At 40.4% G+C, this 92,291-nt stretch carries 85 protein-coding genes and 1 pseudogene; 47 read left to right on the top strand and 39 right to left on the bottom strand.

The window, feature by feature from the left end; genetic code table 11:
* The 3 genes from QZ488_RS01515 to prmB all read right to left on the bottom strand — a co-directional run.
* Positions 1-362 (bottom strand): MFS transporter (locus QZ488_RS01515; protein ID WP_293745864.1); only part of this gene is annotated, 362 nt, incomplete at its 3' end.
* Between the two features lie 59 nt (positions 363-421).
* Entirely contained in the window at positions 422-1,519 is a 1,098-nt protein-coding gene (gene aroC / locus QZ488_RS01510) for a chorismate synthase (protein WP_293745863.1), read from the bottom strand.
* 46 nt (positions 1,520-1,565) lie between these two features.
* The gene (prmB, locus tag QZ488_RS01505; RefSeq protein ID WP_293745862.1) at positions 1,566-2,483 is read right to left on the bottom strand and encodes a 50S ribosomal protein L3 N(5)-glutamine methyltransferase; all 918 of its coding nucleotides are present in this window, start codon (positions 2,481-2,483) and stop codon (positions 1,566-1,568) included.
* 144 nt (positions 2,484-2,627) lie between these two features.
* Between prmB and folE the strand changes: the two genes are divergently transcribed.
* Positions 2,628-3,170 (top strand): GTP cyclohydrolase I FolE, encoded by a 543-nt coding sequence (gene folE, locus QZ488_RS01500; RefSeq protein WP_293745861.1) that lies wholly within the window; start codon positions 2,628-2,630, stop codon positions 3,168-3,170.
* 184 nt (positions 3,171-3,354) lie between these two features.
* Complete coding sequence (locus tag QZ488_RS01495; protein ID WP_293745860.1) at positions 3,355-4,374, top strand: 5'-methylthioadenosine/S-adenosylhomocysteine nucleosidase; 1,020 nt, start codon at positions 3,355-3,357, stop codon at positions 4,372-4,374.
* A 181-nt stretch (positions 4,375-4,555) separates the two neighbouring features.
* On the opposite strand, the gene QZ488_RS01490 is transcribed toward QZ488_RS01495, so the two are convergent.
* The 4 genes from QZ488_RS01490 to zapE all read right to left on the bottom strand — a co-directional run bounded on the left by QZ488_RS01490 (position 4,556) and on the right by zapE (position 9,504).
* Positions 4,556-5,623, bottom strand: a complete 1,068-nt coding sequence (locus tag QZ488_RS01490; protein ID WP_293745859.1) for a hypothetical protein — start codon at positions 5,621-5,623, stop codon at positions 4,556-4,558.
* An 18-nt stretch (positions 5,624-5,641) separates the two neighbouring features.
* Complete coding sequence (locus QZ488_RS01485) at positions 5,642-6,694, bottom strand: hypothetical protein (protein WP_293745858.1); 1,053 nt, start codon at positions 6,692-6,694, stop codon at positions 5,642-5,644.
* A gap of 840 nt (positions 6,695-7,534) precedes the next feature.
* Positions 7,535-8,257, bottom strand: coding sequence for a YebC/PmpR family DNA-binding transcriptional regulator (locus QZ488_RS01480; protein WP_293745857.1), 723 nt, complete (start codon positions 8,255-8,257; stop codon positions 7,535-7,537).
* Between the two features lie 140 nt (positions 8,258-8,397).
* The gene (gene zapE / locus QZ488_RS01475; protein WP_293745856.1) at positions 8,398-9,504 is read right to left on the bottom strand and encodes a cell division protein ZapE; all 1,107 of its coding nucleotides are present in this window, start codon (positions 9,502-9,504) and stop codon (positions 8,398-8,400) included.
* 184 nt (positions 9,505-9,688) lie between these two features.
* Here zapE and QZ488_RS01470 point away from each other — a divergent pair, with 184 nt between their 5' ends.
* From QZ488_RS01470 to QZ488_RS01460, 3 genes are all read left to right on the top strand, one after another.
* Complete coding sequence (locus tag QZ488_RS01470) at positions 9,689-10,126, top strand: DUF1043 family protein (protein WP_293745855.1); 438 nt, start codon at positions 9,689-9,691, stop codon at positions 10,124-10,126.
* Positions 10,127-10,193: 67 nt separating this feature from the next.
* Positions 10,194-11,561: a DegQ family serine endoprotease gene (locus QZ488_RS01465; RefSeq protein ID WP_293745854.1), complete on the top strand. Its 1,368-nt coding sequence runs from the start codon at positions 10,194-10,196 to the stop codon at positions 11,559-11,561.
* 105 nt (positions 11,562-11,666) lie between these two features.
* Positions 11,667-12,725, top strand: a complete 1,059-nt coding sequence (locus tag QZ488_RS01460; protein ID WP_293745853.1) for a trypsin-like peptidase domain-containing protein — start codon at positions 11,667-11,669, stop codon at positions 12,723-12,725.
* A 29-nt stretch (positions 12,726-12,754) separates the two neighbouring features.
* Here QZ488_RS01460 and murA read toward each other — a convergent pair whose 3' ends face one another.
* The 7 genes from murA to QZ488_RS01425 are packed head-to-tail and all read right to left on the bottom strand — an operon-like array spanning position 12,755 to position 17,389.
* A complete protein-coding gene (gene murA / locus QZ488_RS01455) occupies positions 12,755-14,017 on the bottom strand; it encodes a UDP-N-acetylglucosamine 1-carboxyvinyltransferase (RefSeq protein WP_293745852.1) in 1,263 nt (420 codons plus the stop codon).
* 45 nt (positions 14,018-14,062) lie between these two features.
* Entirely contained in the window at positions 14,063-14,320 is a 258-nt protein-coding gene (locus tag QZ488_RS01450) for a BolA family protein (protein WP_007622674.1), read from the bottom strand.
* Positions 14,321-14,349: 29 nt separating this feature from the next.
* Entirely contained in the window at positions 14,350-14,661 is a 312-nt protein-coding gene (locus QZ488_RS01445; protein WP_293745851.1) for an STAS domain-containing protein, read from the bottom strand.
* Positions 14,662-15,330, bottom strand: coding sequence for an ABC transporter substrate-binding protein (locus QZ488_RS01440; RefSeq protein ID WP_293745850.1), 669 nt, complete (start codon positions 15,328-15,330; stop codon positions 14,662-14,664).
* 3 nt (positions 15,331-15,333) lie between these two features.
* Positions 15,334-15,801 (bottom strand): outer membrane lipid asymmetry maintenance protein MlaD, encoded by a 468-nt coding sequence (mlaD, locus tag QZ488_RS01435; protein ID WP_293745849.1) that lies wholly within the window; start codon positions 15,799-15,801, stop codon positions 15,334-15,336.
* An 11-nt stretch (positions 15,802-15,812) separates the two neighbouring features.
* Positions 15,813-16,592 carry a lipid asymmetry maintenance ABC transporter permease subunit MlaE gene (gene mlaE / locus QZ488_RS01430; RefSeq protein WP_293745848.1) on the bottom strand — a complete coding sequence of 260 codons (780 nt, stop codon included), beginning with the start codon at positions 16,590-16,592 and terminating at the stop codon, positions 15,813-15,815.
* The gene (locus QZ488_RS01425) at positions 16,589-17,389 is read right to left on the bottom strand and encodes an ATP-binding cassette domain-containing protein (RefSeq protein WP_293745847.1); all 801 of its coding nucleotides are present in this window, start codon (positions 17,387-17,389) and stop codon (positions 16,589-16,591) included. Before QZ488_RS01425 ends, mlaE begins: the two co-directional genes overlap by 4 nt.
* Positions 17,390-17,903: 514 nt before the next feature.
* Here QZ488_RS01425 and QZ488_RS01420 point away from each other — a divergent pair.
* The 13 genes from QZ488_RS01420 (at position 17,904) to QZ488_RS01360 (ending at position 28,453) form a co-directional block, all read left to right on the top strand.
* The gene (locus tag QZ488_RS01420; RefSeq protein WP_293745846.1) at positions 17,904-18,860 is read left to right on the top strand and encodes a calcium/sodium antiporter; all 957 of its coding nucleotides are present in this window, start codon (positions 17,904-17,906) and stop codon (positions 18,858-18,860) included.
* 24 nt (positions 18,861-18,884) lie between these two features.
* Positions 18,885-19,844, top strand: a complete 960-nt coding sequence (locus QZ488_RS01415) for a KpsF/GutQ family sugar-phosphate isomerase (protein WP_293745845.1) — start codon at positions 18,885-18,887, stop codon at positions 19,842-19,844.
* A complete protein-coding gene (gene kdsC, locus QZ488_RS01410; RefSeq protein WP_293745844.1) occupies positions 19,844-20,398 on the top strand; it encodes a 3-deoxy-manno-octulosonate-8-phosphatase KdsC in 555 nt (184 codons plus the stop codon). Before QZ488_RS01415 ends, kdsC begins: the two co-directional genes overlap by 1 nt.
* Entirely contained in the window at positions 20,395-20,961 is a 567-nt protein-coding gene (gene lptC, locus QZ488_RS01405) for an LPS export ABC transporter periplasmic protein LptC (protein ID WP_293745843.1), read from the top strand. The genes kdsC and lptC overlap by 4 nt, the downstream gene beginning before the upstream one ends.
* Positions 20,924-21,472 (top strand): lipopolysaccharide transport periplasmic protein LptA, encoded by a 549-nt coding sequence (lptA, locus tag QZ488_RS01400; protein WP_293745842.1) that lies wholly within the window; start codon positions 20,924-20,926, stop codon positions 21,470-21,472. Before lptC ends, lptA begins: the two co-directional genes overlap by 38 nt.
* Positions 21,472-22,197: an LPS export ABC transporter ATP-binding protein gene (gene lptB, locus QZ488_RS01395; protein ID WP_293745841.1), complete on the top strand. Its 726-nt coding sequence runs from the start codon at positions 21,472-21,474 to the stop codon at positions 22,195-22,197. The genes lptA and lptB overlap by 1 nt, the downstream gene beginning before the upstream one ends.
* 181 nt (positions 22,198-22,378) lie before the next feature.
* Positions 22,379-23,872 carry an RNA polymerase factor sigma-54 gene (locus QZ488_RS01390; RefSeq protein ID WP_293745840.1) on the top strand — a complete coding sequence of 498 codons (1,494 nt, stop codon included), beginning with the start codon at positions 22,379-22,381 and terminating at the stop codon, positions 23,870-23,872.
* A gap of 25 nt (positions 23,873-23,897) precedes the next feature.
* The gene (gene hpf, locus QZ488_RS01385; RefSeq protein WP_293745839.1) at positions 23,898-24,185 is read left to right on the top strand and encodes a ribosome hibernation promoting factor; all 288 of its coding nucleotides are present in this window, start codon (positions 23,898-23,900) and stop codon (positions 24,183-24,185) included.
* Between the two features lie 34 nt (positions 24,186-24,219).
* Complete coding sequence (gene ptsN, locus QZ488_RS01380) at positions 24,220-24,663, top strand: PTS IIA-like nitrogen regulatory protein PtsN (protein ID WP_293745838.1); 444 nt, start codon at positions 24,220-24,222, stop codon at positions 24,661-24,663.
* Complete coding sequence (gene rapZ / locus QZ488_RS01375; RefSeq protein WP_293745837.1) at positions 24,664-25,509, top strand: RNase adapter RapZ; 846 nt, start codon at positions 24,664-24,666, stop codon at positions 25,507-25,509. It abuts the gene before it with no gap.
* Between the two features lie 18 nt (positions 25,510-25,527).
* Complete coding sequence (locus tag QZ488_RS01370) at positions 25,528-25,803, top strand: HPr family phosphocarrier protein (RefSeq protein WP_293745836.1); 276 nt, start codon at positions 25,528-25,530, stop codon at positions 25,801-25,803.
* 427 nt (positions 25,804-26,230) lie between these two features.
* Positions 26,231-27,586, top strand: coding sequence for a magnesium transporter (gene mgtE, locus QZ488_RS01365; RefSeq protein ID WP_293745835.1), 1,356 nt, complete (start codon positions 26,231-26,233; stop codon positions 27,584-27,586).
* A gap of 6 nt (positions 27,587-27,592) precedes the next feature.
* Positions 27,593-28,453, top strand: a complete 861-nt coding sequence (locus QZ488_RS01360; protein WP_293745834.1) for a DMT family transporter — start codon at positions 27,593-27,595, stop codon at positions 28,451-28,453.
* Positions 28,454-28,484: 31 nt separating this feature from the next.
* On the opposite strand, the gene galK is transcribed toward QZ488_RS01360, so the two are convergent.
* From galK to arcB, 3 genes are all read right to left on the bottom strand, one after another.
* Complete coding sequence (gene galK / locus QZ488_RS01355) at positions 28,485-29,663, bottom strand: galactokinase (RefSeq protein WP_293745833.1); 1,179 nt, start codon at positions 29,661-29,663, stop codon at positions 28,485-28,487.
* Between the two features lie 4 nt (positions 29,664-29,667).
* Positions 29,668-30,717 carry a UDP-glucose--hexose-1-phosphate uridylyltransferase gene (locus tag QZ488_RS01350; protein ID WP_293745832.1) on the bottom strand — a complete coding sequence of 350 codons (1,050 nt, stop codon included), beginning with the start codon at positions 30,715-30,717 and terminating at the stop codon, positions 29,668-29,670.
* Between the two features lie 147 nt (positions 30,718-30,864).
* Complete coding sequence (gene arcB / locus QZ488_RS01345; protein ID WP_293745831.1) at positions 30,865-33,210, bottom strand: aerobic respiration two-component sensor histidine kinase ArcB; 2,346 nt, start codon at positions 33,208-33,210, stop codon at positions 30,865-30,867.
* Positions 33,211-33,756: 546 nt separating this feature from the next.
* Between arcB and gltB the strand changes: the two genes are divergently transcribed.
* Both gltB and QZ488_RS01335 read left to right on the top strand, forming a co-directional pair.
* Positions 33,757-38,223 (top strand): glutamate synthase large subunit, encoded by a 4,467-nt coding sequence (gene gltB, locus QZ488_RS01340; protein WP_293745830.1) that lies wholly within the window; start codon positions 33,757-33,759, stop codon positions 38,221-38,223.
* Positions 38,224-38,232: 9 nt separating this feature from the next.
* Entirely contained in the window at positions 38,233-39,648 is a 1,416-nt protein-coding gene (locus QZ488_RS01335) for an FAD-dependent oxidoreductase (RefSeq protein WP_293745829.1), read from the top strand.
* A 74-nt stretch (positions 39,649-39,722) separates the two neighbouring features.
* Here QZ488_RS01335 and QZ488_RS01330 read toward each other — a convergent pair whose 3' ends face one another.
* Positions 39,723-40,850, bottom strand: a complete 1,128-nt coding sequence (locus tag QZ488_RS01330; RefSeq protein ID WP_293745828.1) for an endonuclease/exonuclease/phosphatase family protein — start codon at positions 40,848-40,850, stop codon at positions 39,723-39,725.
* Positions 40,851-41,298: 448 nt separating this feature from the next.
* A complete protein-coding gene (locus QZ488_RS01325) occupies positions 41,299-44,490 on the bottom strand; it encodes a TonB-dependent receptor (protein WP_293745827.1) in 3,192 nt (1,063 codons plus the stop codon).
* A 356-nt stretch (positions 44,491-44,846) separates the two neighbouring features.
* Here QZ488_RS01325 and udk point away from each other — a divergent pair, with 356 nt between their 5' ends.
* The 3 genes from udk to QZ488_RS01310 are packed head-to-tail and all read left to right on the top strand — an operon-like array spanning position 44,847 to position 47,599.
* Positions 44,847-45,470, top strand: a complete 624-nt coding sequence (gene udk, locus QZ488_RS01320) for a uridine kinase (RefSeq protein ID WP_293745826.1) — start codon at positions 44,847-44,849, stop codon at positions 45,468-45,470.
* Positions 45,471-45,520: 50 nt separating this feature from the next.
* Positions 45,521-46,729, top strand: coding sequence for a NupC/NupG family nucleoside CNT transporter (locus QZ488_RS01315; protein ID WP_293745825.1), 1,209 nt, complete (start codon positions 45,521-45,523; stop codon positions 46,727-46,729).
* 30 nt (positions 46,730-46,759) lie between these two features.
* Entirely contained in the window at positions 46,760-47,599 is an 840-nt protein-coding gene (locus QZ488_RS01310; RefSeq protein ID WP_293745824.1) for a 2OG-Fe(II) oxygenase family protein, read from the top strand.
* Here QZ488_RS01310 and QZ488_RS01305 read toward each other — a convergent pair.
* The 3 genes from QZ488_RS01305 to QZ488_RS01295 form a co-directional block, all read right to left on the bottom strand.
* Positions 47,596-48,441 (bottom strand): M20/M25/M40 family metallo-hydrolase, encoded by an 846-nt coding sequence (locus tag QZ488_RS01305; protein WP_293745823.1) that lies wholly within the window; start codon positions 48,439-48,441, stop codon positions 47,596-47,598. The genes QZ488_RS01310 and QZ488_RS01305 overlap by 4 nt on opposite strands.
* A 116-nt stretch (positions 48,442-48,557) precedes the next feature.
* Positions 48,558-49,781 (bottom strand): tetratricopeptide repeat protein, encoded by a 1,224-nt coding sequence (locus QZ488_RS01300; protein WP_293745822.1) that lies wholly within the window; start codon positions 49,779-49,781, stop codon positions 48,558-48,560.
* 35 nt (positions 49,782-49,816) lie between these two features.
* A complete protein-coding gene (locus QZ488_RS01295; protein ID WP_293745821.1) occupies positions 49,817-50,974 on the bottom strand; it encodes a tetratricopeptide repeat protein in 1,158 nt (385 codons plus the stop codon).
* 160 nt (positions 50,975-51,134) lie between these two features.
* Between QZ488_RS01295 and QZ488_RS01290 the strand changes: the two genes are divergently transcribed.
* From QZ488_RS01290 to QZ488_RS01270, 5 genes and pseudogenes are all read left to right on the top strand, one after another.
* Entirely contained in the window at positions 51,135-51,830 is a 696-nt protein-coding gene (locus QZ488_RS01290; RefSeq protein ID WP_293745820.1) for a 5'-methylthioadenosine/adenosylhomocysteine nucleosidase, read from the top strand.
* On the top strand, positions 51,830-52,792 hold the full coding sequence (locus tag QZ488_RS01285) for a cobalamin biosynthesis protein (protein WP_293745819.1): 963 nt from the start codon (positions 51,830-51,832) through the stop codon (positions 52,790-52,792). Before QZ488_RS01290 ends, QZ488_RS01285 begins: the two co-directional genes overlap by 1 nt.
* Positions 52,793-52,891: 99 nt before the next feature.
* Positions 52,892-53,266 (top strand): rhodanese-like domain-containing protein, encoded by a 375-nt coding sequence (locus tag QZ488_RS01280; RefSeq protein WP_293745818.1) that lies wholly within the window; start codon positions 52,892-52,894, stop codon positions 53,264-53,266.
* 25 nt (positions 53,267-53,291) lie between these two features.
* A pseudogene (locus QZ488_RS01275) lies at positions 53,292-53,459 on the top strand (DUF2721 domain-containing protein); the annotation flags it as partial.
* Between the two features lie 146 nt (positions 53,460-53,605).
* Entirely contained in the window at positions 53,606-54,397 is a 792-nt protein-coding gene (locus QZ488_RS01270; protein ID WP_293745817.1) for a transporter substrate-binding domain-containing protein, read from the top strand.
* Positions 54,398-54,416: 19 nt separating this feature from the next.
* On the opposite strand, the gene tyrS is transcribed toward QZ488_RS01270, so the two are convergent.
* The gene (tyrS, locus tag QZ488_RS01265) at positions 54,417-55,616 is read right to left on the bottom strand and encodes a tyrosine--tRNA ligase (protein WP_293745816.1); all 1,200 of its coding nucleotides are present in this window, start codon (positions 55,614-55,616) and stop codon (positions 54,417-54,419) included.
* A 208-nt stretch (positions 55,617-55,824) separates the two neighbouring features.
* Here tyrS and QZ488_RS01260 point away from each other — a divergent pair, with 208 nt between their 5' ends.
* Genes QZ488_RS01260 through QZ488_RS01250 form a run of 3 tightly spaced genes read left to right on the top strand, consistent with a single transcriptional unit; the run spans position 55,825 to position 58,714 of the window.
* Positions 55,825-57,120, top strand: coding sequence for a peptidoglycan DD-metalloendopeptidase family protein (locus QZ488_RS01260; RefSeq protein ID WP_293745815.1), 1,296 nt, complete (start codon positions 55,825-55,827; stop codon positions 57,118-57,120).
* A gap of 8 nt (positions 57,121-57,128) precedes the next feature.
* Positions 57,129-58,244, top strand: a complete 1,116-nt coding sequence (locus QZ488_RS01255) for an anhydro-N-acetylmuramic acid kinase (RefSeq protein ID WP_293745814.1) — start codon at positions 57,129-57,131, stop codon at positions 58,242-58,244.
* A gap of 2 nt (positions 58,245-58,246) precedes the next feature.
* A complete protein-coding gene (locus QZ488_RS01250; protein ID WP_293745813.1) occupies positions 58,247-58,714 on the top strand; it encodes an Lrp/AsnC family transcriptional regulator in 468 nt (155 codons plus the stop codon).
* Between the two features lie 25 nt (positions 58,715-58,739).
* On the opposite strand, the gene QZ488_RS01245 is transcribed toward QZ488_RS01250, so the two are convergent.
* The 3 genes from QZ488_RS01245 to QZ488_RS01235 form a co-directional block, all read right to left on the bottom strand.
* Positions 58,740-59,855 carry a succinylglutamate desuccinylase/aspartoacylase family protein gene (locus QZ488_RS01245; RefSeq protein ID WP_293745812.1) on the bottom strand — a complete coding sequence of 372 codons (1,116 nt, stop codon included), beginning with the start codon at positions 59,853-59,855 and terminating at the stop codon, positions 58,740-58,742.
* A 26-nt stretch (positions 59,856-59,881) separates the two neighbouring features.
* Complete coding sequence (locus QZ488_RS01240) at positions 59,882-61,123, bottom strand: EAL domain-containing protein (RefSeq protein ID WP_293745811.1); 1,242 nt, start codon at positions 61,121-61,123, stop codon at positions 59,882-59,884.
* A gap of 135 nt (positions 61,124-61,258) precedes the next feature.
* Positions 61,259-62,473, bottom strand: a complete 1,215-nt coding sequence (locus QZ488_RS01235) for an EAL domain-containing protein (RefSeq protein WP_293745810.1) — start codon at positions 62,471-62,473, stop codon at positions 61,259-61,261.
* Between the two features lie 286 nt (positions 62,474-62,759).
* On the opposite strand from QZ488_RS01235, the gene rpoH reads away from it, so the two are divergent.
* The gene (rpoH, locus tag QZ488_RS01230) at positions 62,760-63,614 is read left to right on the top strand and encodes an RNA polymerase sigma factor RpoH (protein ID WP_293745809.1); all 855 of its coding nucleotides are present in this window, start codon (positions 62,760-62,762) and stop codon (positions 63,612-63,614) included.
* 92 nt (positions 63,615-63,706) lie between these two features.
* On the opposite strand, the gene QZ488_RS01225 is transcribed toward rpoH, so the two are convergent.
* The 3 genes from QZ488_RS01225 to pip form a co-directional block, all read right to left on the bottom strand.
* Entirely contained in the window at positions 63,707-64,618 is a 912-nt protein-coding gene (locus QZ488_RS01225) for a bifunctional GNAT family N-acetyltransferase/hotdog fold thioesterase (protein ID WP_293745808.1), read from the bottom strand.
* Between the two features lie 99 nt (positions 64,619-64,717).
* A complete protein-coding gene (dtd, locus tag QZ488_RS01220; RefSeq protein ID WP_293745866.1) occupies positions 64,718-65,155 on the bottom strand; it encodes a D-aminoacyl-tRNA deacylase in 438 nt (145 codons plus the stop codon).
* Entirely contained in the window at positions 65,152-66,120 is a 969-nt protein-coding gene (pip, locus tag QZ488_RS01215; RefSeq protein WP_293745807.1) for a prolyl aminopeptidase, read from the bottom strand. The genes dtd and pip overlap by 4 nt, the downstream gene beginning before the upstream one ends.
* Before the next feature lie 95 nt (positions 66,121-66,215).
* On the opposite strand from pip, the gene QZ488_RS01210 reads away from it, so the two are divergent.
* Together QZ488_RS01210 and QZ488_RS01205 are read left to right on the top strand one after the other, a co-directional pair.
* Positions 66,216-66,443, top strand: coding sequence for a hypothetical protein (locus QZ488_RS01210; protein WP_293745806.1), 228 nt, complete (start codon positions 66,216-66,218; stop codon positions 66,441-66,443).
* A gap of 2 nt (positions 66,444-66,445) precedes the next feature.
* Complete coding sequence (locus tag QZ488_RS01205; protein WP_293745805.1) at positions 66,446-67,081, top strand: DUF2959 domain-containing protein; 636 nt, start codon at positions 66,446-66,448, stop codon at positions 67,079-67,081.
* A gap of 163 nt (positions 67,082-67,244) precedes the next feature.
* On the opposite strand, the gene metF is transcribed toward QZ488_RS01205, so the two are convergent.
* A complete protein-coding gene (gene metF / locus QZ488_RS01200; RefSeq protein WP_293745804.1) occupies positions 67,245-68,129 on the bottom strand; it encodes a methylenetetrahydrofolate reductase in 885 nt (294 codons plus the stop codon).
* Between the two features lie 145 nt (positions 68,130-68,274).
* On the opposite strand from metF, the gene metJ reads away from it, so the two are divergent.
* Entirely contained in the window at positions 68,275-68,607 is a 333-nt protein-coding gene (metJ, locus tag QZ488_RS01195; protein WP_293745803.1) for a met regulon transcriptional regulator MetJ, read from the top strand.
* A gap of 70 nt (positions 68,608-68,677) precedes the next feature.
* On the opposite strand, the gene QZ488_RS01190 is transcribed toward metJ, so the two are convergent.
* From QZ488_RS01190 to QZ488_RS01180, 3 genes are all read right to left on the bottom strand, one after another.
* A complete protein-coding gene (locus tag QZ488_RS01190; RefSeq protein WP_293745802.1) occupies positions 68,678-69,358 on the bottom strand; it encodes a glutathione S-transferase in 681 nt (226 codons plus the stop codon).
* A gap of 94 nt (positions 69,359-69,452) precedes the next feature.
* Positions 69,453-70,034: an HD family hydrolase gene (locus QZ488_RS01185; protein WP_293745801.1), complete on the bottom strand. Its 582-nt coding sequence runs from the start codon at positions 70,032-70,034 to the stop codon at positions 69,453-69,455.
* Positions 70,035-70,096: 62 nt separating this feature from the next.
* A complete protein-coding gene (locus QZ488_RS01180; protein WP_293745800.1) occupies positions 70,097-70,423 on the bottom strand; it encodes a cytochrome c in 327 nt (108 codons plus the stop codon).
* A 67-nt stretch (positions 70,424-70,490) separates the two neighbouring features.
* On the opposite strand from QZ488_RS01180, the gene QZ488_RS01175 reads away from it, so the two are divergent.
* From QZ488_RS01175 to QZ488_RS01140, 8 genes are all read left to right on the top strand, one after another.
* Positions 70,491-71,942 (top strand): protein adenylyltransferase SelO, encoded by a 1,452-nt coding sequence (locus QZ488_RS01175; RefSeq protein ID WP_293745799.1) that lies wholly within the window; start codon positions 70,491-70,493, stop codon positions 71,940-71,942.
* Between the two features lie 101 nt (positions 71,943-72,043).
* Positions 72,044-74,890 carry an EAL domain-containing protein gene (locus tag QZ488_RS01170; protein WP_293745798.1) on the top strand — a complete coding sequence of 949 codons (2,847 nt, stop codon included), beginning with the start codon at positions 72,044-72,046 and terminating at the stop codon, positions 74,888-74,890.
* A gap of 97 nt (positions 74,891-74,987) precedes the next feature.
* Entirely contained in the window at positions 74,988-75,605 is a 618-nt protein-coding gene (gene ribA, locus QZ488_RS01165; RefSeq protein ID WP_293745797.1) for a GTP cyclohydrolase II, read from the top strand.
* A gap of 124 nt (positions 75,606-75,729) precedes the next feature.
* The gene (locus QZ488_RS01160) at positions 75,730-77,124 is read left to right on the top strand and encodes a DUF3300 domain-containing protein (RefSeq protein ID WP_293745796.1); all 1,395 of its coding nucleotides are present in this window, start codon (positions 75,730-75,732) and stop codon (positions 77,122-77,124) included.
* Between the two features lie 71 nt (positions 77,125-77,195).
* Positions 77,196-77,654: a GNAT family N-acetyltransferase gene (locus QZ488_RS01155; protein WP_293745795.1), complete on the top strand. Its 459-nt coding sequence runs from the start codon at positions 77,196-77,198 to the stop codon at positions 77,652-77,654.
* Positions 77,655-77,814: 160 nt separating this feature from the next.
* Positions 77,815-78,819: an aspartate carbamoyltransferase gene (locus QZ488_RS01150; RefSeq protein ID WP_293745794.1), complete on the top strand. Its 1,005-nt coding sequence runs from the start codon at positions 77,815-77,817 to the stop codon at positions 78,817-78,819.
* Positions 78,820-78,854: 35 nt separating this feature from the next.
* Positions 78,855-80,150 (top strand): glutamate-1-semialdehyde 2,1-aminomutase, encoded by a 1,296-nt coding sequence (gene hemL, locus QZ488_RS01145; RefSeq protein ID WP_293745793.1) that lies wholly within the window; start codon positions 78,855-78,857, stop codon positions 80,148-80,150.
* Positions 80,151-80,204: 54 nt separating this feature from the next.
* On the top strand, positions 80,205-81,287 hold the full coding sequence (locus QZ488_RS01140; protein WP_293745792.1) for an adenylate/guanylate cyclase domain-containing protein: 1,083 nt from the start codon (positions 80,205-80,207) through the stop codon (positions 81,285-81,287).
* Between the two features lie 53 nt (positions 81,288-81,340).
* Here QZ488_RS01140 and QZ488_RS01135 read toward each other — a convergent pair whose 3' ends face one another.
* The 6 genes from QZ488_RS01135 to glnK all read right to left on the bottom strand — a co-directional run bounded on the left by QZ488_RS01135 (position 81,341) and on the right by glnK (position 87,231).
* Positions 81,341-81,751, bottom strand: a complete 411-nt coding sequence (locus QZ488_RS01135) for a hypothetical protein (protein WP_293745791.1) — start codon at positions 81,749-81,751, stop codon at positions 81,341-81,343.
* 15 nt (positions 81,752-81,766) lie between these two features.
* Complete coding sequence (locus tag QZ488_RS01130; protein ID WP_293745790.1) at positions 81,767-82,690, bottom strand: Dyp-type peroxidase; 924 nt, start codon at positions 82,688-82,690, stop codon at positions 81,767-81,769.
* 4 nt (positions 82,691-82,694) lie between these two features.
* A complete protein-coding gene (gene htpX / locus QZ488_RS01125) occupies positions 82,695-83,570 on the bottom strand; it encodes a protease HtpX (protein WP_293745789.1) in 876 nt (291 codons plus the stop codon).
* Between the two features lie 171 nt (positions 83,571-83,741).
* Positions 83,742-85,415 (bottom strand): gamma-glutamyltransferase, encoded by a 1,674-nt coding sequence (ggt, locus tag QZ488_RS01120; protein WP_293745865.1) that lies wholly within the window; start codon positions 85,413-85,415, stop codon positions 83,742-83,744.
* 206 nt (positions 85,416-85,621) lie between these two features.
* Positions 85,622-86,875, bottom strand: a complete 1,254-nt coding sequence (locus QZ488_RS01115; RefSeq protein ID WP_293745788.1) for an ammonium transporter — start codon at positions 86,873-86,875, stop codon at positions 85,622-85,624.
* 17 nt (positions 86,876-86,892) lie between these two features.
* A complete protein-coding gene (gene glnK / locus QZ488_RS01110) occupies positions 86,893-87,231 on the bottom strand; it encodes a P-II family nitrogen regulator (RefSeq protein ID WP_293745787.1) in 339 nt (112 codons plus the stop codon).
* A gap of 289 nt (positions 87,232-87,520) precedes the next feature.
* Between glnK and QZ488_RS01105 the strand changes: the two genes are divergently transcribed.
* The 4 genes from QZ488_RS01105 (at position 87,521) to QZ488_RS01090 (ending at position 92,208) form a co-directional block, all read left to right on the top strand.
* Positions 87,521-87,892, top strand: coding sequence for a hypothetical protein (locus tag QZ488_RS01105; RefSeq protein ID WP_293745786.1), 372 nt, complete (start codon positions 87,521-87,523; stop codon positions 87,890-87,892).
* 213 nt (positions 87,893-88,105) lie between these two features.
* Positions 88,106-88,789, top strand: coding sequence for a hypothetical protein (locus tag QZ488_RS01100; RefSeq protein ID WP_293745785.1), 684 nt, complete (start codon positions 88,106-88,108; stop codon positions 88,787-88,789).
* 248 nt (positions 88,790-89,037) lie between these two features.
* Entirely contained in the window at positions 89,038-91,347 is a 2,310-nt protein-coding gene (locus tag QZ488_RS01095; RefSeq protein ID WP_293745784.1) for an aminotransferase class V-fold PLP-dependent enzyme, read from the top strand.
* A 93-nt stretch (positions 91,348-91,440) separates the two neighbouring features.
* Positions 91,441-92,208: a sulfite exporter TauE/SafE family protein gene (locus QZ488_RS01090; protein WP_293745783.1), complete on the top strand. Its 768-nt coding sequence runs from the start codon at positions 91,441-91,443 to the stop codon at positions 92,206-92,208.
* Positions 92,209-92,291: the final 83 nt, after the last annotated feature.

Genomic DNA, 92,291 nt, shown 5'->3' with positions numbered 1-92,291 from the left:
CCCAAACTATATAAAGTGATTACTTCAAACTGTGGCAGTACAGCATTCCAAAAGAAGCTGAATAAAGCCATCACAAGCACGTACCACCAGAAGCCGGTGTGAAGATAGAATGCCAGAAAAAAAAGTAGTGTTAAAAGGGTACCATACCTTACCAATTCAAGACGTTTACCATAGTGGTCTCCCACCCAAGCCCATACGTTGGGAGCAAGCACTTTAGTTACCATCAATATCGAAGTAATTTGTGCAATTTCAATTAAGTTGAAACCGGTGTCTTCAAGATATAAACCCCAGTACGGAGCGAAGCCACCTAATAAGGCAAAATAAAAGAAGTAAAAAGAGGATAATTTAAAGTAGAGTGACATGATCTTAGCCTCCCCCTTCGGAAAGGGAGGCTCTTTTCAGCGCTTTATTCAGCACCTATTCAGACAGAACGGGGAATAACAGGTGTCGCACAATGAACATCCGCATTCTGGCCACGATTTCGCATAAAGTGATCCATTAAAACTAAAGCCATCATCGCTTCTGCTATAGGTGTAGCACGAATACCCACACAAGGGTCATGTCGGCCGTGAGTTGATACTTCAATCGGATTACCGTTAATGTCAATGCTTTTACCTGCTAGGTGCAAGCTTGATGTAGGTTTTAATGCAAGGCTAGCAACAATATCCTGCCCCGTGCTAATCCCCCCCAAAATGCCACCAGCATGATTAGATAAAAACCCCTCTGGGGTCATTTCATCTCTGTGTTCCGTCCCTTTCTGGGCAACGGAGTCAAAACCGGCGCCAATTTCTATGCCTTTAACTGCATTAATACTCATCAATGCATGCGCTAATTCAGCGTCTAAACGATCAAATATTGGCTCACCTAAGCCTGGAGGCACATTACTCGCAACCACCACGATTTTTGCACCAACAGAATTGCCTTCTTTATTTAACGCTTTCATATAAGTTTCCATTTCTGGAACCTTATCAACATCAGGGCAGAAAAAGGGGTTATTACCCACTTCATCCCAATCAACTTTATCAATCTTTATTGGACCAAGCTGTGATAAGTAGCCTTTTATTTCTATACCAAAACGCGTTTTAAGGAATTTTTTTGCAATCCCTCCTGCTGCGACCCGCATTGCAGTTTCTCTTGCAGATGAGCGACCGCCACCACGGTAGTCTCGTGTGCCATACTTTTGCATGTAGGTGTAATCAGCATGAGCGGGTCTAAAGGTATCTTTAATATTAGAATAATCTTTAGATCGCTGATCGGTATTCTCAATAACAAGACCAATAGGCGTACCAGTCGTTTTCCCTTCAAACACACCAGATAAGATTTTTACCTGATCAGCCTCTTTGCGCTGAGTTGTATATCGAGAGGTACCAGGCTTTCTTCTATCAAGGTCACGTTGAAGGTCTTCTTCACTCAACTCCAGACCTGGAGGGCAGCCATCAACAATACAACCTAAAGCCAAGCCGTGACTTTCTCCAAAGGTTGTTACGCTAAATAATTTTCCAAATGTATTACCAGACATAGTATTCGTTCTTTTTCATAATTAAGTTTTTGGTTTAAGCTTTGTATTAACCCTTAAAAAAACCTTGATATTGATCTAGCTCTGCCGCGCTGATAATAAATACACCATGGCCACCAAACTCAAATTCTATCCAGGTAAAAGGAATTTCAGGGTAAGCGTCATCCAATGCATCACAGCTGTTTCCAGTTTCAACAATTAACAGGCCATCATCAGTCATATATTGTCGTGCATCTTTAAGTATACGGTGAACAATATCCAGCCCGTCAATACCTGCAGCCAAGCCCATCTTTGGCTCTTGATGAAATTCTTCCGGCATTTCTGAAATATCTTTAGCATCAACATAAGGAGGATTAGAAACAATCAGTTGATACTTTTTACTTACATTTTGGAATAAATCAGACTGAATTAAGTGTACTCGGTCTTCTACTCCGTGTTTCTTTATATTAATGGCTGCAACTTCAAGAGCCTCTTCTGAGAGGTCTACCAAGTCAATATTTGCTTCAGGAAATATCATACCCGATGCAATACCAATACAACCGCTACCCGTGCAGAGATCCAGGATTCGAGCAGGCTCCTGGGCCAACCAAGGCTCAAATTCGTTGTCGATAAGCTCTGCGATAGGCGAACGAGGTACCAGTACACGCTCGTCGACAAAATAAGGCTGGCCACAGAACCAAGCCTCGTTGGTAATGTAGGCCGCAGGAATTCGCTCGCTGATACGGCGCGAGAGAACATCAATAACCGCTTTGCGCTCACATAGGCTAAGGCGTCCGTCCAATACTTCACGGCCACTATCTTGGGGCAAATGCAAGGCAAAGAGAACAAGCTGAACAGCTTCGTCCCAGGCATTGTCGGTACCATGTCCCATAAAGAGTCCCGCCTCGCCAAAGCGGCTGGCACCCCAACGAATATAGTCTCTGACGCTAATAAGTTCGCTCAGAAGTGCTTCACGTCGTTCAATCACTGCTTAATCACCCTTAAATTGAGACCGCCATTGTACTGGCCTGCCGCGTGAATAACACCCAAAAAAAGCTTTACCTGCCTCTCATCATATCGTAACTTACTGCGCCTTTAGCGTAGTTTAGCCACAACCAAACACGGAAAACCCATGAAAGAGCAGTTTGCCAAAATCCTTGAAGCCATCGGCGAAGATCTGGAGCGCCCCGGCTTGCTCGATACCCCCGCCCGCGCGGCCAAAGCGATGAGCTTTCTGACCCAAGGCTACCAACAAGATCTGGACACTGTGGTCAATGGTGCCTTGTTCCCCTCTGATTCGAGCGAAATGATCATCGTTAAGGATATTGAGCTCTATTCGATGTGTGAGCACCATATGTTGCCCTTTATTGGCAAGGCACACGTTGCCTATATTCCAACGGGTAAGGTCTTGGGCTTGTCGAAGATAGCGCGTATTGTGGATATGTTTGCACGCCGACTACAGATTCAAGAACAATTAACGGTGCAAGTTGCAGAAACGATTCGCGATGTAACGGGTGCGGCGGGTGTCGGCGTGATTATAGAAGCCAAACACATGTGTATGATGATGCGCGGCGTGCAAAAGCAAAATTCATCGATGATCACCTCAGTAATGTTGGGCTCTATGCGCACATCTGATGCTACTCGTAACGAGTTCCTTCGCTTAATTGGTAAATAAATTTTTAGTTGATGAAATCCATGCCAACAACTATTGGCATGGATTTCCCATACGTTACTGCCTGAGACATAAAGCTCTCTATGCTGGTGCAGTCAAGGTTAAATAATCAGGACTTGACCGAAGATTGACTATTGCGTTGCACTTTTAAAGGGCATAAACACGTTACATTAAAGAGAAAGTCACTATGTTTAAAAAAAACACCATTCATTTTTTTGTTCTTTTTAGTTACTTGCTATTTGCCCACACTGCTTATGCAAAAAATACTCATGCCTATGGGCCAAAAGAATTTTCGGTAGAAAATAAATGGACCGCTATTGTTGCCGCCTATGCCCCAGAAATTAAAGCCATTGATCAAGCATTCAGTCAACTTGCAGATGCTCAGATCACTCAAACGCTAACCATCAAGGGAGTCAAATACCAACTGGGTTCATACAAGGGAGAGCCAGTGGTGATATTTACCACAGGTATAAGCGTACCTAATGCGGCTATGACGATGCAGATGGCATTGGATTATTTTCCAATTGACCGAGTAGTCATGATGGGTATTGCTGGTGCCGTCAATCCCGATTTTCAACCAGGAGACATTGCTGTACCAGAACGCTGGTATTTCCACGATGAATCCGTGTATGTGAATCCTGATCCCAAAAGAGCCGGCAGCTTTGTATTGCCTGATTATTACGAAAATGCACAGAAGAAATACAAAGAAAGACGCAAACAAGATCCCCATTCGCCCGCGTATGAGAACTTTGGCTATATTCACCCAGAAGAAATGACAATAGTTAAACAGGGCTGGGATAAACCTAGACAAATGCCCTATTTCACAGCTACAACTGAATTAATCGAACTGGCTAAAAAAGCCGTTAAAGCCGTCAGCCCAATCAATATGCCTTCAGGCAACCCCATCCAAATCAAAGTAGGCGGAAATGGCGTAACAGGTTCGGTGTTTCTTGATAACGCTCAGTACCGCAATTGGTTACAGCGGGTTTACAATGCTCAAGTGACTGAAATGGAATCTGCTGCGGTGGGCCAAGTCTGTTTTATCAACGACGTAGACTGGGTAATAATTCGTTCAATTAGTGATTTAGCAGGCGGCCAACACGGCAAAAATGTTGAAAATGTATTTGATGGCATTGCGTCTGGAACAGGCACAAAATTGATGATTGGTTTACTCGACCAAATTGTTATTGCGCAAAAGGCTCAGTAGCATTTTTAAATAGGTACGTGGGCATTTACCGCTGCATATTATTAAACAATTCTAATGATTTAAAAAAGCTGAGCAAAAGCTCAGCTTTTTAATCAAAATTAAACGCTTAGGATTCGTAGTAAATAAGCTGTCTCAGGTCAAATACAGACATTTCATCGGCTCAGACCTCATTTATTTCTACTCAAAAATAATCTTTATACTTTTTATAAACTTTCTTTTTTTCACCAAATACTTCTAGTAAATCTAAGTTTAAGAAGACCCCCCCATTTTTATCTTTTCGATGAACATAACCAATACTGTATTTATTTTTAATGTGAAGTGTGAAGCCGTGTCCGACAGCGCTAGTTTCAGCTCTGTCGTTATAAATACTAGTAAACGAAAATCCAATACCCTCTTTCCACCAATTCATACCTACCCATTCCAAAGCGACACTTACTTGGTCTCTATTACCTTTTTCTAATTCCTTTACATGCTCATAAACAAGACTAGGACGTAACAAAAACCACTGCGTGGTAGGTGGCCCAGTTAAGTCAGCACCATTAAATTTATCGGATTGAATAACAGTGGTGAACCAAACATCTAAAGGGGTTTGGTATCGCGCCTCTTTAATAAAGGATTTCCAGTCACTTTGAAGTTGACCTAATAGTTTTCCATTATTTTCTAAAAGTTCTGAATTGAGTAATGAGAAGGCTGGCTTAATGGCATTATTTAAACTGTCAATCGCATTTTGGCAATCAATATCCTTGTTTGAGGTTTTACAGGATTTTTTTTGTTCTCTGTCAATTTTCATTTCAAGGTAGTTTTGCGAATGCGGTGTGAGATTGACCCTAAAGTTAAAACGGTCTTTACCTACCCCTGGCCCTAGATCATTCATACCAAATAATATGGGATTTAAATAATCAAACGTCGCCTTATAATTTCTAAGCTGCTCTTCCCATAATTGAGCAATATTACTTACTCCAGTAAATATCTCTTCAGGGAATGTATTTTTAATATCTGCATTAGCAAAAACTGCATAATCAGTTAACGCGTTTTCAAAAGAGCTTATTTCTTCGTCGGTGATTTGTAATACGTTTTTACACAGCGTTGGACCTAAAGCTTTCGCTAAATTTTGTAATGAATTATGTTGAGTTGGGTAGTTATCAAAATAATTTTTGTCATACTCACATCTCAACTTGATATCATTTTCGTCTGCATGGCTAGTACTGACCACTAATAAGGCCAGTGCCACTAAAAGATACTTTTTCATATTGGTTTTCCTTAACGTTTAAGCTTGGTCCATCATGTCTGTTATTTTTTCTTGGAATGAATCTGCGGCTTCTACAATAGCCAAAATAGCTTTGAATTTATCCATCGGTTCATTTTGTTGATGCAGATTATCAAAAGTGGCTTTAAGTTGTTTGTAACTATAATTGATACTAGTTGAGGCATGCTTAGTAGTACCTTGCGCGTATTGTTCGTCGGTAACAGATATATTTAGCACGTTAGATAAAAAAGCCTCTGCGACTATCGGGGCTTCCATATACTCCTTAAGATCATGAGTATCTATTTCTCTGACAGTTTTAACAGTAATATGCCTGCCACTTTGGTTTATCGGTCGTTTATATTCTTTAAACCAAGTAAAGGGGTCAAATTCATTTTTTATGTTATAAAATTCGCTTGTACATCCATCACTGTCGCAACTTACGATGGATTCATTTGGGTCGGCGATATCATTTAATAGATTAACGAGCCTACTTACGTTGGCGACTGTCCAAATAGAATCAATCTTAAAGCGGTCGACATCTAAGTGAGGAACTTTTGAGGTTATATCGGTATCTTTTCTAAACAGTTTTGCAAGAGTGTCATGTAACACTGCAGTACCTAAACTATGCGCTACTATATGAAGCTTTCTATTGCCTTGCTCTCGCTCAATCATTAAGTCATTTATTTTTTTTGCGAGATCTACACGAATGTTTTCGCCCCAAAACATTAAACCGTAATAAATCACATCCAGCCAATGAGTGTTGAAAAACTTATCTTCATCTGCTTCAGAAAAAAACTCTACTAACTCTGAGGCTGCTTTTTCACCCAGTCCACGACCTTTTAGAAGCGATAAATGGTCAACTAATTCTCCCGCTTTTTTAGCATCCTTAAGTCTGATTTCATCAAGAAAGTCAGAGTAATTAAATTGAAAAAATTCAACTTTATCGTTGACGTCAAAATCTGATAATCCAAAGTTTTTAGCTGCTTGATTTAACCCATCAGCAATAGCTTTCTTTGTTTCACCAGGTTTATGCGTACCAATTCCATGTATTACTAAAACCATTGGTTTATTCATATGAGTAATTCCTTCTCTGTCGAATTTGTATAAAAAGTAAACTCGTCATTTATAACATAGTTAATATTACTTGGCTGCTCTAAAGCAACCCCGTCCTGTAACAGAGCAATAAGATTTGATACCAAATTTATTCGGAGCCCGCTATTGGTGTTTCGTTATTTATAACGAAAAGTGAAGAGGCAACTGCCTATTGTGGTAAATGTAGCAAAGGCCCCCTAAAGTTGTTTGCACTGTGTCCACAAATGTTTGTACTTTTCGGTCAATCTTTAAAACAAACAGTGCTCTGCGTTGTGGGGCGGGAAGATTTTGACAAATTTGCCTTTTTTTATTTAAGTGACTAAACATCATTAGGTAGCTAGTGGAAACTTAATGCTTGGAATAATAGGAGCTGTATGTCTGTTGGTAGCTCTAAGCTGAACTTCGGCTAAGTGCCATTACCTGCCGTTGGTGAACCACTTACTTAACGATTACAAATAGCAGGTAGTGAGGATTTACAAGCTATTACACGTCATTCCCGCGAAGGCGGGAACCTCCTGTTAATTCCCGTAACTTCAATTGAGATCGCTTAAAAACACCACAACAGAATCATAATCCCACTAACTTTTAAGATGATGAAAACAAGGTGTTTAGAAATTTTTCAGTTGTTATTGGGGGTTACCGCCTTCGCGGGAATGACGGAGAATAGACGAGAGGTTGTCACCGTCTGCGCTCTCAGTATAGGCGATTGTCACCGTTACTTAATCGTTTGACTATAATTCGCTCTTAACAGACATCCAACACAAACAAAAAAGCCCTCTTCAAAGAGGGCTTTCATCAAACATATTATTTACTGGGAACAACTTAACGCTCTACCACTGCATTGTGATAAACGTGTTGCACGTCGTCACAGTCTTCCAACATATCCATAAATTTGTCAAAAGTCGCTACATCATCGCCACTCACAATAGACTCAGTTTGTGGGATAAAAGTAATTTCTTCAGCTTCAAATTCAATCTCAGGGTTATTTTCAGTTAGGGCGGTGCGAGTATTATTAAATTCAGTATGTGGTGCATATACGGTTACTACGCCGTCCTCTCCCTCAACTTCGGTGACATCAACATCAGCTTCCATCAAAGTTTCTAATACTGCATCTTCATCATCACCTTTAAATGCGAATACCGCTTGGTGATCAAACATATGCCCTACTGTTCCCTCAACACCTAACTTAGCGCCGGTTTTAGTAAAACAATTACGCACATCCGTTATAGTACGGTTGTTGTTGTCGGTTAAACAGTCAACAATCACCATACAGCCACCTGGGCCAAATCCTTCATAACGAGCTGGCACATAGTCTTCACCCGCGCCTCCCGCTGCTTTATCAATGGCTTTATCAATGACATGACTGGGGACTTGATCTTTTTTAGCTTTTTCGATCAGTCTGCGCAGAGCTAGATTTGCCTGAGGATCTGTACCTCCATTTTTGGCAACCACATAAATTTCTTTGCCGTACTTAGAATAGACTTTAGTTTTTGCTCCAGCAGTTTTTGCCATGGAGATTTTACGTACTTCAAACTTTCTTCCCATTGAGTTTTTCTCTTCTAATAATGTCGAGCAACCGGCTCGATTAGATTTAATGTACAGGATTTTACCGATATTCTAAGTAGATAACAAAACCCATTCGATTCTAAGGTCTTTGCTTTCTCAAATGACCTAAATAGGTTTATTTAAGGAATGTGCTGTGATGCAAGGTAATCATGAGACTGCATTTCTTTTAGCCTACTTAAACAGCGCCTAAATTCAAAATTAAGTTGGCCTTCAGTATAAAGTGTTTCCATCGACACCTCCGCTGACATAATCAATTTCACATTGCGTTCATAAAACTCATCTACCATAGCAATAAAACGCCGTGCGATGTCATCTGTTGCCTGCCCCATTTGTTCTACGTTGGCAATGAGTACAGTGTGATAGAGGCGACTTAATTCCATATAATCACTCTGGCTACGAGGGCCATCGCAAATCGCGCGAAACTCGAACATGACAACGCCATCAGCATAATGCAAGGTTGGGATCATCCGACCTTCGACTTCTATTTCTTGATTGTTGGTGCCCAGCTCTGGGGCCAGTTGTGCAAAATATTTATCTAAATTTTGAATGGCTTTCTCATCTAATGGGTAATGAAAAATTTCTGCCTGCTCTAAAGTTCTAAGTCGGTAATCTACGCCACTGTCTACATTGACAATACGCGTATTTACATTGATTAATTCAATCGCTGGTAAAAACCGTGCTCGTTGTAAACCATTACGATAAAGGTCGTCAGGTATTATATTTGAAGTAGCAACTAACACGATACCGTGGCCAAAAAGCTCTTCCATTAAGGTGCCTAAAATCATTGCATCGGTAATGTCAGAGACAAAAAACTCATCAAAACAAATCACTCTTGTTTCTTTGGCGAATGTTTTAGCGATTGTTACTAGCGGATCTGGTTGACCTTCTAGGACTTTCAATTCTTGATGCACTCTGTGCATAAAGCGGTGGAAATGAACACGCATCTTTCTTTCAAAAGGCAAACACTCATAAAAAGTGTCAACTAAATAGGTTTTCCCACGCCCTACTCCACCCCAAAAATATAATCCTTGGATACTAGGTTTACGCATCCCTTTACCGAACGTACTCTGTAGCTTAATTCGCCACGTCAGTTTTTGCTCGGGATGGGTTAATTCGTCATACAGACGCTGTAATTCCTTTACCGCATTTTCTTGGGCGGCATCATATAGAAATTCAGGATCTTGTAAATCATTTTGATATTTTTGCCATGGCGTAAACTCAATCATTCTTTGCTGCTGTTCCTTTGACTAATGTGTGTTTTTAACACTTGAATACAAATAAAATGACCGAATTGAAAATGCTGAGCGTATAATAACGCATATTGCAGGCTTGCTCATGTTCATTACGCTATAAATTATTAAATAGTAACGGTGTAGATGAGTAGATATCAGTTTAGAAATAGGAGTGGTTATGGATTGGTTAGTAGGGTTATTGTTATTGCTTGTTGGCGGAATCATTGGCTTTTTTGTTGCTAAATATTTCAGTACAGAGAAACAAAGTACACCGGATGAAGCGGCAAAAGAGCAAACAATTCAAGAATTAATGAATCAACAGGCGACTATGCATGTGCAAGAAACTAAACAAATTGCAGACAGTTTAATTGCTCAATCAGCCTCATTAAAACAGCAGATTGAAAGTTATGAACAGCTACTAATCAGCCAGCAGGCCATGCCAGATGGTAGCTCACTGAATTATTTCGGTGAACACACTACGGCTTATTTACGTAATAAAAGTGCGAAACCATCTCGGGTAAAATCGAATGCAGATATACAACCATTAGATTTTTCTTCGCAAAGTTCTGGACTGTTCTCAGGTCAAGAAGAGGCCCAAGTTAAAGAAACCAAGTAATGAACTTTCTCAGTTTTTAGATAGTCTTTGTATTGTTTTTAAATATTGATGTTGGAGATGATAATCGATGAATAAAATAGTTAATCGTTTTTTTGTAGCATGTTGCATCGTTGTGGCAAGTATGTCGGTCACTTTAGTGTCTAACGCTGCTTTACCTTTCTTCTCAAATGATAAAGGTGAGGTACCTAGCCTTGCTCCGATGTTAGATAAAGCCACGCCTGCAATTGTCAGCATTTCAGTTGAAGGTACCCAAGTATCACGTCAACGTGTACCCGAAATGTTTAAACATTTCTTTGGAGGTACAGATGAACAAGTACAAGAAAGGCCTTTTAAAGGGTTAGGTTCGGGTGTCATTATCGATGCCAAAAAAGGATACGTGGTAACGAATAATCACGTTGTAGACAACGCCGATGAAATTACAGTTAAGCTAACCGACGGTCGCGAATTCAAAGCCAAAAAATTAGGTGCTGATGAACAAAGTGATATTGCACTGCTAAAAATAGATCCAGATGCATTAACCTCTATGCCTTTGGCAGATTCTGACGAGTTAAGAGTAGGTGACTTTGTTGTCGCTATTGGCAACCCTTTTGGTCTGAATCAAACAGTTACCTCAGGCATTGTTAGCGCGCTTGGACGCTCTGGTTTAAATATAGGTGGATACGAAAACTTTATTCAAACTGATGCTGCGATTAACCGAGGGAATTCAGGTGGAGCTTTAGTCAGCCTTCGTGGAGAATTAGTAGGGATTAACACGGCTATTTTTGGACCTAACGGCGGAAATGTCGGTATTGGTTTTGCTATACCCAGCAATATGATGAAAAGTTTGGTCGATCAGATTATTGAATTTGGTGAAGTCCGCCGTGGTTTACTCGGCATTATGGGTCAAGACATTGATTCTGGCTTAGCTGATGCGATGAACCTAGATGTCAACCAAGGCGCATTTGTAAGTGAAGTATCGCCAGACTCTGCAGCGGAAAAAGGCGGCATTCAAGCGGGTGATATCATTACCCAAATTGACGGCAGATCAGTTGCTAGCTTCCAAGAGCTAAGAGCAAAAGTAGCTAGCAGAGGTGCCGGCGCTAAACTTGAATTGACAGTTTTACGTAAAGGCAAACGTGAAAAAGTAAATGTAGTACTCGGTGATGCTACCCAAAATGTAGTGGTTGCCAAAGAATTACACCCTGCTTTAGAAGGTGCAACCTTAACTAACGGCATAACTCAACAAGGCGATAAAGGCATAGTCGTTTCAGAGCTTGAATCACGCTCCCCTGCTAATCGGATTGGCTTACAAGATGGGGACGTTATAATCGGTATTAACCGTAAGAAAGTGGATACTGTTTTGCAATTACGCACAGAGCTAGAAGAGGCAAAAGGAGTCATCGCGCTAAATGTTAAACGTGGTATTTCCTCTTTATATTTGGTAATCCGTCAATAAAAACTGACCATTGATAGCAGCACTAAACACTAGTGCTGCTATCAACTCCCTGATTTCAATGCTATTATTCAAATCATCTGATGTAAAAATACTTAATTACTGCTTGTGCTAAAAACCTTATCTTTTTTACTAAAATCCATCCTTATTGGCGTGATCATTTCATCGATTATATTGTTGTTGGTACCTGATTTACGAGAAGGTAGCGGGCTGCCACTGACTTTATTCACTGAACAAGAAAGCTCAAAAAAACTCAGTTTTAATCCAGCGGTAAATGCTGCTGGGCCAGCAGTAGTTAATATATACAGTACGAGTATTGACAGCGCTGGTTACAATCGCAGACGTCCGGTCGAGCGTAACAGTTTGGGTTCAGGCGTAGTTATGACTTCAAGCGGTTACATTTTGACTTGTTATCACGTTATAGCTAACGCCAAGTTAATAATGGTGTTACTCCAAGATGGTCGATTCGAAGAAGCTCAAATTGTTGGCTATGACCAAATAACAGATTTAGCAGTCTTGAGTATTTCTGCGGAAAATTTGCATCCTATACCTCAACTAGATAATCCCAAAACCTTAGTAGGTGATGTGGTATTAGCTTTAGGTAATCCTTACAACTTAGGACAAACAGTAACCAAGGGCATCGTTAGCCGTATAAGTAACAATGAACTCAATCAGTATTTCGATTATATTCAAACTGATGCGGCACTTAACGAAGGTAACTCTGGTGGTGCACTGGTCGATAGTGAGGGGTTCTTAGTCGGTATTAACAACGCGAGTTTTAAAACGCGTATTGGCCGTAACAGAGTTGAATCGGTTGATGGTGTGTCTTTCGCCCTACCCTATGAATTGGCAAATAAAGTATTCAGCGAAATTGTCGCCACAGGTAAGGTCACTCGTGGTGCATTGGGCTTTGTCGGACAACAACAACAGGTTGGACCAAACAGCACTGGGATTATGGTTACTAGTATAGTCTCAGGAGATCCAGCCGACTTAGCAGGATTGAAGATTAGAGATATTGTTCTATCGGTTGATGGCACTCCAGTGGTCAGTATTCGCGAAACCCTAGATTACATTGCAAATACAGAACCGGGCAAAACCATCATTTTTGAAGTGAACAGAGATGGCACCATTTTAAAATTAAACATGATAGTGGCAGAGTTACAGTAATACCAATCATATAGAGGGTAACTTTTGAGTTACCCTCTTACCCGTTTAATATTGGCGCCTAATCCATTTAACTTTGTCTCTATGTGTTCATACCCGCGGTCTAAATGGTAAATCCTATCGACTGTAGTTTGCCCTTCAGCAACTAGCCCAGCAATCACTAAACTTGCCGAAGCCCGCAGATCGGTTGCCATGACTTGCGCACCTTTTAAAGTAGATTTGCCATCACATACTGCGCTATTGGCTTGTAAGGATATCTCCGCGCCCATTCGTTGCAATTCAGGCACATGCATAAAACGATTTTCAAAAATATTTTCAGTGACCACACCGGTTCCATCAGCTAGACAATTAAGCGCAACAAACTGCGCTTGCATATCAGTTGGGAAGCCTGGGTGTGGAGCCGTTTTGATATCAACACTTTTAAGTTGTCTATTGGTCATGTCCAACTCAATCCAGTCATCACCAACAGTCAGTTTAGCGCCGGCTTTAGACAATTTATCTAGCACTGCCTCTAGGGTTTTAGGGGCTGCTTGTTCACAGCGAATTTTTCCGCCTGTGACCGCTGCTGCAATCAAAAACGTACCTGTTTCAATTCTGTCTGGCAATACGCGATAACGACATCCAGATAAAGATGTCACTCCCTGAATGGTAATTTTATCGCTTCCAGCATTTGAAACTTTGGCACCCATAGCGTTTAAACAATTGGCTAAATCAACAATTTCCGGCTCTCTTGCTGCATTTTCCAAAATGGTTTCGCCTTGGGCCAAACAAGCCGCCATCATAAGGTTCTCTGTCGCACCCACGCTGACCACATCCATAAATATGTTTGCCCCACGTAACTTTCCATCAACAGAAGCCCGTATATAACCACTATCGACATCAATTTTAGCGCCCATTTGTTCAAGGCCTTGCAAATGTAAATTCACGGGACGGGCACCAATAGCGCACCCTCCAGGCAAAGACACATTGGCTTGCCCAAATTTAGCTAAAAGAGGCCCCAATACTAAAATGGATGCGCGCATGGTTTTGACCAAATCGTAGGACGCATTGAAGTTATTTATATGACTCGGATCAATCACCACAGATTGACCATCTTGGCGGTATGCTTTGGCACCTAATTCACTCAGCAAAGATAAACTAGTATGTATATCTCGTAACTCAGGCACATTATCAAAATAACAAGTGGAGTCAGCTAAGATACTTGACATCAAAATAGGTAATGCAGCATTTTTAGCGCCTGAAATAGTCACACTTCCATTTAGTGGCGGGCATGCCTCGATAATTAATTTGTCCATGAATGCACTCTATTCGATGTTACTAGGATGATTTTTTTGGGGATACTATTGGGGAAGATTAAACATCTTCTCGCGTTTCCATTGGCTTTCGGTAAAGGTTTTAATGGAAACTGCGTGCATACTGCCTTCAGCAATTTTTGCCGCCAAAGGCGCATAAACGAACTGCTGTTTTTTAACTCGACTCATATCTGCAAACTGATCACTTACAGCTATGACTTGGAAATGAGAGCCATCACCATTCACATGAGCTTCGGCTAAGCCTAATGTTTCGAGCAAAAGCGCTTCAATTTGTTGATTATCCATGACAAGTCCAGATGAGTAAAAATAATCGGCTATTGTACCGATAAAAAACTATCTACGTCGCTTATTTTTGCAAGGTTTCTCAAGGTTTCTGGAATATTTTTAAGTTCTAATTGAACATTCAGTTGATGGTTATGCTTCAAAAAGTTCATCAACCAGGCTAATCCGGCCGTATCAGAATGAGTCACACCCGACATATCAAGGGTTGTGACCTGACCACTGGTGGCTTGATTGTTTAGCTGAAGAATAGCCAAGGCTTCTGATTTAGGGATAGTGTTACGGTTGAATTCACCTTGTAGCTGGAAATAATGCTTAGGTGACTCAACTACTTTCAATTTAGTCACCTAGATTCCTTTCTTTTCTGGATCAATATTAATAGGTTTATTGACCGTGTTTTTCATCATATCAATGACTTTTTGTAAGCCATCTTTTCGCAAGATAGATTCAAACTCACTTTGTTTACTGGATAGAAGACTGATGCCTTCAGCAACCATATCGTATGCTTTCCACTCATTGGTTTTTTTATTTTTACGTAACTTAAAAGCCAAGTTGATATCTGGTCTGCCGGGCTCTTTTACTACCGCTCTTACGGTCACTGTTCGTTCGTCGGTGACATCTCGAACAGGTTGAAACTCAACGTCTTGACCATTGTAGTAACCCATAGCCAAAGCATAAGTAGTGATTAAATATGAGCGAAACACACTGATATACTCTGGAATTTTCTCCCGAGGTACTTTCTTGTAATGTTTGCCTAACACTTTTAATGCAGAAAAGTTGTAATCCACGTAAGGCAACAATTCTTCTTCCATCACCTTACGTAACAGCTCTGGATCTGCTTCGATGAGTTGACGCTCTTCCTTTATTCTACTAAAAGTTTTGGTTGCCACTTCCTCTAACATTACGTAAGGATTTATCTCTTCAGCCTGGGTTAGACCAGAACAAAAAAGTAATATCCCACTTAACAGTAAAAGTGCCCATTTGTTTATCACGTTATTTTCTCCAATTAACGTCATAGCTTATCCGTCGTTGCTACTAAATAAAAATTGACCAATTAGATCTTCCAACACTAATGCTGACTTTGTGTCTTCTATGTAGTCACCCTGAGCCAAATTTTCAACACCATCAATAGCAAAACCAGGTTGAAAGCCTATGTATTGCTCTCCTAACAAACCCGAGGTAAGAATCGATACCGAACTGGTTTCTGGGAATTGATTGAATTCTGTAGAAATACTCATGGTCACTAATGGGGTAAAGTCACTATTGCTCAGCGTAATGTTATCTACTCTACCCACTGTCACCCCACCTACTTTGACCGCTGAGCGCACTTTTAAACCGCCAATGTTGTCGAATTTAGCATATAAAATATAACTATCTTCACTGCTCGCCATACTTTGATTGGCAACATTCAGTGCCAACATTAAACCTGCTGCTATCGTTAAGGCGACAAATACGCCTACCAATAATTCCGCTTTTTTGGATTTCATTGCCATTTCCTCTATTCAATTCCGAACATTAATGCGGTTAATATAAAATCTAGCCCAAGTACCGCTAACGAAGAAAACACCACTGTTTCTGTTGTTGCCTTACTTATCCCTTCAGAGGTGGGGATAGAATCGTATCCTTTAAATGTGGCGATCCAAGTAATCACAAATGCAAATACAATGCTTTTTATGATGCCGTTTACCACATCCTTATTCCAATCAACTGTGGCCTGCATAATAGACCAATAACTACCTGAATCTACGCCTAACCAATCTACACCTACTAAGTGACCACCTAATATGCCAACCGCACTAAAAATAAGTGCCAGCATTGGCATAGAAATAATACCTGCCCAAAGACGCGGTGCTATGACTCTACGCAATGGATCAACTGCCATCATTTCTAAACTACTGAGTTGTTCAGTGGCTTTCATTAGACCAATTTCAGCGGTCAGTGCCGAACCTGCTCGCCCGGCAAATAATAAAGCTGTGACTACTGGGCCCAACTCTCTTAATAAGGATAACGCGACCATCGGACCAAGGCTGCCCTCAGCACCATAGTCAACTAATATGGTGTAGCCTTGTAAAGCCATCACCATGCCAATAAATAGTCCAGATACCACTATAATAAGTAGTGACTGCACACCTACTACGTGTATTTGTTTAATCGTCAGCGGAATCATTTTTAAAGGTTGGGGTTTGGCAACAATCGCCCCAAACAACATAAAAGTAGCGCGGCCAAACATTTCTAGCCGATTAAGGGTATTCGCGCCTAAATTTATAAACCACTTCATGATGCGCTACCCAAAAAAGCCTGAGCAGTGCTATTCGCAGGATAATGAAAAGGTACAGGTCCATCTGCTTTTCCTTGCAAAAACTGTTGCACTAACGGTGAGTCACTATTTTTAATTTGTTCCGGGGTGCCACTACCTATAACCCTTTTTTCTGCCAAAATATAAATATAATCAGCAATAGTTAATACTTCATTTACATCATGGGTCACCACCACACTGGTCAACTGCAAAGCATCATTTAATGCCTTAATCAGTTTTACCAATACTCCCATTGAAATAGGATCTTGGCCGGCGAATGGTTCGTCATACATAATCAACTCAGGATCTAAGGCAATAGCTCTTGCCAGTGCAGCTCGGCGCGCCATACCTCCTGATAACTCAGCAGGCATTAAATCTGCTGCACCTCTTAAACCTACAGCCTGTAATTTCAACAAAACAATAGTATGAATAATAGATTCAGATAATTTTGTGTGTTCCCTCAACGGAAAGGCAATATTGTCGAATACGGACATGTCAGTAAATAAGGCACCACTTTGAAACAACATGCTCATTTGTCTGCGCACTTCAAATAAGCGGTTACGCCGCATGTTAGGGATAGATTCGCCCTTAAACTTAATATCACCTTTATCAGGTATCAATTGGCCACCCATCAAACGCAGCATAGTCGTTTTACCAATGCCACTGGGGCCCATAATAGCAGTAGTCTTACCTTTTTGAATCTGTAGTGAAATATCATCATAAATAATACGACCACCACGGCTAAAGGTTAGATTGCTAATTTCAATCAAATTTTCCATTTAGATAGAAACATTCCAATTTTGGTTAATCGAGCTAAGTATAAAAAACAACCCAACATTAAGGAGCCCTATTATATTAGTTTTATGTATAAAATAACAAAGACAAAAAGTAACAAGGTATATACGATTTAATACAACTATTGCTGAATATCAGCTTAACACTAACCATAAATAGTAGCTGACAGGGTCTAGCTTACTGCTTTATTCACTACCCAAAACAAATCAACTACATTATACATACTTGTTTTCATCATAGTTGGTGCATATATCAACACCGTTGGGCGTATATATGTTGTCTTTATACCCATACACTTCAAAATACTAAATTCAGCGAGAGTTTAAAGTACTTTGTTTTAAGGTGTTCAAGTTATTTTGAAGCACACATTTAGAGGCGGTATGGGTATTGACCTTTAAACCCGCAAAAATATTACGCAACTAATTTATTTTAACATTGATATGCAAAGGCTTAGCTTTTTGCGACAATTGAACGTAATTCAACTAGAAGTGAAATTTTGTGATTTTAGAAGCTTGTTTTTTCTTGATTTGGCTTATTGTATTAAGTTGGGGCGCAGATAGGTTTGTTTTTGGCGCATCAGCCTTAGCTAAGAATATTGGCGTATCGCCTATGATAATTGGTCTTACCATAGTCGCTATGGGGTCATCTGCGCCTGAAATTATGGTAGCTGCCACTGCATCACTTAATGGCAACACAGATACAGCCGTAGGTAATGCTCTTGGTTCAAACATAACGAATATTGCGTTGGTGCTTGGATTAACCGCATTACTTAAACCTCTATCCATTGCATCGGGTACTCTGAAAAAAGAAATGCCAGTGTTATTGCTAGTGAGTTTACTAGCGGTTTATTTTTTGTCTGATTTTTTATTGTTAAGGCAAGAAGGCATCATCTTGATCATTTTGTTTTTTACGGTCATAGGCGGGCTTACTTGGATATCTTTCAATATGGGGAAAGACGATCTTTTACAATCCGAAACAGAAAGTGAAATTCCTTCAGGTGTACCCACTTCAAAAGCAGTAATGTGGTTAGTAATAGGCATGATACTTCTGCCACTGAGTGCCCACTTTATGGTGGGTTCAGCTGAAATAATCGCACGATATTTTGGTTTAAGTGAATTAGTCATTGGATTAACTATTATCGCTATTGGTACAAGCTTGCCAGAGTTGGCGGCCTGTATTGCAGGAGTATTGAAAAACGAAGATGATTTAGCATTAGGTAATATAATTGGCTCTAATATTTTCAACCTGTTAGCGGTACTGGCTATGCCAGGGTTAATTGCACCTGGTGCGATAGACGAAAACGCAGCCACACGCGATAGTTATGTGATGCTTGGTCTGACTATGTTACTGGTTCTATTTAGTTTTAATTTAAAAGGAAGCAGATGTATTAACCGCATTGAAGGTTTAGGTTTAATATCTTGCTTCTTGGCCTATCAATATTTGTTATTTAGTTAATACAGCGGCACTTAGAATTACACTATGATTAAACAATCTGCTTTAAGAGTATTGGAAATTGAGCAACGAGCTATCACTCAATTGGCCCAATATATTGATGATTCTTTTGTCCAAGCATGCGAGTTAATTTTACCTTGCAAAGGTAAAGTGATTGTTTGCGGAATGGGTAAGTCAGGTCATATTGGCCACAAAATTTCGGCCACACTTGCCAGCACAGGTACGCCAGCATTTTTTATGCACCCTGCAGAAGCAAATCACGGCGATTTGGGTATGCTTACTGAACAAGACATTTTGTTAGCTATCTCAAATTCCGGCGAAACAGCCGAGCTCTTGGCTTTGATCCCTGTGGTAAAACGTATGGGTGTACCTATTATTGCCATGACTTCCAATTCTCAAAGTACCCTTGGCAAATATGCAGATATTAACCTTTGCATTAAAGTTGAACAGGAAGCGTGCTCACTGGGGCTTGCTCCTACTTCAAGCACAACAGCCACTTTGGTGATGGGGGATGCACTGGCCGTTGCATTGCTTGACGCACGTGGATTTACTTCTGAAGATTTCGCTTTATCTCACCCAGGCGGTTCATTAGGCCGAAAACTGTTGCTTAAACTAGAAGACATAATGGTCAAAAAACCGTCCTTACCTTTAGTATCAGGTCAACAAACATTACGTGAAGTTTTATTAGTGATTTCACAAAAAGCCCTAGGCATGGCTGGAGTGATTGATAATAACGGTAAATTACTAGGCATATTTACCGATGGTGATTTGCGCAGAGTGCTTGACGATAGAATTGATATCCATAAAACTCAAATCCAACAAATTATGACGCCCAATAGCATCACCGCCAAGCCCCAGATGTTAGCGGCTGAGGTACTAAAGCTGATGCAAAAACACAAAATAAGCTCGTTGTTTGTTACCGATTCCAACGGCAAACCAATTGGCGCTATCAATATGCAGATACTACTGCAAGCAGGGATTATTTAATGTCTACAATAGATACTCCCTACGGATCGATTGATGAAACAATCTTCATGAAATTAAAGAAAATAAAACTATTGGCTTGTGATGTAGACGGTGTATTTTCCGACGGCCGTATTTACATGGGTCAAGGAGGGGAAGAACTCAAAGCATTTCATACTCGAGATGGCTATGGGATCAAAGCCTTACAAAAAATTGGTGTTCAAGTTGCCGTTATCACTGGGCGTAAGTCAAATATGGTAGAGCGACGAATGACAGCCCTTGGCGTAAAACATATTATTCAAGGTTGTGAAGACAAACAACCCGCCTTACAAGCACTACAACAGACTCTATCTGTTACTATAAATGAAACCGCCACAATTGGTGATGACATGCCAGATTTAGGTATGTATCAAGTGTCGCAATGCAATGTGTGTGTACAAGATGGGCACCCTTTTTTAGCCGCACAAGCACATTATCAGACTCAGATTAAAGGTGGCTTTGGCGCGGTACGTGAATTATGTGATTTGATTCTTTTGGCTCATGGGAAGTTAGATAACATTCACGGCGCCAGTATATGAATCGCGTTACCCTATGTATTATTCTGTTATTTATTTTGGCTTTAGGTTTGAGTCTGCCTAGCTGGCTTTCCAAAGAAGAGGTTAAAGTAGATTCACAAACAGAAGAAGCATGGATCCCGAATTACCAAGCAAGTAAAATGCGCAGTACATTGTATGATAAGTTGGGCCAAATAAATCATCAGGTGTTTGCGCAAAAGATGGAGAATTTTGACCTACTTGGCTTTACCTTATTCAAACAACCCAGTTATTTATTATTTGCACAATCGTTACACCCTTGGAAAGTAGATGCTCAGGAAGGCACATTATATGAAGATCAGCGTATTCAATTTGAGACTAACGTTGAAATCACTAGCCTTGATGAACAAGGCTATGTGCAAGTAATTCGTACCAATTTTGTCGAAGTGAACTTAGCAGACAAAACCATGTATTCCGATCAGGCGGTCGAGATTGTTGGCCCCAATTATGTGATAAACAGTAATGGCTTTACCGCTAGCCTAGAAACCCAAAGATATGAGTTATTAGACCATGTTAAAACAGTTTACCAACCGTCTATACCGCGCTAGTTTACTAACTGCGTTGTTATTCTCGGCTAGTAGTCATGCTGGGAAAGATGATTTTACAAAAAAAATTGAGCTAGCTTCCCTTTATCAAAATGCTGATGGCATCGCCAAAAGAGCATCCTATCAAGGTAACGTTGTCATTCAGCAAGGTTCATTAAAAGTCAGTGCCGATGAATTAGAGATTGATGCAAGTAAAGGTGAAGGTAATGAAATTTTTATTGCCACTGGCAGTCCAGCTAAATATTCTCAACAGCAAGAAGACGGCAGTATCGTCACTGCACAGGCAGATAAGATTGAATATCACCGTCAAACTCGCTCTTTGTCTTTAGAAGGCAATGCTCAGATACAGCAAAATTCCAGTAGTGTGCAGGGCAAGTCGATCAAATTTAATATGGAACTTGAACAAATTATTGCCCAAGGTAGCGATCAAGAAAGTGGCCGGGTTATTACCACTTTCCAGCCTGTATCCAAACCTAAAGAGCCTGAAGCAGATCAACAGGAAGAACAACCTTAATGGCAATATTAAAAGCCTCACACTTAGCCAAGTCTTATAAATCGAGACAAGTAGTGCGTGATGTCAGCATTGAAGTAGAGACCGGCCAAATAGTCGGTTTATTAGGGCCAAATGGCGCAGGCAAAACCACCACATTTTATATGATTGTTGGTCTAGTACCTTTAGATAAAGGTGACATTTTTATTGACCAACAAAACCTGACGCTGCAACCGATGCATGTGCGAGCAAGGCAAGGCATAGGTTATTTACCACAAGAAGCATCGATATTCAGAAAGTTAACTGTGTATCAAAATCTAATGGCGATTTTACAAACCCGAAAAGAGTTATCCAAAGAACAACGAGAACTACAAGCCGACTCACTGTTAGACGAATTTAATATCAACCATATTCGTAATAGTTTAGGTATGAGTTTGTCTGGAGGCGAACGTAGAAGAGTAGAAATTGCCCGGGCATTAGCAGCTGATCCAGAGTTTATATTGTTAGACGAACCCTTTGCTGGAGTCGATCCTATTTCGGTTAACGACATAAAAAAAATAATTCAGCACTTGCGAGATAGAGGTCTCGGTGTATTAATTACCGATCATAATGTACGCGAAACTTTAGACGTTTGTGAAAAAGCATATATAGTTAGTCATGGCGAATTGATAGCATCTGGCACCTCAGAACAAGTTTTAAGTGATCAGCGTGTAAGAGATGTATACCTAGGTGAACAATTCAAGCTATAGTTAGATTCAAGATTAATTCAAATTATTGGGATTTCAGCAAAGCCGTCAAGCACGCGACTTCATGAGTATTTAGTATACGTATGATTGAGGTAGGACAACGTCGACAACATAGCTGTAATTTCTAGAATGAAGAGTTTAACTCGGTTTATAACAACAACAACAGATTAAACATAAGAAGTGAATGAAACCCTCTTTACAGTTAAGATTTAGCCAACAACTTACAATGACACCGCAACTGCAACAAGCGATTAAGCTTTTGCAGTTGTCTACTTTGGATTTACAAACTGAAATTCAAGAAGCCCTTGATTCTAATCCCTTGTTAGAAGTAGACGAACAAAATGATAGCGGTAACGGCGAAAAGGCACTTGAAACTAACCACAGTGCAGACAGCAAAGATAACACTATCGAGCAAAGTGAAGTCAATGCAGACAGTGTCGAAAGCGGCGATGCCCTGCAAAACAATGACATACCAGAAGATTTACCTCTAGACAGTACTTGGGATGAATACCTCAGTGCTTCATCAGCCCCAGCATCAATGAGCAGTGCTGGCTCTGCAGGCGACGACGACCAAGTATTTCAAGGCGAAACTACAGACAACATTCAAGACCATTTGCTTTGGCAAATGCGTTTAACCCATTTTAGCGATACCGATATTGCAATAGCGATGGCAATTATCGACTCTATCGATGAAGCAGGTTATTTGACAATCAGTATCGAAGAAGTACTAGCAAGTATGGATGACGAAGATATTGATTTGGATGAAGTTGCAGTAGTACTTAAGCGTATTCAGATGTTTGATCCCATTGGATCGGGCGCACGCAGTGCACAAGAATGTTTATTGATACAACTACGACAATTTGCGCCAGACACACCTTGGTTAGAAGAAGCCAAGATGCTCATTACCGATTACTGCGACCTTATTGGCAGCAAAGACTACCGTACGCTTATGCGTAAAACGCGCCTCAAAGAAGAAGAATTGCGCGAAGCCATGCGTTTGTTGCAAACTCTAAATCCTAGACCCGGCACAGCCATTGTCACAGGTGAATCTGAATACGTGATCCCAGATGTATCAGTGGCCAAAAAGAATGGTCGATGGACAGTTGAACTTAACCCAGATAGTTTGCCAAAACTCAATGTGAATCAGCAATATGCGGCGATGAGTAAAAGCGTTAAAAACACTTCAGACAGCCAATTTATTCGTTCACATTTACAAGAAGCCAAGTGGTTTATAAAAAGTGTCGAAAGTCGCAACGAAACGCTACTTAAGGTGTCCAACTGTATAGTGCAGCAGCAAATGGGATTTTTTGAACACGGTCCAGAAATGATGAGACCAATGGTGTTGAACGATGTCGCTGAAATGGTAGATATGCACGAATCCACTATTTCACGGGTCACCACCCAGAAATACATGCATACACCAAGAGGTATTTTTGAGTTGAAGTATTTCTTCTCAAGCCATGTAGCTACTGATGTTGGCGGAGAATGTTCATCAACCGCGATCAGAGCACTGATTAAAAAGTTAGTGGCAGCAGAAAAACCGAGTAAACCTTTAAGTGACAGCAAGATTGCCCAATTGTTGGCCGACCAAGGCATTATGGTGGCGCGGCGAACAATAGCAAAATACCGGGAATCATTAATGATTCCACCGTCCAACCAACGTAAGAGCCTGCTCTAGGCGAATTGAAGAAGGAAGAGGCGATATGCAAATTAACCTTACCGGTCATCATGTAGATATTACAGATTCTCTAAGAGACTACGTCGATACAAAATTTACCAAACTTGAACGACATTTTGATCATATCAACAATGTACATGTGATCTTAAAAGTGGAAAAGCTTCAACAAATAGCTGAAGCCACTTTACATCTCAGTGGAACAGAGGTGTTTGCTACATCTGAACACGCAGATATGTATGCAGCAATAGATGCTTTAATCGATAAACTTGACCGACAAGTGATTAAGCACAAGGAAAAAATTAAACGTCATTAATTACGTCAACGATTAACCAAAAATAGAATCCATAATGGAAATTAAAGATATCCTTCACCCTGACTGCGCTTTATGTGCAGTTCAGGGCACCAGTAAAAAACGAGTACTTGAACTCATCAGTCAAATAGCTAATCAATATTTAATGGATATCGATCAAGCCACTATTTTGTCTAGCCTTATATGCAGAGAAAAAATGGGCAGCACGGGTATTGGCAATGGCATTGCTCTGCCACATGGTCGCCTTAAAGATCTAGAAAATGTTATGGCTATTGTGGTTACCAGTGAACAACCAATTGACTATGACGCTATAGATAACGCGCCAGTTGATATCTTTTTTGCCATTTTGGTACCCGAAAATAAAGCATCAGAACATTTAGGTACCTTGTCAGCTATTGCCACTAAACTTAACAATAAAGACACATTGAGCAAAATGCGCAACGCTAAAACAGATCAAGAATTATTTGAGGCAATAAGCTAAATGAAACTTATCATTATTAGTGGCCGATCTGGCTCCGGTAAATCAATAGTGCTGCGCGCGCTTGAGGATCTTGGTTATTATTGCGTAGACAATATCCCAGTTAATCTTTTACCTACACTGACTCACACTGTGGTAGATGAATACGACCAAGTTGCCGTTAGTATCGATGTTCGAAACTTACCCAAGAATCCTAACGAGTTAGTAGAAATCTTAGATTACCTACCCTCCACGTGGGACATGACCATACTTTATCTTGATGCTAGCGATGACGTATTGATTAGACGTTTTAGCGAAACGAGACGTTTACATCCCTTGTCTAAACAAAACAAGTCATTGTCAGCTGCTATTCGAGCTGAAAGTGAACTACTAGCACCTATTGCTGAACGTGCCGATCTTTATTTAGATACAGACCAATTATCCGTCCACCAGCTTGCTGAACTAGTACGTGAACGTATTCTAGGTAAAAAAAGCTCTAGACTGGTCTTAGTATTCGAATCCTTTGGTTTTAAACACGGCATACCCAAAGACGCAGATTACGTATTTGACGGTCGCTTTTTACCCAATCCTCACTGGGAACCTGACCTTAAACACCTAACAGGGTTAGACGCCCCAGTGCAGATATTTTTAGGTTCACAACCTATAGTCACTAAGTTTATTTGGCAAATTCAAAATCTAATTTCGACTTGGTTACCCCATTTAGAGCGGAATAATCGCAGTTACGTAACAGTCGCTATTGGTTGTACAGGCGGCCAACATAGATCCGTTTATGTGACCGAAATTTTAGCCAAAACCTTTAGTGATTCGCACCCAGATGTACAAATTCGCCATCGCGAATTGAATCGCTAATTAAGGTGCACTGAACTTATGCCTAGCTTCGAAAGAACAGTAGTTATCGTTAATAAGTTAGGCCTGCATGCGCGGGCTGCCACCCAACTTGTTCAGTTAACCAATAAATTTGAAGCTGAAATCACCTTACATCAAGGTGATAAACAAGCCTCAGCCAATAGTGTATTGGGCTTAATGATGCTCGAGAGTCACCAAGGTAAAGAAGTAAAAGTTGTGAGTGAAGGAAAAGATGCAGAGGCTGCGTTAGAAGCTGTTGAAATATTAATCGCCACTCGTTTTAATGAGCAAGAGTAGTAACTAAACTTGAAGTAGAAATTTAGGTTTATTAAAAGCCACGACTTGCCCTAGCTATCCAGTGTTTCCGCTGTCTATCAGATCGAAATAACTATCATCAAAGAAGCCTAACCTTACGCTTCGCACAAACATATTAAAAACCGTTTAACTCATAGTAAATTTGCCTGCGTTATAGGGCGCTAGGCAGGTATTGATAGCATTGTCCGAAAAGTCTCGTAGGCTTGGTGCAATATCCTAAAATAACAAATCAACATTATTATCTTTTAGTCACTGCTCTGTATATTTCACGCTCTAAGGGTGAAATATGTACTGACCAAAACGAGAGCATAGATTAAACTAGTGAGGTAATGTTAATGGCCACAGTCTCTGCTGAATTACCAAAGGTCTACACCCCTATTTTGTTTTAACGAGTAAGTTTATCTGAACCATGCCTAGTACCTTCGAAGCCAAAAGCAGCAACAACCAACTTCATGACATAAATGAAGCATTAGGTAGTGGTCAAACAGAGCTCGCCAAAGAAATGCTGCATCAGTTGCAGCCTGGTGATCTTGCCTTGCTTTTGGAATCCAGCCGCAGCCGCAATCGCTTGGATATTTGGCAACTTATACCACCTGATCTCTACAGTGAAGTACTTGAAGAGCTTTCCGATGATGTACGTAATGGCATTATCAGAAAAATGCTACCTGAAAGGGTTGCTGATGTCCTAGAAGAGATGGACACCGATAACCTAGTTGATACCTTGCGTGGTTTACCGCAAGAGATTGCTCAAGAGCTATTGGCTGCCATGGAGGAGCAAGATCGGATACGTGCCGAACTTGGATTGTCTTACGGTGACGAAACCGCTGGTTTTATTATGAACACGGATGCCATTACGCTTCGCCCTGGCATTAATGTCGATGTGATCTTGCGATACCTGCGCCTTAAAGGGGATATGCCCGAACACACAGACACCTTATATGTGGTGGATCGCGAAGATAAACTAATGGGTGGTGTGGCACTTACTCGACTCATCACTTCCGCTGCTGACACACCAATAGAATCGTTAATTAAAGACTCAGAAGCGATTCCTGCCAATATGATGGATAACGAAGTCGCTAGTTTGTTTGAACGTTATAACTGGTTGTCTGCTCCAGTTGTTGATGAAAATAACAAATTATTGGGTCGTATTACCATTGATGATGTAGTTGACATTATTCGCGAAGACGCCGAACACTCAATGATGAGTATGGCTGGTTTAGACGATGAAGAAGATACCTTCGCCCCTGTTGTTAAAAGTACTCAGCGCCGTTCAATTTGGTTGGGTGTTAATTTACTTACTGCCTTAATGGCTGCAGCAGTAAGTGATTTATTTGAAGCCACATTAAGTCAACTAGCTGTGTTAGCCATTCTCAACACCATAGTCCCAAGTATGGGTGGCGTGGCGGGTAATCAAACCCTTACCCTAGTTATTCGTGGTATGGCTCTAGGACATGTGAGCTCGGCTAACGCAAGATGGTTAATCAGTAAAGAATTGGCCATAGGTTTTTTAAATGGCGTGATATGGTCAGTGCTAATAGCGTCGGTCATTGCCATTTGGAAACAAGATCTAATGTTAGGTGCAGTCATCGCTTTTGCAATGATGATCAATATGGTTGCCGCAGGCCTCGCCGGTGCAAGTTTGCCAATTATAATGAAAAAATTAAAAATTGACCCTGCATTGGCGGGCAGCGTAATTTTAACCACTATTACTGATGTAGTCGGTATATTTGCCTTTTTGGGCACCGCCACATGGTTATTGATCTAGATAGTAGTGACTACCTTTCAAACGATTTTATTTACCCTTGTTTCACTCTTTGCTTTTGCAGCCAACTCCGTTCTATGTCGCTTAGCGCTTAACACCGAACAAGTGCAACCAGCAGATTTCACCGCTATTAGATTATTATCTGCGGCGATCACTTTGGCATTTATAGCCACGCTCAAAAACAAAACGAACTTCAGGAAAATAACCAATTTTGGCAGTTATTCAGGTGCCTTCTATTTATTTGTATATGCTGCTGGGTTTTCTTACGCTTATGTAACTTTAGGCACGGCAACTGGCGCACTAATTTTATTCGCTTGTGTGCAATTTACTATGTTGTTCAGAGGTTGGTTAATAGGCGTTAAAATGAGAAAACAAGAACTAGTAGGCATAAGTGTGTCACTCCTTGGCTTTTTATATTTTGTTTATCCAGAGCTGGAAAAACCTAGCTTAATCGGTTGTATATTAATGAGTGCTGCAGGAGTAGCTTGGGGCATGTATAGCTTAATAGGGGTAAAGTCTAGGCAACCTCTGTTAGACACTGCAAGCAACTTTATTCGGCTATTACCAATTGTATTTATCGTTTTAGCTGGGGTCTATTTAACCACTGGGCTACAGATGAGTGCACAAGGCTGGTTTTACACTATCGGCTCTGGTGCTCTAGCCTCTGGGGTCGGCTATTCGGTGTGGTACGCGGTGTTACCACATTTAAAACCTAGCATTGCAGCAGCCAGCCAATTATCCGTTCCTATTTGGGCTGCACTAGGTGGTGTGTTGTTAATAGCAGAACCGATAGATTTTCATCTCGCAGTGTCTGCCTGCTTCATATTAGGTGGAATTTTGTTGGTGATCCTAGCGAAACAAAAAAACTGAACTCGGTATAAGCCATACCGTCCAGCTCTGGTTAACTAAACTCACCAGCCCCATCACTAGCACTGCAAATATAAATAGTTTCTTTATAACCCGTTTCAGTTTGGTAACGCTCAGCCATTAATAACTTCGCACCTTCCACCATGTCGTGTGGCATTAAAGCAACCATACAGCCACCAAAACCACCACCTGTCATACGTACACCACCTTTATCACCAAGGTATTCAGTTAATATTTTCACTGCAAAATCTATTGGCGGAACGGTGATTTCAAAATCATCACGCATGGAAACATGAGACTGGGCCATTAATTGTGATAATTGCACTACATCATTTGCTCTAAGTGCTTGTGCAGCTAAAACGGTACGTTCACTATCGGATACAACATGATGAGCACGTCGGTAAACTACCTCAGGCAGTTTATCTTTATTATTTTGCAGTTCTAGCAAACTAATATCTCGTAACGCTTTTAGCCCCAAAATACGCGCAGCTTCTTCACATTGCAGGCGACGGGTATTGTATTCGCTATCAACTAAACCACGTTTTACATTAGAGTTGATGATCATCACCGCCAAGTCTTCTGGCATAGAGATAAGCTCGGTTTCTAACGAGCGACAATCTAATAACAAAGCGTTGAGCTTTGAACCACAAGCACTGACCATTTGATCCATGATCCCGCACTGACAACCGACAAATTGATTTTCAGCTTCTTGACCGTTTAATGCCACTTCAGCTTTTGTAAGTGACAAATTGTATAAACTACGAAAAATTTCACCTATAACCACTTCCAAGGAAGCAGACGAACTTAATCCTGCTCCTTGTGGCACATTTCCAGCAATAGCCAAATTAGCACCTTTGAATACATGCCCTCTAAGTTGTAGGTGTTTCACCACACCACGAACATAGTTACTCCACAGCTGTGTGGGGTGAACTTCAATTTCGCTATCAACAGAAAACTCATCTTGTTGGTTACTGTAATCAACGGCCACCACTGAGATGGTCATATCATCTCTAGGAGTGACTGCGACTAATGTTTGGTAATCAATAGCACAAGGCAGAACAAAACCATCATTGTAGTCTGTATGTTCACCAATTAGATTTACCCTACCCGGAGCTTGAAAATGACGAGTGGGTGCGCTGCCAAATGTTTGAGTAAAAACAGAATCAAGTTCAGTTAACATACTTTGCGAGATGTTAGACGTATTGTTAGACATAAACTTAGGCTCCATTAGATTCGTTGTAATGCACATCACTCAGTGCTTGTAATCTTTGCGCGGCCTGCTCTGGCGTTAAATCCCTTTGCGGCTCTGCCATCATTTCATAACCCACCATAAATTTACGCACTGTAGCTGAGCGCAACAAAGGCGGATAAAAATGCGCATGAACTTGCCAGTGGTCAGTTGAGACTAAGTTATTCGGCGCGCCGTGCCAGCCCATTGAGTAAGGGAAAGAACATTGAAACAAATTGTCGTATCGACTTGTGAGTTTTTTAATTGCGATGGCTAAATCAGCTTTTTGGACTGCATCAACATCGGTTAATCTAGCGCATGCGAACTTAGGCATAAGCAAGGTTTCAAACGGCCACGCCGCCCAATATGGCACTACAGCGATCCAATGTTCGGTTTCAACCACTATGCGTGAACCATCAGCTGATTCTTTTTGTGCATAATCCAATAATAGTGAACTAGCATGTTTATCAAAATAAGCTTTTTGGCTTGTTTCGGCCTTAGCCACTTCATTCGGAATAAAGTCATTCGCCCAAACTTGCCCATGCGGATGTGGGTTAGAACAGCCCATAGCGGCGCCTTTATTTTCAAATACTTGCACCCACACATAATCTTTCGATAAATCAGCCACTTGTTCTTGCCATGTAGCAATCACCCCTTCTAAAGCGGGTAACGATAATTCAGGTAAGGTTTTATTGTGCTCAGGGGAAAAACAAATAACGCGGCTGGTGCCTCTGGCAGCTTGAAGTGTAAACAGATCATCATTCGACTGCTCAGACGCTGGAGTATCTTGCATTAATGCTGCGAAGTCATTAGTGAATACAAATGTGCCATCATACGTAGGATTTACTTCACCGTTAATCCGAGTATTGCCCGAACATAAATAGCATTCTGGGTCATGGGCTTGGGTATCGGCTGGCTGTGGTTTTTCAACTTGGCCTTGCCAAGGGCGTTTCGCCCTATGTGGGGAGACTAATACCCAATCACCCGTTAAGGGATTGCGACGACGGTGAGAATGATCAATCGGATCGAATTTTGACATTACTTTTACAACCTATTTTTTTCTGCCATTTATTTAAATGGCTAAGACTTAATATGGTACTTGCATTGATAAATTTACCAATAAAAACCACATCATCTTTATTGATAAACTCACTTCGCTTTAGCTTAGAGCTAGAATAATATAGCTTTAGTCATCTATATCTTGCTGACTCAACCAGTTAATTAATTTTTGCATATCCTGACTAGCGGCCTGATTCAATTGCTCCACCCAATCATGCACATTTTGCCACCATGCAGGATGGTCACCCTGCTGGATTTCATTGGCAATTTTTTGCACCCTAGATAAACCAACAGATCCAGCAGCGCCTTTGATTTTATGCGCTTGAGAACAGACTTCGTCCTTTTCATTCGCACTTAAACTAATCTGCAAAATTTCCAGATATTCAGGCATTTTCTCTTGGAATACTTTCACGCTAGTGCGCACCATTTCATGGCCTATAGTATCGACCAACATTTGTAACAATTCTAAGTCGAGAATAGTATTCAGTTGGTCTTTTTTAGGCTCTGGGGCTGGTTGATAAGGCACGCTTGGTTGTTCGCAGAATAAACTATTAAATACTTCAATAATTCGACTCTTTTTAACCGGTTTGGCAATGACGTCGTCCATACCGTTATCAAGGTATTCTTGACGAGTTTTAATCACATTTGCGGTTAAGGCCACAATACTGGTTTGTTCTACCAAAGACTCTTCGTGCAGAACATTGGCGACCTCAAAACCATTCATATCAGGTAATTGAATATCCAATAAAACTAAATCATATTGTTTGTCACGTGCCATAGTAATGGCTTCATTACCTGTCATAGCTACATCAACATATTGGCCGAGTTTTTCCAATAATGCTTTAGCTACCATCACATTTAACTCAATGTCTTCCACTAACAATATTTGTAAACCAGTCACTTTTAGTGTTTCAACTTGAAGTGGTTTTTTGCTGATCGCCAGAGGCAGGTCAACTGTAAAACAGGTGCCTTCCCCTATTGCACTGCTGACACTAATTTTTCCATCCATCAAAGATACCATTTGTTGGCAAATAGCCAGACCAATACCAGTACCTGTTGCACTTTGATGTTCCGGTGAGTCAACTTGATAATACATAGCGAAAATTTTATCTAAATCTTGCTGTGGTATACCCACACCTGTGTCACATACTTTAAAGGTAACCATGCAGGTTTCAGCATCAATATTTTCAGCCTTTACCTCTAATGATACCGTGCCTTTTTGCGTGAACTTGACGGCATTAAACAATAAGTTCCATAAAATTTGGCGCAAGCGTGTGCCATCTACCTCTACTAAAGCGGGTAATGGTTCTTCCATATGTGCAACAAAAGTTAAGTCTTTATCATCTGCTAAAAGCTCTATGATACTGCTGAGCTCCTGAGTGAAATCTTTAATTGATACGGTTTTTAGTGATAATTCAAGTCTGTCTCTATCCAGCCTGTCCAAGTCAATAATATCGTTAAATATATTACCTAAGGTGATACCACTGGCGTATATAGTACTGACCCAGGCAAACTGCTCACTGGTTAGATCAGTGTCGCGTAACATTCTGCTTAAGCCAACAATGCCATTTAGCGGTGTACGCAATTCATGACTGATAGTGGCAATAAAAGCTGTTTTATCTTTGCTGGCTTTAGTTACTGCATTCTCTGCCTGTTTACGTTCGGTGATATCTCGGCCAAAAGCTAGTAGACCAAGACGAGTATTGTCAGCACTAAAGAATGGAACCTTGCGCATTTCAAAGTAACGTCGACGACCGTCGGCAAAGCGTAACCATAACTCTTCGGTAATACTGACGTTGTTTTCGAGTACTTCATGATCACTGGCAACCACTTGTCGAGCGAGTTCTTCGTCATACACTTGATGTGGTGTTAAGCCAATTAACTCTTGTTCGGTTTTACCGGTCATTTGCTCAGCAACACGGTTACAGCCGGCAAACTGTCCTTCTTCATTTCGGTAATAAATTAAGTCTGGTGAGGCATCAATTATGGACCGCAACAAAGTAGACAGACGCAATGCCTGCTGTTCTTTGTCAGATTTTTCGGTGATTTCACGCTCTAAATCTGCAAATACACTTTCTCGCTCTAATTGAGCATTTTTACGCTGCTCTATTTCATGATTAAGTTGCTTGATATTATTTTGCAAAGTGCGGTTAAGTAACTCATCTTCAGCTCGAAGATGTTCGAGCTGAATCACAGCCTCTGCTAGACTTTCTCTTGAGCGTTCCAGTTGTTTAACTAACTCACTAAAAAACCACAACACCCAAGGTGCGCTGAGTAAAGTTAATACGACGGCAATAAAGAAGTCTTCAGTGTGGGCTTGGTCACTGACAATAATTCTAAGAAAATACGTGCCTGTGAAGGTGAACATCAAAGTAACTGCAACGAATAAAACGCTGGTCTTAACTGCACCAAAACGATTGATAAATTGCGCAATACGGATCGCCCATGGATCAACTGAGGTCTTTTTAGTCATAATGTGGAGGTCTCAAACATCTGTGCTTCGTACCAATTTCGCGACATGCTAACAAGAATATTCCGAGGATCAAAACTTAGCCTAGTATTAATGCGCATAATCCCAACTCAAAAATACTATTTATTCATATTTTTGAATATTAATTCAACATCATCCAAGCTATTTGCAAATATTTATGAATTTTTTTAACCTTTTAATAACAAGTTGAGCCGTTTATTAGCTTTTCTTTATAGCTTATAACTAAGCCACAATAAGTCGCTATGTCATTGAAATAAATATATTTTTAATGGCAATAAGAGGCCGTTTCATGAAAAATACAAAATACACTATATAAGAGAATTGATTTATAAAATAATCCTCGGTATTTTGTACGACCTGCTTAGTATAAATATTCGATACTCGACTGGTATCCCCAATAATAATTACGACCGAAAATAAGCATCAAGGCATGAAGCCAATTCACGTTCATACGTTTATCTAGATGTATGATTAGCAGTAACAATATATAACATCCTGCCCAGTCGAAGGTTGAAGGAGTTTGCATTAATGAGTTTATATCATTCTAACGATTCAAAGGATAACTGTGGCTTTGGACTAATCGCCCACACTAAAGGCGAGCCAAGTCATAAATTGGTCAGTACCGCAATTGAGGGGCTTGACCGTATGCAACATCGTGGCGGTATCGCCGCGGATGGAAAAACAGGCGACGGCTGTGGTCTGCTTTTACAGAAACCCGACGCGTTTTTTCGTGGAATAGCGGAACAGCAAAATTGGAAACTTAGCAAAAAATACGCTGTAGGTGTGGTTTTCCTTAATCAAGATCAAGCTTTAGCTGACGCTGCCAAACAAGTTATTACCGAAGAGTTAGAAAAAGAAACCTTGGGCATAGTTGGCTGGAGAGTAGTACCAACAGATAATTCAATTTTGGGCGATTTGGCAGCTTCGTGTGTACCACAAATTGAGCAGGTATTTATCAATGGTCCTTCTGGGTGGCGCTCACAGGACTTGGAACGTCGCTTATTTATGGCACGTAGACGCGCTGAAAAACGCTTAGCTGACGATGAAGAATTTTACATAGCCAGCCTATCAAGCTTAGTCACCGTATATAAAGGCCTTGTTATGGCCGGTGATTTGCCTAAGTTTTATTTAGACTTGGCTGACGAAAACATGAAGTCGGCTATTTGCGTATTTCACCAACGTTTTTCAACCAACACATTACCCCGTTGGCCGCTGGCTCAGCCATTTAGATTTTTAGCTCACAATGGTGAAATCAATACTATTCGTGGCAACCGTGATTGGGCTCAAGCCCGAACCGGCAAATTCAAAACACCTTTGTTACCTGATTTAGCTGATGCTGCACCTTTCGTAAATGAAGTAGGTTCTGACTCGTCATCATTGGATAACATGCTTGAATTATTTTTAGCAGGCGGAATGGATTTATTCCGTGCCATGCGTTTATTGGTGCCACCTGCGTATCAAAATAACAAAACCATGGATGAAGACTTAAAAGCCTTCTACGAATTCAACTCCATGCATATGGAACCTTGGGATGGCCCAGCCGGCATAGTGTTGACTAATGGCCGCCACGCTGCGTGTAACCTTGACCGCAACGGACTTCGTCCGGCACGTTATGTCATCACCAAAGATGGCTTAATTACTTTAGCGTCAGAAGTGGGTATTTGGGATTACAAGCAAGAAGATGTACTTGAAAAAGGCCGCGTTGCGCCAGGTGAAATGTTAGCCATAGACACCGAAACAGGTAAATTATGGCGTTCAAATGAAATTGATGATGAGCTAAAAGGCCGTCATCCCTATAAAGAATGGTTAGATAAAAGTATTCGCCGTTTATCACCGATTGAAGAATGCGAAACACCTGAAATCGGTAAACGAATGTTTGACGATGACATGATGAATACGTACTTCAAACAATTTAACTACAGCTACGAAGAGCTTGAACAAGTCATTAAAGTACTGGCCAAAGATGGCCAAGAAGCGACAGGCTCAATGGGTGACGATACACCTATGGCTGTACTTTCTGGGCATAATCGGACCATTTATGATTATTTCAGACAGCAATTTGCTCAAGTAACTAACCCACCCATTGACCCATTGCGTGAAAATCACGTGATGTCATTGGCTACCTGTATTGGTCGTGAAAAATCAGTGTTTACCGAAACATCGGGCTACGCTGATCGTGTATTGTTTGATTCTCCGATTATGGTGTACACCGATCTTAAACAGTTACGCACCTACGACCCTGAACATTATTATGCAGAGTTTGTTGATCTTAATTATCCGCCTGAAGAAGGGCTTAAGACAGCCATTAACCGTATCTGTAACGAAGTAGAACATTTGGTTTCACATAAACGTGCTGCTTTTGTCATCCTGTCTGATCGTGCGATTAAGGCTGCGCGAATTCCGATTCCTGCTGCTATGGCTGTAGGTGCGGTGCAGAAACGATTAGTCGAAAAAGGCTTGCGTTGTGATGCCAATATAGTAGTTGAGACGGCTTCGGTTAGAGACTCCCATCACTATGCTGTATTGCTTGGTTTAGGTGCTACCGCTATTTACCCATTCCTTGCATATGAAATTATTGAACAAATGTGTGAGTCTGGTCATTTAGACATGACTCCCATGCAAGCCATTGTTAATTACCGTAAAGGTATCAACAAAGGTCTATATAAAATCATGTCTAAGATGGGCATCTCTACTATTGCGAGTTATCGCAGCTCAAAATTATTTGAAGCGGTGGGGATTAATAGTTCAGTAATGGACATTTGTTTTAAAGGTGTGCCAAGTCGAATTCAAGGTGCTGATTTTGAAGACTTCCAGCAAGACCAAATTAATTTAAACCGCGTAGCTTGGTTAAAGCGTAAAACCTTAGATCACGGCGGATTATTAAAATACGTGCACGGTGGTGAGTATCACTCTTACAACCCAGACGTAGTAACTACACTACAAAAAGCGGTAGTGAGTGGTAACTATCAAGATTACCAAAAATTTAGCGAACTAGTAAACGAACGACCAATAGCTTGCCTTCGTGATTTATTGGCCTTGGCACCGGATGCAGAAGCGATTTCTATTGATGAAGTTGAACCTGCCGAAAATCTGTTCCCTCGTTTTGATACCGCGGCTATGTCAATTGGTGCGCTAAGCCCAGAAGCACACGAAGCCCTTGCGATTGCCATGAACCGTTTAGGTGGTAACTCCAACTCTGGTGAAGGTGGCGAAGATCCTAAACGTTTTGGTAACGAACGTAACTCTAATATCAAACAAATCGCTTCAGGCCGTTTTGGGGTGACACCACACTATTTGGTTAACGCTAAAATATTGCAAATCAAAGTTGCCCAAGGTGCTAAACCCGGCGAAGGTGGCCAGCTACCTGGCGACAAAGTAAACCAGTATATTGCTGAATTACGTCATTCAGTGACAGGAGTGACCTTAATATCGCCACCACCTCATCATGATATTTATTCTATCGAAGATTTAGCTCAGCTGATTTTTGACTTAAAACAAGTGAATCCTACAGCCCTTATTTCTGTGAAATTAGTATCAGAACCTGGTGTAGGCACCATCGCTTGTGGTGTGGCAAAAGCTTACGCAGACTTAATTACCATTTCAGGTTATGACGGTGGTACAGGAGCCAGCCCTCTGACGTCAGTGAAATACGCTGGTAGTCCTTGGGAATTAGGCCTAGCAGAAACTCAACAAGCTTTAGTGAGTAACGGGTTACGTCACAAAGTGCGGGTACAAACCGACGGCGGTTTAAAAACCGGCTTAGACGTGATCAAGGCGGCAATTTTAGGTGCTGAAAGTTTTGGTTTTGGTACTGGACCTATGGTGGCGTTAGGTTGTAAATACTTACGTATTTGTCACCTAAACAACTGTGCAACAGGTATTGCCACTCAAGATGAAAACTTGCGAGATAACTACTTCATCGGTTTGCCTGACATGGTGATGAACTACTTCAAGTTTATTGCTCAGGAAGTCCGTGAAATTATGGCGTCAATGGGCGTACGTAAATTGGATGACCTAATTGGTCGTACTGACTTGCTTGACGTATTAAATGGTGTCACGGCGAAACAGAACAAATTAGACCTCAGCCCGATTTTGGCTAAACCAGAAGCGGGTGATCACACCAAATTATTTTGTAGTGAAGGGGCTAACGCACCAGCTGATAAGGGCGACTTAAATCAGTTGTTGTTGTCAGAACTTTCGGATGCAGTGATAAACAAAAGTGGTGGCACATTCAATTACCCCATTCGCAATACTGACCGTTCAGTAGGTGCGATTATCTCTGGCTTGATTGCTCAACATCATGGCAATAAAGGCATGGACGAACACCCCATTAAACTTAACTTTACTGGTACCGCTGGGCAAAGTTTTGGAGTATGGAATGCTGGCGGTTTAGAAATGACTTTAGCCGGTGATGCTAATGATTACGTAGGTAAAGGTATGGCTGACGGTAAGTTAGTTATTCACCCACCACGAGGTGTCAGCTTCAAATCAAATGAAAGTGTTATTGCTGGTAACACCTGCTTATATGGTGCTACTGGAGGTAAATTATTTGCAGCGGGGCTTGCAGGTGAGCGTTTCGCAGTGCGTAACTCTGGTGCTATTGCTGTGGTTGAAGGCATTGGTGATAACGGCTGTGAATATATGACAGGCGGTATTGTCGCAGTACTTGGACGTACAGGCGTTAACTTTGGCGCAGGTATGACAGGTGGTTTTGCTTATATTCTTGATGAACAGAATGATATCGAACAACGCGTAAATGGTGAGCTAGTAGAGCTCATGTCTATCGAAGATAAAGTCATTTTGATGGAGCACTTACGTGGTCTGATTAATCAACATTATGAAGAAACAGGTAGTGAGCATGCACACGATATATTAAGCAATTTTGCTGCTTATTTGCCGAAGTTCAGACTAGTTAAACCAAAAACTAGTGATGTTAAAAATTTACTTGGTCACATAAGCCGGTCTACTGCCGAACTTCGTGTCCAAGTGCAATAAGGGGGTATCATGTCTAAAAATGTATACCAATTTGTTGATGTAGAGCGTATTGATCCACCTAAAAAGCCCTCCATCCTCAGACGAGAAGAATTTGCTGAAATCTATCAGCCAATGAGTGATACCCAAGTTGCAGGTCAAGCTGACCGTTGTCTTGATTGTGGTAACCCCTATTGTGAGTGGAAATGCCCAGTGCATAACTTCATTCCACAGTGGTTAAGCCTAGCGAATGAAGGACGCATTTTTGAAGCGGCCGAGTTATCGAGTAAAACCAATACATTACCTGAGGTATGTGGACGTGTTTGCCCACAAGACAGATTGTGTGAAGGTGCCTGTACGCTAAACGATGATTTTGGCGCGGTGACAATCGGCAGTATTGAAAAATACATAACCGACACAGCCTTTAAACAAGGCTGGCGTCCGGACATGTCGAACGTTATTAAAACCACCAAGAAGGTCGCTATTATCGGAGCTGGTCCTGCTGGTTTAGGTTGTGCAGATATCTTAGTTCGCAACGGTGTGAAACCCGTTGTGTTTGATAAATATGAAAAAATTGGTGGTTTGTTAACTTTCGGTATTCCCTCTTTTAAATTAGAAAAAGAAGTGATGGATCTGCGCCATGAAATCTTTACTGACATGGGTATTGAATTTGTACTGAATACTGAAATAGGCAAAGACAAACCTTTCCAAGAATTATTGGATGGCTACGATGCAGTTTTCCTTGGTATGGGTACCTATAAACCCATGCAAGGTGGTTTTGACAACGAAAAAGCCCCTGGTGTGTATGAAGCCTTACCTTACTTAATTGCCAACGTTAATCGTCAGTTAGGCTTAGAAAAATCGCCTACTGATTTTGTTGATATGAAAGGCAAAAAGGTGGTGGTGCTTGGTGGTGGTGATACCACTATGGATTGCGTTAGAACAGCCATACGCCAAGGAGCACCAGAAGTCACTTGTGCTTATCGCCGTGATGAAGCCAGCATGCCTGGTTCACGTCGTGAAGTGGTTAACGCTCGCGAAGAAGGTGTGAACTTTAAGTTTAATCTTATGCCATTAGATATTGCTGTGGATGAAAGCGGCAAAGCAATTGGTGTGACTATGGTTAAAACTGAAATGGGTCAGCCAGATGCTGAAGGACGCCGTCGCCCAGTAGTGATAGAAGGCTCAGAACATGTGCTTGAAGCTGACGCTGTGATTATTGCTTTTGGTTTCCAACCTAGTCCAGCCAGTTGGTTTGGCGATTATGGCATTATCTTGGATGAAAAAGGCCGCGTACGTGCCCCTAAACATGGTAAATACGCATTTCAAACGTCTAATCCTAAGATTTTCTCAGGTGGAGATATGGTCCGTGGCTCTGATTTAGTTGTGACGGCCATTGATGAAGGCCGCAACGCAGCCGAAGGCATAATGGATTACCTAGGCGTGTAAGTTGTAAGACACTTAAGTAAAACTGAAAAAGGGGCGAAAGCCCCTTTTTTGATCACTATGTATTAACAGCCAACTTACTTTGTAAGGCTAATATCTATCCACACTAAACGATGATCTGATGAATTTTTCCGATCTTTAATTAAACGGAATAATGGTTCAATTGATTTAGGCCAAAATACACCACTGCCCTTCACTTCAAGTGACCTTGAAGGTAATACATAATCAGCTCGCATTGCCCATCCGGCTGTATGCTCGGCTGCATAGTGGTTGTTAGGCGTATTAGCCTTACCACCTTCACTTTGTGGCACAGCCGTATCATTCACTAACGGATGACTAAGTAGCCTTCGTATGCCACTTTTTATACCGTCACCTTCCTTTGGTGAAGCATTTAAGTCACCTGTGATAACAAAATGCTCTCCTTTAAAACCGCCTAATTCACCTTTGTCATCGTAAATATAAGCTGACTGCTCACCGACCGATAAATAGTCCGCCCAAAATCGTATTTCATCATGATTACGTTTGCCGTTACGATTCTCAGGCCCATCAAATACCGGAGGTGTGGGGTGACTGGCGAGTACATGGATAGTGTTATTGTCAATCTTGATTGGAATATCCCAATGAGACTTAGAAGACAATCGCAATATCTGCTGTGCTGCTTGGCTGTAATACGGCTGAGCAGTTTCACCTTTGATGCTGGATAATAAATTGTCCGGCATATCTTTCCATAAGAAATGTTGAAAGGTGCGGATTTGCTCAAACTGAATAGGGTATTGGCTGAGTACCAACATGCCATAGTGACCAGGAAACAGACCAAAACCAAATGCGTCGCCTTTAGTGCCAGAGGCAACTCCATCTCCATCCAGATCCATTCCAGAGTCAACGCCAGTGTTGACTGGGGCGCTATAAAAATAAGGGTAATCAATAGGCTTACTGTTGTTCCGAGAAATTTTAAGGTAATTGTTTATAAAATTATGTACGTCTGTTGCTGACTGGTTTGAATAATCAAACTCATTTAAGAGAATAATTTCAGGTCTAGTTTTTTGGATGATTTCAGCAATATTACTGATCTGCTGAGACTTGCCGGAAAGTAAACGAGTCGATAGCTCATCTCCTTGGGCTTGTTGCCCAGGTTCTAAATAGTTGGTGGCATCCATACTGACATTGAAAGTAGCAATTCGAACACTTTGGCTATTGGAAGACATACTGAACACCGTAAAGAAAACAATCATTATTTTATACATAGTTAAACCATTTGTGGGGATATACGAATAATAAAAGCCGACTACAAGTCGTCACTTTTAGCCTTTCTAAATGAAAATCGAATATTAATATTCACGACAAAAAAAAGCTTTCTAATAAGAAGTGCCAAAGATCATAGCTTGCTCAGAAGCATTAAAAGCTTCATGCACATATTGGTTTTGGTGATTGAACGATGCAGTGATGATGCCGTCATTAACAAATGAACCTTTGCGTAATCTTTCCAGTTATCGTTTATCAGGTTGCCCTTGTTTTCGATTACAAAGAAAAAACTTACGATAGCAGCTTAGGGCTGCAGAAAAAATAAACCCCTCGAAAAAATGAGGGGTTTATTATCAAGATGAAAGTACCCGAAGGTACTTTGAGCTAAATACTCAATTTGAGTTCAACAAATTAAAATTCGTATTTCAAACCAAGTTGAAGCTGCCAAACGGATTGAGAAAGCACTTCTAGGTTCTTAATGCTTCTGTCGCTGTTCAGATTAAAGTACTCATACTGACCATCGACAATCCTAGCCGAAACAACGTCGCGTTCGTATTCATAACGAGTACGCTCAATACGACCCCAATCAGAATTAAGAAGGTTACCAAAGTTTTCAATATCGAAGAACAACTTGAAACTGTGCTCCTTGCTAAAGGCTGGTAGTTCTTGCTGTATACGAATATCAATGATGGTTGACCAAGCAGAGTTGTCATTGTTGCGCGGAGCTATACTACCCGCATACTTTGCCAACTCAGAACTTTCAATGTAATCAAAGAACGCTTGTTGCGCTGCCGTATCTCCATCAAATGAAGTCGAAGCAAAAATCGGATCATTCAGACCACTTGGAACATAAAGTAAGTGACCGGCATCATCATTACGGCTTTCACGTGAACAGCGACCGCCACCTACGTCAAGTAAACAAGCATTGTTTTCGTTGAAGGTATAACTGTAAGGTTGACCAGAACGCCGAGTCATGAACATTGACACTTTGGTTTCGTAACCAGCGATCAACTCTCTTGTCCAATTAGCGCGGAACTTAAACAAGTGCTCAGTTTGGAAACTTGACGTACCTGCTCGTGGCGATTGACGATCATATGCAGCAAAGTCAGAGTAGTTTGATGACGCGGTTGACGATGTGCCGTAACCGATATCTTTTACATCTGAATAAGTATAGCTGGCGAACATGTCGAACTCATCCCAATCGTTAGTCGCTGACAATGCATATAACTTACTATCACCAGCGTCAAATGAGCCAACAATTAAGGCTTCAGGTCCGTTACAGTCGTAGACAGGGCGACCATCTGGTGCCGTATCTTGAGCTTCACAACGTTGATCGTACCAATAAGTGGCATTATCTAACTTGTTGTAAAGGAAGTCTGCAGAAAATAACCAACCTTCACCGAGTACCGGTAGCTCTTCTGCATAGAAGGCAGCACCAAGGCTAATTTTAGTAGTGGTTGGAATTTCGAACGATGGGTTTAGTGCGTTAACACTACCATCTGGTGCTTCACTTGCCAGCGAAGTAAGCACATCCTGCGGAATGTACTGACCTGTTGCGGCATCAGGTGTAGTTGGTACTAGAACGGTACCGAAAGCATTAGAGCCGTCAGAAATCACACCATCGTTAGAGTAGCTATTTGAAAGCCAAACTCCTGGAGAACCACCAGAGAAACGACCAATCCCACCACGAACAGTGATGTCATCTGAAGCAAACCACTCAAACGAAACCCTTGGAAGAATAACATCCAAGCCTTCGATATCCGTAGTGTTAGAATAACCATAACGGTCGTTAAAGTTTTGATTTTCGCGGATTGAACCATTAGATTCGTACCAGTCATAACGGATACCCGCTTCAATGCTCAGGTCTGAATTGACATCCCATGAATCCTGCACATATAAAGAGTTTGAAGCATAACCCCAAATAGCACGAAGATCGTTTTCATCGTTGGAGATCGCATTATTATACAAAAGTCCAGACGCGGTAGCGTTGGCTAAATCTTCAATACTATCAAAAACGTAAGAACCTTCGGAGTTTTGCGCGAATAAGTTATCTATATCAACTTCTTCTCTCTCGAAACCACCTTTGACTATATGGTCGCCTACTGCGTATGTAGCCAAAAATTTGAATTGTAAAAATTCTTGATCTAATGAGTTACCATGACGGAAACGGTCTGGGCCGATTGAAAGATAGTTTTCTTCACCATCAACTTCACGTAAGAATACCGCGAAATTAGGAAATTCAGCACCATTCAAAGAATTCTGACCTGTGGCTTGCGTAGTACTTGCTATCTTAACTTGGGTCGAGAAGTTTTCATTCCAGTCAGAAAATACGTGGCCGATAATGCTCTCTACTTTTTCTGAGCGGTCATACCAAGCAGAAGATGCGCCAAGAACATTGTCTGAGGCTAAAAAGTTGTTACCGTTTTGCTCACGGATGGCGTTTCCTTCCGACATGATATAGGTGAACTTTGCACGGTGGTCGGCACTAATGTTCCAGTCTATATTGGCAAGGATTTTTTCATTTTCGGCTGGGCCTTTGTTAAAATCACCAATGTCGAAGCCCCAAACATCTGAAACAATCTGACCAACTTGAGCAACGTCGTCAAGTGTAATGTTAGGTTCTTGGTTAAGCGCGCCTGAACCTGTAGGCCCATTTCTAAGAGGAGCGACTTCTTCATATTTGTCGTAAGCAACGAAGAAAAATAGCTTGTCTTTTATTAATGCACCACCAAGTGTTCCAACAAAAGTTTCTTCTTTAAAAGTAAAGTCGAATTTGTCATTGCCGTTTTCATCACCTATTAATGAATCGCTTGTTTTGTAATAACCGACTGAACCATGGAGTTCGTTAGTACCGGATTTAGTAACAGCATTAATAGTACCGCCAGTAAAACCGTTATATTCAACGTCAAAAGGTGCTGTTTGTACTGACAGAGATTCGATTGCATCATAAGAAATCGGAGACCCCTGCGTAGGGTAACCATTTGCATTCAAACCAAAACGGTCATTCAAAGCAACACCGTCGATAGTTAACGAGTTAAAGCGGCTGTTTGCACCCGCTATAGTTAATTCTTTGGCTCCACCACTTTGCACGTTGATTGAAGCAAACGGATTCAGCTGAGCTGCGTCTGTGATATCACGGTCAATCGAAGCAACTTCACCTAGAGCTTCAAGACCTAGGCTCATGCTTAGCCCTTCATTCGAGAAACCGGCCACTGCACTAGTGCTGCCCGTTATTTGAATAACCTCAGTATTACCTGTTGCCTCTACCGTTACAGGAAGAGAGAACGCTTGGTCGAGAGACAGATAAAGATCTTCGATTTGTACAGGAGCGAATTCGCCGCCACTGATCTTAACTGTGTAAGGACCACCAACACGCAAACCGCGTGAAGAAAATACACCACTTTCATTTGTAGTCGCTGTAGACACAGTGCCAGATGGTATATGGGTAATAGTGACAGTAGCTCCAGAAAAAATAGCTCCTGTTTCGGTTGCAACATTACCACGGATAGAAGATGTGGTTGATTGCGCCATTACAGCAGACGATAGTCCTACTGACATAGCTACTGCAATCGCAATGCGACTGAATTTTGTTTTTTTAAACATTATGTGTTTCCTAAGTTTTATGTGTTCTGAACAATTCGTCCGAACTGTTGTCTGTACAGAATGCCATGAGTCAATGTCTATGGCTTGGTTGATCGATTCAAATCGATTTCTCATTCCGTTAAATTAAGTTTAACAGATTGATTATGACACTTTTATTACAGCCGTAACAGTATTGGTGTAAATTTATAAAACTGTCACATTTCTCCGTCAAACTACACAAGTTCGCAACATACTTTAACATAAAACTTACAAACCTGACCAACGGGTCAAGTAGAAAAATGTACATTGTGAACTGACTTTTATCAAGTTCGCTGGTATCTTTCGTACCAATTTATCCCTTTACGAAACGGTTTGGTATGTCTACCCCATTAGTTATTGCCATTTCAGGCGCATCTGGTTCTGGTAAGTCTTTGTTTACTGAGAACTTATTAAAAGAGTTTTCTGAAGAAGGCAAAACTGTTCAAATTTTACGAGAAGATCATTATTACCGGTCTCAAGATCATTTACCCATGGCTGATCGTGAAAAAAATAATTACGACCACCCAAAAGCGTTTGAACATGAATTATTGGTCAAACACTTAGAAGCGCTTAAAAATTGGCAATCAATTGAATATCCGCATTATTGTTACAAATCTCACACTCGCTTAGCAGAAACTGAAACTCTCATTTCAGCGCCGGTTATTATCATTGAAGGGATCATGCTTTTAGCAAATGACGCCCTTCAACCGATGTTTGATATCAAAATATTTGTTGATACGCCTTTAGATATTTGTTTATTGCGCAGATTGAAAAGAGATATCGCAGAGCGAGGAAGAACCTTTGAATCGGTCGCGAATCAATACGAGTCAACCGTTAAACCTATGTATCATCAATTTATCGCTCCAAGCAGATTCACCGCTGACGTGATTGTGACCCAAGGTGGTAAAAATCGAATAGCTCTAGATGTGATTAAATCTCATATTCAACAAAGTTTGCTATAACTTTCAGCTACATGCAGCTCAAATAATAATAATAAGAAGAAGGAAAAAGTATGGTTAGTCTAATTGGTGTTGCACTAATGCTGTTCATAGCATTTGTATTTTCAGCCCATAAAAAAGCAATTAATTGGCGCACTGTAGGTGGTGCATTTGCTATTCAAGCTTCGGTAGGTGCGTTGGTATTATATTTTCCGCCTGGAAAAGAATTTTTATTAACATTAACCATTTATGTACAAAATATTATTAATTATAGCCAAGACGGGATTAATTTTATTTTTGGTCCAATGGGCGATAAGTCCATGGGGTTTATCTTTGCATTTAATGTGTTGCCGGTAATTGTGTTTTTCTCTTCACTGATTTCGGTTTTATATTATCTTAAAATTATGAATCTGATCATTCGGACTATTGGTGGTTTTTTACAGTTTTTCTTAAAAACCAGTCGTCCTGAATCAATGTCAGCAGCGGCTAATATTTTTGTTGGTCAAACCGAAGCACCACTCGTCATTAAGCCTTTTATACCGAACTTAACCCGCTCTGAGTTATTTGCAGTAATGGTCGGAGGTTTAGCTTCTATTGCTGGCTCGGTAATGGCAGGTTATGCGCAAATGGGAGTAAATATCGAATACCTTCTGGCTGCTAGTTTTATGGCAGCTCCGGGTGGTTTATTGATGGCTAAAATCATTATTCCAGAAACTGAAGAATTTAAAAATGAGCTCAGTGAACAAGAAAACAAAGAAAATGAATATGCCAATATTTTTGATGCTGCGGCCAGTGGTGCTGCATCAGGTTTACACCTAGCATTAAACGTAGGTGCGATGTTATTAGCCTTTATTGGGTTGATTGCCTTACTCAATGGTGTAATTGGTTGGGCAGGGGGATTATTTGGTACAGAAGCACTGAGTTTTCAGGTCATTCTTGGCTATCTTTTCCAGCCGATTGCTTGGGCACTTGGTATACCTTGGGAAGAAGCAAATATAGCTGGTAGTTTTCTTGGCCAAAAAATAGTTGTTAATGAATTTGTCGCTTACTTAGATTTCTTACAAAATCAAAGCGAGTTGTCACCCCATTCTCAAGCAATAGTGATATTTGCCCTATGTGGATTTGCAAACTTCTCGTCTATTGCAATATTAATGGGTGGCATAGGGGCACTGGCTCCGAATAGACGAAAAGAAATTGCTCAGCTAGGATTAAAAACCGTATTAGCAGCCACATTGGCTAATTTTATGAGCGCAGCCTTAGCCGGTTTTTACCTTAGTTTATAAACAGAACAAAGAAGAAGTGGAGATATAATTATGGAATTAGTAGCAGTCGATTACCAAGCCCCCAACGCTGACAAACTTTTTGTAGAGTCTTTGCATAAAACGGGCTTTGGCGTATTGAAAAATCACCCTATAAGCCAAGATAGAGTCAGCAGCATATACAAGCGCTGGGAAGCTTTTTTTAATAGCGAAGAAAAAAATAAATTTACCTTTAATAAAGACACTCATGATGGATTTTTTTCAACTGAAATATCTGAAACAGCAAAAGGTTTTAAAAAGAAAGATATCAAAGAGTACTTTCACTTCTATCCTTGGGGACGTTGCCCTGGGGCATTAAAACAAGAAGTAGCAGATTATTACCGTGACACTAATTTGTTAGCCTCAGAATTACTCGCATGGGTTGAGAAATACTCTCCACCAGAAGTGTCAGCTAAATACACACAATCTCTATCCAGTATGGTCGTCAATAGTGAACAAACCCTGCTGCGTATTTTGCATTATCCGCCTTTAGATGGCTCGGAAGAACCGGATGCCATACGGGCAGCTGCCCATGAAGATATTAATTTATTGACCATCCTACCTTCTGCAAATGAACCTGGTTTGCAAGTAAAAGGTACTGGGGATACATGGTTAGATGTGCCCTGTGATTTTGGTAACCTAATTGTAAATATCGGTGACATGTTACAGGAAGCGTCTGGCGGATACTTCCCCTCCACTACCCATAGAGTAGTGAATCCTAAAGGTAGTGACCAAACAAAAGCGCGAGTATCTCTACCTTTGTTTTTACACCCTAATCCTGAAGTAGTGCTGTCTGATCGGTACACTGCAAAAAGTTATCTGAAAGAACGCCTTGAAGAGTTAGGTGTCGCCTAATTTAGAACCTGATAAGCATCCGCCGCCTGCAATAGTAGCCAGGCGGTTTCTGCAGCCGACACATAGAATTCTTTATCTATATTTTCAAAGTTATCCTTGGGAGTATGGTAACGCTTATGCACACCGCCACCGACAAATAAGTAAGGAATACCCGCCTTAGCAAAAGCCGCATGTTCACTGGACTTACGCCAATTTATTTTGCGCTCAAACCGGTCAAAACGCTGATTCTTTCTATGTCCATTGATAAAACATAGTCCCGCAATATCAGCAACGTTTTTGACTATATTAGCCAATTGTTGGTCAGCTCTGGTAAAGGTTGCATATAGTCTATTTTTACGACCTCCTTCACACAGCATGTCTAAATTAATGTTCAGTTTTATGTTGTTTTTACTGATAGGCAAATTTTTTATGAACGCTTTTGCACCATATAAACCTTGCTCTTCAGCATCTGTCGCCAAAAATATAACTGAATGAGCTAGGCCAAGCTCAGAAATTTTTCCTGCAATAGCAAGTAAGGTGGCCACACCTGATGCATTATCATCTGCACCATAATAGACATGCCTGCCCTTTGCCCCTAAGTGATCATAATGAGCCGTAACAACAATAAATTGGTCCGCAAATGTGTTGCCTTTTAGCCAGCCAACTATATTAAAACCTTGGTTGTTTGCAGAATTGTTGGGAAAGGGAAACGTTTGGATATACTCAGCACGTTGTGGGAAATTGGCTACACCTATTTTTTTAAACCGTGCTTGTAGAAAGTTCCGTGCGTTAACACTACCAATAGACCCAGTTTTTCTACCGGACATTTTCGCTGACGATAAAGTAGCTAAATCATCAATCAAGGTCGTTTCATTTAATAACCCATAAGACTTAGGCTGTTCGCAATTTGCATATACCTGCGAGCAAAGAAAAAGACTTAAAAGCAAAAATTTACGAATTTCAAACACCTAAAAAATAGTTACAAACGGCTAAGGAATTCCAGTTTACTTTGGTACCTATCTTCATCTTGTTTATTACCCGCTTTATTTTTAGCTTGTTTTAAATAACGTTGGCTTTGTTGTAACTCGCCAATTTGAAAATAGGCACGAGCCAAGCCAAAATACACTTCATGCTTACTTCTGTCTAAAGCTAAGGCTTTACGGAAATGCTCAAGAGCTTGATCCCAATGCTCTTGTTCCATTTGTTGCTCACCTAAATTGACATGGTAATAGGGATTACTGTTTCTTTGGTTTTCGACTCTCGCTAAAATATCTTCAGCGTCTTCATTCCTTCCGGTAAAAGTATACAAATAAGCGAGATTCTCCATAGCAGTCAAACTATCTGGTTTTATTACAAGCGCATGTTGATAAGATTTTTCAGCTTGGGGGAAATACTCAGATAATCGATAAACGATACCAAGGTTAATCCAGGCTGAGTGAAAATTAGGATTGATCTGTATAGCTTCACGAAAATAGGCATATGCAGTCACATAGTCTTTTTGCAAAACAGCATCCGCCCCTTTGTTGTTATAAAACATAGATAAAACAGCTTGTTTGCTGACTACTTTTTTCGGTAATCCACGCCTTGATGACTGTGGATCAAAATCGACCTGATAACTTGGCCGATTAAACTCAATCACATGTACTTGTTTTGGTGCCAACATTTTAAGGTTGATGTGACCGTTAAGCAGGCTAAAACCAGCGCGTCTAGTCCAATATTCAGGGATAATGATCTCTTGAAAATCAACCTCAAATCCCGCTTCGGTTGCCAGTGCATAAGTCATAATAGACATAGACAAACAGTTTGCGGCTTGAGATTGAAAAGTACCACTGGCAGTGGTGTTAGCATCGCCTTGATACAGTAAATTAAGATCAGACCGATCAAATATAGCTTTCACCAAGGCTTCCATTTGATCAATTTTATTATGCAAAGGTCCAATAGTGGATTCGACAAATGCCTTAGCGTTTTCATCTAACTGAAAAACCTGTTGCTCTGACTCAATGTCGATATCTGAAAAACCGGAAAAGCCTTGATCGTACAACAACGTATCAGGAGGAGGAATTTGCACCACCCTAGTCTGGCAAGCTGAAAAAAACATCAAAAATATAAACGAAATTAGAACGGTTAGAATCAATGAACGTTGCGGCATGATAGATACTTCCAACACAAGTAACATACCATTAACATAGCTGTCATCCAGCAAAACTGCTACTTAATTCATCTTAAAAAACGGGGGTTTTATCCTGCTTTGCTTGCGACCAGCATGTTTATCTTTCCTTGATATGTTGCATGTTCCTCTTCAGTTCTTGACTTCTTTCTTGCCAACTTCAAGTAGTAATGGCTACGTTGTATATTGCCTAATTCATAATAGGTTTTACCTAAACCAAAGAATACCTCGTGGTAGCTTTTATTTAACCTTAGTGCCCGTTGATAATGCTCTAGCGCAACTTTCCACTGCTGTTTTTCAAACGCTTTGTCCCCCTTGTTTACATGAAAAAAAGGATTGTCTGAGCGTTTTCGCACAACTCGATCCACTATGTCCTTAGCTTTTTCATCTTGCCCCATATATCCATATAAAGACGACAAATTACGCCAAGCAGTTAAGTTTGTTTTATCTTTTTCGATAGCCACCAAATAGGTTCTTTCTGCTAAATCATAGTGACCTGATAATCGATATAAATAACCTAAATTTGCCCAAACCGAAGACAAGTTAGGAGAATGCGATAATGCAGCACTAAAATAGGCATAGGCTTTCACATAGTCTTTTTTAACTAACGCATCTGCGCCATTGTTATTGTGAAACATAGCGACAACTTGATTAAGTTTAAGCAGGGTTTTAGGAAAATGTTGGCGTGTGGCTTGGGCATCAAAGTCTACTTCAAAACCTTTATTAATAAATTGAATATTCTCACGGCTAGGACGAGGTAAAATTTGCAAATTAATATGCCTATTTAATAAACTTTGACCTTCTCTAATAGTCCAGTACTCAGGAATTTCTATATCTTGGAAACGTACACCAAAACCTAATTCTTTGGCTAAAGCGTAAGTCATAATTGACATTGATAGGCAGTTGGCGGCTCTACTTTGAAATGTTTGATTAGCGACAGTATTTGCTTCTGCGCGATACAATAAGTTTAAGTCTGAACGAGAAAAAATATGTTGTACAAGTGCGTAGATTTGTTCTTTGGGTTTAAATTTTCCTTTTATCGCTGATTTAGCGAAAGTTTTAGCCTCGTCGTCTAACTCAAAAATTTCACTTTCACTCTCTACATAGACATTTTTGAATCCAACAAAGCCTTGATCATAAAGTAACTCTTGGTGGCTAACTTGCACTTCTGAAACAGACTGACAACCAACAAATATGATAGCTACCAGAAAAATACTGAGGTTTTTCATAATTTGCCTGCAATTGATAATAAGGTTGTAGAACATTTAGACAAACAATTTATTTTTTAGTTTACTCGAAGTTCAAACCTTTGAATTGTTTTATAACACTAGCAGACGTAATAGACTTAGGGCCAATTGATTTTAACTAATTGTAAATGAAGAAAACCATATGAAAATAGCTATTTTGGGTGCCATGGATGAAGAAATAACCCTTATCCGGGAATCACTAGAGAACTGTCAACAACAAAACTTTAACCACCTAACTGCTTATATTGGCAAACTTGGTGATGTCGAAGTTGCTTTGATTAAATGTGGAATAGGCAAAGTAGCAGCATCGGTTTCAACTAGTGTTGTGATCCATCATTTCGCTCCAGATCTGGTCATAAACACTGGTTCGGCAGGTGGGTTTTCAAGTCACCTCAACATTGGTGATATTGTTATAGCGACTGAATTACGTCATCACGATGCTGATTTAACGCATTTTGGCTACGAGCTTGGCCAAACTGCAGGTATGCCTGCCTATTTTGAATGTGACAAAGAACTAGTTGAACATGCTTCTAATGCTGCAACAAACTTACAAGGTGTTCAAACACATCAAGGGCTTATTTGTACTGGCGATTCATTTGTTGGCAGTGATGAAGCTGCAGATATTATCAGAACTAACTTTCCATCTGTCAGTGCGGTGGAAATGGAAGGTGTAGCTATTGCCCAAAGTTGTCATTTGTTGGGGACGCCATTTTTAGTCATCCGCTCATTGTCTGATATCGCGGGGAAAACCTCGACGGTTTCATTTGAAACATACCTCGAAAAAGCGGCCAAAAACTCTGCAACTTTAGTCATGCAAACTATTGCAAAATTAGCCTAATGCATAGCGTTATCAATACCTTATTGAGTGAACAGTTTTTGCCATTTTGGGTATTGTTGTTGGTTGTATTAACTGAACGTTATCTACCTTGGCCTGATAAATACCACCCGCTTCGTTTTTTAAACGTATTAGCGACAGGCATGCAGGCTAAGGTTCTTTCCCCAGAGCGAAGCTCAACGAGACAGCAAAAAATATCAGGATCTTTGGCGTGTATCATTTTACTGCTGCCTTTTTGCCTAATAATAATGGTGTTTAAATATTTATCTGAATATCCCGTTTTTTTTGAAGCATTAATGCTTCTTATCGCCTTGCGCTTCCAAGATATTCCCAAACAAACTCGACGCGTTTCTGCTGCGCTAGCCAAAAATAAAAAAATGCTAGCGCGACATGCTTTATCGCAAATAGTCATAAGAGAAACGGAGAAAATGTCTCCCTTAGGTATGGTTAAAGCCAATATTGAATCGCTTTTACTGAGGTATAGTTATCAGTATTGTTCAGTGATTTTTTGGTATCTACTAACAGGCGGGCTTGGAGCGCTTATCTATCGCATGGTCTACGAACTGTGTTTATGCTGGAATCATAAACTGACTAGATTTAGGCATTTTGGTCAACCCATACGACACCTAGTCAACATTCTGCAATGGTTACCTAGTAAATTTGCAAGTGTGAGTATTATGTTAGCTGTAAACATCAACCTAGGCTCAATCGCTCTATTTCAGCGTATAAGCTATCAGTGCAATCATTTATTTGTTTTAAACCTGTGTGGAGCCAGTTTAGGCATTGAACTGGGTGGCCCCGCATATTATGACCAGCAAAAAGTGCGTTCAAAAAAATGTGGTGGAAACAGACAAATTATATTAGCCGACAGTGACAGAACACTGGCTGCGGTTGAGAGTGCAACATGGGTATGGTTAACTTTTTATTTCGTGGGTTGTGTGCTGACGTTTGTAGTCTCTAGATAACAAATAGGCACTTGCATTCAGGGTAATGCTTAATCCCCTTTACACTCTGCTCAGCACTATCTACTATCAGCACTTCATCAACAAACTAAAGAAGATATTATGTTCAAACAAGCGACCTTTTGGGTATTGAGCCTGCTAAGTGTTTCAGCTTATTCAGCCAACGTCAGTAATATCAGTCAGCAAGAACTGCTAAAAGCAGACACAAACAATTTAGTCATAGTAGACGTTCGTACAGCAGAAGAATTTCAACAAGGGCATGTACCAAATGCGATAAATGTGCCCTTGAGCGAGATTATCGACAATCCTGCCATCTTGAACTCCTCTAAGGGAAAACCAATCATTCTGTATTGTCGTTCAGGCTATCGAGCGGGCAAAGCAGCCGAAGCTTTAACTAAAGATGGCTACCAAAACCTAAGTCATCTTGAAGGTGACATGCAAGGTTGGTTAAAAGCAGGCTTATCTATTGAAAAATAACATTAAGTAGACGCTTTACAGATAAACCTTAGGTAGCACAATATTCGCTTCAAGCTTAGTGTTACTGCTATATTCACTGTGGTTATCAGTAAGAGAAATTCATATTTCTGTTGAAGCTCTTGATCTACATTTGAGCCATTTGAATCTTCCTGCTAAAAATCGTTGTTGGCATAAACCTAATACCAACCGTTAGCACCCCTTTATTTTGATTTCTTAACCTAATTAGTAGGTCTTTAATTACTTCAATACTAATAATTCCATTAATATCCGTTTTATCGGTTATTGTAAGCAGCATTAAAAATTAATCCTTTACTACTAAGACCCCGTAAGTGAATTACAATGAAAAATTGGTATAGACAGACTCCCAAAAATACAAACGGCCTTCAAAGCCTAACCATTCTGCTTGTTCTAATTACTCTTTTCTTTAGTCATAGCTTGTTTGCTCAAGGGGTGCGTTTTATTGGAGAGGAGACAATACCTTTGCTGTATAAAAATAGTCAGAATAAAAATGAAGGGGCTTTATTTGAACTTGCCACTTTACTTTCAACTTATACCGGTCTAGAGTCAAATTTTGGAATACTTCCTTGGGCAAGAGCCTATGAAACCGCATTACGAGAGCCTAATATTATTCTAATTTCCGTTCTTAAAACCCCACAAAGAGAGAGAGAATTACAATGGATTGGCAAGGTGCTACAAGCTCATGCAAGCCTCATTGCCTTAAAAGAAAGAACCGATATCAAGATCACAACCATAAAACAAGCGAGTAAGTATGTAGTCGCGTCAGTACGTGGTTATGGTTCAGCTAAATATTTGCAACGCCAAGGCTTTAATGAAAAAAATAATTTGGCGTTAACTAGCCATCAAAGCCAGATGTGGCAATTACTCTATAACAAGCGAGTTGATTTAGTGATGGCGAACATAAATATTGGGCGCTTCGAAGCAAAACATATAGGATTGGAGCCTTCATTAATGCAAAGTAAACTATTAATTGACGAATTAGTAAATGATTTGCAATTTGCTACAGGACGGTCTACTCCTCTAGCCACAGTAATGTTATTACAAAATGGGTTAGAGGCTCTCAAAAAAGATGGCACTTATGATGCCATCCTTAAAAAATGGAGTTTGAATTAAGCAAAAATGATATCTAAATTTATTTCAGCTTTATTCTGGCAAATTTGCGTTTTCCAACTTGATATGCGGCTTCAGTTGGCTCTTTAAGCACTAATTTGCTATCGACAACTTTCTCTCCATCAATTTTAACCGCTCCTTGCTTGATCATACGCATAGCTTCAGAGGTCGAGCTAACTAAACTTGCGTCTTTCAAAACATTCGCAATCATCAATCCTTCAGAAGGAAGTGCAAATTCAAATTCTGGCATTTCATCTGGGATCGCCTTTTTTTGAAAACGTAGAATAAAATCTTGATGTGCCGCTTCTGCATCTTGTTCACTATGAAAACGTGTTATCAATTCTTTAGCTAAATCGATTTTTGTATCTCGTGGATTTAACCCTGCCTCAACCTTTTGTTTAATGGCTTCAATTTCGTTTTTAGGGGTAAAGCTCAATAAATCGTAATAACGCCACATTAAGTCATCAGAGATAGACATTACTTTGCCAAACATATCATTTGGCGCATCAGTGATTCCTATATAATTACCTAAAGATTTTGACATTTTTTGCACGCCATCTAATCCTTCAAGTAACGGCATCATCAATACTGTTTGTTGTCTTTGTCCTTCAGATTTTTGTAGTTCTCTGCCCATCAACAGATTAAATCTTTGGTCGGTTCCACCTAATTCAACATCGGCTTTTAATGCAACCGAATCCCAACCTTGCACTAATGGGTAGAGGAATTCATGTATCGCGATAGGTTGACCACCTGCATAACGCTTTTTAAAGTCATCCCTTTCTAACATACGTGCAACGGTTTGATTAGAAGCTAATTTGATCATGCCAGCAGCACCCAATTTTTCCATCCACTCGGAATTAAATCGAATCGTAGTTTTTGCTGGATCTAAAATCTTAAATACTTGTTCTTTATAGGTTTCGGCGTTAGCCAATACATCTTCTTTGGTCAACGGCTTTCTGGTAACATTTTTACCGGTAGGATCGCCAATCATGCCAGTAAAATCGCCAATCAAAAATATCACCTCATGGCCTAACTGTTGGAAAGTCCGGAGTTTGTTTATTAAGACAGTATGACCTAAGTGCAAGTCTGGTGCAGTAGGATCAAATCCAGCCTTAATTTTTAAAGGTTTGCCTTCTTTTAGTTTGGCAATCAGTTCGTCTTCTAATAATATTTCTTCTGCTCCGCGCTGAATTTCAGCCATTGCACTTTGCCAATCAGACATTTTTGTAACCTTGTTAAAAATCTACTGTTTATCTTATGTGAGACATTTTACTTGCCAAGGCCCAGCAATGAAAGGGTTATGGTATTTTTTACGATAACTAAAAGTGATTATTTACACCTAATAAAGTGTACAAAAAAGCAGCTGCAACTGGAAAAAGCTTCGTAATCCATATATTCTGCAGTTAAGTACTAATAATTGTGTTGTATTTGTGATTAAAAAGACCTTAAAAAATATGCCTAAACCACACAGATGGATCATGTCTGTGATTGCAGGTTTCTTGTTTGTTTTGTTTCTTTTCCCTTCTGAGCCAGTCAATGCCTACAAAAACTCAGCTTCTTCTTTGGAAATAGGCATACGTTATGACCTAGAAGTTAACTTTGATAATTTCCCTATAGAAGATCTTTCGGGCCTTGAAGAAATAAATGAAGCTAAGTCAGTCGTTGTCAAAAAAGGCGATAACTTAGCGCTAATATTTAAACGGAATGGCTTATCACCTCAGCAAACTTATCGCGTCAGTAATGCAGGTCAAGATGCCAAAAAATTACTCAAAATAATGCCTGGTGAGGTATTGGAGTTGCAAATTGATCAGCAAAACCAGTTAATCTCATTGCAGTATCCATTTACCAGTACTGATACGTTGGTCATCAGTAAAAACGAAGATTCTTCCTTCAGTAGTAAAATTGAAACGCTCAACGTTGATACCCGATTAAATTACACTCAGGGTGACGTGACCAACAGCTTTTGGAATGCGGGTGTAAAAGCTAATTTAACCGATAACCAAATAATGCAAGTTGCAGGTATTTTTGGTTGGGATGTCGACTTTGCTTTAGGCCTCAGAGCAGGCGATAGTTTTTATGTGATGTTTGAAGAGCATTATATTGACGGTGAATTTATCGAAAACGGAGACATAGTCGCCGCGCAGTTTGTCAATCAAGGAGAGGCGTACACAGCGATACGTTATGAAGACGGCAATTTTTATACGCCCGAAGGCCAGAGTATGCGCAAGAGCTTTTTACGTGCCCCCGTCAACTTTAGGTACATCAGTTCGAGTTTCAAGAAAAAGCGCTTTCATCCAGTACAAAAACGCTGGAAGGCACATAGGGGAGTCGATTATGCAGCAGATCGCGGCACCCCAGTAATGGCCGCAGGCGACGGTAAAGTTATTAAAGCGGCTTACGACAAATACAATGGTCATCATGTATTTATTCAACACGGTGAAAAGTACGTAACCAAATATCTACACTTTACCAAACGAAAAGTTAAGAGGGGCCAAACAGTTAAACAAGGTCAACTCATTGGCACCGTTGGATCTACAGGATTGGCGTCGGGCCCACATCTACATTATGAATTTTTAGTAAACGGCGTACATCGTAATCCACGCACGGTCGATTTACCCAAAGCTCAACCCATCGCCAAAAAAGAGAAAAGTAAATTTATTGATATTGCGGCATTCAGATTACAGCAATTAAACAATAACAAACGTATCATGTTGGCAATGAATTAGGGGCAGTTATGCCACAGTTATATCTTGGTTTAATGTCTGGGACCAGTATTGACGGAGTTGATGCTGCATTGGTCGATTTCTCTGGTTCACACCCTAGATTATTAGACTGTCAAACCTTTCCTTTTCCGTCTTCTTTATCTGATGAATTACATCAACTTTGCGCGCCTAGCGAAAATGAAATCGAACTAATGGGTCGCGCAGATAGGGCTGTAGCTGAGGTGTTTGCACAAGCGTCACTTCAATTACTTAAGGACAACTATGTTCGTCCTGATCAAATTAAAGCTATAGGTTCACATGGACAGACCATTCGGCATATACCATTTGGTGAACACAGTTTTAGTTTGCAAATAGGCGACCCTAACACGCTAGCGACACTAACTGGTATTGATGTCATCGCTGATTTTAGGCGCAAAGATATCGCTTTAGGTGGTCAAGGGGCACCATTGGTGCCGGCTTTCCACAAAGCGGTGTTTGCTAGCAAATCCCAATCAAGAGTTGTGATCAATATAGGTGGAATAGCAAATATCACCTATTTACCAAAACTTGATTCTGATGACATTATTGGATACGACACAGGCCCTGGCAATACCTTATTAGATGTATGGTGTAAACTGCATACAGGGCAAAATTATGATGAAAAAGGACAATGGGCAGCCCAACGTTCTGCAGATCCTGAGTTACTGCAACTTTTGTGCAACCATCCTTATTTTTCAGTTCCAAGGCCTAAAAGTACCGGCCGTGAGCAATTTAATCTAGCATGGCTGGAACAAAACCTCGGCTGTATTGCTCGGCAAATTGATCCGCAGGTTGTGCAAGCAACATTAGTCATGTTAACAACCCATACGATAGCCAAACAAGTTTTGCAATTTAAGGATGTTGAGCAGGTGTATATTTGTGGTGGCGGTGCTCGAAATGAATTTTTAGTCGAAGAACTTGAGTCAGAATTACATGAATGCGAATTGTTCACTACAGATGAATTGGGTGTAGAAGCTGATGCAGTTGAAGCGATGGCGTTTGCTTGGCTTGCCTATGCCAACGTCAATAAAATACAAGGCAGTGTAGCCAGCGTAACTGGTGCAACAAAAGGGGCAGTATTAGGTACCTTTTGCTCAGGTAGGGAATAATAATGGCAAAACGCCAATTAGATAAAACAGACATCGCCATTTTAGCGGCTTTATACAAAGACGCCAGAATGAACAATAAAGATATTGCCGAACTAGTCGGAATTGCTCCCTCTTCATGCCTTGAAAGAATTAAGAAGTTACAAAGTGATCAGGTAATTAAAGGTGCACAATTAAACGTCGACTTTCAGGCATTAGGCGCCAATATTCAGGTAATGATTTCTATCCGTCTATCTGATCACAGTCGGCCCACAGTCGATACTTTTCAAAAACAGTTGGCTGTGTTGCCTGAAGTGATAAGTCTTTATCATATGGGTGGCGAAAATGATTTTTTATTACATGCTAGCTTAAGAGATACAGAGCATTTGCGAGACTTTGTATTTAACGCTATCACTGCAAGAAAAGAAGTTAACCATGTTGAAACTGCGCTGATTTACGACCAAGTAAATGGAACAGAACTACCTAAAGTATGATCTATATTCAAACCACACTCTGCAACTAAAGCTCAAAATACTCAGTAAAACATTTATACAGTTGGGTACCGCTTAACACCGAGGCCGAGGGGAAATGCAATATAGCAACTAAATCACAAGGTGCGAGTATGTCTGTTGTTGCCCTGTCTGTATCTAGATTATCCACATTGAGCACTTTGGCTAATACCTCACCCTTTTTAACAATATCACCTGGTTTAGCGATATATTCCACTATTCCACCTTGCTGAGTAAAAAGAGTCTTGTAGTGATTGAGTCTGACGGCCTTGCGTGACATTTTCTCAGGTATAGAGGTACTTTCAGGTAAACATCCCTTGGCAGTCAAATAAGTTAGGATACTTTTAGCGTCATATTCACCATCTTGAAAGCTGATCACTTCTTGGCTACCCATCTCCAAAGTGAATGCTTCCACTGCAAAATCAACCGCCTGCTGGCGTTTGCTACTGACTAAATCTGTGAGTAACCACCATGGGCAAAACATCGCTTCGTCCAGAGCACCTGAAAACACATTTGGCATAAATATCACATGCGGGATATTGAACAAACTAGCAGAAGACTTAACATATTCAGGTACATAAATATGCCGCGTAGATACAGGGCCATTGTGTAAATCCAGCACATAATCAGCATCAAATGCCAATTGCTGCAACTTCAAATTAAGATGCTGAGCCAGACCAATACCCCATGTTTCATCTAGTCTAGTTTGTAATTGTTGTTTTATTTTTTGTCGAAAGCGAGATTTTATCGACGGAATGCCTTCATCGTCATCGATGGACTGCGCAAACTCATGGATGATGGCGTCATCATAGTAGTAACCACGGTTCCAATTTGTACCATTAACTGGGTCAAAACGCCCCAAGGTATACTCACCTGCTTTGATGTTGGTACCAACCGGATTACAGTTGGGGACTAATAATACTTCGCCGCAGATGGGCAGCGTTTTAAGCCACTGAATCAGTTGATAAATGACTACGTTGCCTTGAACTTCGGCACCGTGAATTGAGCTCTGTATATAGACTTTAGGCCCTGGTTTTTCACCAACAAAACGATACAGGGGCACATTCATATTGCGCCCAGAAGCATTCTGAGCCACCACTATGTGTTCTTTGAACAGCTTATTCATGCAACCCATACATCCTATTGAAAAATCTAGGCCTTAGATGCTGGAAAGTGCGGAGAGATTGACCTACGAACACCATTCCCCCATAGAATAGCTTCATTAAATAAGCTATGTAGCAGCTTTTGATCTATTTCCAGAATTTTGGAAATCCTGATCACTTTTAACCAATTACCACTTTCAAAGGCTTTGGCCAGCATTAAATACATAAATAAATCATTTTGAACGCCACATAATGCATCTTTCACCTCATCAACTAGAGGCAATTCTTCGATCAACACTTCCATTTTTTGATCAAGTAAAGCGTCCAACATTGAAAACAAACCAACTAAAAATGCGGTAGGAGGATTATTGCCAATATTTTTTTCTGTACCGACTAAATCACAAAACTTTGCGCGTACTAAAGACAAATGAAGTAGTTCTAAAGGTTTATTGTCGGATAAGTTGGCCAAAGCTAACAACGCAATAAACTTCTTAATTTCTACCTCGCCCATATAATTTAGAGCATGTCGCAATGAGGTAATTTTATATCGTTTGTTAATCATCGGATTATTGATAAATCGCAACAACATATACGACAAACCCACATCGTGCTCAATCACACTATTGATACTTTCAACGTCGAATGATTCGCTAGAACTAGCGCCCATCAACTCTACTAAGGTAAGTTTGGAAGTGGGTAAATTTTTGCTCGAAACAGATACCGGCCGAGCAAAAAAGTAGCCTTGGAAATAATCGAATCCCATATCCCTAAAAACACTGAAGCTATCCTGTGTTTCAACTTTATCCGCGATCAGTTGAACATTAGCATCAATAAATCGATTTACGTTTTCTGCAAAAAAGTCCAAATTTTCATGATGGGAATTCACTTTAAGCATATCAACATAGGGTAAAAACTCATCCCAACTTGGATTAAGACGACAGTCTTCCAATGCGATTTTATAACCCATCGTTTTAACATGTTTACACATATCTAAAAGGCTACTATCTCCATTTTGACCCGCAACCAATTCAACCACCACGTTTTCTGGGTCAAGAGAAGCTAGCAAGCCACTCATCAGTGTTTCAGATTGGAAACTAATAAAAGACTTTTTGCTGCAAGAGATATCGTCTAAATTTAGGGTTTGATAATTTTTGGCGATCAGTTTGCTTGTTGCTTCATCCCTTTCCACATTAGGATAACAATTCTGTTTACCATCCCTAAAAAAAAGCTCGTAGGCAAAAACTTCTTTGTCTCTATCTAATATTGGTTGGCGAGCTATAAAAGCAAACATATACGTCCTGTCTAAGTATTTTTTATTGTGTTGATTCTCTAGGTCAAAAGTTGCAGACCGTTTATTTTATAATCATAACACTTAAAAAAAAGCTATGAATATACCGTTTTCTATTAACTTAATGTCAAAATCCCCCTATACAGACTGCTTCATCGCAATTCCCCATTTCAACGATTCATTATAGAACGCCTGAGTCATTTTTAAGTCGAGAGACAACTGCTTGGAAATCTTGGCTACACCATTCCAATATCCGGCCTCAAACGCTCTAATCAAAGCTAGGAATGGTTTTAATTCATTTTCATCACCGCATAATGCCGCTTTAATATTCTCACCTATAGGTAACTTCTCAACGATTCCTTCCATAGGTTGGTCAAGTAGCGCATCGAGCAGAGAAAATAAGCCGATTAAAAATCCGGTAGGTGGGTTATTTTCCAACGACTTAGCTTGGCCAATTAATTCACAAAATTTAGCTCTAACAAGTGATAAATGAATGAGTTCTACCGGCTTATTATCTCCCAAATTTGCCAAGGCTAAAAGTGCGATAAATTTCTTTACCTCGACTTGCCCCATATAATTCAAAGCATGACGCAAATCACTGATTTCACAAGATTTGTTAATAGCAGGGTTATTAATAAAGCGCAGTAATTTATATGACAATGACACGTCACGTTGAATGATACCGCTCACTTTTTCTAAATCAAACTCACTCGCTGAACTGGCACCAATTAGTTGGATTAAAGATAGCTTTGAGGTTGGTAATCTCTTTTGCTTTATTATCTGTGGTCTGGCAAAAAAGTAGCCTTGAAAATAATCGAACCCCATATCCCGATATTTTTCGAAGTCTTCTATCGTTTCAATTTTTTCAGCAACAAGCTTTATCTTAGTGCCTTTATATTTACCAATATTGTCAATTAGAGTTTGTTCGTCACATTCAACTATATCCACTTTAATAATATCAATGTAAGGCAATAACACGTCCCACTTGGGGTCAAAATCGTGATCATCCAGTGCTACGCTGTAACCACTCTCTTTGATGTTTTTACATGCTATGACTAATTTGGCCGTTGGGTTAACAGTTTCGACCACTTCGATCACTACTTTTTTAGGATCCAGTGAGGTGGGAAAACGGTGTAATAACGTATCTTGAGAAAAATTAATAAAAGCGGGTTTGCCAGCGGTAATGTCATCCAAACCTAAGTCTAAATGACTGTCGGTTAAAATCTTTGATGTGGCTTCATCGGCAGGGATATCTGGAAAACAATTATTTTCACCATCTCTAAATAGTAATTCATAAGAATAAAGTTCCTTATTTTTATCTAAAATCGCTTGACGCGCAATGTATGAAAACATAAATTATTTGCCTTTAGAAAGTTTATTTATCGATATTTTGATCCGTTACATAGCACCGCTACGTAAGCTAGATTACCGTAATTTTAAGCCAACAACATTCTAATTTTTTTCTACTTACGTGAAAAACTATTTTGAGTCGCGATATCTAGTCAAATTGGAATTTTTTTCGAATTTGGCGGTCTATTAAGTTAGAGCAAACTAAACACTAGTTTACGGAATGAATTAAGGTCGCATAGCAGTTTCTTTTTTGCTAATATCGCGAGCCGCAGAGTTATACGAGGTAACTATGAGTACAGATTTACGCGCATTGACATTAACTGTCCCGCAAACGGGCAGCATTGAGACTTACGTTCAAGCGGTAAGTGGTATTAATATGCTGACTGCCGAAGATGAACGCGCCTTAGCTGAGCGTTTACAGCAAGATGATGACTTACAAGCTGCGAGAAAGCTTATTATGTCGCACTTGCGTTTTGTGGTGCATATTGCAAAGTCCTACTCTGGTTATGGTTTACCCCAGGCTGATTTAATTCAAGAAGGCAATATCGGTTTGATGAAAGCAGTCAAACGCTTTGATCCAACAGTAGGTGTTCGCTTGGTTTCTTTTGCTGTGCACTGGATAAAAGCCGAGATACATGAATTTGTATTAAAGAATTGGCGAATTGTCAAAGTTGCCACCACTAAAGCCCAACGTAAATTGTTTTTTAACCTACGTAAAAACAAGAAACGTCTTGGCTGGTTTACTCATGCAGAAGTGCAAAACGTAGCAGAAACTTTAGGTGTAAGTACCAAAGAAGTATTACAAATGGAAGCTCGTATGAGCAGCCATGACCAAGCTTTTGACTTGTCTGCCGATGATGACGAAAGTGGTAGTTTTGCCCCCGTACAATTTCTTGAAGATAAAAGCGAAGACGTAGAGTCTGAAGTGATTAACGCTGATTGGGATTCGAATGCATCGGGCAGATTATACGCAGCGATCAAAACACTTGACGACCGTAGCCAACACATCATCCAAACTCGCTGGCTGTCAGATGACAAAACTACATTACAAGATTTAGCGGATAAGTACCAAGTATCTGCAGAGCGTGTTCGACAAATCGAAAAGAACGCGATGAAAAAACTACAAAACGCGATGGCAGCTTAGTCGATATCGTTTAATCAAGAGTTATAAAAAAAGCGCGATATTCGCGCTTTTTTATTGCCTAAAATTAACTGTATCGACTAAATAAGAAAGTATTAATCGTGAGTTTCGATATTAGGTAAAATCCAAAATATCCCAGAAAATTCAGCGACTGCATTATCACCATCTAAAATAGCTACATTTAGTTTAATTTTGCATTTTTTGTTTTTATCTAAAAGTTCAAACTTACCACTCAGTGATTCAATGTTACACAAGGCTCTAGGTTGCATGGTAATAGGCTTATGGTAATGAATATTGCCATCACCTAATACAATTTCCCCATCTAACCCTTTTTCTTTGAGCTGCAGAAATATCATGCCCCAACCGGTCAATGTCGCCAGAGAAAAAATACTGCCTGCGAACATTGTGCCATGCAGATTAATATTTTTATTCAAAGACGCCCGAGTCTCAAGGGTACGACCGGTATATTGGTGCAGTTTTATTCCCATCTGTTCGCTAATAGGAATGGTGTCATGCCAAGTTCTTTGTAATAATTTACACCATTTGGGATGCAATAAAATACTGCTTAGATCAGTCAGTTTTTTCACCATTTGCTGACGTTGTTGCTCACCAAGTTCTTTCGGTGCACCTTCTTGTGCCTTAAAGCCTAAACTGGTAAACAATGCGATGGATGCTTGGGTACTATTAGTGACAATCCGCACTGCGCCTTCTGATCGGGCGACCGCTTCTAAAGAGGCTACAAGCATTTTTGCTAAGCCTTTTCCTTGGTAGTTTTTTTCGACCGCCACATGGCGTACTTGGGCTTCTTCTGCAGAGTTCATATGTACTCTGCCAACGGCAATCACATCACCATCAGAGTTACGGATCATCCTGTGTTGACTAACTTGTTCGTACTCATCTTTTTCAGAGCCCTCTGGATATTTCCATGGCTCCCTTAACATTTTCCAACGAAATGCAAAATAGTCTGTGAACTCTTGTTCACTCGATGGAGTATCAATTTTATACATCTATCAAAGTATTCCTATCCTGCTTAGCACATCAAAAACTAAGTAATCAAAACATAAAACCAGCTGGCTATTAAAACGTAAAATGCAATTAGCAGCAAACTATACTTGGAGTTGAAACGTAACAGGTCCGTCATTTAACAAAGAAACCTGCATATCGGAACCAAATTGGCCACTCTGACAAGGTAAACCATTTTGTTGACAGCATTCAATGAAATAGTGGTATAGCTCTTCGCCCAATTGAGGGGAAGCGCCAGCAGAAAAGCTTGGTCGATTACCACTTTGTGTATCCGCGACTAAAGTAAACTGTGAAACAACAAGTAATTCACCTTGCACTTGCTGCACATTGAGATTCATTTTTCCTTGTTGATCACTGAATATTCGATAATTCATCACTTTCTGACATAATTTTTTCGCCTTGGCTTGATCATCATTTTTTTCAACACCTAACAAAACCAATATGCCATGTTTGATTTCGCCAACACTTTTTCCGGCAACCTCTACTTTTGCATGTTTTACTCTTTGGATTAACGCAATCACTGCTGTTCTTGCCAAAATTTAGCCATAGCTTGACTAGCCGAACACAACGCTTGAGTAATTAATTTTTCACCCGAGCTATGCCCAGATTCAGGTACGATGTTCAACTGGCTGTTGTGCCAGACTTGACTCAGAGAATACGCCCCTTCAATTTTACACACGCAATCGTAACGCCCGTGGATAATACTAGCCGGCAAATGTTGAATTTTTTCTATATTTTGCAAAATATAATTTTCAGCAATAAAGCATTGGTGTTTTATATAGTGGCACTCTAATAACGCCAAACTAATAGCGCTGTGTACATCTGAAACCAGTTGGTTTTCATCAAACTGGCAATGTAGGCGACTTATACGAGCTTCCCATAAACACCACGCCTTGATGGCCGCCATTTTTTGCACTTCATTGTTACTATTGAATATTTGGTAATAGGCATCGACGATAGATACGTCTTTAGGTTTGTTTTTTATTGGCTGCAAAAAGCTCTGGTAGTATTCTGGAAACAACTGCGCAGCGCCACCTGATGCTTCTAAATACCAGGTATAATCCTGCTCCCTCGCTAGAAAAATCCCTCGCAATATAAGCCCTATAACACTTGCTGGTTGACGAATAGCCACCAGCAAAGCCAAAGTTGAACCCCATGAACCACCAAATAACACCCATTTTTTAATCTTCAGATGTTGCTGAATCAAAAGTACGTCATCAACCAAGGCATGACTATTGTTATTTTCAAGCTCACCAAAAGGCAGAGATTTACCACATCCTCTTTGGTCAAATCCAATTATCCAATATTTTTCAGGATCAAAAAAACGCCTGTAATCTTTACCAATACCCGCTCCCGGCCCTCCGTGCAGGTACAATACCGGTATGCCCTTAATATTGCCGGTTTGCTCCACATATAATGAGTGTCCGTTTGCTACATCTAACATTTCAGAAGCAAAAGGTTGGATATCAGGAAAGAGTTGAGTCATATAAATTTACACATCCCATTTGTTTATTGTTCTGCAATGCTTTAATTTACTACTTAAGTGTGTAAAAAGTTACTTTATTTTAGTGGAGATAGAATATGTCAGGACAAGGTTCAGGTGGCAATGTAATTGCTGCGATTTGCAATTTTTTTATTCCCGGTTTGGGTCAATTGGTACAAGGTAGAATATTAGCGGCAATCATATTTTTTGTATTGGTGACTGTAAATTATTCGCTCGCTGCTACTGGCATTTTATTTTTCATGGCTTTTTTTGGTTTTATTTTTCATGTTTGGGCCATTATCGACGCCGCCCGATTTAAAGGCTAATTATGAAAAAACTACTATTAGTATCATTGATTATTCTCTTTGCTGGGTGCCAAAGTGCCTATTATGCAGCTTGGGAAAAGGTGGGAGTCGAAAAACGCGATATCTTGGTGGATAGAGTCGAAGATGCCAAAGATTCACAAGAAGACGCACAACAACAGTTTAGCTCTGCGCTAGACGAATTTAGCCAGTTGATAAACTTTAATGGTGGTGAGTTACAAGACGTCTATGAGCAACTCAAAGACCAGTTTGAAGCCAGCGAGGAGTCTGCCAACACATTATCTGAGCGCATCAACAAAGTTGAGAGTGTTGCCGAAGCATTGTTTGATGAATGGGAAGATGAGTTGGAAAAATATACCAACGCAAAACTCAAACGTGATAGCCAAAAGCAATTAAAAGATACCCAACGTCGTTACACTTCTTTAGTACGCACAATGCGCAAAGCAGAGAGTACTATGCAGCCTATATTATCTGCTTTAAGAGATAACGTACTGTATTTAAAACACAATCTCAACGCTAATGCGGTAGGTGCACTGCAAGGTGAGTTTGATGGTATTAAGAAAGAAATTAATCAATTGATTGTAGAAATGAACAATGCTATATCTGAATCAAATAATTTTATTTCTAGTATGAAAAGTTAATAAAACCTCAATGATGATGACGGATTTAATTCGTCATCATCATCTGTAATCCTGTCTTCTGCTTAATCGTTCAAAAACACCTCTAAAACATGTAAACAATGTTTGCGACCGATATAGATTTAACCTGCATTAACTTACAGAAACCCTAATAGCCAATAGACGACTAGTCTGCTCTAACACCTAACATATGACAAATGGCATAACTCAGTTCACTGCGATTAAGCGTATAAAAATGAAATTTCCTTACACCTTCTTTAGCCAATACTTTAACCATGTCCATAGCGATATTGGCACCCATCAAATTTCGCGTAGTTTGATCATCTTTATCTAAGCCGTCATACATTTTGTGTAACCATTGCGGCACATGCACATTCGTAAAACCTGCAAAGCGCTGTAACGTTTGATAGTTAGTCACCGGCAAAATCCCTGGCACGATGTCTAAATCAATACCGGTAGCGGCGGCGCGATCTCTAAAGCGTAAAAAAACTTCAGCATCAAAGAAAAACTGACTAATCGCTTCTGTGGCACCAGCATCGGCTTTACGTTTTAAATTAAGTAAATCGAATTGGCTATTAGGTGCTTCTGGATGTTTTTCAGGATAGGCCGCCACTGCAATTTCGAAGTCTGCTACTTCTTTCAACAATGCCACTAAATCAGAAGCATAGGATTGGGGTTTTTCAACACCGTCTGGCAAATCACCGCGCAAAGCAACAATTTTTCTGATCCCACTTTGCCAATAGTCCTTAGCAATTTCGATAAGCTCTTCTCGGGTTGCATCCACACAGGTTAAATGTGGTACAGCCTGAATGCCCGTTTCTGCCTGAATACGTTTCACCACGTCATGGGTTCTGTCTCGTTCACCACTATTCGCGCCATAAGTCACAGACATATACGACGGTTTAAGAGGTGCTAAACGCTCTACGGATTTCCATAAGGTTTGTTCCATTGATTCTGTTTTAGGTGGAAAAAATTCAAAGGATACATCGATCCCTTGCACCTCTGATAATGATTGATTTAATGCATCTATCCCTTGTGCGTAAGACGCCATGGGTAACTCCAAAAGTATTTAGCCGTTTAGACGTCTAAAGTAAGCTTTGAACGTAAAGCCGTCAAGATGTTTAGCAGTCTATCATTGACCTTTTGCCCGTAATGTTTAGAATTTCAATGCATAAGAAAGACAAAAGATTGAAAAAATGGCAAATTTAACAAAATGGAACGGTGAATATATTCACCCATACGCAGAACACGGTAAAAAAAGTGAGATGGTGAAAAAAGTCACTGTGTCTATTCCACTTAAAGTTTTGAAAGTACTCACCGACGAACGCACACGTCGTCAGGTGAATAATTTGCGACATGCAACTAATTCAGAACTTCTGTGTGAGGCATTTTTACATGCTTTTACTGGGCAACCCTTACCAGATGATGAAGATTTGGAAAAAGATAACACCCAGCTCATTCCCAAAGAAGCCAGAAAGCTGATGCAAGAGATGGGGCTATCGATAGATACAGAAGAAGAGGGAGAATGAACGGCTTAAGTATAATTTAAGTCGTTCATTACCATCCAAAATCTAAGTGTTTTAAAACTCAGCAGATAACCTAAACGTAATCGTATTTTCCACCTTTTTCTAAGGCGGCTTGATATGCAGGTCTGGCATGCACGTTTTTAACGAACTGGGTAATGTTTGGGAAGTGTTTGGTATTTCCTCGCGCTACTGCCGCTTCAAGTGGAAAGCTCATTTGTATGTCTGCCCCCGATAACTCTTCACCAGCAAACCAAGTATTGTGAGCTAAATGACTTTCAATGTAATCCATGTTTTTAGCGATAATAGGTCCGTAATAAGAAGCCATCAATTTATCAACAATCTTATTAGCAATAATTTTAACAAAAAATGGTTTTGCGTTAGTTCTTACCTTATCCAGTACTAACTTAGCCACTAATGGCGGCATTAGCGTGCCTTCAGCAAAGTGCAGCCAATATGTATATTGTCTATGCACTTCAGTTCCTCGCTGTGGATCCGCCAGCTGCCCTTCAGCACTCTCTTTGTGATAGGTGCCAATTAAGTATTCAATTATTGCACCTGATTCGGCCACAGTGACATCTCCATCGGTAATGATGGGGGATTTTCCCAAAGGGTGGATTAATGTCAACGTATTAGGCGCTAGGTTAGTAACACTATCTCTTTGATAAAGCTTAACTTCGTATTCAAGGTTAAGTTCTTCTAACAACCACAAAATGCGTTGCGAACGAGAGTTATTTAAGTGGTGTAGTATGATCATCTGGCGTTCCTTCTAAAAGATTCAATGGTTTATACGTGTTGCCATTGACTAAGACCACTTTAGTTTGAAAATCTGCATCTATTCGTGACTTTTATTAGCGTCTCAAACCAACCAGCTCACCTGTATCTATGACCTGTTGCTTTATCCATTGCCATAATTGTGGATTTGCTTTTTCAATAGCTGCATTTTTAAGCAGAATTTGACTAACCGATATATCGTGGTCAATCCAACTTTGACAGCCATTATGTAGATTTTGAATCACAGGCATTAACCTGTCTATTGCCTTAGCAAATTGCGCTTCTGGCGTTTGAGCTTGTTCAAATTCGATCCACAGTTTGAGATAAGCTTGACCTTGTTCATCAGGTAAAATGGCAAAAATTCTTTTCGCCGACACCAACTCATTTTCATAATCATCATGATTAGCATCGTAAGCAAACTTATCACCCGTATCGATTTCAACGATGTCGTGCAACAACAGCATCGTAACCACAGTTAATGGATCTGATTGTTGTTCGGCGTACGGCAAAAGTGTTAATGCCAACAAAGCAATTTGCCAGCTGTGTTCAGCGCTATTTTCAAAACGTGATAAACCAAGGGGTTTAATCTTACGCTCTACATTTTTCAACTTTTCAATTTCAACTATAAACTGAGTGATGGCTTGAAAATTTTCAGTCATTTATTACTCACAAAACTAGGTTTAATCATCGTATTAAGGAAATACCATGATTACAAAATGGTTTATTTTCCAGCTGGATCCAAACTCGCATAATAAGCGGAAATATTAGCAATATCGCTATCACTTAGGCCTGCAGCCATAGGTGCCATCACCATGTTTTTGCGATCTCCATCGCGAAATGCTTTCATCTGTAAAACCAAATACTGCTCTTTCTGTCCAGCTAGGTTAGGATACATTGGGATCATAGAAATACCTTTGTTACCATGACAAGCTGCACAAGTAACAGATTTGGATTTTCCAGCAGCAACATCAGCTGCAAGTATTGGTTGAGACAACAACCCACATGTGGCGAGTACAGTAATTAATACACCGTTCTTAATTTTTTTCATGTTTTATCCTTAGTATTTCACCCAAAGGTTTGAGTAAATAAATTATGCTAATTAATAAGCGTTTTAAATGAAGTTAGATCATTCTTTTGCTGAAGAACTTACTGCACTGGCTAGCGAAGTCAAGCCAATTAAATTGAAAAATTCTCGCTTAGAGGTTTTTAATCATGACCTTGCAACAGAATTAGACTTACCTTCTGAATGGCAAAATGAAACTCATTTATTTAGCGCTCTATATGCACAGGACGGCGCCCTCAATAGATGCTCAGTGGCACAAAAATATGGTGGTCATCAATTTGGACATTGGAATCCAGAACTAGGCGACGGTCGCGGTCTGTTGCTGGCAGAAACCATCGATTTACAGAGACAACGATGGGATTTACACCTTAAAGGAGCAGGTCCAACACCGTATTCCAGATTTGCAGATGGACGTGCAGTATTGCGATCTACGATAAGAGAATACTTAGCCAGTGAAGCGCTGCATTCTTTGGGTATTCCTACTTCACGCGCATTATGTCTAATATCCAGCGACGACCCGATATACCGTGAAAAACAAGAACGAGCGGCGAAAATGATCCGTGTATGCCAAAGTCACTTGCGCTTTGGCCACTTCGAATACTTTTATCACAGTAAACAACCTGAAAAATTACAAAGCTTATTTGATTATTGTTTTAAGTATCACTTCTCTGACTGTGCCGAAGCAGAATCTCCCTATCTAGCAATGCTAGAGAAAATTGTGCATGACACAGCCAAATTAATTGCAAAATGGCAAGCTTTTGGTTTTAACCATGGGGTGATGAATACTGACAACATGTCTATACATGGGATTACCTTCGACTATGGACCCTATGCCTTTCTGGACGATTTCGAACCCACTTTTATTTGTAACCACTCCGATCCTCAAGGACGTTATTCTTTCGATAGCCAACCGGGAATAGGATTGTGGAACCTTAATGCATTAGCCCAAACTTTCACTCCGCACTTAGAAATAGAACAGATAAAGCAAGCACTTAATAGTTATGAGCCCACTTTGTTAAAAGAGTATTCAACACTCATGCATAACAAATTAGGTCTTTTGCCCCAACCAGCATTTGTAGAAGCAAACTCTAAAATCATCAATACTTGGTTAGACCTTTTGGCGTTTGAAAAAAAGGATTATTCTGTAACTTTTAGGCAACTGTGTAAGTTCGACATATTGGGTGGCAATCAAAAATTACGCGATCAGTTTATTAATCGAGACCGATTTGATGAGTGGGCCGAACACTATACCTTGGCGTTAAAAGAGCAAGGTATGAACCAAACACAACGACAAACAAAAATGCGTCAGCACAACCCACATATTGTATTGCGTAATTATTTAGCTCAGCAAATTATAGACCGAGCTGAAGAAGGTAACTTTGAGATGTTTCATCAATTTATTGATGCATTAAAAAAACCATATGAAGAAATTGAAAAATACCAAAAATTCTCTGCACCTCCCCCCGATTGGGGAAAACAATTAGAAATATCCTGTAGTAGCTAGGTTTATTCCTATTGAATTCACTCAACTATTTTTGCAAAAGTAGTAGCAATAAAGTGCAATATGAGCCAACGTATATAATGCGTCGCATCTACAGGGCAACCATGAAATCACTCTATTCAATTGGTTTAATGTTATGTTTATTAAGTGTTTTTTGGCACTCAAGCAACATAGCATCAGAGCAGGTGGTGATATCTAAACACGACACTCATGTAAACTTACTAGGCAAAATTGACTGGCTAATTGCAGAAAAATCCATGCAATTGTCCGACATTCAAAATTTACAAGATTGGCAACCCAACTATATAACCAAACAAATCAGTCAAGATAAGAGCCTGTGGGGGAGATTTCAGGTTGTATTTGTTGATACTGATGAAGAACAGTATTTTTTGACTATTGGCAATCCTCACTTGGATTATGTTGATGTTTTTTTATTAGATGAGAAAGAGCGCATCTTAGGTTCCTACTTAATGGGTGGTAATCGAAACTATGCAAAGCGCCCTTTCAAACACAGATTATTTATCACTCCCATCCGTTCAGAACAACAAGTGGTTACGGTTTTTTTAAGGGTTAATGACGATGGTCCATTAGTCTTCCCTGTAGACTTAGACAAACAATCTTCATTAGTTGAAAGAGAACAGCTACTGTTAGCAATCATTGGTTTTATTAGTGGTGGGCTCGCACTGCTCGCTTGTTATTTTTTGATTACCTATATCTTTATGCGCAGCCCAGTACGTTTTTGGTTTGCCCTTTCCAGTGCCGCTTTTCTATTGTTATTTTTAAACACTAAAGGCATTTTAAGCCAAATGACGGGCATCACTGCCTACATATCAAATCTCAGCTGTGCGCTGCTTGGTTTATTATTATTAACTTCAGCAAAAGTGACCTTTGCAATACTAGAAAAGGTACCCACTGTTTGGCGTTATGCTTTGTATAGTTTCGGATTTATAACGCTGGGCATGGCATTTTCTTCAGATAGCGGGCAGCAAATGACGTTTTCGACGTTAATGGCAGCGTTATCGATAGCACTTATTGGTTTATTAGCATTTTTCTATCATAAAGCCGACAAACGAACGGCTAACTTGGTTTGTTCGCTGGGATTAGCCTGTATTGCCCTAAGTGGTTTTGGTCAGGTGATATTATTCTTATCTGGCATTCCATTAACTCAAATGGTATCCCTGCTGTTTACCGTGTTTATCATGCTAGGCATTATGATAATGGCACTAGCGATTGAAGCACATGAGCGAGTTCTGACAAAACGTCACAGCAAACAACAGCAGTCAGCACTTAAAGATCTGCAACACTTTTACGACTTATTCAGGAATTCCGCAGAAGGCTTATACGCTTCAAGTCTGGATGGACAATTAATAAGCGTTAATCCAGCAATGTGTAGCTTATTTGGTTACCTTGACGAGTCTGATATGTTGAAGGAAGTCAATAATGCCGAACAGTTTTATGTTAACCCTGAAGACCGCGCAATTATGCTTGGAGAGATACGTAAAAACGGCAAAGTAATTGGTAAGGAAACAAAAGGCGTACGTAAAGACGGCAGTGAGTTTTGGTTTTCAATTTCTGGACAAATCAAACAAGAAGATGACAAACAATACGTATTTGGTTCCATATCAGATGTAACCGAACGAAAGCAGTCAAATATTAGCTTAGAGTATTTAGCCACCCATGATTCACTGACCGGAGTCTACAATAGACGTGAATTCGAACGTCGACTGCAAACTGGTTTGCTTAACGCGCAAAATCAAAATAGTGATTTAACACTACTTTACATGGATTTAGATCAATTTAAGGTGGTGAACGATACATGTGGGCACAAAGCCGGTGACTTGTTAATTAAACAGCTGTCACAGAAACTGGATGCAGTAGTGATGGACAAAGGCATTCTGGCAAGACTTGGCGGTGACGAGTTTGGTGTATTACTAGAAGGGGATAATGCACAAATGGCTTACTTGCTGGCCAACAAGCTACTCAATGCTGTGCAAGAGTTTCGTTTTATTTGGGAAAACCGCATATTCACATTAGGCATAAGTATTGGCCAAGTGCCTTGGCAAACCACCATCAGTACGCCAGAGCAACTATTAAGCATGGCTGATTCAGCTTGTTATTTAGCCAAAGAGCGTGGCCGTAATCAAGTACATACCTATTCAGCTGAAGATAAACACATGCAGCGTTATGAGTCTGAATTGTCTTGGGTTTCACATATTAATCATGCCCTACAACACGACTGTTTTGAATTGTATTATCAACACTATCAAGCCTTAAGCCACAATACTGAAGGGCATCACTATGAAATATTGCTCAGAATGCGCGATCAGAATGACAACATAGTGCCCCCTGGTGCTTTTTTACCTGCTGCAGAGCGTTATAACCTCACAGCACAAATAGACCGTTGGGTAATAGAAAATTACTTCAATTGGTTGTCGAATAACCCACAACATAACGCAGAATTAACACGAGTCAGTATTAATTTAAGTGGTCACTCTTTAGCGGATAAAGAGCTTAAACTGTTTATTTTGAATGCGTTTGAAAAGTATAAAGTGTCTTACAAAAAAGTATGTTTCGAAATCACCGAAAGCATGGCTATTTTAAAGATGGATGAAACCTTAGAATTCATTAATACCTTTCAAAAATTAGGCTGTTTGTTTGCCTTAGATGATTTTGGTAGTGGTTTTTCATCTTATAATTATTTGAAAAACCTGCCGGTTGATCAGGTCAAAATTGACGGTAGTTTTGTAAAGGACATACTGGTTGATCCTGTTGACATGGCCATGGTGAATTCAATTAAAGACGTAGCCAAAGCAATGGGCATGGAGACAGTCGCTGAATTTGTCGAGTCAACTGAAATAATGGTAGAGCTAGGTAAGATGGGGGTGGATTTTGCTCAAGGATATGGCGTGGCTAAGCCTCATGAACTGGCTAATTTTATTCAACATAGATAATCACAAGCTATTGTAAAAGTTTGAATCATGCCCACATATAGGCTGTATGGAGGCAATAAGCCGCAATTTTTTTTCTAATTAAGTACGTTTTACAAATATGAACCCTAAATCAGACCAATATCAATTTGTTAGTTCGGCCAAATTACCCACTCATTGGGGTAAATTTCACATTCATGGTTTTATTGATAACGAACTAGCACAAGAACATGTCGCGCTCTCATATGGTAATTGGGAGGCTGAAGATATTGTGCCTATTCGAATTCATTCTGAATGTTTAACCGGTGATGCATTATTTAGTACTCGTTGTGACTGTGGGGCTCAACTAGAAAAAGCATTACAAAATATCGTTCAGCAAGGAAAAGGGGTCTTGCTGTATCTAAGACAGGAAGGCAGAGGCATTGGGTTGCTCAACAAAATTCGCGCATACCAGCTTCAAGATGAAGGCATGGATACCGTCGAAGCAAATGAACACTTGGGTTTTGATGCTGATATGAGAGATTATGGTATCTGCAAGTTGATGTTAGAAAAATTGAACGTTAAAAATGTCAATCTCATGACTAACAATCCAAAGAAAAGTCTGGCCCTTTCAAACATGGGTATTAACGTAGTAGAACGCACTCCGATTGACCATGGCATAACGGATGACAACATTGGCTACATTCGTACAAAAACAGAAAAACTAGGCCACCAGTTCGATAAACACCTACTAAAATAATACTTCCGTCAGTAAATATTCAGCCATGGTTAAGGCTGACAAACGTATAACCTTATCTATAGTCTCAAGTGATACTCCTATTTTTTGGTAACACTTGAGTTTTTAACTCTAGAAGGAAAAGGTTATGCGCAGCCAAACCAAATACCTATTCATTTATTTATGTGTTGTATGCCTATTGGTAGGCAGTCTTGTGCAACTTGCACAAGCACAAGAAACCACAAATACTGAAACTATTGAGCTTAATCAAGCACAACTAGATCAAATGTTAGCACCTATCGCACTTTATCCAGACACCCTACTCTCACATATATTGGTGGCATCAACCTACCCGTTAGAAGTAGTCCAAGCCGCTCGTTGGCGTGCAGCCAATGAAGATTTAGACGAACGACAAGCTTTAAATGCTGTGGAAGACAAAGACTGGGATCCAAGTGTCCAAGCTTTAGTGCCCTTTAATGACTTATTACAGAAGTTAAGCGAAGACTTAGACTGGTTACAATCATTAGGCAGTGCATTTTTAGTGAATGAACAGCAGATATTAACCAGTGTTCAAAACTTGCGCCAAAAAGCCTATGAGCAAGGTAACTTAACTGACAATGATTATGTCAATGTTGAATATGAACAAGATGAAATCGTCATAGAAACGGTGCGCCAAGAAATAGTCTATGTACCCTACTACGATACCCGTGTTGTCTATGGTAATTGGTGGTGGCACGACCATCAGCCCTACTATTGGCATCGACCAAACCACAGCATTTTCAGTGCCGGTTTATATTGGAGCATGGGCTTTCACATTCGCCCAAGTTTTTATTTTGGTGGCTTTCATTGGCGCAATCGTCATGTGGTAGCTAACTATCACTACCGCAATCATGCAAACAGATATTGGTCGAATAATCATAATAACCGTCGTCAAGTAGTGCGAGTGAAAGAATATCCTCGCTGGAACCATAACCAACAACATAGACGGGGCGCACAATATCGGGTTAATGGTCAACGTATTGTTCGTAACTATAACGGTGGCGACAAAAGCAAAGGTTATCAGCAAATTGATAAACAAAGAGTGTTAAACGTTAATGATTATGCCCATAAAAACAACAAGAATAAGCATAACAAAAGAAATGCTAAACAGTTCAAACAAGCCTTAGGTAAGCAGCAACATACTGTTCGCCAAACCAAAAACTTTAAAGCGGATAAGGTAGTAAACAACAAACAACGGATTATCAACCAAGGTAAAAACCAGCAAAAGCAGAAACGGAGTACTTATCAGCGACCAAATGAACACGCTAAATTTGATGCTAAGCAAAGAAAAAGCCAGCAGGTAAAGAGGCATTCATCAGCACAAACGCAAAGTAGCCAACAAAAACGCACGACCGTTAACACGCAAAAGAACAAGAGCAATTACAAATCGAATCACAAAAGCAGTAATAAAAGTCGCGACTATCGCGCCAGCTCAAATAAACAAAACAAGTCTCGGCCGGTAAAAGTTGCTCGCCAAACTAAAAGCAAAGGACCACATAGATAATTCACTATTGAAAACAACAATCTGCCCACGTTATTATTCTTCAAATAGAAAATTAATAATTTGGGCTTTTTTTGCAAATAAAAATAGACGATCTAACTCATCCCAAAGTAGCAGAGTTGTTGCAAGAGCATCTAGACGATATGTATGCTACTTCACCAGCTGAAAGTGTACATGCCCTAGATCTAGAAAAACTTCGCCAACCAGACATCGCCTTTTGGACTGTTTGGCAGAAACAAGACTTACTCGGTTGTGGTGCATTAAAAACCCTTTCGACTGAACATGCTGAAATCAAATCCATGCGCACTGCCCGCCAGCATTTACGCAAGGGAGTCGCCACTCAAATGCTTGAACACATTATCCAGCAAGCAAAAACTCGAAATATTGAACGTCTAAGCTTAGAAACAGGCACCCAAGCTTTTTTTCAACCCGCTATCGCACTTTACCAATCTTATGGTTTTGAGTTTTTTGAGCCTTTTGCACAGTATAAAACCGACCCTAATAGTCAATTTATGACTTTGTCATTATGTTAAACCTGTTGAACTTGCGTATTAGTTTGGCCAAACGTCTATGAAGTTGGATTAATTAAGCGTTTTTAAGGAAAATATCGACCTCATATGCAAGTTCCTCTGACCCTAGTGATTAACTTTGTTAAAATACTCAGTATCTTAGGTTGCTTAAGTTACATCCCATATGAATTTTAAAGGTAATCATATCCTGTCGGTCAATCAGTTCGACCGCGACGCAATTGAACGGGTTTTTAATGTAGCCCATCAAATGTTGCCCTATGCCAAACGGCAAAAGCGCACCACAGTGTTAGATGGGGCTATTTTAGGTAACTTATTCTTCGAACCTAGCACCCGTACAAGAGTTAGTTTTGGCACCGCGTTTAATTTATTAGGCGGCGAAGTGCGCGAAACCACTGGATTAAGCAACTCAGCTTTAGCAAAAGGTGAGTCATTGTATGACACTGCCCGCGTGCTCAGTGGTTACTCGGATATTATTGCCATGCGCCACCCCGACTCAGGCTCGGTGGCAGAATTCGCTGAAGGCAGTCGAATTCCAGTCATAAACGGCGGTGATGGGGCCAATGAACATCCTACTCAAGCATTGTTAGACTTGTACACTATCCAAAAAGAACTGCTCGACCATGGCAGCAGTATCGATGGCATGCACATCGCCATGATTGGTGATTTAAAATACGGTAGAACAGTACATTCATTATCTAAATTATTATGCTTATTTAAAAACGTACGTTTTACTTTGATTTCGCCCAAAGAATTACCCATGCCAACTGCTATTATCGATGCCATTGAAAATGCAGGGCATCAGTACAAAATTACTGATCAATTTGAAGGCATTGCTGATGTGGATATTTGTTATCAAACACGCATTCAGGAAGAACGTTTCCCGTCACAAGAAGAAGCCAACCAATACCGTGGTAAGTTTCGCCTAAATCAGCAAATTTATACCAAACATTTTCAATCTAAAACGGTAATAATGCATCCGCTTCCTCGCGATTCACGAGCAGAGGCCAACGAACTAGACAACGATTTAAACCTTAATCCTAATCTAGCTATTTTTCGCCAAACAGACAATGGTGTGTTAGTTCGTATGGCATTGTTTGCTCTGACCCTTGGCGTAGAAAACATTGTTACCCAGTTTGATCGAGAAGTGCTTTGGCACGTAAACACCTAGTTAGTAAACAAATTTAACTTACAAAAGAAGTCACTATGCAAAAATCAAAAAGCCTTTTCGCCCGCGCCAAACAACATATTCCCGGCGGCGTTAATTCCCCAGTTAGAGCCTTTAAAGCAGTGGGCGGCACTCCCCCATTTATTAGCAAAGCAGATGGCCCTTATATTTTGGATGTAGACGGCAAACGTTATATTGATTACGTACAATCTTGGGGGCCAATGGTATTGGGCCACAACAATCCTAAAATCCGCCAAGCGGTGATTGACGCAGCTGCGAACGGATTAAGTTTTGGTGCACCCACTGAAGCAGAAGTAATCATGGCTGAAAAAGTCAGCGAACTAGTCCCCTCGATGCAAGTGTTACGTATGGTCAACTCAGGCACAGAAGCCACCATGAGCGCTATACGTTTAGCCCGTGGATTCACTAATCGCGATAAAATATTGAAGTTTGAAGGTTGTTATCATGGCCATGCCGATGCATTGCTAGTTAAAGCAGGTTCGGGTGCATTAACCTTTGGCGTACCTAGTTCACCAGGCATACCCGCCGATTATGCTAAACATACCCTTACCGTGGAATACAACAACCTTGAGTCTGTAACGAATGCGTTTAAACAGCATCCTGAAGATATAGCTTGTATCATTGTTGAACCAGTTGCAGGCAACATGAACTGTATTCCTCCTGTTGATGGTTTTTTACAAGGCCTAAGAGATATCTGCGATCAATACGGCGCATTACTGATATTTGATGAAGTGATGACAGGTTTCCGAGTAGCCCGAGGCGGCGCCCAAGAAAAATACAATATCAAACCAGACCTCACGTGTTTAGGTAAAGTCATAGGTGGTGGTATGCCAGTAGGCGCATTCGGTGGTAAAGCCGAAATCATGCGACATATTTCCCCTGATGGTCCTGTTTATCAAGCAGGCACATTGTCTGGCAACCCTGTTGCTATGGCAGCAGGACTGGCATCCTTAGCCGAAATAGAAAAAGTGGGCTTATATGAGCAATTAACTCAAACCACTAAAACTCTAGCAGAAGGTTTTAAAACCTTAGCGAACAAACACGGTATTCCGATGTCTGTTAACTACGCTGGCAGCATGTTTGGGTTGTTTTTTACCGACGTAGAACGCGTTACCAATTACCAACAAGCGATTAGCTGCAATACCGAACAATTTAACCACTTCTATCATGGTATGTTAGAAAATGGTGTGTACTTAGCACCTGCATCCTATGAAGCCGGCTTTGTATCTGCGGCACATAGTGACGAAATTGTGCAACAAACATTAACCATTGCCGATAAAGTATTGGCTAATGTAGCAGCCCGATGCAGTTAATTAGTAATAAAACGGCTAACAAATCGTTAGTTATAGAGAGATAAAATACACCTAATGCTTGAGCAAGTATTACAACCATTACCGCTGTTTTTATTAGCTATTATTGTGCTCTATACAATAGTGTTAGTAGTGCTTCTTAAAAAAACAGCGCGTCTAACAAACAATACTTCAACTAGTATCGAAAAAGCGCAACAGTCACAAAGTGATGAAACACTGCAAATATATAAAGACAAAGCCGACGAGGCGATGCGTTTAAACCAGACCTTTCGTAAATTTGTGCCTAAACAATTTGTTGATCACTTCGCCAAACATGGTTCAGATACCTTAGAACTTGGCCGAGCAGACGAAGACGAACTGGCGATTTTATTTTCAGATATTCGCGGTTTTACTAGCTTATCCGAACAAATGAGTCCGCAAGAATTAATGAATTTTTTAAATTCCTATTTCTTACGAATGAACGAGCCTATTCATAAAAACAAAGGTTTTATCGACAAATTTATCGGCGATGCGGTCATGGCATTATTTGATAGGCCAACTGGCACCAATACCGACAAAGCCCAAGACGCAATCCGTGCTGCTCTCGACTTACGCTACGCCATTAATTTGTACAATGAACATAGGGCAAACTGTAATTACCCACCGGTTAATATTGGTGTTGGCATCCATTTTGGCCCAGTGATTATCGGCACAGTTGGCTCAGATGACAGAATGGATACAACAGTCATAGGTGACAGTGTCAACATCGCCTACCGCCTCGAAGCCCTAGCACCAAAATATAATACCGACATCGTCATCAGCTCCCAAACCCTGCACCAAGCCGAAGCCAAAGGCTTGTTTGAATACCGTTTGTTAGACTGCGTAAGAGTTAAAGGCAGAAAAGCGTCGATAGAAATCTATGAAATCATCGATCATCAAGACAGCAAGGTAAAACAATTAAAATTAGCCAACGCTGAATTAATTGAACAAGGTTTGGGCTACAGAAAACAGCAAAACTGGCAACAAGCCATCACCCATTTCCAACAAGCCTTAGATATTTACCCAGAAGATACACTCGCCATTCATCACCTCGAACAATGTGTCAAGTTACAACATTCTGAACTAGCTGAAGATTGGGATGGCTCGATATTAATTGAGTAAATGGGATCTGCGTCAACTAAAGTCCCAGACAAGATAAACAAAACCTCAACAAATCACTTCGCAAACAGTTGCGACCACAATTCACGCCAACGCCTTACCTTTTGAGTTTTACCTAAGGTTTTTGGCGAAACGACTACACTTTTCTGCAAGTGATCAAATTCATCTAGAAGCCTCACGTTTAGGCTCCCGACAGACACACCTTCATTAAGGTAACCCACACCGACAACGGTTTGGCATTTAGCACAAAGCAGAAAGGTCGCTTGTTCTGAACCTTGTTTTTCCTGCTTGAGTGGGGTTTTAGCGATGAGGGTAATCTGGCTATGGGGATCGGAGAGATACTCTATACCGCGCTGCATACAATAATCGCAGTCACACTTACGTGACGTATAACTGCTTATCTCTTTGCGGCTAGAAAACTGAACAACTACATTTCCACAGCCACACTTTCCAAAATATTGATGCATTACACTGAGTAAAACTTAGTGTTTAGCTTGTTGTTTGATAAAGGTAATAGATGGCGCAAAAAACGCTCCGCCCGTTTCGGCGGTGGTATAGTCGAGTAACTTGTCGTAAGTGCCCTCTTCATCACCAAAAATCATGCTTTTAAGCATTTTGCTAAAAGGTTCTGGGCTACTAGCACAAGAGACAAAATATAAACCCTGCACCGACATATCGCCGTAAGGCATGCTTTGCCTGAGCATTTCAATGCTTTTACCACTTTCATCTTTTAAGCTGGTACGTTTTGTATGGGCAAATGCCGCCTTTTTGTCACTGGCGTATTCGACATTATCTGTTTTGCTTCTACCAATCACGTCTTCTTGGCTGTTTACCGGCAGTAATTGCCACTTGGTCATGTTGTGACGGTAGCGCTGCACATGAATATAACTGCCACCAGCAAAATCAGGGTCATTATCACCCACTATTGCTACGTCAAATTTGTGCATGCCTCGTGGGTTTTCTGTACCGTCGACAAACCCTGTTAAGTCTCTGCCATCTAAATATCGAAAACCTCGCACTTCTTCGTACAAATCAACGTGAGGTTTTAATAACTGAATGATCTCTGTTCCAATGGCATGGCAAATATCCAATCGATCGGCTTTGATTTGAATAAACAGATCACCAGGAGAATTAGGCGCACTGCGATCCTCACAGTTCATCGAAGGAAACGGCGCTAACTCCTGGGGAATAATATCTGGGTAAAGCTCATACCAATAATCAGTGCCTATGGCCAATACACCTGACACCATGGCTTCGTAATACTCTTCATCAAAATGGGTAAACAAATCAAGAATACGAGCCAACTTAAGCCGCATAGCTTGGGTGTCATCATCAACTACGGTGAATGTTAGGAAGAGTGCATGAAGATTAGGTTCGGCACAGATGCCTTTTTGAGCTTGGGTCATAATGCTAATGCCTTATGCTGCGTAATGCTTGAATGCGTTGACTTAACGGTGGATGGCTAGAAAAGATAGCCTGTACCTTACCAGCATTAATCGCTAGCGCCGCCATTTCATCTGGTAACTCAGGCGCGCCTTTAACACCCTGTAACCGTTCAAGTGCGGCGATCATATTATTATTGCCGGCTAATTTAGCACCGCCAGCGTCCGCTTTGTATTCTCGGTATCGCGAAAACCACATAACAATCATGGTAGCAAATAAGCCAAGTACAATTTCAGCGATAATAGAAACAATCCAAAATGCGGGTCCATGACCTCGCTCTACCTTAAACACAACACGGTCAACAACATGCCCAATAATACGTGATAGGAACACCACAAAGGTATTCACCACGCCTTGAATGAGTGTCATAGTCACCATGTCACCATTTGCTACATGACTAACCTCATGGGCAAGCACGGCTTCTACTTCGTTTTTTGGCATGCTCTGCAAAAGACCGGTACTGAGAGCTACTAAGGCGTTATTTTTATTCCAACCTGTAGCAAAAGCATTAGGCGAAGAGTGATTAAAGATACCTACTTCAGGCATACCGATACCCGCAGTTTTTGCCATCGTTTTTACACTATCCACTAACCAGCGTTCTGTTTGATTCTCAGGGTTGATAATAACCTGAACTCGCATACTGCGCTTGGCTAAAAACTTCGATAAAAACAACGAAATAAAAGCGCCACTAAAACCAATTACCATGGCATATACCAATAAGGCTGATAAGTTTAAATCAACCCCATTTTCAGCCAATAACCCCTGAATGCCAAACAGGCTGAACGTCAAGCCTAATAACGCCATGATAGCGATGTTGGTACCCAAGAATAGCAATATTCTCATTTTTAAAACTCTCCACTAATCGACAGAACAACCACCTGAATCGAACATCTGATTCTAACCATGATTATGCTATCGAATGTCACTTTTCAAAGGGCTAATATAAAATATTTCAGTCTTTCTTTAATTTAGCCAAACCCATGTTAGTTTGGCCAAATTGCACAAACACAATTATTAGTATCCTGAGGCCTGTCCATCTTTTCGGCTTTCAGAAGCGCCATAATACACACCGCTTTTTGGATCGCGCATAATCGCCTGATAACCACCAAAGGCGCCTAATACGTCACTCAGTACATGGCCTTTTTTGATTAACTCGCGCCTTACTTTAGGAGCAAAACCAGATTCTAAGCTGATATATCCACCGTCAGTCATAAGCTCTCCAGTAGGTTGGCTAGAGCCAGAATGTAAGATACGAGGCGCATCCCCGGCTTCTTGTAAATTCATCCCAAAATCAATCAGGTTCACCACAATTTGTGCATGCATTTGTGGTTGAGTACCCCCACCCATTACGCCAAAGCTAACCCAAGGTTGTCCATTACGCGTTATGAAAGCTGGGATAATCGTATGAAAGGGGCGTTTATTCGGTGCATAAACATTAAAATGGCCTTCTTGTAAACTAAACAGCTCGCCTCTGTCTTGCAGTATAAAACCTAAACCTGTGGGGGTCATACCTGAGCCCATGCCACGATAGTTACTTTGGATAAGAGACACCATATTGCCGTCTTTATCTGCAGTGGTAAGGTAAATCGTATCGCCTTGATTTAACCCTGCATCAATACGTTTGGCTGCTTTGTTATTGTCGATTAACTTGCGGCGTTGTTGCGCATATTCCTTGGAGATTAACCAATCAACCGGAATATCATTAAAGGCTGGATCCGCGTAATATTTGGCGCGGTCTTCAAAGGCCAACTTTTTCGCTTCGACAAAGGTATGCACATATTGCTCAGAGCCAAATCCCATACCTTCAACATCAAACTGTTCTAATACATTTAGAATTTGTAGAGCAGCTATGCCTTGGCCATTTGGTGGTAATTCCCAAACGTCATATCCCTTGTAATTCGTTGAAACTGGCTCGACCCATTCAGACGTATGACTGGCTAAATCTTGGTAACTTAAAAAACCACCTTGTTCTTTCATGTAGGCAGCTATCGAACGGGCAATATCACCTTTATAAAAAACATCACGCCCGCCAGTTGCTATTTTTTCATAGGTAACCGCTAAACCTTTATTTTTGAATATCTGACCTTTAACGGGCGCCTTGCCGTTAGGCATATAGGTTTCTTTAAAGCCGGCAGACTCACCCAGCTTAGAGACACTTCGCTGCATGTAATAGGCAATTAACTCACTCACAGGAAAACCGTTTTTAGCATATTCAATACTAGGTGAAAGAATACTGGTCATAGGCAAACTACCAAACTTAGTATGTAGTTCAAACCAACCATCTACTGCACCGGGAACAGACACGGGCAGAGGTCCGTGAGAAGGAATACTGTCTAACCCCTGCAACTTAAAATGTTCTAAAGTTAGGGATTGTGGTGAGCGACCCGATGCGTTGAGCCCATATAATTTTTGTGTTTTGGCATCCCAGACAATGGCGAATAAATCTCCACCTATACCACTGCCTGTTGGCTCGACTAGGCCTAACATAGCATTAGCTGCAATAGCAGCATCAATGGCGTTACCGCCTTGCTTAAGAATATCTAAACCTACCTGTGTTGCCAGTGGTTGGCTGGTCGCCACCATACCATTCTGCGCTATGACCTCAGAGCGAGTAGCAAATGGTTGGCCGGTTATTCGGTCATAAGCAAAACTATAAGTGCTATTTAAAAGCAAAGTTAACAGACTCATTACTATAGATATTTTCATTGGCTAAGGACTAAAAATTAATAATGACATTAGGATACTCTGATTTTACCGTTCAATGCACTGACTTATAGCTTCGCAGCGAGATTACCTTAACAAATTCCATAAAAAAGCCCCGCACTTGGCGGGGCTTTAATTTCACTTGGGCTGTATAAAGAGCATGCTCTTTTTAAAACCTCATTTCTATCTGATTAAGAACGTGAAGTTGTAAAGTCAGGGTAAGCTTCTAAACCACACTCACTCATATCTACGCCTTCGAACTCTTCTTCGTCACTAACACGAATGCCAATCACTGCTTTAATAATTGCCCAAACAATGAAGCTGGTTCCAAACACCCAAACAAAGATAGTAGCCGCACCAATTAACTGACCACTAAAAGTAGCAGCTTCTGGGTTAGTAACAGGGACAAGTAACAAGCCTAATAAGCCAACCACACCGTGAACTGAGATAGCGCCCACTGGATCATCAATCTTAGCTTTATCAAGAGCAAGGATACTAAACACTACTAAGATGCCACCTAATGCGCCAAACAATGTGGCTTGTAAAGGTGAAGGCGTAGAAGGTTCAGCCGTAATAGCAACAAGACCAGCCAAAGCACCGTTTAAAGCCATAGTTAAGTCAGCTTTCTTAAATAAGATACGCGCTAAGATAAGTGCAGCAACCAAACCACCAGCAGCAGCAGCGTTAGTATTCATAAAGACAACCGCTACACTATTAGCACTTTCAACACTAGCAGTGGCTAAAACAGAACCACCGTTGAATCCAAACCAGCCCATCCATAAAATGAACGTACCTAAAGTGGCAAGAGGTAAGTTAGCACCCGGAATAGCATGCGCTTTTCCATCAGCAGTGTATTTACCCTTACGAGCACCTAGTAATAATACACCCGCTAAAGCTGCAGAAGCACCGGCCATATGCACTATGCCTGAACCAGCAAAGTCAGAGAAGCCAAGGTCGCCAAGGGTATATAAACCAAATACAGATTCACCACCCCAAGTCCAAGCACCTTCCATAGGATAGATAAAGCCTGTTAATACAACAGTAAAGGCTAAGAATGCCCAAAGCTTCATACGTTCAGCAACTGCACCTGAAACGATAGACATCGCTGTCGCAACAAATACCACCTGAAAAAAGAAATCTGCAGAAGGAGCATACGTGGCGTTCTCTTCGCCACCTGCTACTGCACCTGAGCCCATTATGTCGCCCAAGAACAACCATTCACTGGCGCCACCTTTGTACATAATCGCATAACCACACACCATGTACATGATGCAAGCAATTGCGTACAACGAAACGTTCTTGGTTAAAATCTCAGTTGTGTTTTTAGCGCGAACTAAGCCAGCTTCGAGCATGGTAAAACCAGCGGCCATCCACATAACAAGCGCGCCGCATATCAAAAAGTAAAAAGTATCTAGGGCGTAGCCCAATTCAAAAGTAATTTCCACGGTTTATCTCCTAAAATCTAAATGGCTTCGCCATCGGTTTCACCAGTACGAATACGAACAGCATGTTGTAAGTCATATACGAATACTTTGCCGTCACCAATTTTTCCGGTTTTAGCAGCACCCACGATAGCCTCAACTAAGCGCTCAACGTGTTCGTCTTTGACAGCGACTTCAAGCTTCACTTTTGGTAAAAAGTCCACTTGATATTCCGCGCCACGATATAATTCGGTGTGACCTTTTTGACGCCCAAAGCCTTTCACTTCAGTGACAGTTAAACCGTCAATGCCAATTTCCGAGATGGCCTCTCGCACATCATCAAGCTTGAAAGGCTTAATAATCGCAGTAACTAATTTCATGTGTAGCTCCCAGTTTATTGTTATATGTTGCAAATAATTACTAGAAACACAACAAGACCTATGCCACATTTTTTTACATTTAAAATCAATAAGTTAAGGTAACAAGGTTATTATCTGCTATATTTAGATGCGTTTGTTTGGTGCAACAGGCGTAAATGGGATCAAGTTGGTGCACACTTCAAAAGGAGTTTTTTTCATAACCACATAATCTTGTTTTGAAGGGAGATATCAGTGCTAAATACTACAATCTGGTTTATTCTTTAATGACGAACACTATGGATAACAAAACATGCAATACGATATTTCCATTGCTGAAAACATTGCTTGTATCACCATTGAAGGCAATCTTAACTCTTTAGATTTGATGTTTATGTTTCAAAGCAAAGAATACAAAGATGTAATAAACCAATATACAAAAATCCTCATCGACTACACCAACATATGCGGTGTATCGATAACAGCAGAGGATGCAATGGCCATTACTTTGCTTGGCAAGATGGATTTAGAAAATCTAGGAAAAAAAACCATAGCGGTAGCCGTTGATGAAAATGAACGTAGTGTGATGGAAAAAGTCACTAAAAGTATTTTTTCTGATAGTCAGTCCGACATCATTGTGACCGACTCTAAAAGTAACGCCTTGAAAATACTTCACTCATATTAACTAACCCAAGCTCGGGCTAACTAAACAAACACTGTGACTAATACAAGATATCGCTCTTTTGACTATTTTGAACTAATCCAATACAGGGTACTCTATTAAACCCTAAACATTCATCCAGGATATGCGCGAGCATCAGTGTTTAAAAAAAATTCGTTCTTAATACTATCAGTCCTTCTTCACCTGATTATCATATATGTTGTTGCTCAGTCAGTTATGACCCCTGCAGAACCTGACGCGCCAGTTAAAAAACCAAACATCATTCAAGCCACACTACTATTTGATTTACCCACCCCGCCTCCAGAAGTACCTATTGAAGAAGTTAAAGAGGAAGAACCACAACCGATTGAACCCGAACAATTGCCCGTTACCGAACCTCCAGCTGACAATCCAATTGAACCTATTTCAGAGCCTGTAGTTATTCCCCCCCCTCAAGTGTTGCCTGCAAAACACGAAGAAGTGGTTCAAGAAAAACCCAAACAAATAAAAGAAATTAAAGCATCAATATTAAACTCTGAAATACGTGCCCCTGCCACTAGCATGGCTAGGCGACACCTAAGTAACTTTCAACAAGAACAGCAAAATAAAATGGCGCAACAAGCCTCTCGATATTATCAGCAGAACAAAAACTCACCGATAATAAATGATGAAGTCAAAAATCCGTTTATGACTGAAGATGAAAAAATTAGAGACAGCCTCAAAGTACGAGCAGATTGCAGCAGTACAGGTAAACAAACAGCGGCCGTGCTGTTAAGTTTTCTAGGTGCTCAAGTTGACTGCTCCAAACCACCACCGATTAGTAGTTTTATTCAAGACAGGATTAATAAAAACGCTCATTTACCTGGACAACAAACACAAGAAGATCAAAAAAGGCCACAGTCGGTTATGATCAAAGAGTAATTTCAAAAGCCTCAACCCAAGATCTTATTTCACACAACGAGTATAAAACGCACTCGCCACCAAACACCTATAGAAAATATTTCTAACCAACAACATAAAATAGAAACAAATTGCTACCCCAAAGCCATATTAAAAGATAATACGCAAAGAAAAACCCTCCTTGACGTGAAAAAATTCCCTTATGTTTTGAAGAGTTAAAACGTTCGACTGTGCTGCGACGATTAACACAATATATTGAGAGCGTTTTTATGACTGCTTTACCCACAAGGTTACCTACAAGCCCTAAGCAACCACTCAGTTTAATTTATCTGGATGCAAACGCGACTACTCAAGTATTACCACAAGCCGCAACGGCGGCTTTATCCACCATGCAAACACTGTTTGGCAATCCAAGCAGCAGCCACGTAACAGGGCTACAGGCAAAACAAATAATTGATGAAACACGTCAACAGGCGAAAACTATTATTGGCTCTGGTGACGGTAAAATTATATTTACTAGTGGTGCTACTGAGGGAATTCAAACGGCGATTTTATCGGCGTTATGCCATGTTAAAAGCACGCTTGATAACAGCAAAAAATATAGCCTTTTATATGGCGCAACAGAACATAAAGCAGTACCAGAGTCACTGAAACACTGGAATAAAATTCTTGAAATAAACGCTGAGATAAAAGCCATTCCCGTGAATGAAATGGGACAACTTGATCTGGATTTTATAGCTAAAGAGGTCCCCAATGCCTTGATGATTTGTACCATGGCGGTGAATAACGAAACCGGCGTTTATCAGGACATCGATTTACTAGACCAGACTATACGTGCCCATAATAAAAATACCGCGTGGATGGTAGATTGTGTACAAGCATTAGGTAAAACAAATTTAAACTTAGCAAAAACCAGTATTGACTATGCACCATTTAGTGGCCATAAACTTTATGCTCCCAAGGGCATTGGTTTTATGTACGTTAAAGAAAACGCACCATTTACACCTTTTATTGCCGGTGGCGGCCAAGAAAGTGGATTGCGCTCTGGTACTGAAAACTTACCAGGTTTAGCCGCGCTAAATGTCATATTTAGCATGCTAAATGGAGAGAGTAAGAATACTTTTACACCTTTAAAAACGCTGCATTTATTTCGCCAGCAAATTGCCGCAGCTTTAACCCAAGCATTCCCGAAAATTGTTTTTAACCATAGTTTTGAAAACTCAGTACCAACAACGATTAACTTTGCTATTCCAGGATTTAGTTCTAAAGAAATTATGGATTTATTCGACGCGGCGAATGTACGTGTCAGCTCAGGCTCTGCTTGTAGTTCAAAGGTCACCCGAAGTTTTGTATTAGACGCTATGGGGCTGCCTGTTTGGCAAAGTGAATCGGCGATTAGAATGTCATTTGGACCAGCAATGACACAACAGGAAATTGACGAAGCCTGCAATCGAATAGTGTTTGCAGCTCAAGCATTAGGGCAAAGCTGTTTAACCATAGACGCAAATAGCATGGCCGAAAAAACAGAATTAGAAGGTCTTTTACAGTTTAAAGTAGGTGGCAGCTGCAGTTGGTTATATGTCGATAAAAAGACTAAATCTGCAATATTTATCGACCCGTTACCCGAGTTAACCGATCGTATTCAAACATTAGTAACCTGCCAGGGGCTTAATATAATTGCCGTTATCGACACTCATGGTCATGCTGATCATGAGTCTTGTCGAGGAACGCTTGCTGATGATTATTTGGCAGAGCAACAAACAGACGTTCTTGGCTGGCCAACGTATTCAAAAACGACGGTAATTCTTGGTGAAAACTATCAGTACATTACCTTGGGAGATAAGTGGCTGGTTAAAATCAATACTCCAGGCCATACAGGCGATAGTATTAGCCTGTTACTTTGTGACCCTGTTAAAGCTTCAACCGAGGAATTGGTGGTTCATTATGCATTTTGTGGCGATCTGATCTTAATGGACAGTCTTGGCAGAACGAATTTTTCAACCAGTTGTGCAACGGCAATGTTTACAAGTTTGCAGTTATTGAAAAGGCTTATCGGTACACAAAGCCTTATCTGTCCGAGCCATGACTATAATAATGAGTTTACCACCAGTATTGCTGCCGAAATAAAGCGCAACCCTTTACTTGCACAAGTTATTGCTAATGAAATAACTATCAAAGAGTTCTCTGCTCAGAAAACGTTAATGGATACTCATATTGATGACCAATCAGGCAGTGAAATTATGTGTGGCGCTTTAATAGGGAATTGCCAGAAAACACACTTACATGAATATGATAGCCGCAGTTTGGCCAAGGCTTTAGAGCAGCCAAATAATATTAGATTAATTGACCTGCGTGAAACTCACGAATACGCATTGCAGCACGACAAAAATTTCGAAAACAATGTGCCACTGACTCGATTAGTCGATTTTGTTCATCAACATCAACATAACAAACAACAACAGTTCGTGCTCGTTTGTCGAAGTGGTAGCCGCTCTCAACTAGCAGCGCAAGCTTTTCTCCGCTTGGGATTTGAGCATGTTGGTCACTTAAAAGGTGGCTATGCATTACATCAATACTAAGGCGTGTAATGTAGAGCCTAGCAATCATCTACAGGCGATAGTAATACAATCAATTACAGGCCTTTTTTATTGGTATCATTAAGAGTTTTTTAAATGTTGATTGTGTTCATTGGTGCAAGCTTAATTGGTTTAAGCTTAGGTATTTTAGGATCAGGCGGTGCAATATTAACAGTACCAATGTTAGTTTATGGTTTGGGTTATTCTGAGAAAGTAGCCATAGCAAGTGCCCTGGTTATAGTGGGCAGCATCAGTGCAACCACCGCGTTAATAGGTATAAAACAAAACAAGGTCAATTGGAAACTGGTCATTTACTTTGGCGGTCCAAGTATGATCTGTGCCTACTTTGGCGCTTGGGCCAGTAGCTATGTTTCTGGATCAACACAAGTAATGGTATTGGCTATCGTTATGCTGGCAGCAGCATGGAGAATGTTCCGTTCTTTCAAAGTGCAACCGCCTAACGAGATGAATCGGTTGTTGACGATAATGCAGGGTATGGGTGTTGGTTTACTGACTGGATTTGTTGGTGTTGGTGGTGGTTTTTTAATTGTTCCTGCACTAGTTTTATTGGGTGGCATAGCAATGAGCCAAGCCATTTTTACAAGTTTGGTGGTGATATCAATCAATTCAGGATCTGGATTTATTAAATATCAATCTATTCTTCAGGATAATAACCAACTTTTAGATTGGCCCACTATTATCCTAATATCAATGATAGGTATTGTCGGAAGTTTTATAGGCCAACATTATTCCATGAAACTACCACAGCAAAAAATCAAACAAACTTTTGCTGTATTTCTATCGATTATGGCGATATTCATGTTGTGCCAACAATTACTATTTAACCTGAACTCTGCTTATTGAGTCCATGACATATATGGACGCTCCCGTGATGTCAACGTAATACCTGCCTCTTCGTGCTGATTTTCAGCATGAATTACGCTTTA

Origin of the sequence: uncultured Paraglaciecola sp. (genome assembly GCF_913020055.1) — a bacterium.
In the GTDB taxonomy this organism is placed as follows: Bacteria; Pseudomonadota; Gammaproteobacteria; order Enterobacterales; family Alteromonadaceae; genus Paraglaciecola.
Note: the sequence above shows the minus strand (reverse complement) of the source record. Positions and strands in the feature narration are given on the sequence as shown.

Excerpts from the sequence above, each read along its gene's own strand:
- aroC (WP_293745863.1), bottom strand. The coding sequence starts at position 1,519 with ATGTCTGGTAATACATTTGGAAAATTATTTAGCGTAACAACCTTTGGA.
- folE (WP_293745861.1), top strand. The coding sequence starts at position 2,628 with ATGAAAGAGCAGTTTGCCAAAATCCTTGAAGCCATCGGCGAAGATCTG.
- QZ488_RS01495 (WP_293745860.1), top strand. The coding sequence starts at position 3,355 with ATGTTTAAAAAAAACACCATTCATTTTTTTGTTCTTTTTAGTTACTTG.
- QZ488_RS01490 (WP_293745859.1), bottom strand. The coding sequence starts at position 5,623 with ATGAAAAAGTATCTTTTAGTGGCACTGGCCTTATTAGTGGTCAGTACT.
- QZ488_RS01485 (WP_293745858.1), bottom strand. The coding sequence starts at position 6,694 with ATGAATAAACCAATGGTTTTAGTAATACATGGAATTGGTACGCATAAA.
- QZ488_RS01480 (WP_293745857.1), bottom strand. The coding sequence starts at position 8,257 with ATGGGAAGAAAGTTTGAAGTACGTAAAATCTCCATGGCAAAAACTGCT.
- zapE (WP_293745856.1), bottom strand. The coding sequence starts at position 9,504 with ATGATTGAGTTTACGCCATGGCAAAAATATCAAAATGATTTACAAGAT.
- QZ488_RS01470 (WP_293745855.1), top strand. The coding sequence starts at position 9,689 with ATGGATTGGTTAGTAGGGTTATTGTTATTGCTTGTTGGCGGAATCATT.
- QZ488_RS01465 (WP_293745854.1), top strand. The coding sequence starts at position 10,194 with ATGAATAAAATAGTTAATCGTTTTTTTGTAGCATGTTGCATCGTTGTG.
- murA (WP_293745852.1), bottom strand. The coding sequence starts at position 14,017 with ATGGACAAATTAATTATCGAGGCATGCCCGCCACTAAATGGAAGTGTG.
- QZ488_RS01450 (WP_007622674.1), bottom strand. The coding sequence starts at position 14,320 with ATGGATAATCAACAAATTGAAGCGCTTTTGCTCGAAACATTAGGCTTA.
- QZ488_RS01440 (WP_293745850.1), bottom strand. The coding sequence starts at position 15,330 with ATGACGTTAATTGGAGAAAATAACGTGATAAACAAATGGGCACTTTTA.
- mlaD (WP_293745849.1), bottom strand. The coding sequence starts at position 15,801 with ATGAAATCCAAAAAAGCGGAATTATTGGTAGGCGTATTTGTCGCCTTA.
- mlaE (WP_293745848.1), bottom strand. The coding sequence starts at position 16,592 with ATGAAGTGGTTTATAAATTTAGGCGCGAATACCCTTAATCGGCTAGAA.
- QZ488_RS01425 (WP_293745847.1), bottom strand. The coding sequence starts at position 17,389 with ATGGAAAATTTGATTGAAATTAGCAATCTAACCTTTAGCCGTGGTGGT.
- QZ488_RS01415 (WP_293745845.1), top strand. The coding sequence starts at position 18,885 with ATGATTAAACAATCTGCTTTAAGAGTATTGGAAATTGAGCAACGAGCT.
- kdsC (WP_293745844.1), top strand. The coding sequence starts at position 19,844 with ATGTCTACAATAGATACTCCCTACGGATCGATTGATGAAACAATCTTC.
- lptC (WP_293745843.1), top strand. The coding sequence starts at position 20,395 with ATGAATCGCGTTACCCTATGTATTATTCTGTTATTTATTTTGGCTTTA.
- lptA (WP_293745842.1), top strand. The coding sequence starts at position 20,924 with ATGTTAAAACAGTTTACCAACCGTCTATACCGCGCTAGTTTACTAACT.
- lptB (WP_293745841.1), top strand. The coding sequence starts at position 21,472 with ATGGCAATATTAAAAGCCTCACACTTAGCCAAGTCTTATAAATCGAGA.
- QZ488_RS01390 (WP_293745840.1), top strand. The coding sequence starts at position 22,379 with ATGAAACCCTCTTTACAGTTAAGATTTAGCCAACAACTTACAATGACA.
- hpf (WP_293745839.1), top strand. The coding sequence starts at position 23,898 with ATGCAAATTAACCTTACCGGTCATCATGTAGATATTACAGATTCTCTA.
- ptsN (WP_293745838.1), top strand. The coding sequence starts at position 24,220 with ATGGAAATTAAAGATATCCTTCACCCTGACTGCGCTTTATGTGCAGTT.
- rapZ (WP_293745837.1), top strand. The coding sequence starts at position 24,664 with ATGAAACTTATCATTATTAGTGGCCGATCTGGCTCCGGTAAATCAATA.
- QZ488_RS01370 (WP_293745836.1), top strand. The coding sequence starts at position 25,528 with ATGCCTAGCTTCGAAAGAACAGTAGTTATCGTTAATAAGTTAGGCCTG.
- mgtE (WP_293745835.1), top strand. The coding sequence starts at position 26,231 with ATGCCTAGTACCTTCGAAGCCAAAAGCAGCAACAACCAACTTCATGAC.
- galK (WP_293745833.1), bottom strand. The coding sequence starts at position 29,663 with ATGTCTAACAATACGTCTAACATCTCGCAAAGTATGTTAACTGAACTT.
- QZ488_RS01350 (WP_293745832.1), bottom strand. The coding sequence starts at position 30,717 with ATGTCAAAATTCGATCCGATTGATCATTCTCACCGTCGTCGCAATCCC.
- arcB (WP_293745831.1), bottom strand. The coding sequence starts at position 33,210 with ATGACTAAAAAGACCTCAGTTGATCCATGGGCGATCCGTATTGCGCAA.
- gltB (WP_293745830.1), top strand. The coding sequence starts at position 33,757 with ATGAGTTTATATCATTCTAACGATTCAAAGGATAACTGTGGCTTTGGA.
- QZ488_RS01335 (WP_293745829.1), top strand. The coding sequence starts at position 38,233 with ATGTCTAAAAATGTATACCAATTTGTTGATGTAGAGCGTATTGATCCA.
- QZ488_RS01330 (WP_293745828.1), bottom strand. The coding sequence starts at position 40,850 with ATGTCTTCCAATAGCCAAAGTGTTCGAATTGCTACTTTCAATGTCAGT.
- QZ488_RS01325 (WP_293745827.1), bottom strand. The coding sequence starts at position 44,490 with ATGTTTAAAAAAACAAAATTCAGTCGCATTGCGATTGCAGTAGCTATG.
- udk (WP_293745826.1), top strand. The coding sequence starts at position 44,847 with ATGTCTACCCCATTAGTTATTGCCATTTCAGGCGCATCTGGTTCTGGT.
- QZ488_RS01315 (WP_293745825.1), top strand. The coding sequence starts at position 45,521 with ATGGTTAGTCTAATTGGTGTTGCACTAATGCTGTTCATAGCATTTGTA.
- QZ488_RS01310 (WP_293745824.1), top strand. The coding sequence starts at position 46,760 with ATGGAATTAGTAGCAGTCGATTACCAAGCCCCCAACGCTGACAAACTT.
- QZ488_RS01295 (WP_293745821.1), bottom strand. The coding sequence starts at position 50,974 with ATGAAAAACCTCAGTATTTTTCTGGTAGCTATCATATTTGTTGGTTGT.
- QZ488_RS01290 (WP_293745820.1), top strand. The coding sequence starts at position 51,135 with ATGAAAATAGCTATTTTGGGTGCCATGGATGAAGAAATAACCCTTATC.
- QZ488_RS01285 (WP_293745819.1), top strand. The coding sequence starts at position 51,830 with ATGCATAGCGTTATCAATACCTTATTGAGTGAACAGTTTTTGCCATTT.
- QZ488_RS01280 (WP_293745818.1), top strand. The coding sequence starts at position 52,892 with ATGTTCAAACAAGCGACCTTTTGGGTATTGAGCCTGCTAAGTGTTTCA.
- QZ488_RS01270 (WP_293745817.1), top strand. The coding sequence starts at position 53,606 with ATGAAAAATTGGTATAGACAGACTCCCAAAAATACAAACGGCCTTCAA.
- tyrS (WP_293745816.1), bottom strand. The coding sequence starts at position 55,616 with ATGTCTGATTGGCAAAGTGCAATGGCTGAAATTCAGCGCGGAGCAGAA.
- QZ488_RS01255 (WP_293745814.1), top strand. The coding sequence starts at position 57,129 with ATGCCACAGTTATATCTTGGTTTAATGTCTGGGACCAGTATTGACGGA.
- QZ488_RS01250 (WP_293745813.1), top strand. The coding sequence starts at position 58,247 with ATGGCAAAACGCCAATTAGATAAAACAGACATCGCCATTTTAGCGGCT.
- QZ488_RS01245 (WP_293745812.1), bottom strand. The coding sequence starts at position 59,855 with ATGAATAAGCTGTTCAAAGAACACATAGTGGTGGCTCAGAATGCTTCT.
- QZ488_RS01240 (WP_293745811.1), bottom strand. The coding sequence starts at position 61,123 with ATGTTTGCTTTTATAGCTCGCCAACCAATATTAGATAGAGACAAAGAA.
- QZ488_RS01235 (WP_293745810.1), bottom strand. The coding sequence starts at position 62,473 with ATGTTTTCATACATTGCGCGTCAAGCGATTTTAGATAAAAATAAGGAA.
- rpoH (WP_293745809.1), top strand. The coding sequence starts at position 62,760 with ATGAGTACAGATTTACGCGCATTGACATTAACTGTCCCGCAAACGGGC.
- QZ488_RS01225 (WP_293745808.1), bottom strand. The coding sequence starts at position 64,618 with ATGTATAAAATTGATACTCCATCGAGTGAACAAGAGTTCACAGACTAT.
- pip (WP_293745807.1), bottom strand. The coding sequence starts at position 66,120 with ATGACTCAACTCTTTCCTGATATCCAACCTTTTGCTTCTGAAATGTTA.
- QZ488_RS01210 (WP_293745806.1), top strand. The coding sequence starts at position 66,216 with ATGTCAGGACAAGGTTCAGGTGGCAATGTAATTGCTGCGATTTGCAAT.
- QZ488_RS01205 (WP_293745805.1), top strand. The coding sequence starts at position 66,446 with ATGAAAAAACTACTATTAGTATCATTGATTATTCTCTTTGCTGGGTGC.
- metF (WP_293745804.1), bottom strand. The coding sequence starts at position 68,129 with ATGGCGTCTTACGCACAAGGGATAGATGCATTAAATCAATCATTATCA.
- metJ (WP_293745803.1), top strand. The coding sequence starts at position 68,275 with ATGGCAAATTTAACAAAATGGAACGGTGAATATATTCACCCATACGCA.
- QZ488_RS01190 (WP_293745802.1), bottom strand. The coding sequence starts at position 69,358 with ATGATCATACTACACCACTTAAATAACTCTCGTTCGCAACGCATTTTG.
- QZ488_RS01185 (WP_293745801.1), bottom strand. The coding sequence starts at position 70,034 with ATGACTGAAAATTTTCAAGCCATCACTCAGTTTATAGTTGAAATTGAA.
- QZ488_RS01180 (WP_293745800.1), bottom strand. The coding sequence starts at position 70,423 with ATGAAAAAAATTAAGAACGGTGTATTAATTACTGTACTCGCCACATGT.
- QZ488_RS01175 (WP_293745799.1), top strand. The coding sequence starts at position 70,491 with ATGAAGTTAGATCATTCTTTTGCTGAAGAACTTACTGCACTGGCTAGC.
- QZ488_RS01170 (WP_293745798.1), top strand. The coding sequence starts at position 72,044 with ATGAAATCACTCTATTCAATTGGTTTAATGTTATGTTTATTAAGTGTT.
- ribA (WP_293745797.1), top strand. The coding sequence starts at position 74,988 with ATGAACCCTAAATCAGACCAATATCAATTTGTTAGTTCGGCCAAATTA.
- QZ488_RS01160 (WP_293745796.1), top strand. The coding sequence starts at position 75,730 with ATGCGCAGCCAAACCAAATACCTATTCATTTATTTATGTGTTGTATGC.
- QZ488_RS01150 (WP_293745794.1), top strand. The coding sequence starts at position 77,815 with ATGAATTTTAAAGGTAATCATATCCTGTCGGTCAATCAGTTCGACCGC.
- hemL (WP_293745793.1), top strand. The coding sequence starts at position 78,855 with ATGCAAAAATCAAAAAGCCTTTTCGCCCGCGCCAAACAACATATTCCC.
- QZ488_RS01140 (WP_293745792.1), top strand. The coding sequence starts at position 80,205 with ATGCTTGAGCAAGTATTACAACCATTACCGCTGTTTTTATTAGCTATT.
- QZ488_RS01135 (WP_293745791.1), bottom strand. The coding sequence starts at position 81,751 with ATGCATCAATATTTTGGAAAGTGTGGCTGTGGAAATGTAGTTGTTCAG.
- QZ488_RS01130 (WP_293745790.1), bottom strand. The coding sequence starts at position 82,690 with ATGACCCAAGCTCAAAAAGGCATCTGTGCCGAACCTAATCTTCATGCA.
- htpX (WP_293745789.1), bottom strand. The coding sequence starts at position 83,570 with ATGAGAATATTGCTATTCTTGGGTACCAACATCGCTATCATGGCGTTA.
- ggt (WP_293745865.1), bottom strand. The coding sequence starts at position 85,415 with ATGAGTCTGTTAACTTTGCTTTTAAATAGCACTTATAGTTTTGCTTAT.
- glnK (WP_293745787.1), bottom strand. The coding sequence starts at position 87,231 with ATGAAATTAGTTACTGCGATTATTAAGCCTTTCAAGCTTGATGATGTG.
- QZ488_RS01105 (WP_293745786.1), top strand. The coding sequence starts at position 87,521 with ATGCAATACGATATTTCCATTGCTGAAAACATTGCTTGTATCACCATT.
- QZ488_RS01100 (WP_293745785.1), top strand. The coding sequence starts at position 88,106 with ATGACCCCTGCAGAACCTGACGCGCCAGTTAAAAAACCAAACATCATT.
- QZ488_RS01095 (WP_293745784.1), top strand. The coding sequence starts at position 89,038 with ATGACTGCTTTACCCACAAGGTTACCTACAAGCCCTAAGCAACCACTC.
- QZ488_RS01090 (WP_293745783.1), top strand. The coding sequence starts at position 91,441 with ATGTTGATTGTGTTCATTGGTGCAAGCTTAATTGGTTTAAGCTTAGGT.